At 45.0% G+C, this 115,343-nt stretch carries 111 protein-coding genes, 3 tRNA genes, 2 pseudogenes and 2 riboswitches (1 of these 118 only partly in view); of the genes and pseudogenes, 83 read left to right on the top strand and 33 right to left on the bottom strand.

What is annotated here, in order from left to right:
• The 3 genes in view from ACKLNH_RS00830 to ACKLNH_RS00820 are tightly spaced (at most 8 nt apart) and all read right to left on the bottom strand, a layout consistent with a single transcriptional unit that may run on beyond the window.
• A protein-coding gene (locus tag ACKLNH_RS00830; RefSeq protein WP_413110345.1) for a CsiV family protein crosses the window boundary here: on the bottom strand, positions 1-318 show its beginning. The gene continues 729 nt to the left of window position 1, outside the view; the window shows 318 of its 1,047 coding nt (coding positions 1-318); it begins with the start codon at positions 316-318; the stop codon falls past the left edge of the window.
• Between the two features lie 8 nt (positions 319-326).
• On the bottom strand, positions 327-3,773 hold the full coding sequence (gene mfd, locus ACKLNH_RS00825) for a transcription-repair coupling factor (protein ID WP_413110344.1): 3,447 nt from the start codon (positions 3,771-3,773) through the stop codon (positions 327-329).
• 5 nt (positions 3,774-3,778) lie between these two features.
• Positions 3,779-4,381, bottom strand: coding sequence for a PilZ domain-containing protein (locus ACKLNH_RS00820; RefSeq protein WP_413110343.1), 603 nt, complete (start codon positions 4,379-4,381; stop codon positions 3,779-3,781).
• Between the two features lie 155 nt (positions 4,382-4,536).
• Here ACKLNH_RS00820 and lolC point away from each other — a divergent pair, with 155 nt between their 5' ends.
• From lolC to lolE, 3 genes are read left to right on the top strand one after another with little or no spacing between them, the layout of a single operon-like run.
• Positions 4,537-5,736, top strand: coding sequence for a lipoprotein-releasing ABC transporter permease subunit LolC (lolC, locus tag ACKLNH_RS00815; RefSeq protein ID WP_413110747.1), 1,200 nt, complete (start codon positions 4,537-4,539; stop codon positions 5,734-5,736).
• Entirely contained in the window at positions 5,729-6,418 is a 690-nt protein-coding gene (gene lolD, locus ACKLNH_RS00810; RefSeq protein ID WP_413110342.1) for a lipoprotein-releasing ABC transporter ATP-binding protein LolD, read from the top strand. Before lolC ends, lolD begins: the two co-directional genes overlap by 8 nt.
• Positions 6,411-7,655, top strand: coding sequence for a lipoprotein-releasing ABC transporter permease subunit LolE (gene lolE / locus ACKLNH_RS00805; RefSeq protein WP_413110341.1), 1,245 nt, complete (start codon positions 6,411-6,413; stop codon positions 7,653-7,655). The genes lolD and lolE overlap by 8 nt, the downstream gene beginning before the upstream one ends.
• A gap of 162 nt (positions 7,656-7,817) precedes the next feature.
• Here lolE and ACKLNH_RS00800 read toward each other — a convergent pair whose 3' ends face one another.
• On the bottom strand, positions 7,818-8,390 hold the full coding sequence (locus ACKLNH_RS00800; protein ID WP_413110340.1) for a DUF2062 domain-containing protein: 573 nt from the start codon (positions 8,388-8,390) through the stop codon (positions 7,818-7,820).
• 20 nt (positions 8,391-8,410) lie between these two features.
• Between ACKLNH_RS00800 and ACKLNH_RS00795 the strand changes: the two genes are divergently transcribed.
• From ACKLNH_RS00795 to ACKLNH_RS00765, 7 genes are all read left to right on the top strand, one after another.
• Positions 8,411-10,684, top strand: coding sequence for a DNA internalization-related competence protein ComEC/Rec2 (locus ACKLNH_RS00795; RefSeq protein WP_413110339.1), 2,274 nt, complete (start codon positions 8,411-8,413; stop codon positions 10,682-10,684).
• Between the two features lie 36 nt (positions 10,685-10,720).
• Positions 10,721-12,481, top strand: coding sequence for a lipid A ABC transporter ATP-binding protein/permease MsbA (msbA, locus tag ACKLNH_RS00790; RefSeq protein ID WP_413110338.1), 1,761 nt, complete (start codon positions 10,721-10,723; stop codon positions 12,479-12,481).
• Positions 12,478-13,494 (top strand): tetraacyldisaccharide 4'-kinase, encoded by a 1,017-nt coding sequence (lpxK, locus tag ACKLNH_RS00785; RefSeq protein WP_413110337.1) that lies wholly within the window; start codon positions 12,478-12,480, stop codon positions 13,492-13,494. The genes msbA and lpxK overlap by 4 nt, the downstream gene beginning before the upstream one ends.
• Positions 13,475-13,669 (top strand): Trm112 family protein, encoded by a 195-nt coding sequence (locus tag ACKLNH_RS00780; protein WP_413110336.1) that lies wholly within the window; start codon positions 13,475-13,477, stop codon positions 13,667-13,669. Before lpxK ends, ACKLNH_RS00780 begins: the two co-directional genes overlap by 20 nt.
• Complete coding sequence (kdsB, locus tag ACKLNH_RS00775) at positions 13,657-14,403, top strand: 3-deoxy-manno-octulosonate cytidylyltransferase (RefSeq protein WP_413110335.1); 747 nt, start codon at positions 13,657-13,659, stop codon at positions 14,401-14,403. Before ACKLNH_RS00780 ends, kdsB begins: the two co-directional genes overlap by 13 nt.
• Before the next feature lie 39 nt (positions 14,404-14,442).
• Positions 14,443-14,928 carry a GNAT family N-acetyltransferase gene (locus ACKLNH_RS00770; RefSeq protein ID WP_413110334.1) on the top strand — a complete coding sequence of 162 codons (486 nt, stop codon included), beginning with the start codon at positions 14,443-14,445 and terminating at the stop codon, positions 14,926-14,928.
• 173 nt (positions 14,929-15,101) lie between these two features.
• Complete coding sequence (locus ACKLNH_RS00765) at positions 15,102-15,614, top strand: aminoacyl-tRNA deacylase (RefSeq protein WP_413110333.1); 513 nt, start codon at positions 15,102-15,104, stop codon at positions 15,612-15,614.
• Between the two features lie 60 nt (positions 15,615-15,674).
• On the opposite strand, the gene ACKLNH_RS00760 is transcribed toward ACKLNH_RS00765, so the two are convergent.
• The 3 genes from ACKLNH_RS00760 to ACKLNH_RS00750 form a co-directional block, all read right to left on the bottom strand.
• Positions 15,675-16,220 carry a hypothetical protein gene (locus ACKLNH_RS00760; protein ID WP_413110332.1) on the bottom strand — a complete coding sequence of 182 codons (546 nt, stop codon included), beginning with the start codon at positions 16,218-16,220 and terminating at the stop codon, positions 15,675-15,677.
• A gap of 118 nt (positions 16,221-16,338) precedes the next feature.
• On the bottom strand, positions 16,339-16,836 hold the full coding sequence (locus ACKLNH_RS00755) for a response regulator (protein ID WP_413110331.1): 498 nt from the start codon (positions 16,834-16,836) through the stop codon (positions 16,339-16,341).
• Positions 16,829-18,775 carry an ATP-binding protein gene (locus ACKLNH_RS00750; RefSeq protein WP_413110330.1) on the bottom strand — a complete coding sequence of 649 codons (1,947 nt, stop codon included), beginning with the start codon at positions 18,773-18,775 and terminating at the stop codon, positions 16,829-16,831. The genes ACKLNH_RS00755 and ACKLNH_RS00750 overlap by 8 nt, the downstream gene beginning before the upstream one ends.
• A gap of 176 nt (positions 18,776-18,951) precedes the next feature.
• On the opposite strand from ACKLNH_RS00750, the gene ACKLNH_RS00745 reads away from it, so the two are divergent.
• Complete coding sequence (locus ACKLNH_RS00745) at positions 18,952-20,229, top strand: DUF945 family protein (RefSeq protein ID WP_413110329.1); 1,278 nt, start codon at positions 18,952-18,954, stop codon at positions 20,227-20,229.
• A 93-nt stretch (positions 20,230-20,322) separates the two neighbouring features.
• Here ACKLNH_RS00745 and ACKLNH_RS00740 read toward each other — a convergent pair whose 3' ends face one another.
• Positions 20,323-21,186, bottom strand: coding sequence for a fructosamine kinase family protein (locus ACKLNH_RS00740; protein ID WP_413110328.1), 864 nt, complete (start codon positions 21,184-21,186; stop codon positions 20,323-20,325).
• A 527-nt stretch (positions 21,187-21,713) separates the two neighbouring features.
• Between ACKLNH_RS00740 and thrS the strand changes: the two genes are divergently transcribed.
• The 10 genes from thrS (at position 21,714) to ACKLNH_RS00690 (ending at position 32,209) form a co-directional block, all read left to right on the top strand.
• The gene (thrS, locus tag ACKLNH_RS00735) at positions 21,714-23,642 is read left to right on the top strand and encodes a threonine--tRNA ligase (RefSeq protein ID WP_413110327.1); all 1,929 of its coding nucleotides are present in this window, start codon (positions 21,714-21,716) and stop codon (positions 23,640-23,642) included.
• A gap of 3 nt (positions 23,643-23,645) precedes the next feature.
• A complete protein-coding gene (infC, locus tag ACKLNH_RS00730) occupies positions 23,646-24,197 on the top strand; it encodes a translation initiation factor IF-3 (protein WP_413110746.1) in 552 nt (183 codons plus the stop codon).
• Positions 24,198-24,294: 97 nt separating this feature from the next.
• Positions 24,295-24,489, top strand: a complete 195-nt coding sequence (rpmI, locus tag ACKLNH_RS00725) for a 50S ribosomal protein L35 (RefSeq protein WP_036832349.1) — start codon at positions 24,295-24,297, stop codon at positions 24,487-24,489.
• A gap of 39 nt (positions 24,490-24,528) precedes the next feature.
• A complete protein-coding gene (rplT, locus tag ACKLNH_RS00720; protein ID WP_413110326.1) occupies positions 24,529-24,882 on the top strand; it encodes a 50S ribosomal protein L20 in 354 nt (117 codons plus the stop codon).
• Between the two features lie 306 nt (positions 24,883-25,188).
• Positions 25,189-26,172 (top strand): phenylalanine--tRNA ligase subunit alpha, encoded by a 984-nt coding sequence (pheS, locus tag ACKLNH_RS00715; protein WP_413110325.1) that lies wholly within the window; start codon positions 25,189-25,191, stop codon positions 26,170-26,172.
• Between the two features lie 18 nt (positions 26,173-26,190).
• Positions 26,191-28,578 carry a phenylalanine--tRNA ligase subunit beta gene (gene pheT / locus ACKLNH_RS00710; protein ID WP_413110324.1) on the top strand — a complete coding sequence of 796 codons (2,388 nt, stop codon included), beginning with the start codon at positions 26,191-26,193 and terminating at the stop codon, positions 28,576-28,578.
• A gap of 405 nt (positions 28,579-28,983) precedes the next feature.
• On the top strand, positions 28,984-29,280 hold the full coding sequence (locus ACKLNH_RS00705) for an integration host factor subunit alpha (protein ID WP_413110323.1): 297 nt from the start codon (positions 28,984-28,986) through the stop codon (positions 29,278-29,280).
• Between the two features lie 112 nt (positions 29,281-29,392).
• A complete protein-coding gene (locus tag ACKLNH_RS00700; RefSeq protein ID WP_413110322.1) occupies positions 29,393-30,370 on the top strand; it encodes a succinylglutamate desuccinylase in 978 nt (325 codons plus the stop codon).
• Between the two features lie 98 nt (positions 30,371-30,468).
• Complete coding sequence (gene btuC, locus ACKLNH_RS00695) at positions 30,469-31,464, top strand: vitamin B12 ABC transporter permease BtuC (protein WP_413110321.1); 996 nt, start codon at positions 30,469-30,471, stop codon at positions 31,462-31,464.
• Positions 31,457-32,209 (top strand): ATP-binding cassette domain-containing protein, encoded by a 753-nt coding sequence (locus ACKLNH_RS00690; RefSeq protein ID WP_413110320.1) that lies wholly within the window; start codon positions 31,457-31,459, stop codon positions 32,207-32,209. Before btuC ends, ACKLNH_RS00690 begins: the two co-directional genes overlap by 8 nt.
• Positions 32,210-32,248: 39 nt before the next feature.
• Here ACKLNH_RS00690 and ACKLNH_RS00685 read toward each other — a convergent pair whose 3' ends face one another.
• From ACKLNH_RS00685 to ACKLNH_RS00665, 5 genes are all read right to left on the bottom strand, one after another.
• Positions 32,249-32,542 carry a high-potential iron-sulfur protein gene (locus tag ACKLNH_RS00685; protein ID WP_413110319.1) on the bottom strand — a complete coding sequence of 98 codons (294 nt, stop codon included), beginning with the start codon at positions 32,540-32,542 and terminating at the stop codon, positions 32,249-32,251.
• A 220-nt stretch (positions 32,543-32,762) separates the two neighbouring features.
• On the bottom strand, positions 32,763-34,130 hold the full coding sequence (locus tag ACKLNH_RS00680) for an alanine/glycine:cation symporter family protein (RefSeq protein WP_413110318.1): 1,368 nt from the start codon (positions 34,128-34,130) through the stop codon (positions 32,763-32,765).
• Positions 34,131-34,214: 84 nt separating this feature from the next.
• Positions 34,215-34,316, bottom strand: a riboswitch (glycine riboswitch).
• A gap of 204 nt (positions 34,317-34,520) precedes the next feature.
• Complete coding sequence (locus ACKLNH_RS00675; protein WP_413110317.1) at positions 34,521-35,438, bottom strand: 5-oxoprolinase subunit C family protein; 918 nt, start codon at positions 35,436-35,438, stop codon at positions 34,521-34,523.
• Complete coding sequence (locus tag ACKLNH_RS00670; protein ID WP_413110316.1) at positions 35,432-36,100, bottom strand: 5-oxoprolinase subunit B family protein; 669 nt, start codon at positions 36,098-36,100, stop codon at positions 35,432-35,434. The genes ACKLNH_RS00675 and ACKLNH_RS00670 overlap by 7 nt, the downstream gene beginning before the upstream one ends.
• A complete protein-coding gene (locus ACKLNH_RS00665; RefSeq protein ID WP_413110315.1) occupies positions 36,097-36,825 on the bottom strand; it encodes a 5-oxoprolinase subunit PxpA in 729 nt (242 codons plus the stop codon). The genes ACKLNH_RS00670 and ACKLNH_RS00665 overlap by 4 nt, the downstream gene beginning before the upstream one ends.
• A 155-nt stretch (positions 36,826-36,980) precedes the next feature.
• Here ACKLNH_RS00665 and ACKLNH_RS00660 point away from each other — a divergent pair, with 155 nt between their 5' ends.
• Positions 36,981-38,060, top strand: coding sequence for a J domain-containing protein (locus tag ACKLNH_RS00660; protein WP_413110314.1), 1,080 nt, complete (start codon positions 36,981-36,983; stop codon positions 38,058-38,060).
• Between the two features lie 20 nt (positions 38,061-38,080).
• Here ACKLNH_RS00660 and ACKLNH_RS00655 read toward each other — a convergent pair whose 3' ends face one another.
• Both ACKLNH_RS00655 and ACKLNH_RS00650 read right to left on the bottom strand, forming a co-directional pair.
• Positions 38,081-41,173: an efflux RND transporter permease subunit gene (locus ACKLNH_RS00655; protein ID WP_413110313.1), complete on the bottom strand. Its 3,093-nt coding sequence runs from the start codon at positions 41,171-41,173 to the stop codon at positions 38,081-38,083.
• Positions 41,170-42,255, bottom strand: coding sequence for an efflux RND transporter periplasmic adaptor subunit (locus tag ACKLNH_RS00650; protein WP_413110312.1), 1,086 nt, complete (start codon positions 42,253-42,255; stop codon positions 41,170-41,172). The genes ACKLNH_RS00655 and ACKLNH_RS00650 overlap by 4 nt, the downstream gene beginning before the upstream one ends.
• 113 nt (positions 42,256-42,368) lie before the next feature.
• Here ACKLNH_RS00650 and ACKLNH_RS00645 point away from each other — a divergent pair, with 113 nt between their 5' ends.
• The 3 genes from ACKLNH_RS00645 to ACKLNH_RS00635 all read left to right on the top strand — a co-directional run bounded on the left by ACKLNH_RS00645 (position 42,369) and on the right by ACKLNH_RS00635 (position 44,716).
• The gene (locus ACKLNH_RS00645) at positions 42,369-42,965 is read left to right on the top strand and encodes a TetR/AcrR family transcriptional regulator (protein ID WP_413110311.1); all 597 of its coding nucleotides are present in this window, start codon (positions 42,369-42,371) and stop codon (positions 42,963-42,965) included.
• Positions 42,966-43,306: 341 nt separating this feature from the next.
• Positions 43,307-44,224: a patatin-like phospholipase family protein gene (locus ACKLNH_RS00640; protein WP_413110310.1), complete on the top strand. Its 918-nt coding sequence runs from the start codon at positions 43,307-43,309 to the stop codon at positions 44,222-44,224.
• A gap of 18 nt (positions 44,225-44,242) precedes the next feature.
• Positions 44,243-44,716, top strand: a complete 474-nt coding sequence (locus ACKLNH_RS00635; protein WP_413110309.1) for a hypothetical protein — start codon at positions 44,243-44,245, stop codon at positions 44,714-44,716.
• An 85-nt stretch (positions 44,717-44,801) separates the two neighbouring features.
• Here ACKLNH_RS00635 and ACKLNH_RS00630 read toward each other — a convergent pair whose 3' ends face one another.
• The 5 genes from ACKLNH_RS00630 to ACKLNH_RS00610 all read right to left on the bottom strand — a co-directional run bounded on the left by ACKLNH_RS00630 (position 44,802) and on the right by ACKLNH_RS00610 (position 50,895).
• On the bottom strand, positions 44,802-46,130 hold the full coding sequence (locus ACKLNH_RS00630; RefSeq protein WP_413110308.1) for an NCS2 family permease: 1,329 nt from the start codon (positions 46,128-46,130) through the stop codon (positions 44,802-44,804).
• An 11-nt stretch (positions 46,131-46,141) separates the two neighbouring features.
• Positions 46,142-47,239: an adenosine deaminase family protein gene (locus ACKLNH_RS00625; RefSeq protein ID WP_413110307.1), complete on the bottom strand. Its 1,098-nt coding sequence runs from the start codon at positions 47,237-47,239 to the stop codon at positions 46,142-46,144.
• A gap of 739 nt (positions 47,240-47,978) precedes the next feature.
• The gene (locus tag ACKLNH_RS00620; protein WP_413110306.1) at positions 47,979-48,932 is read right to left on the bottom strand and encodes a DUF2860 family protein; all 954 of its coding nucleotides are present in this window, start codon (positions 48,930-48,932) and stop codon (positions 47,979-47,981) included.
• A 129-nt stretch (positions 48,933-49,061) separates the two neighbouring features.
• Positions 49,062-49,991 (bottom strand): LysR family transcriptional regulator, encoded by a 930-nt coding sequence (locus ACKLNH_RS00615; RefSeq protein WP_413110305.1) that lies wholly within the window; start codon positions 49,989-49,991, stop codon positions 49,062-49,064.
• A 7-nt stretch (positions 49,992-49,998) separates the two neighbouring features.
• A complete protein-coding gene (locus ACKLNH_RS00610) occupies positions 49,999-50,895 on the bottom strand; it encodes a LysR family transcriptional regulator (protein WP_413110304.1) in 897 nt (298 codons plus the stop codon).
• A 220-nt stretch (positions 50,896-51,115) separates the two neighbouring features.
• Between ACKLNH_RS00610 and ACKLNH_RS00605 the strand changes: the two genes are divergently transcribed.
• Positions 51,116-52,177: an alpha/beta hydrolase fold domain-containing protein gene (locus ACKLNH_RS00605; RefSeq protein ID WP_413110303.1), complete on the top strand. Its 1,062-nt coding sequence runs from the start codon at positions 51,116-51,118 to the stop codon at positions 52,175-52,177.
• Positions 52,178-52,607: 430 nt separating this feature from the next.
• On the opposite strand, the gene ACKLNH_RS00600 is transcribed toward ACKLNH_RS00605, so the two are convergent.
• Positions 52,608-53,519, bottom strand: coding sequence for a LysR substrate-binding domain-containing protein (locus tag ACKLNH_RS00600; RefSeq protein ID WP_413110302.1), 912 nt, complete (start codon positions 53,517-53,519; stop codon positions 52,608-52,610).
• Positions 53,520-53,712: 193 nt separating this feature from the next.
• On the opposite strand from ACKLNH_RS00600, the gene ACKLNH_RS00595 reads away from it, so the two are divergent.
• From ACKLNH_RS00595 to ACKLNH_RS00580, 4 genes are all read left to right on the top strand, one after another.
• Positions 53,713-54,522, top strand: a complete 810-nt coding sequence (locus tag ACKLNH_RS00595) for a sterol desaturase family protein (RefSeq protein WP_413110301.1) — start codon at positions 53,713-53,715, stop codon at positions 54,520-54,522.
• A gap of 166 nt (positions 54,523-54,688) precedes the next feature.
• On the top strand, positions 54,689-54,937 hold the full coding sequence (locus tag ACKLNH_RS00590) for a DUF3622 domain-containing protein (RefSeq protein ID WP_413110300.1): 249 nt from the start codon (positions 54,689-54,691) through the stop codon (positions 54,935-54,937).
• Between the two features lie 297 nt (positions 54,938-55,234).
• The gene (locus tag ACKLNH_RS00585) at positions 55,235-56,275 is read left to right on the top strand and encodes an acyltransferase family protein (RefSeq protein WP_413110299.1); all 1,041 of its coding nucleotides are present in this window, start codon (positions 55,235-55,237) and stop codon (positions 56,273-56,275) included.
• A gap of 199 nt (positions 56,276-56,474) precedes the next feature.
• Positions 56,475-57,119, top strand: a complete 645-nt coding sequence (locus tag ACKLNH_RS00580) for a LysE family transporter (RefSeq protein WP_413110298.1) — start codon at positions 56,475-56,477, stop codon at positions 57,117-57,119.
• A 29-nt stretch (positions 57,120-57,148) separates the two neighbouring features.
• On the opposite strand, the gene ACKLNH_RS00575 is transcribed toward ACKLNH_RS00580, so the two are convergent.
• Genes ACKLNH_RS00575 through ACKLNH_RS00565 form a run of 3 tightly spaced genes read right to left on the bottom strand, consistent with a single transcriptional unit; the run spans position 57,149 to position 58,619 of the window.
• A complete protein-coding gene (locus tag ACKLNH_RS00575) occupies positions 57,149-57,427 on the bottom strand; it encodes a hypothetical protein (protein WP_413110297.1) in 279 nt (92 codons plus the stop codon).
• A gap of 54 nt (positions 57,428-57,481) precedes the next feature.
• Positions 57,482-58,078, bottom strand: coding sequence for a metallophosphoesterase family protein (locus ACKLNH_RS00570; protein ID WP_413110296.1), 597 nt, complete (start codon positions 58,076-58,078; stop codon positions 57,482-57,484).
• A 43-nt stretch (positions 58,079-58,121) separates the two neighbouring features.
• Positions 58,122-58,619, bottom strand: coding sequence for a hypothetical protein (locus ACKLNH_RS00565; RefSeq protein WP_413110295.1), 498 nt, complete (start codon positions 58,617-58,619; stop codon positions 58,122-58,124).
• 411 nt (positions 58,620-59,030) lie between these two features.
• Between ACKLNH_RS00565 and ACKLNH_RS00560 the strand changes: the two genes are divergently transcribed.
• The 16 genes from ACKLNH_RS00560 to ACKLNH_RS00485 all read left to right on the top strand — a co-directional run bounded on the left by ACKLNH_RS00560 (position 59,031) and on the right by ACKLNH_RS00485 (position 73,871).
• Entirely contained in the window at positions 59,031-59,369 is a 339-nt protein-coding gene (locus ACKLNH_RS00560) for a zinc ribbon domain-containing protein YjdM (RefSeq protein WP_413110294.1), read from the top strand.
• Positions 59,370-59,416: 47 nt separating this feature from the next.
• The gene (locus tag ACKLNH_RS00555; protein ID WP_413110293.1) at positions 59,417-60,094 is read left to right on the top strand and encodes a Dph6-related ATP pyrophosphatase; all 678 of its coding nucleotides are present in this window, start codon (positions 59,417-59,419) and stop codon (positions 60,092-60,094) included.
• 208 nt (positions 60,095-60,302) lie between these two features.
• Positions 60,303-60,770: a DUF2846 domain-containing protein gene (locus tag ACKLNH_RS00550; protein ID WP_413110292.1), complete on the top strand. Its 468-nt coding sequence runs from the start codon at positions 60,303-60,305 to the stop codon at positions 60,768-60,770.
• A gap of 436 nt (positions 60,771-61,206) precedes the next feature.
• Positions 61,207-62,109, top strand: a complete 903-nt coding sequence (locus ACKLNH_RS00545; RefSeq protein WP_413110291.1) for an amidohydrolase family protein — start codon at positions 61,207-61,209, stop codon at positions 62,107-62,109.
• 159 nt (positions 62,110-62,268) lie between these two features.
• Positions 62,269-63,210 (top strand): sugar ABC transporter substrate-binding protein, encoded by a 942-nt coding sequence (locus ACKLNH_RS00540; RefSeq protein ID WP_413110290.1) that lies wholly within the window; start codon positions 62,269-62,271, stop codon positions 63,208-63,210.
• Positions 63,211-63,269: 59 nt separating this feature from the next.
• Positions 63,270-64,772: a sugar ABC transporter ATP-binding protein gene (locus ACKLNH_RS00535; RefSeq protein WP_413110289.1), complete on the top strand. Its 1,503-nt coding sequence runs from the start codon at positions 63,270-63,272 to the stop codon at positions 64,770-64,772.
• A 10-nt stretch (positions 64,773-64,782) separates the two neighbouring features.
• On the top strand, positions 64,783-65,763 hold the full coding sequence (locus tag ACKLNH_RS00530; RefSeq protein WP_413110288.1) for an ABC transporter permease: 981 nt from the start codon (positions 64,783-64,785) through the stop codon (positions 65,761-65,763).
• A gap of 27 nt (positions 65,764-65,790) precedes the next feature.
• Positions 65,791-66,489, top strand: coding sequence for a FadR/GntR family transcriptional regulator (locus ACKLNH_RS00525; protein ID WP_413110287.1), 699 nt, complete (start codon positions 65,791-65,793; stop codon positions 66,487-66,489).
• A 110-nt stretch (positions 66,490-66,599) separates the two neighbouring features.
• Positions 66,600-66,935: an L-rhamnose mutarotase gene (locus tag ACKLNH_RS00520; protein ID WP_413110286.1), complete on the top strand. Its 336-nt coding sequence runs from the start codon at positions 66,600-66,602 to the stop codon at positions 66,933-66,935.
• An 11-nt stretch (positions 66,936-66,946) separates the two neighbouring features.
• The gene (locus ACKLNH_RS00515; RefSeq protein ID WP_413110285.1) at positions 66,947-68,101 is read left to right on the top strand and encodes a CaiB/BaiF CoA transferase family protein; all 1,155 of its coding nucleotides are present in this window, start codon (positions 66,947-66,949) and stop codon (positions 68,099-68,101) included.
• Positions 68,098-69,258, top strand: a complete 1,161-nt coding sequence (locus ACKLNH_RS00510) for a CaiB/BaiF CoA transferase family protein (RefSeq protein WP_413110284.1) — start codon at positions 68,098-68,100, stop codon at positions 69,256-69,258. The genes ACKLNH_RS00515 and ACKLNH_RS00510 overlap by 4 nt, the downstream gene beginning before the upstream one ends.
• A 4-nt stretch (positions 69,259-69,262) precedes the next feature.
• Positions 69,263-69,709, top strand: a complete 447-nt coding sequence (locus tag ACKLNH_RS00505) for a MaoC family dehydratase (RefSeq protein ID WP_413110283.1) — start codon at positions 69,263-69,265, stop codon at positions 69,707-69,709.
• A gap of 118 nt (positions 69,710-69,827) precedes the next feature.
• Positions 69,828-70,985: an extracellular solute-binding protein gene (locus tag ACKLNH_RS00500; RefSeq protein WP_413110282.1), complete on the top strand. Its 1,158-nt coding sequence runs from the start codon at positions 69,828-69,830 to the stop codon at positions 70,983-70,985.
• A 10-nt stretch (positions 70,986-70,995) separates the two neighbouring features.
• Positions 70,996-71,751: an SDR family NAD(P)-dependent oxidoreductase gene (locus tag ACKLNH_RS00495; RefSeq protein ID WP_413110281.1), complete on the top strand. Its 756-nt coding sequence runs from the start codon at positions 70,996-70,998 to the stop codon at positions 71,749-71,751.
• A gap of 2 nt (positions 71,752-71,753) precedes the next feature.
• Complete coding sequence (locus ACKLNH_RS00490) at positions 71,754-72,821, top strand: alcohol dehydrogenase catalytic domain-containing protein (RefSeq protein ID WP_413110280.1); 1,068 nt, start codon at positions 71,754-71,756, stop codon at positions 72,819-72,821.
• A gap of 3 nt (positions 72,822-72,824) precedes the next feature.
• Positions 72,825-73,871 carry a Gfo/Idh/MocA family protein gene (locus ACKLNH_RS00485; protein ID WP_413110279.1) on the top strand — a complete coding sequence of 349 codons (1,047 nt, stop codon included), beginning with the start codon at positions 72,825-72,827 and terminating at the stop codon, positions 73,869-73,871.
• 175 nt (positions 73,872-74,046) lie between these two features.
• On the opposite strand, the gene ACKLNH_RS00480 is transcribed toward ACKLNH_RS00485, so the two are convergent.
• Positions 74,047-74,409 carry a MaoP family protein gene (locus tag ACKLNH_RS00480; RefSeq protein WP_413110278.1) on the bottom strand — a complete coding sequence of 121 codons (363 nt, stop codon included), beginning with the start codon at positions 74,407-74,409 and terminating at the stop codon, positions 74,047-74,049.
• A gap of 349 nt (positions 74,410-74,758) precedes the next feature.
• On the opposite strand from ACKLNH_RS00480, the gene cobT reads away from it, so the two are divergent.
• The 31 genes from cobT (at position 74,759) to ACKLNH_RS00325 (ending at position 104,765) form a co-directional block, all read left to right on the top strand.
• Positions 74,759-75,784, top strand: coding sequence for a nicotinate-nucleotide--dimethylbenzimidazole phosphoribosyltransferase (gene cobT / locus ACKLNH_RS00475; protein WP_413110277.1), 1,026 nt, complete (start codon positions 74,759-74,761; stop codon positions 75,782-75,784).
• A gap of 579 nt (positions 75,785-76,363) precedes the next feature.
• A riboswitch (cobalamin riboswitch) is annotated at positions 76,364-76,500 on the top strand.
• 90 nt (positions 76,501-76,590) lie between these two features.
• The gene (locus ACKLNH_RS00470) at positions 76,591-77,703 is read left to right on the top strand and encodes a cobalt-precorrin-5B (C(1))-methyltransferase (RefSeq protein WP_413110276.1); all 1,113 of its coding nucleotides are present in this window, start codon (positions 76,591-76,593) and stop codon (positions 77,701-77,703) included.
• Between the two features lie 40 nt (positions 77,704-77,743).
• Positions 77,744-78,412: a precorrin-8X methylmutase gene (locus ACKLNH_RS00465; RefSeq protein WP_413110275.1), complete on the top strand. Its 669-nt coding sequence runs from the start codon at positions 77,744-77,746 to the stop codon at positions 78,410-78,412.
• A gap of 5 nt (positions 78,413-78,417) precedes the next feature.
• Complete coding sequence (cbiE, locus tag ACKLNH_RS00460) at positions 78,418-79,707, top strand: precorrin-6y C5,15-methyltransferase (decarboxylating) subunit CbiE (protein ID WP_413110274.1); 1,290 nt, start codon at positions 78,418-78,420, stop codon at positions 79,705-79,707.
• On the top strand, positions 79,704-80,513 hold the full coding sequence (cobI, locus tag ACKLNH_RS00455; protein WP_413110273.1) for a precorrin-2 C(20)-methyltransferase: 810 nt from the start codon (positions 79,704-79,706) through the stop codon (positions 80,511-80,513). The genes cbiE and cobI overlap by 4 nt, the downstream gene beginning before the upstream one ends.
• A gap of 20 nt (positions 80,514-80,533) precedes the next feature.
• Complete coding sequence (locus ACKLNH_RS00450; RefSeq protein ID WP_413110272.1) at positions 80,534-82,168, top strand: cobalamin biosynthesis protein; 1,635 nt, start codon at positions 80,534-80,536, stop codon at positions 82,166-82,168.
• The gene (locus ACKLNH_RS00445; RefSeq protein WP_413110271.1) at positions 82,165-83,022 is read left to right on the top strand and encodes a sirohydrochlorin cobaltochelatase; all 858 of its coding nucleotides are present in this window, start codon (positions 82,165-82,167) and stop codon (positions 83,020-83,022) included. Before ACKLNH_RS00450 ends, ACKLNH_RS00445 begins: the two co-directional genes overlap by 4 nt.
• The gene (cobJ, locus tag ACKLNH_RS00440; RefSeq protein ID WP_413110270.1) at positions 83,015-83,842 is read left to right on the top strand and encodes a precorrin-3B C(17)-methyltransferase; all 828 of its coding nucleotides are present in this window, start codon (positions 83,015-83,017) and stop codon (positions 83,840-83,842) included. Before ACKLNH_RS00445 ends, cobJ begins: the two co-directional genes overlap by 8 nt.
• The gene (gene cobM, locus ACKLNH_RS00435) at positions 83,839-84,615 is read left to right on the top strand and encodes a precorrin-4 C(11)-methyltransferase (protein WP_413110269.1); all 777 of its coding nucleotides are present in this window, start codon (positions 83,839-83,841) and stop codon (positions 84,613-84,615) included. Before cobJ ends, cobM begins: the two co-directional genes overlap by 4 nt.
• Positions 84,616-84,628: 13 nt before the next feature.
• Positions 84,629-86,038: a uroporphyrinogen-III C-methyltransferase gene (cobA, locus tag ACKLNH_RS00430; RefSeq protein ID WP_413110268.1), complete on the top strand. Its 1,410-nt coding sequence runs from the start codon at positions 84,629-84,631 to the stop codon at positions 86,036-86,038.
• Positions 86,028-87,053: an adenosylcobinamide-phosphate synthase CbiB gene (gene cbiB, locus ACKLNH_RS00425; RefSeq protein WP_413110267.1), complete on the top strand. Its 1,026-nt coding sequence runs from the start codon at positions 86,028-86,030 to the stop codon at positions 87,051-87,053. Before cobA ends, cbiB begins: the two co-directional genes overlap by 11 nt.
• Before the next feature lie 2 nt (positions 87,054-87,055).
• Positions 87,056-88,117 carry a threonine-phosphate decarboxylase CobD gene (cobD, locus tag ACKLNH_RS00420; protein WP_413110266.1) on the top strand — a complete coding sequence of 354 codons (1,062 nt, stop codon included), beginning with the start codon at positions 87,056-87,058 and terminating at the stop codon, positions 88,115-88,117.
• Positions 88,107-88,646, top strand: coding sequence for a bifunctional adenosylcobinamide kinase/adenosylcobinamide-phosphate guanylyltransferase (cobU, locus tag ACKLNH_RS00415; RefSeq protein ID WP_413110265.1), 540 nt, complete (start codon positions 88,107-88,109; stop codon positions 88,644-88,646). The genes cobD and cobU overlap by 11 nt, the downstream gene beginning before the upstream one ends.
• On the top strand, positions 88,643-89,725 hold the full coding sequence (locus ACKLNH_RS00410) for a nicotinate-nucleotide--dimethylbenzimidazole phosphoribosyltransferase family protein (protein WP_413110264.1): 1,083 nt from the start codon (positions 88,643-88,645) through the stop codon (positions 89,723-89,725). Before cobU ends, ACKLNH_RS00410 begins: the two co-directional genes overlap by 4 nt.
• 25 nt (positions 89,726-89,750) lie before the next feature.
• Positions 89,751-91,223, top strand: a complete 1,473-nt coding sequence (locus tag ACKLNH_RS00405; RefSeq protein ID WP_413110263.1) for a cobyric acid synthase — start codon at positions 89,751-89,753, stop codon at positions 91,221-91,223.
• Entirely contained in the window at positions 91,223-92,572 is a 1,350-nt protein-coding gene (locus ACKLNH_RS00400; protein ID WP_413110262.1) for a cobyrinic acid a,c-diamide synthase CobB, read from the top strand. The genes ACKLNH_RS00405 and ACKLNH_RS00400 overlap by 1 nt, the downstream gene beginning before the upstream one ends.
• On the top strand, positions 92,569-93,255 hold the full coding sequence (locus ACKLNH_RS00395; RefSeq protein WP_413110261.1) for a histidine phosphatase family protein: 687 nt from the start codon (positions 92,569-92,571) through the stop codon (positions 93,253-93,255). Before ACKLNH_RS00400 ends, ACKLNH_RS00395 begins: the two co-directional genes overlap by 4 nt.
• Positions 93,252-93,875 (top strand): histidine phosphatase family protein, encoded by a 624-nt coding sequence (locus ACKLNH_RS00390; RefSeq protein ID WP_413110260.1) that lies wholly within the window; start codon positions 93,252-93,254, stop codon positions 93,873-93,875. Before ACKLNH_RS00395 ends, ACKLNH_RS00390 begins: the two co-directional genes overlap by 4 nt.
• Before the next feature lie 40 nt (positions 93,876-93,915).
• A complete protein-coding gene (locus ACKLNH_RS00385) occupies positions 93,916-94,677 on the top strand; it encodes an adenosylcobinamide-GDP ribazoletransferase (RefSeq protein WP_413110259.1) in 762 nt (253 codons plus the stop codon).
• Positions 94,678-94,699: 22 nt separating this feature from the next.
• Positions 94,700-95,308 (top strand): cobalt transporter CbiM, encoded by a 609-nt coding sequence (gene cbiM, locus ACKLNH_RS00380; RefSeq protein WP_413110258.1) that lies wholly within the window; start codon positions 94,700-94,702, stop codon positions 95,306-95,308.
• Between the two features lie 2 nt (positions 95,309-95,310).
• Positions 95,311-95,898, top strand: a complete 588-nt coding sequence (locus ACKLNH_RS00375) for a hypothetical protein (protein ID WP_413110257.1) — start codon at positions 95,311-95,313, stop codon at positions 95,896-95,898.
• A complete protein-coding gene (locus ACKLNH_RS00370) occupies positions 95,889-96,665 on the top strand; it encodes an energy-coupling factor transporter transmembrane component T family protein (protein WP_413110256.1) in 777 nt (258 codons plus the stop codon). Before ACKLNH_RS00375 ends, ACKLNH_RS00370 begins: the two co-directional genes overlap by 10 nt.
• Before the next feature lie 12 nt (positions 96,666-96,677).
• A complete protein-coding gene (locus tag ACKLNH_RS00365; RefSeq protein ID WP_413110255.1) occupies positions 96,678-97,337 on the top strand; it encodes an energy-coupling factor ABC transporter ATP-binding protein in 660 nt (219 codons plus the stop codon).
• An 85-nt stretch (positions 97,338-97,422) separates the two neighbouring features.
• The gene (locus ACKLNH_RS00360) at positions 97,423-98,208 is read left to right on the top strand and encodes a DUF4198 domain-containing protein (RefSeq protein WP_413110254.1); all 786 of its coding nucleotides are present in this window, start codon (positions 97,423-97,425) and stop codon (positions 98,206-98,208) included.
• 289 nt (positions 98,209-98,497) lie between these two features.
• Positions 98,498-99,043 (top strand): DUF6795 domain-containing protein, encoded by a 546-nt coding sequence (locus ACKLNH_RS00355; protein WP_413110253.1) that lies wholly within the window; start codon positions 98,498-98,500, stop codon positions 99,041-99,043.
• Positions 99,044-99,380: 337 nt separating this feature from the next.
• Complete coding sequence (locus ACKLNH_RS00350) at positions 99,381-99,815, top strand: hypothetical protein (RefSeq protein ID WP_413110252.1); 435 nt, start codon at positions 99,381-99,383, stop codon at positions 99,813-99,815.
• A 207-nt stretch (positions 99,816-100,022) separates the two neighbouring features.
• Positions 100,023-100,331, top strand: coding sequence for a hypothetical protein (locus ACKLNH_RS00345; protein ID WP_413110251.1), 309 nt, complete (start codon positions 100,023-100,025; stop codon positions 100,329-100,331).
• A 38-nt stretch (positions 100,332-100,369) separates the two neighbouring features.
• On the top strand, positions 100,370-100,915 hold the full coding sequence (locus ACKLNH_RS00340) for a DUF6795 domain-containing protein (protein WP_413110250.1): 546 nt from the start codon (positions 100,370-100,372) through the stop codon (positions 100,913-100,915).
• A complete protein-coding gene (locus tag ACKLNH_RS00335) occupies positions 100,915-102,081 on the top strand; it encodes a lipase family protein (protein ID WP_413110249.1) in 1,167 nt (388 codons plus the stop codon). Before ACKLNH_RS00340 ends, ACKLNH_RS00335 begins: the two co-directional genes overlap by 1 nt.
• Positions 102,082-102,221: 140 nt before the next feature.
• Entirely contained in the window at positions 102,222-102,968 is a 747-nt protein-coding gene (locus ACKLNH_RS00330) for a metallophosphoesterase family protein (protein WP_413110248.1), read from the top strand.
• Between the two features lie 108 nt (positions 102,969-103,076).
• Positions 103,077-104,765: a pseudouridine synthase gene (locus ACKLNH_RS00325; protein WP_413110247.1), complete on the top strand. Its 1,689-nt coding sequence runs from the start codon at positions 103,077-103,079 to the stop codon at positions 104,763-104,765.
• Positions 104,766-104,845: 80 nt separating this feature from the next.
• Here ACKLNH_RS00325 and ACKLNH_RS00320 read toward each other — a convergent pair whose 3' ends face one another.
• Positions 104,846-106,288, bottom strand: a complete 1,443-nt coding sequence (locus ACKLNH_RS00320; protein WP_413110246.1) for a phospholipase D family protein — start codon at positions 106,286-106,288, stop codon at positions 104,846-104,848.
• A gap of 494 nt (positions 106,289-106,782) precedes the next feature.
• On the opposite strand from ACKLNH_RS00320, the pseudogene ACKLNH_RS00315 reads away from it, so the two are divergent.
• Positions 106,783-106,909: pseudogene (locus tag ACKLNH_RS00315) on the top strand (transposase); the annotation flags it as partial.
• A 61-nt stretch (positions 106,910-106,970) separates the two neighbouring features.
• Here the strand turns inward: ACKLNH_RS00315 and ACKLNH_RS00310 are convergent.
• The 4 genes from ACKLNH_RS00310 to ACKLNH_RS00295 all read right to left on the bottom strand — a co-directional run bounded on the left by ACKLNH_RS00310 (position 106,971) and on the right by ACKLNH_RS00295 (position 107,820).
• Positions 106,971-107,046, bottom strand: a tRNA-Val gene (locus tag ACKLNH_RS00310).
• A gap of 48 nt (positions 107,047-107,094) precedes the next feature.
• Positions 107,095-107,171: transfer RNA gene (locus ACKLNH_RS00305), tRNA-Val, on the bottom strand.
• Positions 107,172-107,223: 52 nt separating this feature from the next.
• Positions 107,224-107,300: transfer RNA gene (locus ACKLNH_RS00300), tRNA-Val, on the bottom strand.
• A 367-nt stretch (positions 107,301-107,667) separates the two neighbouring features.
• Positions 107,668-107,820, bottom strand: a complete 153-nt coding sequence (locus ACKLNH_RS00295; protein WP_413110745.1) for a LysR family transcriptional regulator — start codon at positions 107,818-107,820, stop codon at positions 107,668-107,670.
• Between the two features lie 236 nt (positions 107,821-108,056).
• Between ACKLNH_RS00295 and glpD the strand changes: the two genes are divergently transcribed.
• The 3 genes from glpD to ACKLNH_RS00280 all read left to right on the top strand — a co-directional run bounded on the left by glpD (position 108,057) and on the right by ACKLNH_RS00280 (position 112,030).
• Entirely contained in the window at positions 108,057-109,580 is a 1,524-nt protein-coding gene (glpD, locus tag ACKLNH_RS00290) for a glycerol-3-phosphate dehydrogenase (protein WP_413110245.1), read from the top strand.
• A 181-nt stretch (positions 109,581-109,761) separates the two neighbouring features.
• Complete coding sequence (locus ACKLNH_RS00285; protein WP_413110744.1) at positions 109,762-111,459, top strand: phospho-sugar mutase; 1,698 nt, start codon at positions 109,762-109,764, stop codon at positions 111,457-111,459.
• 127 nt (positions 111,460-111,586) lie between these two features.
• Positions 111,587-112,030, top strand: a complete 444-nt coding sequence (locus tag ACKLNH_RS00280; protein WP_413110244.1) for a hypothetical protein — start codon at positions 111,587-111,589, stop codon at positions 112,028-112,030.
• A gap of 2 nt (positions 112,031-112,032) precedes the next feature.
• Here ACKLNH_RS00280 and ACKLNH_RS00275 read toward each other — a convergent pair whose 3' ends face one another.
• Positions 112,033-112,248: a VF530 family protein gene (locus tag ACKLNH_RS00275; RefSeq protein WP_413110243.1), complete on the bottom strand. Its 216-nt coding sequence runs from the start codon at positions 112,246-112,248 to the stop codon at positions 112,033-112,035.
• Positions 112,249-112,393: 145 nt separating this feature from the next.
• Here ACKLNH_RS00275 and ACKLNH_RS00270 point away from each other — a divergent pair, with 145 nt between their 5' ends.
• Positions 112,394-112,717, top strand: coding sequence for a cupin domain-containing protein (locus ACKLNH_RS00270; protein WP_413110242.1), 324 nt, complete (start codon positions 112,394-112,396; stop codon positions 112,715-112,717).
• 120 nt (positions 112,718-112,837) lie between these two features.
• On the opposite strand, the pseudogene ACKLNH_RS00265 reads toward ACKLNH_RS00270, so the two are convergent.
• Positions 112,838-114,160 (bottom strand): annotated as a pseudogene (locus tag ACKLNH_RS00265) (MATE family efflux transporter); the annotation flags it as partial.
• 314 nt (positions 114,161-114,474) lie between these two features.
• Between ACKLNH_RS00265 and ACKLNH_RS00260 the strand changes: the two are divergent.
• A complete protein-coding gene (locus ACKLNH_RS00260) occupies positions 114,475-114,930 on the top strand; it encodes an exoribonuclease R (RefSeq protein ID WP_413110241.1) in 456 nt (151 codons plus the stop codon).
• Between the two features lie 64 nt (positions 114,931-114,994).
• On the opposite strand, the gene ACKLNH_RS00255 is transcribed toward ACKLNH_RS00260, so the two are convergent.
• Positions 114,995-115,327 carry a VPA0510 family protein gene (locus tag ACKLNH_RS00255; protein WP_413110240.1) on the bottom strand — a complete coding sequence of 111 codons (333 nt, stop codon included), beginning with the start codon at positions 115,325-115,327 and terminating at the stop codon, positions 114,995-114,997.
• Positions 115,328-115,343 lie beyond the last annotated feature (16 nt).

Raw genomic sequence — 115,343 nt, 5'->3', positions numbered from 1 at the left:
GCCCTGACGCCACACCAAATGTGCCAGAGGTTCGAATCCAGCATGTTGCTGCAGAGCAGCGTATTGTTGGTTTAGCTCTTTTGATGCGCGACCAAGAGGGGTGGCACCTTTCAGTGCCATGCCTTCGCTATCAGTTAGGCGCAACGTATTGGCGTAATTGATAGGGGTCAGCTCATCGGGCCATGCTTCACTAACGTTTTCTGGCTGCAGATTACGTTGGAAGATAATAACCTCAATGTCAAACTGACGTGCCATCACTGAACTGCTGCTAAGCAGAGTGAGTGTAAGAATGAGCTTGTTTAAAAATGATTGACGCACAGGGTATCCTACGGTTGTCTGTTTTCTGAAAATGCGACTAGCTGTTTATTCATAAACGACAAGCGCTTTTCAGCTTCTTTAAGGTCTGCAATGATTTTAACCCGATTTGGGCCATCCATACGGTATTGTTGTGGTGATTTTTGTAACAAACCAACCAAATACATTGGGTCTACCGTCGATTTATCATTAAATTCTATCACACCGCCTTTCTCGCTGGCTTCTATTTTGCTAATTCCCATTGTTGCAGCTTGCAATTTTAGTTTGTTAATCTCAAGCAAATTTTTAGCGGCTGTAGGCAATAAGCCGAAACGGTCGATTAGCTCAATGCGCAACTCAATTAGCTGTGTTTCGTCTTCGGCACTGGCAATACGCTTATATAGCGATAATCGTGTGTTTACGTCAGGAATGTAATCATCGGGCAGTAATGCAGGAATGCGCATTTCTACTTCAGACTGTTGACGTAATAGGTCATCCAACGCTGGTTCTTTTCCTTCTTTTAAAGCTTCAACTGCTTGTTCTAGCATCTCCATGTATAGTGTAAATCCAATTGTCTGAATTTGACCACTTTGTTCATCACCCAGTAGTTCTCCAGCGCCACGAATTTCTAGGTCATGTGTGGCAAGTGTAAAACCTGCGCCCAAATCTTCAAGAGACGCTATCGCTTCTAAGCGCTTTTGTGCGTCTTTGGTCATACTTTTAGGGTGTGGCGTTAATAAATATGCATAAGCTTGATGATGTGAACGACCAACACGTCCTCGTAGCTGATGAAGCTGAGCAAGGCCAAGGTTGTCGGCACGATCCATGATAATGGTGTTAGCGGTTGGAACATCAATACCTGTCTCTATAATCGTCGTGCAGACGAGTACATTGAAGCGTTGGTGATAAAAGTCGGACATGATGCGTTCGAGCTCACGTTCGCGCATTTGTCCATGTGCGGTGGTGATTCGGGCTTCAGGTATCAGCTTGGCGAGGTTGTCCGCAGTTTTTTCAATGCTATCGACATTGTTATGCAGGAAGTAAACTTGCCCACCACGGGCGATTTCGCGCAGCACCCCTTCACGAATAAGTGCAGAATCATTTTGTCTGACAAAGGTCTTTATTGCCATACGCCGGGCTGGTGGGGTGGCGATAATCGATAGATCACGCATGCCACTCATTGCCATGTTTAATGTTCGTGGAATGGGCGTCGCGGTTAGCGTTAAAATATCGACATCTGCGCGCATCGCTTTTACTTTTTCTTTTTGGCGTACACCAAAACGGTGTTCCTCATCGACAATTAATAAACCTAGATCTTTAAACTTCAATTCAGTACTAAGAATTTTGTGTGTGCCGATCAGAATGTCGATTTTGCCTTCTTGGCTGTCTGCCAAGATTTGCTTTTGCTCTTTTGGTGTTTTAAAACGAGAGAGTACTTCGACACGAATCGGCATGTTGGCAAAGCGATCGCGGAAGTTTTCAAAGTGTTGTTGTGCTAATAAGGTTGTCGGTACCAGTACGGCCACTTGTTTGCTGTTTTCTACTGAAACAAACGCAGCACGCATCGCAACTTCGGTTTTACCAAAGCCGACATCACCACAGACTAGGCGGTCCATCGCTTTTGGTTGGCACATATCTGACAGCACAGCGTTAATAGCCAATGCTTGATCATGGGTCTCTTCAAATGGGAAACTGGTACAAAATTCAGCATAGGCCTCTCTGTTGAGATGGAATTTGTGGCCAGGTTTCATTTCGCGTTTGGCATAAACGTCGAGCAGCTCTGCGGCAACATCGCGTACTTTCTCAGCGGCTTTTTTCCGCGCTTTTTGCCATGCTTCGCCGCCCAGTTTATGCAGTGGTGCGCTCTCTTCAGCACCACCGGAATACCGGCTAATCATATGCAGTGAGGAGACAGGAACATAGAGCTTGGAACCACCTTGGTACTCCAAGGTGACAAACTCACTGGTCATGCCGCCGGCATCGAGAGTTTGAAGTCCCAGATAGCGCCCAATACCATGATCTAAGTGCACAACAGGTTGACCGGGCTGTAACTCTGCCAAGTTACGGATGATAGTATCAGGGTTAACCGTTTTCTTTTCGTCACGGCGACGACGTTGTACGACGCGTTGGCCTAGAATATTCGCTTCACAGATCAGAGCGACACCGCATTCTGGATCTATAAATCCCTGTTCGCTGCGGCTAATAATTAAGCAGTGGCGCTGCGTGTTATTGAGTGCTGCCTCAAGTGAATCACACACTATTGGGCGCAGTTTAATTCGATTTAACAGATCAAGAAGTGCTTCTCGACGTCCTTGAGACTCGACCGAAAAAATCACTTTGCCTTCGTGTTGTTCTGTAAATTTCCGCAGAGCGCTTAATGGTTCTTTAAGTTGCTGATTGACGAGTAAGTCAGGTAAGGCAACTAACGCAAGATTGTGGTTGGCTTGCTTATCTTCTTCGACCGTCTCTGCGGTGAACTGCAATTGAGGCATTGTTTTAAAGCCAGCGTACATTTCGTCAACGCGCAGCCACAAATCACTCGGGGGCAAGAGTGGGCGTAGAGGATCAATTTTACGTTGGTCGTAACGATATTCTGCATCACTGAGAAATTGATTTGCCGCTTGTTCGATGTTGCTCAGTGTCATCAGCAAAGTGTTATCGGGCAAATAGTCGAATAAACTGTCAGTTTGTTCGAAAAATAGAGGTTGCCAATACTCGATACCCGCAGGCCAAGTTCGTGCGCTAACCTGTTGATAAATTGATTCTGCTTCACGGCGCGCTTCGAAGCGTTCACGCCAGCGAATGCGGAACTGTTCAATGGCTAAATCATCAGTAGGGAATTCATGTGCAGGCAAGAGCGCAATGTGGTCAATTTCCCCAGTTGAACGTTGGTTTTCGGGGTCAAATTGTCTAATGGTATCCACTTCGTCATCAAAAAAGTCGATGCGATAAGGCTGTTGGCTGCCCATAGGAAAAAGATCGATTAGCGAGCCACGGCTGGCGTATTCACCATGCTCCATGACTTGGTCGACATGGCGATAGCCAGATTTTTCTAACTGAAGGCGTAGTTTCTCTAGTGACAACGTATCGCCTGTTTTTACCATTAGCGCGTGCTGATGAATAAAGCTACGCGGCGTTAGACGTTGTAGTAGCGTGTTAACTGGCACAATGGTGATGCTTTTGTCTAGCTGGGGAAGACGATAAAGGTGTGCGAGCCGATCTGAGATAATATCCTGGTGCGGAGAGAAATTATCGTAGGGAAGTGTTTCCCAGTCAGGAAAAATATGGACACTATCGGGAAGGAATGCATTCACTTCCCCTTGGAGTTTGAGCGCTGTTTGTGTGTCTTGAACCACGAGTAAACAGTGCCCATTATGGCGCTCATAGGCGTTGGTGATGGCGATAGCGAGTGCAGCGTTATTGGCGCAACCTATTGTGCGTTTATCGGCGGCTTTACTTGGTACTGAGAATGAAAACATAATAATTATTTGTTCGTTGTGTTAGTTCTGGCTTCTGCTCGGCGGCGTAAGACTTTTTGTTGTTGGTGTAACGCTGCACGGATGAGTAAGTCACGATCGGCCTCTTGAATCAAATCATAGCGTAACGTGATTTGTGCTTGTTCTTCGCTAATGTGTTCACAGGCAGTGATACTCCCGTAACAGTAGACGGCAGCAGCCGGAGAGTCTAGGAAGATATTGATGCGATACAGTGAGCCAACTTGCCACTGTTTTGAAGATAACAGGTCGCGTTGTGCAATAAGGAGCGTTAACGCGCCAGCACCAAATGCTTCGGTTGTGTATCTTTGAGTTGTTGCGTTGTGTTGTAGAAGGATAAAACTGAGCAACATGTTAATCTTTTCATTCTGCACCGAGAGGTACTTCATTAACGATTTTGACTCCTCACTACCATATCGAGAGAGTTCGCGCTCCGCATTCTCTTCGAGCTCTATGCATTCGCTAGCAACACGGAAAAGGGGGGGGATTTCATCTAAAAATGCCTCTCTGTCGGGTAAGGTCTGTTCCGAAGAGAGAGGCTCTAAGCTAATGTTCACAGCACAGTGAACAGAAAAGTATTCTTCTTTTTCCATGTCGATTATCCAACACTAACGATAGAACAATTATCCCGTAGCTTAGTCAAATCAGCAAGTGAATGGTGTTTTTTACTCTAATATTGCAGAACTTACATGGCATTCATAGGGTCAGACAGGTATCCTTCAATCAAGAATTCAGAGAGTGGTGTATTATTTTGAAACCCGTTTCACTATTTATCGGCTGGCGATACTTGCGAGGTCGCTCTGGCGATCGTTTTAGTCGCTTTGTTTCATACATGTCGATGACCGGAATAATGATTGGTGTCATGTCCTTGATTACCGTGTTGTCGGTAATGAATGGCTTTGAGCAGCAGTTGAAGGGAAAATTGCTCGGCGTTATGCCGCATGCACTTGTTACTGAAGCTAACTCTGTGAGTGGTGATGTACCGCAATACCTTTTCCAGCACCCAGAGGTAGAACAGGTTGCGCCCTTATCCCGAAGCGAAGCAATACTGCAAAGTTCGCGAGCGCTAGCAGCAGTGGATATGTTGGGGATTTCGCCGGATGCGTATGAACCTTTGGCAGACTACATCATTAATGGCAGTATTTCCGTACTAAAGCCTCGTGACTATAACATTGTTATCGGACGGACACTGGCAAGTCAGCTCGGTGTTACGGTGGGTGATAAAGTCCGAGTTATGGTGACGTCGGCGAGCCAATATACGCCACTGGGTCGAATCCCTAGCCAAAGAAATTTTACTGTAGCAGGGATATTCGCCAGCCAAACCGACGTGGATAACCAGCAGGTATTAGTGAATATTGATGATGCAGGTAGGCTGCTACGGTATAACTCCGGAGAGTTTACGGGCTGGCGGCTGTTTGTTCGTGACCCATTTTCTGTGCCTGCCATGGCAAAGCTCGTGGAAGGCACGCCTCAGCAGTGGTCTGACTGGCGTCAACAACGAGGCGAATTATTCCAAGCGGTTAAGATGGAAAAAAATATGATGAGTTTGATGCTCGGGCTCATTATCGCTGTTGCCGCTTTCAATATTATCTCCTCTCTCATCATGGTTGTTATGGAGAAGCAGTCGGAAGTTGCGATCCTTAAAACGCAGGGCATGCGACAAGGGCAAATTCAGGCCATTTTTATGTTTCAGGGCGTGATGAGTGGCTTGATTGGTAGCGCGATGGGTGGTGTGCTGGGCATATTGTTAGCGCTAAATTTGAATACGATTTTATCCATTATGGGAGCAACAACCTTGCTCGTTGGTGGTCACCTTACGGTTTTACTGCAACCGTTACAAATTATCTCTGTATTGAGCTTTTCTATTTTATTGAGCTTTGCGGCAACCCTTTTCCCTGCTTACCGCGCCTCGATGTTACAACCCGCTGAGACCTTACGTTATGAGTAATACACTATTAACTTGCACAAATCTGGATAAAACTTTTGTTGATGGCGAAACACAGACAAAAGTGTTGGATGCTGTCAATTTTGTTATCGAACAAGGTGAGCTGATTGCAATAGTGGGGGCGTCTGGTTCAGGAAAAAGTACGTTATTGCATATATTAGGGGCGCTTGATGAGCCAACTCACGGTGAGGTGATATTTGGTGAGCAATCGTTAACGGCAATGACCGCGAATCAACAAGCTAAAGTTCGAAATCAACACATCGGCTTCATTTATCAATTTCACCATTTACTGGCTGACTTTACCGCGTTGGAAAATGTCGCAATGCCATTATTAATTGGCGGACAGTCTGCCAACGAGGCTAATCGCTCCGCCACTGAACTACTAGAGAAAGTAGGCTTGGCGCATCGTTTGTCACATCGCCCATCTGCTTTGTCAGGAGGAGAGCGTCAGCGTGTGGCAATTGCGCGTGCGTTAGTGAATCAACCTGCGTTGGTGTTAGCTGATGAACCAACGGGTAACTTGGATCATAAAACGGCGATTGAAATATATGATTTGATGCGCCAGTTAAACCAAGAGTTGAATACGGCCTTTTTAGTTGTGACCCATGATCGGGCACTGGCAGGCAAGATGGATCGTCAATTAACCATGAATGACGGTGTGCTGACGGGGAGTTGTGATGTTTAAACCCTTATCCTTAGCGATTGCGAGTCGATTTAGCCGTGCAAAAAAACGCAATAGAATGGTTTCGTTTATTTCTGCATCATCAGTGATAGGAATTGCGGTGGGCGTTGCGGTGATTATTCTCGGCTTGTCGGCGATGAATGGTTTCGAGCGTGAATTAGAGCAGCGCGTGCTGGCCGTTATACCCCACGGGGAGCTTGAAGGCGTCGATGAGCCGATTGCACGTTGGCGAGAAGTGTCTCAGCAACTAGAGCGACACCCTAAAATTGTTGGCAGTGCGCCGTATATGAAGTTAACGGGTTTGTTGGAAAAAGGGAACGCGTTAAAGGCGGTACAGCTCAAGGGGATCGATCCCACAGCAGAAGATAAGATTAGCCGCTTATCAGACTTTATCAATCCAGCAGCATGGAGCAACTTTAGAGCTGGAGAACAACAGTTGATTTTGGGTAAAGGGGTGGCAGATCAATTGGGTGTTGAGGTTGGCGAGTGGTTGACGGTAATGATGCCAGATCCCGACCCTTCAAGGCAGTTAAAGTCACCGCAGCGTTTGCGTTTACAGGTTACGGGGCTACTCGAGCTAGGCGGGCAGATAGATCATGCTTTGGCATTATTACCATTAAGTGACGCACAGGCATATGCACAAGCAGGTGACGCTGTCACTGGAGTGGCTGTTAAGGTGAGCGATGTACTGGATGCACCGGCCATTGTGCGAGAAGCGGGATTCACCTTACCGGTGAGAGTTTATTTGAAAAATTGGCAACAAGAGTTTGGTTACCTATATCGAGATATTCAGATGGTACGTTTGATTATGTACATTGTGATGGTTTTGGTGATCGGCGTGGCGAGCTTTAATATTGTCTCGACTCTGATGATGGCAGTTAAAGATCGCGCTGGTGATGTGGCCATTTTGCGCACAATGGGTGCAGATGACCGTTTGGTGAGCTCGATTTTTGTCTGGCAAGGGGTGTTATCTGGCTTTGCCGGATGCGCGATTGGCGCATTAATGGGTGTGGTTGCTGCCATTAACTTACCTGCATTAATGTTATGGATTGAATCCTTAACGGGCAGTGCTTTCTTGTCTGGCGATATTTATTTTGTTGACTTCTTACCCTCTCAATTGATCTGGAGTGATGTGGCTCTCGTGACAATGACCGCACTATTATTGAGCTTATTGGCAACCTGGTATCCAGCAAAGCGCGCGGCGGCATTAAACCCTGCGGTGGTCTTAAGTGGAAAGTAACTGATTTAGGTTAGAAAGTTTGAGCGTGGCAGACTTGCGGTTGGATGATAGTTGTATTGGTTGCACGGCTGCGTGATAAAACCAGTGAAATTTCACTATTAAGCTAGGCGTTAACGCTTCATTAGCGAAAAATGCCCTCCTGATGATCAGGAGGGCATTTTTTTAATCTTTTTTATGTCCAGGGATAACACGCTTCAGTTTTTCGGTATCGATATGAAGGTGGATTCTTCTGTGCTGTCTCTTTTTCCAGCTGCGCACAACCGAGTATCGCCACAGCCCTTGAATAGAAAGATAACCAAATAGTGCAAACAGGCATGCACAGATTAAGCAACCAATTAAAAAAGGAGGACCAAGAATGCTCAATTGGTGGCTTATATGGTGCCACGACAACTCTAAATGGAAGTCTTGCGGTGGCGTATTAAGTACCCAAGCACCGACTTTATAGGCGGCATAAAACATGATGGGCATAGTGATGGGGTTAGATATCCAGACGAGGGTCACAGCAAGAGGAAGGTTGACACTAAAGAGGATCGCCAAGCCCGCAGCCATAATCATCTGACTGGGTAGTGGGACAAATGTCATAAACAAGCCAACAGCAAATGCGCCAGATGCGGAGCGACGATTCATACACCATAGATTTGGATTATGGAGTAGAGTCCCGAACACATTGAGTGCTTTTTGCTTTTTTATATGCTCGTGACTGGGAGTAATACGTTTTATAAATTTTCTTGGCATAGTCGCTCTGGATTAACGCAATGAAACTATTTTTACTGGCATTTTCTGTTGTGATGGCATCGTTACAGTGGTGGCCAAGGTTGCTATCATTGCCTGAATTAATCATGCTTTCAGGCAGTGTAGTGATAATTAAAGTCTTGTCACGCAAAAATGTCCCCTTAGTATGGATTATTTGCGGGATCACTGTCGGCATTTATTGCGCGCACCTTCATGCATGGCATTATCAGAGCACGCTGAGTTTAGTTGCCCAACAAGGCAGGGATATTACCATAGTAGGTCGTGTAAACTCGCTCACTTTTGACCCATTTTCTGATAAATCTATTGTGGTAAATGTAACGGAAATTGACAGAAAAGCGATCCCTGTTACAAAGCGGCCTAAAATTAAACTCTACTACCCGTCTTCGTTCGCAGGCGGCATTCCACAAGCGGGTCAAATACTGCGTTGGCATATTAAATATCGGCCGCCGAATGGCAGGGTTAATCAGCGCGGATACGATGCTGAAAAGAGTGCATTGCTACATGGGTTGGTTGGCACTGCTCGCGTTATTAGTGAGGTGCTTTTGGACGAGAAAGTATCTTGGCGTCAGCAGTTATTTAATCGCATGGCGGCAGCGACAGCACACCTACCAATGCAGCGTTATCTGTTGGCACTCTCATTTGGTTATCGTGGGCTATTAACACAGCAAGATTGGCAGCAGTTGGCCAATAGCGGGCTTTCTCACTTATTAGCGATCTCAGGGTTACATATTGGCATCACTTTTATGTTGGGCTGGGGGGGAGGGCGAGTCTGTTTATCGCTACTCAGTGAAAAGCATTTTAAGGCATATTGGCCACTTTGTTGCGGCGTTATCACTGCGACGCTTTATTGTTGGCTATCCGGTTGGGGTATATCTGCCCAACGGGCTTTACTGATGAGTACGCTTGCCGCTTATTGGCTGGTTTCATCCCGACGCCAACCTCCTTGGAGTATATGGCTGTATGCGTTGTTTCTATGTTTGGTCGTGATGCCTTTTTCTTCCTTCGGAAATGCGTTTTGGTTATCGTTTGGCGCAGTACTAATGCTGATCATCATTGGGAGGGGAGTTGAGCCGTTTCGTCAACATGGTCGATTGAAACAGCTTGTGATGGTACAGCTAGGTTTAAGTCTTTTAATGTTGCCTTTACAGCAACTATTTTTTTCTGGCACTTCATTACTTTCTCCTGCGCTGAATCTTTTGGCTATACCCTGGTGTAGCTTTTTGGTTATTCCTGTCTTGATGGTCGCACTAATCTTTACTTTCCTAGGAGTGAGCAGTGTGGCCGCTATTTGCTGGCATGCCACCGATAGGCTAATAGCGCCTATTGTGAAGGGAATGGCACTTGTTCCTGATGCAATGGCGGCGTTTTCTTCAAATACTATGCTGCTCTTTGTGGCAGGGATAGGCATGCTGTTGAGTGCATTCTTTCTTTGGCGGCGCATGCTTCCAGTAATTGCGTTGTTATTGATGATCGCTGCCTTGTCTACCTCTTCACAAGAAAAAGGGTGGTCGCTGGATGTCTTGGATGTTGGGCATGGTTTGGCGGTGATCATTAAGCAGGGCAATGATGTGGTATTGTACGATACCGGATGGGCATGGCGTAGCGGGAGTATCGCCGATAGTGTGATTACCCCAGTGTTAAAATATCAACAAGTTAAACGTATTAAAGGGATAATACTTAGCCATGCTGACAATGATCATGCCGGAAGTTGGACATCTTTGGTTGAGGCGTGGCGCCCCGAATGGTTGCGCAGTAGCGATGAACGTAAGGGTTTTTTACCTTGCATAAGCGGTGAACAGTGGCAGTGGAATGCATTGACGTTTAAGGTGGTATGGCCAAAACAGCTTGTTGAACGTGCTAAAAATGGTGATTCATGTGTGGTTAGCGTATCAGATGGTTATCACCGTGTGTTGCTGACTGGCGATATTGACAGTGTGGGTGAACTATTAATGCTTCAAGAGGAGAGAGATTGGGCGCATCATGTAATAACCGTGCCACACCATGGCAGTAAAAGCTCTTCAACAGAGAAGTTTATTGCTATGGTTAAACCGCAATATGCTTTAGTGTCTGTGGCACGGTATAACCCGTGGCGCCTGCCATCACAAAGGGTGAAACAGCGTTATGAACACGCAAAAGCGCATTGGCTCTCTACGCATGAGCATGGTCAAGTGCATCTTGAATTTGATAGAGATCAGATCAACTGGATTGGACAAAGAAGCAGCATCCAGAACTATTGGTATCGTAAGTTATTTGTTGCGAAGGGAGTAAGTAAGTAGAATGGTTGGAATATCGTCTTTAAGTAGAAAACTGTTATGACAGAAAAAACAGATGTATCAACATGGCAAACGTTCAAACAGCTATGGCCATATATTAGTGAATTTAAAAAGGGATTGGTGGTGGCGGTTATTGCGCTTATCTTGGCTGCATTAGCTGATACTTTGCTGATCTCTATGATTAAGCCACTAATGGATGAAGGCTTTGGCTTTGAAAATTATGAGTCCAATTTCCTTGCCATGATGCCTGTTTATCTCATTGGTTTGATGTTAATGCGTGGGATAGGGAGTTTTGTTTCTAGCTATTGCATGAGCTGGGTGTCTGGTCACGTTGTGATGAAAATACGTCGTCGCCTGTTTAATCATTTTATGCACATGCCAGTGAGTTATTTCGACAAAGAATCCTCAGGTGCACTGCTCTCTCGTATTACCTATGATTCGGAGCAGGTTGCTTCTTCAACCAGTGGAGCGCTGGTAAATATCGTACGTGAAGGTGCGTCCATCATTGGCTTGATGGCACTAATGTTTTATCACAGCTGGCAATTGTCACTGATTATGATTCTAGTTGCGCCTGTTGTTGCTGTTGCTATCCGTATTGTTTCAAAGCGTTTTCGTAAAGTGTCTAAAAATATGCAAGATGCAATGGGACACGTGACCAGTAGCGCGGAACAGATGCTGAAAGGGCATAAGGTTGTACTGAGTTACGGTGGTCAAAAGGTTGAAAAACAGCGCTTTGAAGACGTTAGTAACCGTATGCGCCAACAGAGCATGAAGTTGGCGACGGCACAGTCTGCCGCTAACCCAATTATTCAGATCATTGCTTCTTCAGCGATGGTGGTTATCTTGATTATGGCGAACACGGAATCTATCCGCTCTGGTTTATCGGCGGGGACATTTGCTTTGGTATTTGGTGCGATGTTCGGCTTAATGCGCCCACTTCGTGGTCTTACGAATGTTACTTCGCAATTTCAACGTGGTATGGCAGCGTGTAATACGCTATTTGGTTTGATGGCATTAGAAACAGAAAATGATACGGGCACTTACGAAACCCCCCGCACTGCCGGTGAAATCGTTGTTGATAATGTTACGTTTACCTATCCAACCAAAGACACACCAGCACTACGCAATGTCAGTTTAACTATTCCTGCAGGCAAGACCATAGCCCTAGTGGGACGTAGTGGTTCAGGTAAGAGTACGATCGCGAATTTAATGACCCGCTTTTATGATATAGGCGCGGGTAGCATTAAACTTGATGGTCATAAACTAACCGAATATACGTTGGCTAATCTTCGCTCCCAAGTAGCGATCGTGTCGCAAAATGTTCACCTATTTAATGACACAATTGCCAACAATATCGCCTATGCGAGTGAAGGCAAATACAGTATTGAAGACATTAAGCGTGCTGCGGACTTAGCACATGCTACTGAATTTATTAATAATATGGACCAAGGCTTCGATACTGTTATTGGTGAGAATGGAGTTAGCCTGTCTGGTGGACAGCGCCAGCGATTAGCTATTGCTCGTGCGTTATTGCGTGATGCGCCTGTTTTGATATTGGATGAAGCAACCTCGGCATTAGATACCGAGTCTGAGCGTGCCATCCAAGGCGCACTCGATGAGTTACAGCGTGATAGAACGGCAATTGTCATTGCGCACCGTTTATCCACTATCGAAGGGGCAGATCAAATCCTTGTGGTTGATGAAGGCGAGATTATCGAACGCGGCACGCATCGAGAGTTACTTGATAAACAAGGGGCTTATGCTCAGTTGCACCATATCCAGTTTGGTGAGAGTGCATGATAGAAAAACTGTGGTATACGCCACGTTGGTATCATTACCTGTTATGGCCATTGCTGTGGCCATTCAGTTGCTTGTTTAAGAAAATATCAGAGACAAGGCGAGCTGGGTATTCTTCAGGAAAAAATGCAACGTTTCGTGCACCTGTACCTATTGTTGTGGTTGGAAATATCACCGCTGGAGGTAATGGCAAAACGCCTGTTGTCATTGGGATGGTGGAGTGGTTACAAACACAAGGGTGGAAACCAGGTGTTGTCTCTCGGGGGTATGGAGCGAAAGCCCCTTATTATCCGTACCCTGTAACGTCAGATGCTACCCCCGCTGAAGTGGGGGATGAACCCCTATTAATTCATCAGCGCACGGGAGTGCCCGTTGTGGTGGCGCCAAAGCGTAGCGAGGCAGTACAAGCTCTGCTGGATAGCGATATTGACGTCATTATCACCGATGATGGTTTGCAGCACTATGCGTTGGAACGTGACATTGAGTGTGTCGTAATTGATGGACAGCGCCGTTTTGGGAATGCGCAATATTTGCCGTTAGGGCCTTTACGGGAAGGGCTCTCTCGTCTTAACGAAGTGGATATCTTGATTTGCAATGGCGGAGAGCCACGGGCAGGCGAATGGGCGATGACGCTAAAGCCGAGTCATTTTGTCAATTTAAAGACGGGTGAACGCGTGACAGCAGAACACTTTACTGGTGTTTGTGATGCGGTCGCTATGGCAGGCATTGGTCATCCGCCTCGCTTCTTTAATACGTTGACAACAATGGGTATTTCTCTCGGTAAAACGGTGAGCTTTGCGGATCATCAGAGTTATCAATTCTCTCAGATTGCTTCTCTTGTAACGCCAGAGCAGACACTCTTGATGACAGAAAAAGATGCAGTTAAGTGTCGTCAGTTTTCACAATCTAATTGGTGGTATTTGCCAGTAGATGCGGAAATTGATATTGAAATGTATGAGATTCTATTGAGTCGATTAAGTCAGTACAAGGAACATTATGGATCACAGACTACTTGAAATTGTGGCTTGTCCACTGTGTCACGGTAAGCTTAATTTTGATAAAAATAACAACGAGCTAATATGCAAATTTGACCGTCTCGCTTATCCAATCCGGGATGGTATTCCCGTTTTATTGGAGACCGAGGCTCGACTTGTATCGGTTGATGAAGGTGATAAGCAATGTCATTTGTAATTGTTATTCCAGCTCGTTATCAATCTAGCCGCCTTCCTGGCAAGCCGCTAGCTGATATTGCCGGAAAACCGATGATTCAATGGGTATATGAGCAAGCGCGATGTACGGGTGCGGCTCGTGTCATTGTGGCAACGGATGACGCACGAATTGTGGATGTTGTTACCGCTTTCGGTGGCGAGGTCTGTTTGACTCGCAATGATCATAACTCGGGCACGGAGAGATTGGCTGAAGTGATGGAAATGTACAAATTTGACAGTGAAGAGATCATTGTCAATGTACAAGGTGATGAGCCATTGATTCCTTCCGTGGTGATTGAGCAAGTCGCACAAAACCTCGCTAATAACCCTTCCGCTCCAATGGCGACCTTAGCGGTACATATTGAAGATGAAGAAGAGGTATTTAATCCAAATGCTGTAAAAGTGGTGACTGATAAAGATGGCTTTGCGCTCTACTTTAGCCGAGCGACGATTCCCTGGGATCGCGATGCGTTTGCTAATAACTCAGCAGCCTCTCAGCCATTGAAGCGCCATATTGGGATTTACGGTTATCGCGCGGGCTTCATTAACCAGTATGTGAATTGGGAACCGTCGCCTCTGGAGCAAATAGAAGCACTAGAGCAGTTGCGTGTACTTTATTATGGTCAAAAAATCCATGTCGATATCGCACACGAAGTGCCACCGGCAGGGGTTGATACGCCGGAAGACCTAGAAAAAGTCCGTAGCATTCTAGCGTAGTGACCGACGATGGGTATCGTTATCAAGGAGAGTACTCGGGTGCGCAATCGCATTAAAGAAATTCAACCTCAACATGATGCTCAGATCTGTCAGATCATAAAACAGGTCGGGGAAGAGTTCGGCGCAGTAGGTGAAGGCTATGGTCCTTCAGATGCAGAAGTTAGCGCAATGAGTCGGCATTATGGCGAAGAAAACGCCAGTCGCTACTTTGTAGCATGTGTAGATGGACATATTGTTGGTGGAAGCGGTATTGCAGCCTTTAATGGCAGCCATACAGTTTGTGAGTTGCGTAAGCTATTTTTGTTACCTGAAAGCCGTGGTTTAGGCATAGGCCGAGAGCTAACCGAAGCGTGTCTAGCGTATGCAAGAAGCAACGGTTATCAGCGATGCTATTTAGATACGTTACAAAGTATGACATCTGCCATTGCGCTGTATGAATCGTTAGGTTTTAAGCAATTAGATAAACCATTAGAAGGAACTATTCATAATGGTTGTGATGTCTGGATGTTGAAAGAGCTTATTTAGACATTGCTAGCAATAACTTAACGATTAAAAAGCCCTGAATAGTTCAGGGCTTTTTATTTGCGCTTGCTGATATTGTTACTGACAATATCGCCAAAAATGCCATTGTCACCCATACTTGTGAAGTAACGTTGAAACTCATGTAATGTTATTTCATAAGAGGTGGAGGTGTTCTAATGGCTATGGCATTGACTGTTGGGCAATTTTTGAATAGTCATCATATTGATTTTAGCCTGACAAAACATCGGCATACAGATACATCCTATAGTTCAGCTGTTTCGGCCCATGTTCCAACATCACAGGTGGCAAAAGCGGTGATGTTAAAAGATCGAAATGATGATTTGTTGATGGCGGTTGTGCCCTCTAATCGCAGGGTCATGATCAATAAAATAAACCAGATGACTGGAAAACAATATTATCTGATTGGAGAGCATGAGCTATCCACTATCTTTCAAGATTGTGAACCAGGGGCGGTTCCTTCATTGGGACAAGCTTATCAAGTTAATATGATTATTGATGATGCGCTTTGGGAGCAAGAAGAGGTCTATGTTGAAGCGGGAGATCATGAAAACTTGGTGCACCTAGAGGGCAAGCAGTTCCATAAGCTCATGCATGGCGTTGAACATAAGAATATCAGCGGTTATCGTTTCACTCCTGCCCACGATGGACGAAATTGGGAGTGGGAGTAAGCGGTGTTAAAAAAAGCCCATGGCGATTCATAGCCATGGGCTTTTTTTGTTCGGCTTATTCTAGAATAAGAAACGGGTGGTGATCAGTATTTGGTCACCATAAGCATAATTGAATCGGCCCTCTACACCCAATGAAAATAATTCAGTGGCATGGAAACGGCTATGCACCATACCAAAGGTATCATCTTCACCACCAATGGTTGCATGACCGATTTGTCCACCAACTTCTAGTTGTGGACCTAGCCATTGGCGCACACCTAGATTGATTTCCATCCCCCAGTCCCCAGAAGAGCTGGTAGAGCGATCTTTATGCATGCGAGCTTTTAGCTCGCCGTGAACGTCTGCCCAGTTATTGACTGGTGCATGAAATCCAACACCAACGCCCAAATCAAGGTCACGATCAAATTCAGAATCGATATTGGCGATAAAGTGTGCATTCGGGTGGATTGATTTGCTAATAGCTGCACCATAAGTAACAGGGCTAATGCCGATTCGAGCTTCCATATAGTCATAGCTAAAGTTGCTCATTGCTGTTTGTGCATGAGCGAGGGTAGCTACACTTGATGTTGCCAGCAACAGTCCCGTTGCTAATAGTGTTTTACGCATAGTTGAACCTGTAAATTCCCCAAAATTAAGATGTTATTTTATTGATAACAGTGCTAAATCACAATAGATAATCATCGTTGTTAATAATCTTGATGAGATTTTAGACAATAAGGCGGTGCTATTCGCCAAAGCTGGAACGGTTGTCACTCATTGCTTTCAGTATTCGTTCAGTATTTAGCACTGACATCCAAGGCATTAGCTCTTTTTCCGTCTCTATCACGAAGGTGGTAAGCTGTTCGGTGATCGTGTGGCAGAGTGCCTCTTTTTGCCATGGTTTGGTAATGAAATAATCAAGGCTTGCATGATTAACAGCCTCAATGGTCTCATCTAATCCAGCTTGACCAGTTAATAATAGTTTTCGGCAGTTAGCGGTTGCCTTTTGTTGCGACAACGAGATAAGGAATTCTACCCCAGTGGTGTTTGGCATGATGTGGTCACACAAAGCCAAGGCTAAGGTAACGCCGTCTTTTGTCGCTTCGTCGATAACCTGCTGTGCTTCAGCAACGCTTTCACACGCCTCGACAATAAAATGAGATTCAAATTCACTGAGGTCATTTAACACACTGTCAAGTACCTCTCGCTCATCGTCGATACACAAAATAAGATACTTATTCATGATTATTCTCCTCACTTTCTTTTAATATGGGTAGGGTTATGGTGACAGTGGTGCCTTCGCCAACGGTTGAATGCATAGTAATCCCTCCGCCGTGTTGACGAACAATTTGTTGGCATACAGATAAGCCAATCCCGAGCCCAAAGTTACCTTCTCGCTTGGTTGTGAAATTAAGTTCAAACACTTTATTTAAAACATCTGCGGCAATGCCAGCGCCGTTATCTGCAAACTCTATTTGTACATTCGATTGCCCATCTTTACTCACTAATGCCGTTGTTACGCGTATTTCACCATGTGTAGGCATTGCATCTAGTGCATTGGCAATCACATTGGTCCAAACCTGTTGTAGTGCAATGGGACGGCAGCGAACTAGCGGTAATGCTGCATAATTTTTGATCAATTTGTGGTGTTTAAGCCGATTCTCAAAAATGATCAGTGTGTCTTCAATTCCTTCATGGATATCGGTGGTTTGAATGTTTTCTTCATCTTGTCGCGCATAACTTTTAAGGCTCTTTACCATGTCAGCGATGCGTTTTGCGCAGACACTGATTGAACGTAAGAAACTGCCTACTTGGTAATAGTGCTCCCACTCAATCAATGTGGTTTGCAACTGTTTGCCCTGAGGTATTAGCCATTCACTCAATTTTGGCTCTTCGTCGAGCCCCATTTTGACGATTCTTTTGGCGACATTTCTATCATCAGCCACGGTTTGTATTTGTTTTGCCCGTTGCCGGATATCCGCAGTGGATATTGGACGTGATGTCATCGCATAGCGCAGAATGTCGTTTCCTCGTTGCTGGTTAACTTGATCAAGAGGGGAGTCGGTAACACTGGAGATGGTTTCTTGCAATGTTTCACTATTGCGTAATATGGCGGCAACGGGGTTATTCAGTTCATGGGCGACACCAGCGACGAGTTGACCAAGCATCGCCATTTTTTCTTTTTCGATCAGTTGCGATGAGGCTGCTTCAAGCTCTTTGATTGTGTGCTGAAGGCGCATCTCCGTTCGAATAGCGTTTTTAATTCGACGATTAAAATGGCGAAGGAGCAGGTTAGTAAATAGTGGCAGTAAATCAGAGCGCGAATTCATCACTTTGTTGAATAGCGTTCTGTCGAGTTTTATGACTTGAGTTTGGCTTAATGTTATTCCGGTGGAGAAAGAAGCATCACCACTCACAAAGGACATCCCTCCTATGAGGCTGCCACTTTGATGGCGAATAACCTCATGTTGCTGGCCCGATTTATCGGCTTTATACAGCGCGATTTCGCCTTTCGTGATGAACCAGAGGTGATGATTGGGCTCACCTTCTCGTGTCAATACATGGCCTTTGCTATAGGTGCGGCAAGCGTGGGTTTCATCATTGTCGTTAAAGAATTCATAGAGTGCATCTATAACTTGTTCAGCCAGCAAAGCGTCATTTAACGTATGTGGGGCAGTATTAAACCCGGAACGAAACTGGGTTATCTGCCGCTCTAGATAGGCTTTATTAATTTGACGTTTATCCAACACTGGCGCATAAGTGAGCCATTCGTTATGTGGCTTACTCAAAATGAACTGAGTTAACTCTTTGATCACAACCTGCTGGAGCAGGTGAGGTTGCCAACCAGGTGTCATACAAAAGCTGAGCTGCCCAGCATTAACAATATCAATCAACCCATTAAAGTGTTCATTATGAGTAAAAAGGATGGTGCTAGAGCTTTGGCCTGGGCTGGTTTTTTGCAGGTAAATAAGAAAATCTATGGTGTGCTGGTCACGATCATCACACAGGAGGAGCGCCACTTTTTTTTGTTTGAGGTGCAGATTGTGCGTAAGCCCTTTTGCGGTATCTGAGTTATCTGCAAAACAGACATCAAAGTTATCGTTTAAGAATGATAGGTTTTCTGCAAGGGCTTGCCTTAATGATGTATCTGCAGTCAGACACAGAATCACATATTGTTTCACAGCATCTCCTTATGATGACAGGTTAAGTGTACGGTAATTTTTGCGATTGGAATTTGATTCGCTTTGCAACTTTGATGATTTGTCTATTTGAAATGAAGAGAAATGTTACTGATTGATAACTAGGACAAAATAATTTTATCCGTTACACTACTCTGAATTAGTAAACAAGGAATATAATGATGAAACGATATTTTGCTGCAGGCGGTGCCGTGCTCTTAGCCGCATGTTGGCCTTTGGCTGTAGGTCAAATTGGGCAGCTACTGTATCAAGACCATGTCGTGATTGAAGAAAACGCCAATGTCGTGGTGGATTCATATGATTATCAACGTGGTTACTTATCCAGTGACATCTATACGAACTTTACTTTTACTGGTCCAGCGGCAGAGGCACTTTTAGAGGATGGTTTGCCGATCAGTTGGCAGGTGCACTCTCAGGTGCAACATGGCTTATTATCGATTACGACCGACAATGTCTTGTTGTTGGATGAGAACCAACGCTTAGTCGTGGATAATATTTGGGGTAGCCAAATAGAGCCGTTGCATGTCAAAACCGTCTCTCAACTCAATGGCCAAACAGAGATTGAAGTCGTTCTCAATGCACTGAATTATGAAGAGAGTGGTGACATCGTTTCTTCCGACACGGTGACGCTTCAAGGCAGTGTCGGCCTTGAAGGTAATGAAGCTTGGTCGTTAATGATGCCGGCGTTTTCTATTAGCTCATCAGATGATGAGCGTATCATGCTAAAAGATCTCAATGTGAGTTTTGAGGGCGTGTATGATGATGGGTTCTGGTTAGGTACACAATCGGTGTCGGTGGCATCAGTGGCGTATGAGTCGTCGTATCAGCGTGTTCATTTCGATAATTTAACCTTCTCCTTGTTAAATGACCTTCAAGAGGAATATAAATTTAGTCACAATAACCGTTGGAAGCTTCAAGGGGTTGAAGTCGACGATATGCTTGTGATGCGCGATCTTACCCTTGATGTTGATCTACAAGGTCTTGACTATAAGGCAATAAAGCAGCTGGCTGGATTGGCCGACGGCATGGATGATCAGCAACGTCTTATTGATGAAAATGATGTGGCATTGGGATTAGACCTGCTTTTCACTCAGGGAATTGATCTTTGGGGTTTTAATCTTGGTGGTAAATTTGAAGATAAAGACTTCTCTATTGATGGTCGTTTTACTCTACCAGCAGGTGTTGCTAGGGTGTCGCAAAATCCTTTTGCTGCGCTAGATGTGATTTCTGGTGCGGTAGAAATAAGTGCTCAAAAAGAGTTGGTTGATACATATGGTGTATTGCTACTTGAACAGTTACCAGCATGGCTTGAGCAAGGCATTGTGGTGGAAAATGGCAATGACTATCAAACACGAATTGGGCTAGAAAAAAGTCAGTTAGTCTTTATGGATGACAGCTCATTACCAATATTTGCACTTTTGATGTTGCTTTTGTAGGCGGTGGATAAACAAAGGCCCTGATCAGGGCCTTTGTTGTATCTGGAATATAAGTTGAAAGTAGCACGCTGGCGAATGGCGACACCCAATTATTTATAGCAGGTCATATTGGGCCAATGTTTGTGTTATCTGGCTTTTGTATTCATCGCCAAATACGTTGAAGTGATTTAAAAGATGGTACAAATTGTACAATGCCTTTCTATCACTGTATCCCGCGTCCAGTGGCCAAACATTGTTATAGCCGTTGTAGAACGCTTCTGGGAAGCCAGAAAATAGTTCAGTCATCGCAATATCACACTCTCTATCTCCCCAATAGCTGGCTGGGTCGAAAATCACTGGGCCATCAACTGTTAATGCGCAATTTCCAATCCATAAGTCACCATGCAGTAATGAGGGTTTTGGCTGATGGTGTACGAGTAGTTTGGCAACACGGCTGACAATGGTATCAATATTTCCAAATTGATGGCCTTTCTCCGCAGCAAGTTGCAATTGCCAGCCAATACGCTGTTCGGCAAAGAACGTATTCCACTTTCTATGCCAAGGGTTGGGCTGAATGGTCGTGCCAATATAGTTGTCCGTGTCAAAACCAAATTCAGCTTGTTCTGCCGATTGATGAAGATGCGCTAGTTGCTGACCGAGGTAAAAAGCACTCTCGCTGTCGATGGGGCGCATGGGTAAATATTCCAAGATAATAAATGCATGCTCTTTACAAGTACCAACATGTACAAGTGGCGGGGTTGCTATTGTGTTTGATTGGGCTAGTTGAGCTAGGGATTCCGCTTCAGCTTCAAAATTTGCAAGATGAGACCTGTCGTTTACTTTTATAAAGTAACGGATCTCATCTGAACTACTGATACAGTAGCAGTCATTAAGCTCACCACTGAGTGGCTTCTTTTCTTTGAGCGTAAAAGGAAAACCGGTAACTTCGCTTATTTGCTGACTGATAGCCTGCCACATAGTAACCCCTTACAATTATTGGTGGTTTTGCTTTATTATCTTAGACTAAGAATAGGTTAGGGGACTGTGCCTTACCACACGTTTCTTGGTGAATTCTTATTATTGAATGTAGCTGGGCAGTGAATACTTCTTTTCGCAAGAATCGATGTGCCATGTTTAGCGAGAGAAATCTAACCACTTTGGGTTTATTCGCTTTGATAGAGTAGCCCTATTTAAGCCCGTATTTTACTCAAGTTAAGCCCCGCATTTAACTTGGAGTGTATACTATTTAGCCGTCGGACGTGCTCTTGTACAGTTTAACCAAGCATCAGAATAAAAACCGTAGCCTTTGACTTTCCTTTTACGCTAAATTCTGTAAGATTGTGCACCAGTTTTGTGTGACAAATTTGATTTGTACCAAATTTCATACAGATAGGAAGTGGTGAGTAGATTGCGCATTAATACTAAATTAACGATCTACTAACCGAACTCAAAAACAAGAATTTATACGTGCTACTTGGTAGGTGGCACCACTGTAAGGACTATACATGCCTGTAATTACTCTTCCTGACGGTAGTCAACGTCAATTTGATAACCCTGTTTCAACGATGGATGTCGCGGCCGATATTGGCCCGGGTCTAGCTAAAGCGTGCATTGCCGGTCGCGTTGACGGTGAACGTGTTGATGCGTGTGATTTGATTGAGCACGATGCCAATCTAGCGATTATCACAGCGAAAGATGACGATGGATTAGAAATCATTCGTCACTCATGCGCCCACCTTTTAGGTCATGCAATTAAGCAGTTGTACCCAGAAACGAAAATGGCAATTGGTCCGACGATCGATAACGGTTTCTATTATGATATCGACCTTGATCGCCCTCTAAATCAAGATGACCTTGAAGCGCTAGAAAAGCGCATGAAAGAGTTGGCTAAGACTAAGTACGCTGTTATCAAAAAGAGTGTTAGCTGGCAAGAAGCGCGAGACACATTTGAAGCTCGCGGCGAAAGTTACAAAATGGAGATTCTAGACGAGAACGTTTCTCGCGATGATCGTCCAGGTCTATACCATCACGAAGAGTACATTGATATGTGCCGTGGCCCTCATGTTCCAAACATGAGCTTTTGCCAGCATTTTAAATTGTTAAATGTTGCCGGCGCTTATTGGCGTGGTAATAGTGAAAATAAGATGCTTCAGCGCATTTATGGTACTGCATTTGCTGACAAGAAAGCATTGAAAGCACACCTAGTACGTTTAGAAGAAGCAGCGAAGCGTGACCACCGTAAAATCGGTAAGCAACTTGATCTATACCATATGCAGCAAGACGCGCCGGGAATGGTGTTCTGGCATCACAATGGTTGGACGATTTTCCGTGAGCTAGAAGTTTTTGTTCGCGACAAACTGACTGAGTATGATTATCAGGAAGTGAAAGGCCCATTAATTATGGACCGTGTACTGTGGGAGCGTTCAGGTCACTGGGACAAGTACGCCGAAAACATGTTTACCACGAACTCTGAAAATCGTGAGTATGCATTGAAACCGATGAACTGTCCTGGTCATGTTCAGATCTTTAACCAAGGTTTGAAGTCGTACCGTGACCTTCCACTACGTATGGCTGAGTTTGGCTCATGTCACCGTAATGAGCCATCAGGTGCGCTACATGGCCTTATGCGTGTACGTGGTTTCACTCAAGATGATGCTCATATCTTCTGTACAGAAAATCAAGTTCAAGATGAAGTCACTTCTTGCATCAAAATGGTGTATGATACGTATTCAACATTCGGATTTGAAAATATCGTTGTTAAATTATCTACACGTCCAGAGCAGCGCGTTGGTTCGGATGACATGTGGGATAAAGCCGAGGCTGGCCTTAAGCAAGCATTGGAAGATAACGGTGTAGCATATGAGATTCAAGAGGGCGAAGGTGCCTTCTATGGACCTAAAATTGAATTCACACTACATGATTGCTTAGATCGTGCATGGCAATGTGGTACAGTTCAGCTAGACTTTGCTCTACCAGAGCGTTTAGGCGCGACGTATGTAGGTGAGGATAATGAACGTCACGTACCAGTAATGATTCACCGTGCTATTCTTGGTTCGTTAGAGCGTTTCATTGGTATTCTTATTGAAGAGTACGCAGGTTTCTTCCCAACTTGGTTGGCTCCTCAGCATGCTGTTGTAATGAACATTACTGACAGCCAAGGTGATTATGCGCAAGAAGTTGTGAAAAAATTGCAAAAAGCTGGATTTAGAGTCAATGCGGACTTGAGAAATGAGAAGATAGGCTTTAAAATCCGCGAACACACTTTGAAGCGAGTTCCGTTTATGCTTGTTTGTGGAGACAAAGAAGTAGAAGCTGGTGAGATCGCGGTGCGTACCCGTAAAGGTAAAGATTTGGGTAAATTCAAGATTGACGACTTCGTTGCTTATTTACAGCAAGAAGTCAGCAGTCGAACGCTGAACATTTCGGAGGAATAAGATATTAAAGGCGCAAGAAGAGGCCAACAGCCGGCAAAACAAAATGCACATCGCTTGAACGAAGAAATTCGTGGCGTACAAGAAGTACGCTTAACAGGTATTGATGGCGAAGCTATTGGTGTCGTTTCTATTGAAGAAGCGATAAATGCAGCGTATGATGCCGGCGTTGATTTGGTAGAAATCAGTCCTAATGCCGAGCCACCAGTCTGTCGAGTGATGGACTATGGCAAATATCTCTTTGAAAAGAGCAAGGCTGCTAAAGAGCAAAAGAAAAAGCAAAAACAAGTTCAGGTTAAGGAAATTAAATTCCGTCCTGGCACAGATGTGGGCGACTATCAGGTAAAACTGCGCAACCTGGTTCGCTTCATTGAAGAGGGTAACAAAGTCAAAGTAACGATCCGCTTCCGCGGCCGTGAAATGGCGCACCAAGACATCGGTGTAGACGTGTTGAATCGTCTGAAGGAAGACACAGCTGAAATCGCAGTTGTTGAAAGCTTCCCGACGCGAATCGAAGGTCGTCAGATGATCATGGTTATTGCCCCAAAAAAGAAGTAATTAGAGCAATCAAGTAGATAAAAGCCTGCTTGCAAGAGCAGGCTTTTGTTTCGCCTAATTACACTGTTATTAACTATTAACAATGCGGAGTCTCATCATGCCTAAGATGAAATCCAACAAAGGCGCTGCTAAGCGCTTCAAAAAAACCGCTGGTGGTTTTAAGTTCAAGCACGCAACCAAACGTCACATCCTGACCAAGCGTACTACTAAGAACAAACGTCAGCTACGTCCAAACGCTATTCTTCCTAAGTGTGAAGTAGCAGCTGTTGCACGTATGCTTCCGTTCGCATAATTCGTTTTTAGTCTTACAAAATTTAGTTAGGAGTTACACATGGCTCGCGTAAAACGTGGTGTACAAGCTCGTGCACGTCACAAGAAAGTTCTTAAACAAGCTAAAGGTTACTACGGTGCACGTTCACGCGTTTACCGCGTAGCTTTCCAAGCAGTTACTAAAGCTGGTCAATATGCTTACCGTGACCGTCGTCAACGTAAGCGTCAGTTCCGTCAACTGTGGATTGCTCGTATTAACGCTGCTGCTCGTCAGAACGGCATGTCTTATAGCCGTCTAATCAACGGTCTTAAGAAAGCGTCTATCGAAATCGATCGTAAGATCCTTGCAGATATCGCTGTATTCGACAAAGCAACATTTACTGTTCTTGTTGAAAAAGCGAAAGCTGCTCTGTAATTTTTTACAGTTCGGTATTCAAAAGGGGAGCCATTTGGCTCCCTTTTTTAGATCTATGTATTGTGGTGTTATCTCTGCACGCAAGTGAGTATTTAGGAATATCGCGTGTATTGAGGTTTAGAAGTGAACAAATACGACCTCCTTTGATTATCAGCGGGCTATGTTGAGTTCCAATTGCACTTTTTTTATTCATTATCTTGTTTTTCTTAAGATTAGAATTGGCATTAGCAGCAGCTTTCTTTACTATGTAACGCTACATAAAAAACATCTCCAATGGACGCCACCTAAGGGGTGGATGAGGAAATCATGCAACAACTAGACGAGATCCTAGCCAACGCAACGGCAGCAATTGAGCAGGCAGAATCGCTTGTCGCTCTTGACGAAGTTCGTGTCCAGTATCTGGGTAAAAAGGGTGAATTAACCCTTCAGCTACAGAGCTTGGGTAAACTTCCACCAGAAGAGCGTCGCGAAGCTGGTCAAAATATTAATAAAGCAAAGCAGGCAGTTCAGCAGGCGATTGCAGCACGTAAAGATGAGCTTCAGCGTGCTGAGCTAGAAGCTAAACTGGCGGCAGAGAGCATTGACGTAACTATGCCTGGTCGTCGCATCGAGAACGGTGGTTTGCACCCTGTTACTCGTACGGTTGAGCGTATTGAACAATTTTTCGGTGAGCTGGGCTTTAATGTTGAAGCCGGACCAGAAATTGAAGATGCATTTCATAACTTTGATGCGTTGAATATTGCAGAAGATCATCCAGCACGTACTGATCATGACACCTTCTTCTTCAACCCTGATTTAATGCTGCGTACTCACACGTCAGGCGTACAGATCCGTACCATGGAAAACGGCAAGCCACCTTTCCGTTTTATCGCTCCGGGTCGTGTGTACCGTAATGATTACGATCAAACGCACACGCCAATGTTCCACCAAGTGGAAGGTATGTTGGTGGATGAAAACGTCAACTTTGCTCAGCTAAAAGGTGTTCTGCATGACTTCCTATGCAACTTCTTTGAAGAAGAAGTGGAAGTGCGTTTCCGTCCATCTTACTTCCCATTCACTGAGCCTTCTGCTGAAGTAGACGTTAAAGGCAAGAATGGTAAATGGTTAGAGGTTCTTGGCTGCGGTATGGTTCACCCGAACGTACTTCGTAGTGTAGGTATCGACCCTGAGAAATACTCTGGTTTTGCATTTGGTATGGGCGTAGAGCGTCTAACCATGCTTCGTTATGGTGTAAACGATCTACGTGCGTTCTTTGAGAACGACCTTCGTTTCCTAAAACAATTTAAGTAATCCAGAGGTTTAATCACTATGAAATTCAGCGAATCTTGGCTTCGTGAGTGGGTTAACCCTGCGGTTACTACTGACGAACTAACTCACCAAATTACTATGGCTGGTTTAGAGGTCGACGACGTTCTGCCTGTAGCTGGTTCATTCACCGGTGTTAAAGTGGGTCAGGTTGTTTCTTGCGAACAACACCCAGACGCAGACAAGCTGCGTGTAACGAAAGTAGATGTTGGTGCTGAAGAGCTACTCGACATTGTTTGTGGCGCATCAAACTGTCGCCTTGGTATTAAGGTTGCTGTTGCTACTGTGGGAGCAGTATTGCCAGGTGACTTTAAAATCAAGAAAGCAAAGTTACGTGGCCAGCCTTCTCACGGGATGCTGTGTTCGTTCACTGAGCTGGGTATTGATGTTGAGTCTGACGGTATTATGGAGCTTGCAGAGGACGCAGTACTAGGTACTGACTTCCGTGAATTCCTTGGCCTAGAAGATGTGACAGTGGATGTTGATCTGACAGCAAACCGTGCCGACTGCTTTAGCATTCGTGGTTTAGCGCGTGAAGTGGGGGTATTGAACCGTACTGACGTGACTGAGCCTACGATCAATGCAGTCGCTACCGCAATCGAAGATACGGTATCTATCGATGTAACAGCGTCTGAAGCTTGCCCTCGTTATCTTGGCCGTATTGTTAAGAACGTGAACGTTAAAGCTGAAACACCACTTTGGATGCAAGAAAAACTGCGTCGCTGTGGTATCCGCTCTATCGATCCGGTTGTTGATATCACCAACTTTGTTCTACTTGAGCAAGGACAACCAATGCATGCGTTCGATCTGGCTAAGATCGAAGGCGGTATTGTTGTGCGTATGGCAGAGCAGGGCGAAAAGCTGACTCTTCTAGACGGCACTGAAGCAGAGCTAAATGCAGATACGCTAGTGGTGGCTGACCATACTAAAGCACTGGCGATTGCTGGCGTATTTGGTGGTGAGGGATCTGGTGTAAACAGCGAGACACAAGATGTGTTGCTTGAGTGTGCTTTCTTTGCACCTGACCATATCCGTGGTCGCGCGCGCAGCTACGGTCTTCATACTGACTCATCAATGCGTTTTGAGCGTGGTGTAGATTTCGCTCTGCAATACAGTGCAATGGAGCGTGCAACACAGCTTCTTGTTGAGATCTGTGGCGGTGATGTTGCACCTGTTGTTGGTGTTGAGTCAGAGGCTGACCTACCAAAGCCTAACACCGTGACGCTGCGTCGCACGAAGTTGGACAACTTGCTTGGCCACCCTATCGCAGATGCTGACGTAGTAGAGATCCTAGAGCGCCTTGGCCTTGCAGTAGAAGTAACAGCTGAAGGCTGGACAGCAACAGCGCCGACATGGCGTTTTGATATTGCTATTGAACAAGATCTTGTTGAAGAAGTCGGCCGTATCTACGGTTATGACAACATTCCTAATCAAGCGCCCGTTGCAGCATTGAGCATGAATGATCATAAAGAAGCCAACCTACCGCTTAAGCGAGTACGTGACCTTCTTGTTGATCGTGGTTACCACGAAGCGATCACCTATAGCTTTGTTGAACCAGAGCAGCAAGCTCTGATTGTTCCCGGTGTTGAGCCACTTGTTCTGCCGTTCCCAATTTCTGCAGATATGTCAGCAATGCGTTTAGGCTTAATTCAAGGCCTTCTTAACACCGTTGCCCACAATCAGAAACGTCAACAGCCACGTGTTCGTTTGTTCGAATATGGCTTACGCTTTATTCCTTGTGAGTCGGCAGAAAATGGCATGCGCCAAGAGCCGATGCTTGCTGGTGTTATTGCTGGAAACCGTGCCGAAGAGCATTGGGATATCGAAAGCAATACGGTGGATTTCTTCGATCTGAAAGGTGACTTGGAAGCGGTACTTGAGCTGACAGCTAACGATGTTGCGTTTGGTTTCAAGCCAGCCAAACACCCAGCTCTGCACCCTGGCCAAACTGCTGCTATTGTTGTTGATGGCAAAGAGGTTGGTGTGATTGGTACAGTTCACCCAGAGCTAGAGCGCAAGTTTGGCCTAAACGGTCGCACGATTGTGTTCGAAATCGAGTGGAATAGCATTAATACTCGTGAGCTTCCTGAAGCTGTTGTGGTGTCTAAGTTCCCAGCAAACCGACGCGATATAGCGGTTGTTGTTAGCGAAGATATTGCCGCTGGCGACGTTATTGAAGCATGCCGTGCAAACGGTGGTGAATTACTGACAGGCGTTAACTTGTTTGATGTTTACCGTGGTAAAGGCGTAGAGGAAGGGCAGAAGAGTCTTGCGATCGCATTATCACTGCAATCAGTTGAACGTACACTGGAAGATGCTGACATCTCTGGCGCGGTGGACAGCATAGTTACCGTACTTGGTGAGCGCTTTGGTGCAAGCCTACGTGACTGATAAATAAGCAATTAATTAAAAAGCAGCCAATGGGCTGCTTTTTTTTTGCACGAATGACGCATACTGACAAAATAGTCATGTTGACTGCTTTGGTGTTATTTTTAGGTTCTTTTGTTGGTTTTTTTAGTTTATGCAGACGAAAGTGTTGTCAGGTAGGGATTTGTTGTTCAACTGTTTGCATTTAAGTAGAGTAATATCACTGATATTTATGATTTTTTTATGGGTAATTCATAAGAAAAAAATTGGCGTAAATTAGCTGGTTGACATAAACTTGGGTTAAGTTGTTGTCTCATAGGTTAAATTCTTCTTTGCATAATTATTGTATGGAGCTATTTTTATAGAGATAACGGATGGTCGCGTTAACAAATAACGCATATGTTCAACATTGTCTTGAGGGAATTATCTATGGCGCTCACGAAAGCCGATTTGGCTGAGAACCTGTTTGAGAAAGTTGGATTAAACAAGCGGGACGCCAAGGATACGGTAGAAGTGTTCTTTGAAGAGGTTAGAAAGGCGTTGGAATCAGGCGAGCAAGTAAAGTTGTCAGGTTTCGGTAATTTTGATCTGCGAGAAAAAAACGAAAGACCAGGTCGCAATCCGAAGACCGGTGAAGATATTCCGATTTCTGCTCGTCGGGTTGTTACATTTAGACCAGGGCAAAAGCTAAAAGCACGAGTGGAAACCCTAAAAGTCGAAGAGTAACGCGCTGTCATAAAAAGCTCTGCTATGCGGAGCTTTTTGTTATGTGTGACTCGCCGATATAGCACAAAGCCTGCCCGTACCAATGCGTGCTTGCAGCGCAGAGAGTCGTGCGATGGATATCCAATATGCATTAAATCGATATGGCTTTGCAGAAACCGTTTTGCGTGAGCTAACGCATTTGAGCGAAGCGTTTGTTCAACAGGGCCATCGGTTTCATTGTTTGGGCGCTGGTGTTATTGAAGTGGCGCCCTTAAATGTCACACGTGCTGCTGTTATTGTTTCAGTAGGTGTGCATGGTGATGAAACAGGCCCAATAGAGCTTGTTGATGCCTTATTTAATGACCTTTTGCAAGGAAAGCTGACACTGCGTAAGCGAGTGTTATTTATTCTTGCTCACCCCGAAGCAGTAAAAGCCCATACTCGTTTTATTGACACTAATTTGAATCGTTTGTTTGGTGGGCAAGGGGGTAGCACGCTAGAACACCTGCTAGCGCGAAACTTGACAGCGATCATTCGCAAATTTTATGTCTCAGCAGAGGAACGATGGCATCTTGATTTGCATAGTGCGATAAGAGACTCTCACCATTATGCGTTTGCCGTTAGGCCTTTTACGACGCCGCCCTTGCCGACTCAGCAATTGTTCTGTTTTCTCTTTCATGCTGGTGTTGAAGCGGTGCTTGAATCAACGACGCCGTCATCGACATTTAGTTGGCATAGTGCGCATTACCATCGAGCATTAGCCGTCACGGTTGAGTTGGGGCAGGCCGCACCGTTTGGACGGAATGAGTTATTACAGCGTCACCCATTTCGATCGACGTTAACGGCATTTATTGAAGATAAACTCGATTTGAACGGTGATGAACAACCATTAGTTTATGTCGTGAATCGAGTACTGACGCGTAAGAGCAATAATTTTAAATTTGATTTTCCTTCATCTCTTGCCAATTTTACCCTCTTAAATGAAGGACAGCGTATAGCGACTAACGGTGATGTGTTAATTACTGCACAAGCTGGAGAAATGGTCGTATTTCCTAATCCCTCTGTTCCGATCGGCCAACGCGCTGCATTACTGGTTGTTGAGAAAAAATGAACAACTGTTCAGCAAACGCGCGGGTAAATTTAAACCACGCTTCATGATAAGAGTCATCTCTGCTATGGTGTCGATGAATAGCATTAGTGTGGCGAGTTATGGAATTACAGCAACTAAATCAGAATCATGCAGCTAGATGGCGCAAAGCTATTTGGCTGATACTTACAGCGCTTATTGGTGTTTGTCTTATCGGCGTTGCAGCAGGCGAGCAGTGGATTTGGCCGTTGAGCAGTTTGTCTGAGTTTGAATCTCTATTGGTTTGGCAATTGCGGTTACCTAGGGTCGTTGCTGCATTTGCGGTGGGTGCGATGTTGGCGACGTCAGGAGCAAGCCTTCAGGTTGTTCTTGGCAACCCTTTAGCTGAGCCTGGTATTCTTGGTGTTTCTGGAGGGGCAAGCTTATTCGTTATTATTCTTATGTTTTTCTTTCCTCACTTCACCCACCCCTATTTAATGATGGTTTTGGCAATTGCTGGGGCTCTCGTATTTACCTTTATTCTCGTTAGTTTAAGTGCTTGGCGTCGACTAACGACAGCGAGAATGCTGTTAATTGGTATAGCGTTGGGGATATTGGCAAATTCAGTCGTCACATGGGTATTTTACTTCAGTGCAGACATGAATCTACGCCAGTTGCTCTATTGGCTGATGGGCAGTGTCTCCGGAATTACTTGGCCTCAACTTTCGATTTTATTGTTGCTATTTCCTGTTGTAGCTTGGTTGTGCACTCAGGGTAGGTTGCTTGATACGTTGCTGTTGGGGGATGTTATGGCTTCCCAGCTCGGTGTAGACACGCGCGCAGTGCGTTTAAAGCTGATCGCTGTGATAGCAGTGCTTGTTGGGGGAAGTGTTGCGTTAGCCGGGGTTATTGGCTTTATTGGACTTGTTATTCCTCATATTCTTCGATTATGGATAGGTACGGAACATCGTTATTTATTACCACTTTCAGCTTTGGCTGGCGGTGGTTTGCTTGTCTTCGCTGATACTTTATCGCGGCTATTGCTTGTCTCAGCAGAGCTGCCTGTTGGTGTGGTGACTGCCACACTAGGTGCGCCAGTATTTGTATGGCTTTTATTGCGAGGAGACAGTGATGCTTGAATTATATGATGTAGGATTGGCACATCGTTTACGCCATATTACGATGAAGATAGAAGAAGGCAGCTTGGTTCACTTCGTCGGGCCTAACGGTAGTGGTAAAAGCTCGTTGATCAGCGTCATGTCGGGTTTAGAACCCTTCAATGGACAGTTACATTGTAACGGTGAACGCATTGATAAATGGTCATTGAGTGAGCTGGCGACCTATCGAGGGTATTTAGCACAATATTCAAGGCCTCAATTTGACCTTTCTGTTTTGCATTATATCAACACGGTGATTCATCGTTTAAATGTCTCGTCGGAAACCGCCGTGCGTGAGGTATTGGCCATACTTGATGATTTTCTACATTTCTCTCATCTGTTTTCTTCTCGGGTGAATCAATTATCTGGTGGTGAGTGGCAGCGTGTTCGTCTCGCCTGTATTTTTTTACAAGCTTGGCCGACAATCAATCCTAACATGCGCTATTTATTATTGGATGAACCTGCAACAGGCTTAGATATTTATCATCAAAAAGCGGTGACAAAAATCACCCAGCAATTAACCCGGGCAGGTTTAACCGTGGTGGTAGTTAGTCACGATTTAAACGATAGTTTGATGAATGCGGATCGTGTTGCAGTTTTGACCAACAGCAAATTGTATGCATTTGGTGCGTCAGAGCATGTGTTAACACCGCAAACCTTACATGATGTGTTTAATGTTGAAGCTAAGTTACATCAAGTTGCCAGTCGTTCACTGTTGGTGTGGTAATAAAAACCAGTGTAATGGACACTGGTTTTGTCGGGCAGACTAAGGCTTTGCAACCCACGCAGTACACCAGCCATTTGCTGAGACGAGCTTGCCAGGGAATATTGCACAAGGGCGCCACTCATCCCCGGAATTACCTTGCAGTAACGCGCAGTTGTTACAGTTTTTTCCTCCTCGGTCAGATTGATGCACATATTTAAGAGCACTGGCTTGTGCATCTGATTCTTCCAGTTTAGGCGTGTCAGCGTGTGCACGTCCGATGAGGCTATCTCCGGCAGACACGGCAATGACACCACCGACGGTCAGTTTTAGAAATTGTCGCCTTGATGTTTTCATAGCTAAGCTTTCCCTCTACACGTACATCTGTTTAGTATATAAGTTTGTAACATAGTGCAAGGGTTGGTATTTCACATTTTCATTATTGCACGGTGTATTTTTGTGAGAGATGTGAGCACAAAGGGTCAATGGAAGGTTAAGTGTGTGACGTTGCCTTTTTAGTTGAAAAAAGGGATAGAGCCCAGATTCGCTCTATCCCTCGATTTGTGACGGCGTCACTCTATTCTGCGGTAGCCTGTTTTAACTCTGGTTTTTGAGGCTGAAAATAGAGTTGTGTTTCCGCAACGATAACATGGCGAAGCATCAATAACCCAATGAGGTTTGGTATTGCCATTAAACCATTCACAATGTCAGCGATAACCCAGATCATGTCGAGTTGTAAGAATGCCCCCATCGCCACTAGGATTAAAAAGAATACCTTGTAGGCTTTTACTGCTCGCAGTCCGAATAGATAAACCACACAGCGCTCACCGTAATAGTTCCACCCTAAAATGGTAGTAAAAGCAAAAAAGCTTAAACCAATTGAGACCATTAAGGGCCCCCAGTAGGCAGAATTTAGTCCAGTAGAGAAGGCGTATGTTGTCATCGCCGCACCAGAATAATCACTCTGCCATGCGCCAGTGAGTACCAAGGTCAATCCGGTCATGGTACAGATAATGATCGTGTCGAAGAAAGTCCCCGTCATAGAGATTAGGCCTTGGCGTGCAGGTGAGTCTGTTTGAGCGGCTGCGGCTGCCATTGGCGCGCTACCTAGACCTGACTCATTAGAGAAAACACCACGAGCGACACCAGCTTGTATTGCTAGCATGATACCAGCACCAAGAAAACCACCTGTAGCTGCTGTTGGTGTAAAGGCACTGCTAATCACCAATGCAATCGCTGCTGGAACATCTGCGGCGTTAGTACCAAGAACGATAAGGCATGCGATGACATAAAATACGGCCATGGAAGGTACAATTTTGCTGGCTACTTTGGCAATCGACTGAATGCCGCCCAGAGTAACTGCGGCTACGAGGGTAGTAAGTACGGCAGCGGTTAGCCATTTAGGCACAGAGAGAGCTAAATCTGCTGCATCGACAATCGCATTGACCTGCGGAAATGTGCCGATACCAAAACAGGCAACACCAAGCGCAAAGAAGGCAAATAGTTTAGCAAGCCATTTATTACCAACGCCTTTCTCGATGTAGAACATCGGCCCACCGATCATGGCACCGTTAGCATCTTTTTCTCTGTATTTTACAGCAAGTAGACATTCTGCATATTTGGTGGCCATACCAAAAAGTGCAGCCATCCACATCCAAAAAAGCGCCCCTGGACCACCTAGTTTAATGGCGGTTGCAACACCAACGATGTTACCAGTACCGATAGTGGCAGAAAGTGCAGTACATAATGCAGCGAAGCTCGATACATCCCCTTGCCCTTTTAAAGGCTTAGAGAAGACAAGTTTTAATGCAGTGGGAAGGTGGCGTATTTGTAGCGCACCTAAACGTACGGTGAAATAGAAGCCAGTGCCAACTAATAGTAGCAGCAGTGGTGGTCCCCAAACGAAATTATCAATTGTTACGAGGTATGAGTGAAGTGATTGCATAGTTCCTCCTTTTAAAATACGAAAGGAGGAGACAGAGATCTGATGTTAGATCGCACGGCGATGCATGGTGGATTAACACCAGCTCTTATCCCCTCTGTCCTTTTGCCTGAGAGTTTGACCTGTTTGTAATTAAACAGGCTTGCTCCTTCGGCGTCCGATTTAACGGATCTCTCCAGAGGTTCCTCCAACAGCAGTCCATGCCTTTTCAGGCGCCTGAAAGATTTACTTCTTCGGCGTACGTAACCGTACTCTCCAGCTGTCTTCATCGGAACACAAATTGTCGACAAGGATAGTAATAAATTGATAACCCTTTGTCTTTAAAAAAAAGCATAAAAAAACAAAAAAGCACCTATTGGCTAGTTTGTAATCGTTATGTATTACTGTTAGTTCTTATTTAATGCCAAAAAATTGACAGAAGTGATGCCATTTGTCTTGTGCGACTGTTAACGAAGACGGATAAAAGTGAATGTTCTGTGAGGGTTGGCATTGTGCTAGTTTTGCGAGATCAATTTTTCTGACAGTCCCCAGCTTCGGGTAGCCTCCAATGGTTTGGCGATCATTAAACAAAATGATCGGCTGGCCGTCTGGTGGAACTTGAATGGCGCCGAGTACGATTCCTTCTGAAATTAATCCTTGTTTGGTGTAACGAAGAGGTTCTCCTTTCAGAAGGTAGCCCATGCGATTACTTTGTGATTGAACCTGATAGTTTGAGTTGAAAAACGTCTGCATGCTATCAGGGTCAAAGCTGTCATGTTGATAGCCCAAAATGACGCCCATTGCGGTGGGTTTAAGGTAGTTAGGGATCCAACGTGGTGAGAGAGCCTTAACTGAGCAGTGCTGAGTGTAAGCAGGATATGGGAGCATGTCGCCAGACGATAGCGCGTGACCATTTAATCCGCCAAGCCCATTTCGGCAGACGGTGCTTAGGCTATTTAGCGACATTGGAATGGTAAAGCCGCTCTTTAGTGCTAGGTAGAGGTAATTACCGGAAGAAAAACCAGCGATAGTGAGTTGATCGCCTGCCTGAATGCGTATGGATTGCCATGGTTGTATGGGTTTGGCATTCAGTGTTAGTTTTGCAGGTGCTCCACATAAAGCAATAATGGTTGGAGCATGAAATGTAAATTGACATAAGCCAATCGCTATCTCGATAGCTGCAGTGTTCGGCGGGTTATCTATTAATTTGTTGGCCCAACAAAAGGCGTGAATGTCCATTGGTCCTCCTTGGCTCAAGCCGAAGCGAGCGACACCAAAGCGACCTAAGTCTTGCAGTGTAGATAGGGGACCAGAGCGAACAACTTCTAGCATGCGTTATCCTGATATTGGTGGTATTCATGTTGGGAGATCGATGTAAACTGCACTTGGTCACCGACTTTAAGCAGACTTTTATCTGGATGCTGGGGATCAAAAAGATCTAGCGGGCAACGGCCTATAACATGCCAGCCGCCGGGTGAATCGCTAGGGTAAATTGCCGTTTGTCGTTCAGCAATAGCGACGCTACCTGCAATTACACTGCGTGGTGTAGCCAATCTTGGCAACTGCAAACTTGGCGGTAGTTCAGCAAGAAATCCAAATCCCGGTAGAAAGCCAATCGCACAACACGTATAGGGGGCACGAGTGTGGAGGTCAATCAATGCTTGTACTGAGAGTTGCAGTGTCTCACAGATCTCATCAAGATGGGGGGCAACGCTAGTGTGGTAAAAAACGGGAATGGTTACAGTGCATACAGGTGTCGAATCATATACGTCGATGTTGAAGCGTTCAATTATTGCTATCGCGGTTTGAGGTTTAACATTAAATCCAAATTCCACCAATAACGTGGTGTAGGATGGGGTTAATTCAATTACATCATGTTTAAAGGTGTCTGTTATTTTATTACTGAGCGCTTTGATCTTCGCGGGAAAGGTGAGATCGATCTGGTCGCCAAAGGTCACCATCAAACTGTTTTCGTTAATTTGATGAACTTTCATGAATACGTATCAATCCATTGGCGTATTTTTGCGATTTGTGCAATGGCTGCGAGGTTATCTCCATGCACGCAGGCACTGTCGATGGGGATATAAAGGCGCTCACCTTCAATGGGTTCTATATAGCCTTGTGCTAATGTTTGAATGCGCTGTTGAATATCTTTGTAGTGATTAATTAGGGCACTAGGGTGATGGCGAGGGAGAAGGTAACCTTTTGAATCGTAGTGACGATCAATGAAAACCTCGAAAATTAGTGTCGTATGATATTTTGCCGCGATGTTGCTGAGCTGCTCATGTTGTGGGCAGGATAAGACCATTAGCGGCAGAGCCAATTGTCCAGCGGTTTCAGCAATCACTTCGAATAACTCCCGATCCGCCATCATGCTGTTATAGAGTGCACCATGCGGTTTTATATAGCTAACACGAACACCAGACAGGGCTGCGAGTGATTTTAGTGCACCCACTTGATAGGCAATGAGAGCACGTATTTCGTCATGGCTGTGTTTTATCGGACGTCGCCCAAATCCCAGCTTGTCATTGTAGCCGGGATGTGCACCGACTTTGACGTGATGTTGAGCTGCCAAATTTAGGGTGTTCATCATTATTAACGGATCGGAGGCATGAAAGCCACAGGCGATATTGGCCATATCGAGATATGGAAAAAGCGCAATGTCATTTCCCATCGTCCACGCGCCGTAGCTTTCTCCGACATCACTATTGATCAACATTGCAACCTCATATTTTAACTGATTGTTAAAGCAAGCATAACAATGCTTTACTTAAGCTACAAATGTCAAATTACGTGAAAAGATGCGTTAGAATTAAAGTCAGGATGCAGTGTGTCCGATATTAGTTATGCACACCTTTATGGATGAGAGAATTGATGACCACATTTCACGAGCTACTTGGCACCCATGCAGAGATGTCGGCCGCTGAGATAAAAAAGCGCTTTAAAATCATGTCTACCCGAGTGCATCCTGATAAAGGAGGGTCGGATGCGTTAATGCAGATGATCAGTCAAGCCTATGCTTTTGTGGCTCGGGGTGAAGGCAGTAAAGAAGTTTTTACGACCATAACGTTAGAGTCGTCCGAAGCGGTACAGCTTAAAAGTAAAATTATATTGCTGGAAAGAGAAAATCGTCGTTTAAAAGAAGCGTATGAGCACAGTCAACAGCAGCTTGAGCAGGCAAAAGACGCAGTGCAGCGACAATTCAATGAAAAGGCCTCAACACCCAACAGTGACGATACCGTTCTTAGGACACAGTTGAATGAGTATAGAGCGCTGTTGCAAGAAAAAGAACAAAAAATCGCTGAACTCACGGCTCGCCACCACTATCAATTGGAAAAGCATACCAACCTAGTGCAGCGACGTCGCCGTTTGATGGTACCGCTGACAGCGGTGTTGGGGGGGGGAATCTTATTTGGCACAGTATTTGGTGACTTTTCGTCGCCTTCTTTGCTAAAGGCACAAGTAAGCACTGTAGATAAAAAGGGAGAACCCGACAATACCACACAGACGATAGTGCCTGTTTTGCAAGAGGCGCCAGAACAGTCGATGTCTTCTGCGGCACAAGTGTCAACAGACTTGCCATCGGAGCAGTTTGATATAAAAAATTCAGCAGCGAGTGGCGTGTGGGATAATTTTACTTTTCAAGCAAGCGATGAGCCATATATTGCCGTTAGGAGTCAGCAGGGATCCTATGTGGTAAAAGGTTGTGAAACGGGCTTTTACTTATTCCTAAAAGAGCAAAAACAACCGATAAGATTGCCGCCAAATCTTCAATATAAGCATCGGGAAGGGGATTTTATTGTTTATGATATCTTGTATGGCAATGGGTCAACGGTAGAAAACTGGTTTGATTCTAATCGGTTAGTGATTAATGGTGAAGGGTTCACTAACAGCGACTTTTCCAAGGTGCTTAACCAACATAATCGTAACTGCCTGACGCGCACCGAAGTCTGATACGCGACAGGCGTTGTTGTTTACTCTGTTGCTAGACGTGGCAGGGTTTTGCTCAGCGTGCCAAATCGCAAACTTAACGTGAAGGCCGCTGGAACAAAAAAGAAGGTGATGATCGTGGTAAATACCGTTCCACCTGCAATTGTGATGGCAAAAGGCGGCCAGAATCCACCGCCGCTAATGATCAGTGGCAAGAAGCCGCCCACAGTGGTGATCGTAGTGGAAGTAATATGGCGGGTACAGCTCATTACGGCTTGAACGACCTCTTTCTTGTTTCCTTGCAGCGCTTCTGGACGTGTGCGCAATTCAGCAATAATGACGATCGCCGCGTTGATGGCTAACCCCGCCAAGCCAATTAAGCCAATGATAACTGTAAATCCGAATGGGTAGCCGAATAACCATACAGCGAAGAGCCCCAGCCCAGCTGCCTGCCCACCGACCATAAAAATAATGAGGCTAAGGCGGAATGAATTAAAAGAGAGGACAACGACCGCCACCAGTAGCGTAAACACAATCGATAAACTCGACATTAACTGGTTAACAGATTCATCTCGTTCAGCTGATTCACCGCCATAGCTTAATGTGTAGCCTGGGGGAATGATAATATCCGCCTCTACGAGGCGTTGCTTGAACAGATTCAGTGCTGTTTGGGGTAAAATGTTAGTCTCTAGATAGCCTTCAATGACATTAATACGCTGCCCATCACGACGTGGAATACTACCAATACCGGGCGTGAGTGAGAGTTTGGCGATAGCATCTATAGGCTGAGTGCGTTCATTGCTTTGTGGCTGGGTTGAAAATTGAAAACCGCTGATAGACTGCAAACTTGCACGATTGTCGTCACTAAGCCGGACTCTGATCGGCACTTGCTCCGTTCCTTCAATAAGGTAGCTGCCCGTGATACCTGTCAGTGCGTTATTAAGATCACGAGTAATATCTGTCTGTTGTCGAGTACTAAGTTGGCTCTCCATTTGATCTATGTGCACGGTGATGGCTGGCACCCCCGGTAACATTGTTTCACGGGTATGAACCACGTAAGGCGTAGTGGCCAATAGGTAGCGTAATGATTCACTGACTGAGCGAATCGTCTCAATATTTGGCCCGCTGACCTTTAACTCTATCGGAGCATTAAACGGAGGCCCTTGTTCTAACTTTCTTACAATTACTTGCGCTTGCGGAAGTTGGTCATCGAGCTTTTTTTGAATGCGCGGGATGAGCGTATCGGCGGTGAGCCACGTGTCGGTTTTGATCATCGCGTGGGCATAATTGGCAGAGCCTCGTTGTCGACCGACCATGTTGTAGTAGAACGAAGGAAAATCGCCACCAACGACCCAGTTGACGGCTTCAATCCCTGCTTCTTGTTGAATGATTTCCGACGCCTTATTAACCACAAGATGAGTACCATCAATACTGCTGCTTGGTGGCATAAAGAGCTGGACTTGGAACATGTCTCTATCGGATGGAGGAAAGAACTGCTCGGTGAGCTGTCCAATGGCCCAGAAACCAGATGCGGGCAAGACCCCCACAAACAATATAGTGAGGATAGGACGCTTAACCGCTTGATAAATTAACCATTTAAACCCTTTAGACAGCTGAGGGAGGTGAATGCCACTGTGATACCAGCGTGGGTTTGTGTCCTTTTTGGGTAGAAAGCGAGCAGCGAATCCAGCGACTAACGTATGCGAGATTAAGTAAGAGCCAAGGAGAGAAAAGCTGACGGTGAGCGCAATGGCGCTGACAAACTCTCCGGCAGGGCCGGGCATAAGAAAAATAGGCGCAAAAGCAAGAATCGTAGTTAATGTAGATCCCGCGAGTGGAAGCCATAGGTGGACGATTGCTGCTGTGGCACTTTCAATTCGACGCAGACCGCGTTTACGGTTTTCTTGAATGGTATCAACCATGACAATGGCATTGTCGACCATTATCCCTAACGCAACAATGAGGCCTGTTACAGACATTTGGTTAATGGGAATGTTGGTTATGTTCATTAATGCGAGGGTAAAAGCGCTAGTGAGCGGAAGAGAAAAGGCGACAATAACCGCTGAGCGAAAGCCTAAGGTGAGCAGCAGAACCAGAATAATGAGTACCAGACCAATTAATAGATTATTGATAAGTTCTTTAAGGCGCAAAGTGGTGTAGCCGTCTTGTTCAAAAACCGATTCAAGCTGAATATTTTGCGGCAGCTGCTGACGGTATTGTTGGTAATGGTCATGAATGCTTTCAGTCCACAGATCAACCCGTAAGTCTTCTTGCATTCGTGCCGCAACAATAACGGCAGGACGCCCATTAATGAGAGCGCGCTCGGTATCTGGCGATTTAGCTTGACGAGTAACAGAGGCGATATCTTTTACTTTAATTTGTTGGCCATCGGGCAACGTACGTACGGGGAGTTGCGCCACTTGCTCAATGGTGTCGAGTGACGGTGTTACCTCTATTTGAAAGCGATACTGGTGGTTAAAGATTTCACCAGCACTGGACTTACTATCAGCCGAGGCGATAAGAGCACTGATTGATGCAGCATCCAGTCCCAAGCTTGCTGTTTTGTTAAGATCAAATTCAACAACCACTTCCTCTTCTGGCGCACCCTGAATGGCCACATACTCAGTGCCGGGTAGGTTTCTTAGTTGGTTGGCTAACTCTTTAGCATATCTGCTCAGAATCAAAAGATCGCTTTGTGCTGCATTAGTTGCAATGAGGGCGGTGATAGAAGTAAAGGCTTTGGAACGGTTGTCATTAAACTCTGGTTGAGATGTATTAACGGGCAAAGACCGACTAGCATCATCGATTTTGTCGCGAACTTTTGACCAAACGGCATCGGTATCTGTCAAAGAGTCGTTGAGCTCAATATTAATGACCGACAGACCTGTCCTTGAGACAGATTCAATCTGTTTTATTTCATCAAGCTGGCGCAGTGCCATCTCGATCGGCTCGGTAATGAGGGTTTCCATATGTTCAGGCTTAGTGCCTGGATTATGGGTGGTAATTGTCGCCCATCGGTTAATTAACGCAGGATCTTCCGCTCGGGGAAGGGCTTGAATGGCGCTTAGTGCTGAAACGATTAAGATGCCGACCATCAGCACCAATAGTCGGGTGTTGCGTAAGATGTAGTCTATCATTGCACCCCCAACTCCCACGTTACCTGCTGACCGGGAACTAAACGGTGTAAGCCATTCGCGATAATAATGTCACCATCGGTAAGCGCACCATCAATAATCGCCTCCGTTTCTGTTGTATAAAGTACATTGACCGTTCGTCTTTCAATATGGCTATCTTGATTTACCGCAAAGACATTCCAAACGCCGCGAACCCCATCGGTTAGGGCTGACAAAGGAACTTGATAATTGTTTTGGGTGACGATTTCATCCACGACCAAATAAGCTAATTGACCACTGATCAGTGAAGGTACTTGATTGAGGGAAAACGTCAGTCGTTGCGTGCGAGAGTTGAGGTCAATTTGCCCAGCTTGACGCAGCAGCCGGGCTTGATAATGGTATTGACCAATACGTACGGTATAGTCAGACTGCGCGAGGATGGTATCGAACATGTCAGCAGGAACACCAATATGGACTTCTAACTGTTCGTTTGATAACAGTGTAACTGTTGGTTGCCCCGGACTAACAACATCGCCGACCGCGACTTTTCGTGACGAAATAATGCCATTATAAGGGGCATAAATGGTCGACTTGTCTAGTTGTAACGATAGAGATTGAAGAGAGGCTTTGAGTTGATTTAGGTTGGCATCAAGCACCAATTTTTGACTAGATAAGGCGTCAATCTCAGCATCGGCGCTAAACCCTTTCTTTTTGAGAGCTTGTTGTCGATGAAGGTTCGCTTCTATTAGTGCTTGTTGTGCATTTATTTCACTTTGTTGGGCGAGTAATTGCCGTTGTTGTGTTTTGAGCAAGGCTTGATCGAGGCTGACTAATGGATCTCCTTGCTTTGTCTTGTCGCCAGTACTGACCCATACTTTGTCGACTTTCCCTCCAAACTCGAACCCGATAGCAGCATGATTTGCCGGTGCGATTGTGCCACTGTATTCGCGTTGCACGGTAAAATGGGTTTGTTTATCAAGTGCGATTACATTTGCAACCGGAATATTCGCTTCTGGTTGTGAAGGCAAAGTGGACGTGTTGCAACCCCATAAAATTAAACAGATAAACGGAACAAAGGCAGGTGTCTGCGCCAGTTTTATATTCATATATTATCACTTAGTCTGAAAATTGGGGGGTTCTATTTATGTTATAAGCAGACTATAATTCAATCAAACTAGACTGTCTAGTTTGATTGTTGAGAAGATGTAGCAATGGAGTTATGGTGAAAGTTAACAAAAAAGAGTTTCTTATCGTTGACGCGGCTACTCAACTATTTACGGATAGGGGTTATGCGGTTTCGATGGATAATATCGCAAAAGAAGCGGGAGTTTCTAAACAGACGGTATATAGCTACTTTTCGACAAAAGATGCACTGCTGGAGCGTTGTATTAGTGAAAAATGTCAGGCAGTTTTCCTTAACCCTAGTGTGTTAGATAGCGACTTACCGTTAGAGCAAGTGTTAGTTGATTTTGGCTTTGCGTTTTACCAGTTTTTGCTCGGAAAAGAAGCATGCTCCATCTTTAAGGTTTCGGTTTCTTTATCACATTCCCATCCAGAGCTGGCGCGTATTTATTTAGCGGCAGGGCCAGAGAAGACCAATCACACCTTTAAACAATTTCTTTTGCAGCGTTGGCGGCGGGGGGAAATAAAGGCGGATGCGGATATTGATGTGGCAACAACACAGTTCTTAATGATGTGTCATGGCCGGGGGGTAATACATAAACAATTGAACCATACAGTCAAAGAGTCGGATGAACAAATTCGCCAATATATTCAGCATTGTGCAGCGATGTTTCTTGCTTATTGGGGAGCATAACTGACCTTAAGTTAATCAGCTACTTTGCTATTTTTCTTACAAGATCGAATGAACGTTGTTCATGTTCGATATTCAATCATATGCGCATAAATCGTGCCGTATCTCGCCTGATTTAGTGTTCGATATCACTTCAAGGTCCCATCTGAGAGAGAAATCAAATTTAATGTGAGTAGTTATCAATATCTCCATCATCGGGCGCGGTAATTGTCTATATTTTAAGCGGGTGACGTATGCTATGTGCTACAGGGTGATGGTTATCTCCCGATATCATCAGTGAGTTAGGTGTACGTAGATTGTGCAGCGCGTGTGTTACCCATCAATGAAATTGAAGGAGTAACAGCATGAAATATATACTATCAATTGATGGTGGTGGTATTCGCGGCATTATTCCAGCCTTGGTATTGGCAGAACTGGAAAAGCTAACAGGAAAAGCGAGCCGAGATCTGTTCCATTTAATGTGTGGAACATCAACTGGCGGAATTATTGCCCTTGGCCTATCGGTGGACAAAGAACAGGGTTTACCGTATTCAGCCGTTGAGTTATCCAAAATATACCGTGATCGCGGGACCGAAATTTTTGCCCGTTCATTTTGGCAAGGTGTGTCGTCAGTGGGTGGGCTTGCTGACGAAACGTATTCTTCGGATGGACTAGAGCAGGTATTGGAGGAGTACTTCTCTTCTGATGTAATGGCTGCCGCAAAAACGCGAGTAATGGTAACAACCTATGATATTGAACGGCGGAGTCCGTTTTTTATAAAGAGTTGGAAGGAGTCGACCCGATCAGTAAAAATGCGCGATGCAGCAAGAGCGACGTCTGCCGCGCCTACCTATTTCGAACCTGCATTATTAACAATTGAGAATAGACGTCATGCACTTATTGATGGCGGTATTTTTGTGAACAATCCGGCGGTCTCTGCCTACGCCGAAGCAAAGAAACTCTATCCGGACGAAGAGATAAAGTTACTGTCTTTAGGGACGGGCGAACTGGTACGTAAGATCCCTTATCGTGAAGCGAAGGATTGGGGAAAAGCCAGCTGGGCATTACCCGCGATGAACTGCATGTTTGATGGTGTTTGTGATGCTGCTGACTACCAACTTCAGCAAATTCTAGGCGATAACTATTTGCGTATGCAGGTGCGCCTAGACGTCGCGAATGATGATTTGGATGATGCGTCTGCGCGAAATATTGCAAGTCTGACTTCAGAGGCAACTCGGTTGCTTGATAGCATGCGAGCCCAGTTAGTTGACTTTATTGGTTAAATAGCCGAGAAGGAGAGTATGATGAATACCATTAGCGATTTATCTCGAGACCAATTTAAAGAATTATTAGATGAGTACTTTGCGCCGCCCCAGCAACGGGTCAAATTAACCGAGCGGGAAGTGAAAGGGCTCGCTGCACGTTTAAACGAAGAGATAAACGTGCCTTTAATTAATGAAACACGCGAAGAGAAGATACTGCTAAAAGTGGTGGTGAAAGTCGATACATTTCTATATGACAATTTGCCAAACGAGTTATACGATTTGGTGAGGAGCCTTCCCGATGGCATTGATGATCAGGAAGCGAAAAGATTAATTACGCGCCTGAGCAAACTGGCTAATGAGAAAATAGATATCCCTTATATTCCTGAAGCTGGTGAGTATATTGCGATTAAATTTATTATTGGTGTCATTATTAATGCTGCGAGAAAAAACTGGGACTTTAACAAAGCGCTAGAGGCACCAGCTAGCACAAAAATCATTGCTGAAGTGTAGCGGCTTAGGTCGCTATCTTCGCGGCAATAGGCAGTAAAAAATCGGCGTCAATAGACGCCGATTTTTTGTTGCTTTAGTGCCTTAATTAATGCGCCACAATATAGAAGTAGTAGATCATAGAGAGTGAGATAAGATAAACAGACCAGTGGTCTTCTTTCCAACGTCCAGTGGCTAACTTCAAAAATCCATACACGAGCATGGCTGCAGCGATACCGTTGCCAGCATTGAAGCTAAAAATACTAACTGCAACACAAACAAATGCCGGTAGGTACTCGGTGAGGTCATTAAAGTCCACTTTGCGAATTGAACTCATCATCGTGATACCGATATACATTAATACGGGTGCAGTCGCAGCGGTTGGAATCATTCCTGCAACAGGAGCCATAAACAGTGTTGCCGTGAAGCACAGCGCAGTAATAATGGCGGTAAACCCGGTTCGCCCGCCCGCTTCAACACCGGCTGAACTCTCTAAATAGGTTGTCATTACAGGACAAGAAAAGAGCGCGCCAAAGGTGGTGGCAGAGGAGTCGACATGAAAGTTCTTTTCAATCCCCGGTAGGTTTCCCTCTTTATCTAGGTAACCTGCTTGTGCGCCGACACCGAGCAGAGTACCGAGTGTTGAGAAGAAGTCAGGGATAAAGAAAGCCAGAAGAAATGGTAAGTAAGTTGGGTTCAGGGCACCTAATACATCCAGTTCAAAGAACAAGCCATCGATTGAGCCTGGCATACTAAATGGGTTTGACGGTACTTGAGTAATGCCTAAAAAGAGTGCAATAACGGTGGTAATAAGGATCGCCATGATAATACCGCCTTGTGTTTTCCGTGCGGTAAAGAACAGAACAAGGAAGAACCCGACAGTGGCAAGTAAGGTTTCCGTTGCTGCGAGGTCACCAAAAATAAGCACATTCTTGCGAGGGTCTGCTACCACAATGCCCGCTTGCTTGAACCCAAGCAAAGCGATAAATAGCCCAATACCAACCCCGACAGAGACTTTTATTCCGTGAGGAATAACGCGAACAACAAAATCACGTACCCCAAGGAAGGAGACCAGCATAAATAGCACACCGCTGATAAATACAATGCCAGCAGCGATGCTGAGGGGGACATCATTGCCGAGCAAGGTAAATGAAAAAATAGCAACGCTGCCAAGACCTGGGCCTAAAACAAAAGGTCGGTTGGTATAAACGGCCATTGCAATGGTCGTAATAACGGTCATTAAGATTGTAACGGTGAGGGCACTCTCAAACGGAATTCCGCCCTTACTTAACATGCCTGGCACAACAGCGATCATATAGGCCATTGTTGTAAAAGTTGTTAATCCTCCAATGATCTCGTTGCGTAACGTTGTGCCGTTTTCCTTGAACTTAAACCAACTCGCAATAGAACGAGCAGGGGTTGGTTGCACAGAGTCCATGTTGTCTCCAATTAAGGTCTTGAATAATGAATATGATGATTAGGGTCAATGTTCGGCTCTTGCGCTAATTGCGTGCGCAAGTTGTCAAATTCGCTCAGCCAAGTGGCTTTCCAATGTGCTTTAGTGCTGTTATCTGCCCAACTGGCATCGATTGCATTTTCCAGCATTAAACGAATACCATCGAGGTCGAAACCGAGCTCTTCTACCATTACGCGGTAACAGTTAGCGCTGTTAGTATCGTGGATGTGCCAATCGTCAGTGCATGGGATGATATTTAGGCCAGCCTTAGCCATGTCGCGAATGGGGTGATTGCGACACCATGTTTGATGATCTGGCCATTGTTTTAGATAATATGTGTTTGATGGAATGACAGTAAACGGTATCCCTCGTTGGGCGTAAGTCGTCAGCATTTCCGGGTTATCAGTAATGGTATAACCATGATCAATACGCTGACAATTGAGTAGCTCTGCGCCTGCTTGGATGTTGCGCCAGTGTAGGCCGAATTCACCGCAATGCGCGGTGCATTTAAGCTGGTGGTTTGCAGCCAGTTGGTACGCTTGCCAGAACTGCTCAACACTCGCGTTCTGCTCGTTATAGTCAATTCCGATCCCCAGCACATAAGGGTGGGGGCGTGCGATGATGGCTTCGACCATCTTAGTGGCTTCTTCTGGCGACTTCTCTCGGTTGATGGAGGGAATAAAACGTACAGTAACGTTAAGCTCGCGTTCTGCCTTATCTGCCGTTTCTGCCATCGCAATTGTCACGGCGTGATAATCAAGTTCGGTATCACTCGGGTTCCAGAATGTTTCTATATAGCGTAAGTTGCATGCGGCTGCATCTTCAGCGACTTCCCATAAAACTCTTTGATAGTCTGCGGTTTCACGCATTAATTGATAAAGAAAGGTGAGAGCTTCAATCCCTCCTTTGCGCTTCATTCCGGGTTGTTGGTATGCGCGATAGTAGGCTTGCGCTTCATCAATGGGCAGATCAACGTGATATTTTCCAGCTAGCGCTTGCATCGTGGTAAGGCGTACACCACCGAGTAGATGGTAATGCAGATCCAGCTTTGGGAATTGTTGGTAAAACGCCTGTAAAGAAAGGGTTTTCATAAAACGAAACACTCTTAATAGTAAAGTAGAGGCAATAGCAAACGTTTGCGTGGGCATTATTACCGTGTTTTTATAAGATGTGAAATGCCGATTCTCTTTTGCTGATGCCGATACGGCATTAAGTTAAATCTTATTGTGCACTGACTTAGCAGTGCTTAATAAGATTTGATGCGCTACTGTCGAAAGACAGTCAAGTTTGTCAGTGACAGAAGGTTTGCTCGTTTTTTGGCTATATCAAATCAGGCGAGGCAGTTAAGCGAAAAGGCTTTTGCCCCGAAGCGTGTTTAGAGAGCGATAAGCTTTTATAAGATAAATATGGTTAACAGGTTGTTTATCGGATAATTGGCTTAACTTCGGGTTCTATGAAAGCTACAAAGATAAGTACGGCTTAGTGAACAAACTTCAATTTTTAATGCTAAATGAGACTGATAACTTAAAGCGCAATGTTTATGAGGTATTTAGGGCATAAATCCATGTCGATACTTTCTTAGCGAGTTACCTCAACTAACTCCCAGAAAGCTCGGATTTTGCTTTGTGCATCGCTATTGGACAGCACATTTATATGGTTTTCATTCACACCGTAAAGCGAGTGGGCTTGGTTTATCGCTTCTAGGCGTAATTGGCTACTCAACAATATGGTGCCATCGCTGCTCTCGCCTCGTGTTGACAGATTCTTTTGATAAGCGAAGAGGGTTGCTCTTCGGGTCCATTAGTGGGATGGACCCGACATAAAGTGGTGTTAGAACTTGTAGTTCATACCAACAGACATCAGCAAGCTATCGCTACTATAGAAGTCGATGTTTGAATTGTTAATGGTACTGCCAATAAATGAGGTGATACTCCAGTTATCCCAGCCAGGAATGTTGCTATACTCGTAAGCAAGAAATAGTCGATATACATCATCGCTTCGTGTCTTAGAGAAGATCGGATTTTCTGCTGAAAAGTCTCGTAGTGTATAGCTTCCTGTTAGCGCTAGCTGATAGTTGCTTGTGAGGTAGAAATAACTTAGTTCTCCCTTATAGGCATTAAACGATGCAGCGCTACCATCAGCGTCATGGTCAGTATAACTAAAAGCTGTAATGTAGCCTGAGTTGGTGTTAAGCATTGTGCGGTACTGACCTTTTATGTAATAGGTTTTACTATCTCGTAATAATTCCGCGTGATTAATACCTTCATTGTCAATCTCAGAAGTAGCATACGCCATATCAAATGACACTCCGCTGTTCCATAGGTTCGAGAGTTTCAAGCGATAAGCGTGGCCTTGGCGTTCGGTTGTCTCTCTTTTATGTCCTGTTAGATACGGATTAGCCCACACTTCTTCGGCGACAACGGTAGGAAGATAGCCGATATCGAGCTTAGTACCATTGTGGTAGTCATATTGATAACCAAGTTCAAATGCAAGTGTCCCAACGGCCAAATCATCACGCGAAGTACCTAGGTAGACTCGTTGGTTGTTGTTTTCGTTTAGCGCGTAGTAAAGGCTACCTAGGGGCGCAACAAAATTCTGATTAGAACTATCGCCTTTACCTAGGTGATTTATTTGCGCCGAACTATTGGTATCTAAGTTAGAGTTAGTTCTGCTAAAGCCAGAGTTCAAAGACACCTCACCAGAGAAGCGTGAAGTATCAAACGCAGTAGCTGAAGCGATAGAAACTGGTAGTAGAGCGAATACAGAGAGCACTGTTTTGTTCATTGGTTGTTCTCATCAACGTAAGTTAAGCCTTTCCATTTGCGACAAATCCGTAAGTTGGTGAGAAGCTTATATCGACTTATTCATCCTTTATATGAATTAGAGAAATGCATTTTTGCTATATCTGATTCACTATTGGGGGATCTCCAAGCTATTAAAGTAACTTTGGATGATTTGGTGAATATGTTGGTTAAGCGGATACCCCCGTTTTGACTGCAGATAGCCACCACAAACCTTAATTTTCTGCATCTGTGTTGGTAGCTCTGGTAGTGGGTAACTTGCCAGACGATCATCAAGCAAGCTCATGTAACGACTCCCGTACATAATCGCATCTGACGTGCTTAATTTGTTGGTTAGAACTCGAATACTGTGGGTAACCAATGACACTCGGGGTTGAAAACCTCTGGTGAGATAAACCTCTTCAACAGGAGCGCGTTTAGAGTTAATACCGTCAATGATCACTCGCGCAATCGGCAAGTGATGGATAGATGCCCAGTCAGAGGTTTGGTTCAATACTGGATGGTTTTTACGAGCAATGAGACAAAGCTCGACCTCTTGTAACGTATGGTTATAAATCTCTTGTGGTAGGGGATAACCTTCAAAGTGGATCAAATAGTCAATGCCGCCGTTCAACACTTCCGCCAGAGAATGCTCTTGCCAGTAAACTAGGCTAAAATTGGCATTTGGAAAATTACGGCGTAGTGTGTCAAAAATTCCCTCCCCGTGTAGCTCCAAGAAAAAGATATTCATGGCGATTTTAATCTGGCCATTAAACTCTATAGGGTCAAAGCTCTGGTAAGACTCTACCACTTTCATTAGTGGTATGAACATTTGATCACTTGCTTCAGCTAACTTCTCGGCAAGCTCTGATGGCTCAACGCCATGTGCTTTGCGGATAAAGAGCTGCTCTCCGAATACATCACGAAGTTTTGAAAGTCCACGGCTGACGCTTGTTTGTGAGATTCCCAATCTGTCAGCAGCAGCATGCGTGTTACGAGTCTCTACTACAGCTTTTAAAAGCTTTAATAAGTTCAAATCGAGATCTTGGAGTTTTTTGTTCATGCTACGCTCACTGGGTTAATAAGGTTTCATCAAAAAAGGATTGGATAGTTTGATGGAGATATTGGCTGAATGGGCTGCCACGCCGTGTTTGTAGATAAGAGCCATTAATGTCGAGAACATTATGTTGTTGGATATTGGGTGGTAGAGAGTAGCATTCAATCTCAGGTGCAATTTGTTTTACGAAGCTGCTCGAGTACATGATTGCGTCGCTATTTTTGACCAATTCAACCGCTGTCCTGACACTGTGTGTAGTCAGTAAGAAGTTTGCTTGGTAGCCCTGTCTTTCATACAGGTGTTCAAGGATTCCTTTTCTTGGGTTAATACCATCGAGATAGAGCCTGACTATTGGCAATGGGTGAATCGATCCCCAATCACTACCCTTGGATAGAATTGGGTGGTTCTTTTTAGCCAATATAACATTCTCAATTTTGGCCAAGTTTCGGCAGAACACATCTTGAGGCATGGAGTAAGACTCAAATTGAATTACATAGTCAACGCCACCTTGTAATACATCATAGAGAGAGTCTTTTTGCCATTGGGAAATATTGAAACTCGCGCTAGGTAAGCTGGTTCGTAAAGCAAGAATTAGACGTGGGCCAAAGAACTCGAGCAAAAAGGTGTTGACCAATATGTTGACCTTGCCAGAGTACTTCTTTGGGTCAAAAGCAGAGTAGTCCTCAATGACTCTTTCGATTGGGTGTAGAATTTCTGCAGAAGCATCAGCCAACATCATGGCCAATTCTGATGGTTCAATCCCGTGAGCTTTGCGAATAAAAAGCTGTTCACCGAAGCTTTCTTTGAGTTTGGCTATCGCGCGACTGACACTGGTTTGTGAAATACCCAGTTTTTCCGCCGCAGCGTGTGAGTTTTTAGTCTCAACTATTGCACGCAACACTCGCAGCAAATTTAGATCTAATTCTCTGATGTTAATAGCTAACTCTCCCTGTAGTCCATTGCTTAATCCTAGCAAATAACGTGTTGTTGTGAGACGTTGATGATCACTTTAGTGCACGTAGCTTGCAAAAATGAATTTCTCTAATTCATACATATCATCAATCGGTTTGTTTATCTTAATGCCATCGAAGCAAGGAGTGCTTTTACATCAAACTGTATAGGTGAAAAAAATGAAATCACGTAATCTCTTCCTTACTTTTATCGCAACAAGTTTTTTAAGCACTGGCGTCATGGCTAACACCGATAAAGATGCGCTACCTCTCTCAGCACAACCTGTACCTCTAACCACGGCAGTTAGTCCTGAGTTTTATGAGTTTTCGAAAAACTTTCCGGCAGCGAATGTAGAGTCACTGCAGAAAAACTTACCCAAAACAGAAAGCGAGTGGCGCGCTTTCGTTGATGCGCGTGACACGCCAGCCATCGAACGAGCAGAATCGCTAGCTAAGACGCTAGGGGTAACCATTGAAAAAGACTCTATTGGTGGCGTTGATGTGTATTGGGTCACGCCAAAGGCGATTGCGCCAGAGCTAAAAGACAAGCTCTATGTCGCGGTTCAGGGCGGTGCGTATATGTTGAATAGTGGTCTAGCATCAACATCAGAAGCTTCTATCATTGCTTCTAAGATGCAAATTCCAGCACTAGCGATCGACTACACCAAATCGATAGATGCCCCCGCACCAGCAAGCCGTAATGATATTGTTAAGGTGTGGAATGCGCTTCTAAAAACGCGCTCTGCAGATTCCATGGTCATGGGGGGGACTTCTGCTGGCGGGGCTCTAACGCTTGCAGTGACACAGGAGATCAATAAACAGGCTTTACCTGTACCAAGCGCGCTTTATGTTGGAACACCGGGTGTGGATATGACCATGACTGGAGACAGCCGTTATGTCAATGAAGGACTAGACCACATATTAGGTAGTTGGCGTGGTATGTCTTCTGCTTTAGCCAATGTCTATGTGGGTGAGCTAGAACTAACAGATCCTATCGTATCGCCGATTAACGGCAGCTTTGAGAACTTTCCGCCAACTTATTTGATCACTGGCACGCGTGATTTGTTATTGAGTGATACTGTACGAGTGCATCGCGAACTTAAGCGTGCAGGGGTTGAAGCGGAGCTTAATGTCTATGAAGGTCAATCTCATGCCGATTACGCTGTAGCTTTTGGTACCCCTGAATCTGAAGAGCATTATCAGGCACTGAGTAACTTCTTTTACGGAAACTTGATGAAGTAATGTCGCGCTAAGTAGATTAGCAGTTCACACAGCTAAAACACGTGAACTAATACCAATCGGGATAAATAGGTGTTCAGATAATTGCGCAGGAAAAATCGCTTAGAGCAAGGCATAGATTGCTGCTAGCTAGTTGACCTACCTACAAAATCTATAACGATGCTATCAGCGATTGTAACCAGCAAGAATGACCAGATATTTATTCTGGTTGGTATAAACGTGGCGTATTGCGCTCTGGAACTATAAAGCAGATGCAATATGACAGTGCGTGCACACCATATTTTTATTAGTCCGAACGTTAGAAATTAGAGTAAAAAACCGAAGAAGCTTATGTCCACGGATGTTTCAGTGCATCTCGACCTACGGTGTGATCACCAAGCGATTCTGTCGTGTCTTTGCAAACAGCCTTTACTACCCGCAACAGCGACGTTACCTACACTGACGTTATGAACTGCCAACCGGAAGCGCAACGCTGTGTTAAATCATCCCAAAGGGCTTCTGCATGTGTTTGTAGTGGTGTGGCGTGTCGATATAGCCTAATTTGATAAGGAATGCGTAGGCTTTTGGGCTCAATAGGGAGTAGGGTGCCGTTACTTAATTCAGATTGAATCATGCAGTCAGGTAGCCAAGCGATCCCCTTTTTTCGCAGGACAAGCTCTTTATGTAATTGACACATAGAGGACTCAAAAATGGGGTTATTCGTGGTGCTAACCGTGGGACGATGTTGTTCTATTAGCCTCGCGGTATAGGATTCAGAAGAGTAAGTTTGTAAAGGTAGCGGAGAGCTATTTAGTGAGTAAATGGGCTCTCCATTGTTATCGGCCGCCGTAACGAGAAAAAAGTGTCCGTGCCCTAATAAGAGGTTATTGAACGGAGGCTGCAATAATGCAAGGTGTTCAAATCCTAAAAAGAAGTCATAGCGTCCCTCCTTTAAGGCGTCAATACCCTCATCGACGCGCATAACATCCACAGAATACGGTATCGGATCTGCGTCTTGCTCTAATAAGGTAATAAGGTCGATAAGACTAGGAGAAGTCAGCGAGTGAGGCGATGCAATTCGAACAGGTTGTTGCTGAGGGCTATCGAGTTGATCTAACTGCGTTAAGCCAAGATACATCTGTTCGACTATGTTGCGTGCTACATTATGAAACTGGCGTCCAGCTAACGTTAAGGTAATCGGCGTCGTGCTACGATCAAAGAGCGGTTGACCGACGGCGTTTTCTAACGAGCGAATGCGTCGCCCAAATGCGGGTTGAGTAATGTGTCGTGCCGTCGCTGCTTTGGAAAAATGCTTAATATCAGCCAGCGCTAAGAAATCTTCTAACCAGCGAGTGTCGAGGTTCATGGTATTTTGGCTTGGTAACAATGGTATATGAAATCTATCGATGAAGTGTGAAAGAGTCAAACAAGTTTGCAGTTGGTGTTGCATCTATCCTGTTCTACCATCAGTCATATAGGCGTTACGTTGATGCTATGTAGAAGTGTTGCATCACATTGTATTGAAGCGAAGCTGTGCAGGGCACATGGAAGGAGGCCGGATGGTTAGCAATGAAGTAATATGGCGTTTAGGCATGTTCTTTTCTGTGTTGATATTGATGCAGGCTTGGGAGATATCGTGTCCGGCGCGTAGCAGTCCGTTATTAAGACGATTCCGTTGGCCGGGTAACGTCGGGTTAGTGGTGTTGTCGGCTCTGTTAGCCAAACTGGTTTTACCGATGGGGGTGACAGGTGTGGCATGGTATGCGCAGCAACACGGCATTGGCTTGTTTGCTCATGTTGAATTATCGGCTGTTGTTACCATGATCATCAGCGTGGCTGCGCTAGATTGTGCTATTTATTGGCAGCACAGGCTATTTCATCGTGTTCCCACTCTGTGGAAATTACACCGCGTGCATCACGCAGATTGTTTAGTTGATACGACAACCGGTTTTCGATTTCACCCTTTAGAGATTGTACTGAGCTTATTGTTTAAGGTGGTGATTGTTCTGTTGTTAGGCGTACCAGCAGAGGGCGTATTGATTTTTGAAATCATGCTAAATGGGTTTGCACTCTTTAATCATGCTAATGTTCGTATTCCGCAGCGAGTCGATGATAGGCTTGCATGGGTGATTATTACGCAGCGATTACATCGTATTCACCATAGTCAGAAGCCTATAGAGACAGACAGTAATTTTGGCTTCAGTGTTTCATGGTGGGATCGCGTGTTCGGTACGTATACAGCGAGGGGCTATGTGTCAGATGAGCAGTTGCCTATTGGGTTAACGTCTTTTCCTGCCAGCCGCGCTCAAGCAAGCTTACCGTCACTACTAACAATGCCTTTTGTATCAAAAGAAAAACGCAATCAATGAGGGCATCGTTCGCTGCCGTTGTTATTTATGGTATGAATTGTTTATTCTTAAATGAGAGTAAATGTGTTCTAATACCGAGCTTACAAAGGCGCAGTGGTTCATTGGTCGCTATTTGTATAGTTCGACGAGTAACCACTCTCACCTTGATTTACCCTAGGAAAATGACATGGCAAACGGCAAAAAATTTGATTACCGCTTAGTTGAGAAGAGAAATGGCTGGGCGGCGGAGATCATTCGTCAACTATCAGCACGACGTACCACTGTTTCAAAGCGCGAAACGGGCTTTGCAACAGAAGCAGAGGCCAAAGAGTGGGCTGAGAAAACGTTGGCTGAATTTGTTCAAACGCAGATTGAGCGTAATAAGCGTAAAGCATTGCAACGTAATGCGGGTGCAGCGGCGTCTGAAGACGAATAGAGTGTGGCGTTAGTACGCTGCTAAACAGTACAAAGAAGGCTTTGGGCATTGCTTAAAGCCTTTTTTATGTTTGGCGAAACGTAACAGACGACAAAAAACTATGGAAATACCTCTCTTACTCTAGAGGCAATCAGTATCGTGATGAGCTGCTTATTGGTACTTGGAAGGGGCAGGGTTAGGCGATGAGACATAGAGCCCATTACAGGCTAAAAGCCGAGACACTTCAAAAAAATACTCCAGCGTTAATATGCATGTTGAGATAAATTAAAATTTCCATTTTCTTGATAGCAATAAAAAATGCAACCTACTCGTTTTTATGAAATAGACTTGTTTCGATTTATATCTGCAATTGCGGTAGTCATTTATCACTATACGTTTGTTGGTTGGAAACTTGGCCGTACACCAGAATTCAATTTTGAAATGATTAACGCGGTAACCAAGTATTTCTATCTTGGCATTAACTTTTTCTTCGTGATTAGTGGCTTTGTTGTCTTGCTCAGCCTTCATCATGGTAGCGCTAAGAAATTTGCGTTGTCGCGTTTTATTCGGCTTTATCCCGCATACTGGGTGGCGTTGATAACAACCACGACTATCGTTGTTTGGTTTTCTGGTGCACAACACACCATTACTATTGGTTCGTTTATTGCTAACGCAACCATGTTTAATTCTGGCATGGGTATCCTACCTATAGATGGTTCATATTGGACATTGTGGATAGAGTTACAGTTTTATTTACTCATGCTGATCATTACTGTCAGTGGTGGGCTAAAATATATTGAACATATACTAATGGGGGCTGCGGTTGTATCGTTAATTAGCCTTCTTAGCCCACAAGCAGCAAATGTAAATATGTTTACATCGCTATTTCCACACTGGGGTGGGTATTTTATAGCAGGGTGTACATTCTATGTCATTACGCAAGAAGGGTTTAGTGCATATCGCGGTATTATTGTTGGCCTATCGGTAGCATTTATCCTAAAGCAATCGGTAGACTTTGCCGCCTTACTCACCCAATGGTATGGGACCGAATTTAATAGTACGACAGTGATTATCATCAACCTATTATTTTTGATGCTATTCGCCATTATCGCTTTGTTTAAGAGTAACCCATTACGCCGGCCAATCTGGATAAGACTTGGGGTACTCACTTATCCACTCTATTTGCTCCATCAAGAAATTGGTTATGTGATTATGAATCGGTTTGCGTTACAGATAGGTAAATTAGAATTGGTAACCATAACCACTGTTATTGCTATCGTTATGGCTTGGTTTCTTCATTACGGTATCGAAAAGCCGGTTTCACGTTGGTTAAAAAGGCACAGTGCTCTGGGCGTTTAAGCCCCGCCATATTTAAACAGCAAGAGTGTCGCTTAACTAAGTGTTCATTCTTGTTTCGACAGACCAGACTTCATAACCAACGGCCATTTACCTGTAGATATGTTTAATAACATAGGCTTATAATGTTATCCACGAACGCCTGACGGTAGGTGCGTAATGCCTAGGTAAATAGTGCATTTAAAGGACTAGATGGATATTCATGGAATTTATACTTGCAAAATATGTAGCCGAGTTAGTCGCTGTTATCTCGATCACCATTTTAACCATTATTACGCCAGGGCCGGACTTTATCGTGGTGGCTAAAAACAGCCTTAGCTACTCAAGGCGATCTGGCATCTTTACTGCGATGGGGGTCGCATCCGCGGTATGGATACATATTTTTTATACTCTTGCGGGGATTGGGGTCATTTTGTCGACGTCGATAGTGCTTTTTTCCATCGTTAAATACCTAGGTGCCGCTTACTTGATTTATTTAGGGATGAGTAGCATACGAAGCAAGGGTGGGTTAGAGATGATTCAGGGGGACAAGAGTACCACACCGATCACGGCTTTCAGATCTTACCGTATGGGTTTCATTAATAATGCACTTAACCCGAAAGCAACGCTGTTTTTTGTGAGCTTGTTTACTCAACTTGTCAGCCCCTCTACGCCGTTAAGTATTCAAATTATTTATGGTGCTATTGTCTCGCTATCATGTTTGATATGGTTTTCGTTGGTGGCGGTGTTTTTGAACCGAAGTGCTGTAAAGAGTGCGTTTTTACGCGCACAAAAAACGGTCGAGAAGATGATGGGCACCGTGCTTATTGGCTTTGGTGTAAAAGTCGCGTTAGCGACCAACAGTTAGTCATCATGACGACCGAAAGCACTTTGTGATTATTTAACTAACCACAGCGAGTTATCAGAGTTGTCGCCCCAAATATCAACGTCATTACAGCGTTCTTCGCTTTTCGTCAGTTGTGGTAGCGTGACTAAATAGCGGCCAATATTGGCATGCAATGATTGGAACGGACGTTTGTTGTTTAGCTCGGCATGTAAAGCTTCAATATAAGCATGTTGATTGGCTTTAGCTACCGCGATGATAAGTTGATGGGTAGAAAATGGTGAGACAAGGCCTGAAATTGCGGCGTCGATGGCAGGTTTTAAATTTTCCATGTTTTATTATTCCTTTGGATTTCACTAATGGTTTAAGTTCTTTAACGACTAAGTTTATAGTTTAATTAATTGAGTTTTAGGGCTTTTATCACTTGAGCCCGGATTAACGATAATAAGATTTTCACCGCGACGAACCCCATTACTTTTAGGCTGGTGCACATGGCCACACAGAAGGTAGTCAGGTGTAATGATGCCCAGGTCAAGGGCTTCTAATAAGTCTTTATTGCCTAAGTCAGTGCCATTTTGTCGAGCGGTTTTACTCCCCTTAGGAGGTTCATGGTGCAGAAGTATTTTGCAATTTTTATAGGGGGCAAAATTAACGGTTCCGTACGGAACACAACCAATTATTCCGTGGGTTGTGTTTGTCATACTGCCATCGGTAAACACCCTCTCCATCTTGAGAGAATCAGTCCAGTTTTGGCCATCAACCCAGTCATGGTTGCCTGAGCAAAGGTAGATACTCTTATCTAGTCGTTGAAAAAAGCGGCGATACCATATGGCTTGCTCTTCAAGCGTTTCAGCCACATAGTGACTATCATTAAATAAATCACCGCTAATGCAAAGGAGATCGAATTGTGTTGTAACGTTCTCTAACCAACGACAAGCCTTTTGATTAAAATGTAGGTCAGTGATATGTAACAGACGATTCATTAATGCCTCCTGCTTAAAATACATGTTAATTAGTACGGCGATCTTAGTGGTTATTTAATGGTGGCAGGTCGCTTTTGGTTAGCCACTCGTCGTAGGTCGCTTTCCATTTGTTGAGTCTGTCGAGTAAAACAGGTTCAACGGATTTATTTAAACAGTAGAGGCGTTCACTTGTTCCTTGATGGGTATAGACAAACGGTGTGATGTCTCGGGATGTACAAGAGTTCTTTACTCCGTTTATTCTAGCGCGAATGTTTCGCTCGGTGAGTGATAAGTGCGTTTCTAGCTGCTCTAACGAACAGACGTACCAATCTTGCCCTTCATGCCACGCTTCTTTTAGCTCGCCCTGCGCATGCAAAAAATGCAGCAGGTAGAACGATTCCCAACTTAAACGTTCGAACACTTCGAGAATTTGCTGAGTACCAAGGTTACTCGCTTCGATGTTCGTTGATACTAGGTGAGAGATATCGTGGTTTGCCGCGATGATTTCGAGGGCTCGACAGATTTCATTTTCAGTACCTTCAATTTCTATGGAAATTTTCATTACTCATCCTTCTAGATATGTTGGGTCAGGCGTTTTATGATAATAACGTTACCAAAAGACCATGAATATCATGCTGGATATTCATGCTATCGTCAATAGACAGAATAACGTGAATTTAAAAATAATTTAAAAAGAGCAAACGACTGGTGCCAATTTAACCACTGAAAGTTGCGTTAGTTATGAAAGGCGCTACTAATATTTGGCATGTTTATTGAACGTTTATGGAGTATTGATTGGTTTGGAGTAGGGGGAGCTTGGTGGATGTCATTTCTAGAAATAAAGGGTTTCATTGAATCAGAATAGTTAATTGCAATAGAAGTTGATGCGGTAATGAATGCGTTAAAATCTGCTCGCTTAGGCTGAACAGACCGATTATCATGTCTGTTGGTTTAAGTTAATGAAGTAAAATGTATGTCTTTCCCTCCTTGCCCTAATTGCCAATCTGAATTTGTTTATCCAGACCAAGATCATCTAATCTGCCCTGAATGCGGTCATGAATGGAATCCATCGGAAGCATTGGCTAATGAAGATGCCTTGAATATAAAAGATGCTAACGGAACGTTACTGAATGAAGGTGACAAGGTCACGTTGATAAAAGATCTTAAAGTTAAAGGTAGCTCTCTCGTACTGAAAATTGGTACGAAAGCATTAATCCGGAGAATTGTTGAAGGAAAAGACCATCAATTAGATTGTAAAGTGGATGGTGCGGGTGAAATGATGGTCACGGCTAAATTTGTAAAAAAAGCCTGATATCGTCACTAATTAAACGCATTCGCTGTGTTAAGGAAATGAGTATTATGGAAAACGTCGCAATGCTATGGACGGGGGGTAAGGATTCAGCCTTAGCGCTCCACAAGGCGATACAAAAGGGTTATACCGTTAGTTGTCTCGTCACCTTTGCGCCGGAAAATCCCAATTTTTTGGCTCATCCACTTAGTTTGATGGAAATGCAGGCAGAGGCACTGGGGCTACCGCATTATATTTTAACCATTGATGCCCCCTACGATAAAAGCTATGAGGATAGTTTACGCTGGTTACGAGATGAATTGAATATTGAAGGTGTGGTTACCGGTGATATTGATTTGGTTCAAGGAAGTGCGAATTGGATTCGAGAGCGGTGTTGTCCGTTGAATCTTGATGTTTATACACCGCTATGGGAATGCGATAGAGCATCATTACTGCAAGGGCTAATTGATGAAGGTTTTAGCGTGTACATCACGTGTATTAATACGCGTTGGCTTGATGAAACGTGGGTTGGTCGAGAGTTGAACTTGGCAACATTGGCCGATTTGCAAGATGCCAGCGAACAGGGAACACTCGATCTGTGCGGTGAGCAAGGGGAGTATCATACAATGGTTGTTGATGGTCCTCAGTTTAACCAGCGTATCGAAATTGGTGCATACACCACACGTACTCGCGATAACTATGTGTACATGGATATTTATGAAATGATCGCCAATGAGAAGCGTGGTTAGTATTCTAAAGCGCATAATAAGAAAGTGAATAATGAACGTTATTTGGTTTAGCTAATTTAGACTAAACCAAATGCAAACATAGTAAATCAATTCCGCCAAATGATACGTCTCGCAAAAATAGAGCGCTAAACTTATTGTTTCTATTGACGCAAGTCACATTCTTATAGAATCTTATCTGATTTATTTATTGATTTTATAGGGAAATTACATGCTAAAGAAAATTGGATTAGGTCTTGTTGTTATTCTAGGTTTAGGGCTGTCAGGATGTGCCACTGTACCAACAACAACGGAAACAGAGTCAAATCAAGCTAAAAAATTTGAACTTCCAGAACATGATAATGCCGGCATTTATGTTTATCGTACTAACTCATCACTTGGAGCTGCACTTAAAAAAGATGTGTTTATTAACGGTGAATGTGTAGGTGAAACAGCAAAAGGCGTTTTCTTTTATCAAGAAGTTGCAGGAGACAAAGAGCACTCAATTAGTACTGAATCTGAATTTTCACCTAATGCAATAACACTTTTCACTGAAAAGGGAAGGTTATATTTCGTAGAACAATACATTAAAATGGGTGTTTTTGTTGGCGGAGCTGGGGTTAAAATTGTTGATGAATCTGTTGGTAGAGCCGAAGTGCTGAAAACAAATATGGCGACCAAAGGTACTTGTTCATCATAGAGGGTCATTATCCACTTGCTATGCTAATGTATAGAGTTTTAGGGGTTTTTTGCTTTGTTTAAATGAATGTGTCAGATATATATGGCAGTTCTTAAAATGAGCAAGCTAGCCCCTAATCTAAATCTGTTTATTGTAGGTAATATCTTGAGTGAGACTTAGAGCCTATAAGTATTCATTTGACTTAAAAAATAAAAAGCAGTTGATAGTAGCTAGAATACCGCATTTTATAAACTGAATATTTTGTTACCAAAGCCCAATTCAAAGCTAAAACTAAGAAAGTCAGCTTCACTTTTTGAGTACGGATTAGTGACAGTTGCTATAATTTTATAGTTACTATTAAATTGCGCAAAAATGAGTGTGTATTTTTATATTAAATCACAGTTTAGCGTAAATATGTTTTGTATATTCGAAGTTTTGCGTGAGGAAAGGGCAAGGAATGCGAACAAGAAAAGTCATAGATAGCCATGTTCACTTGTGGGACCTTGAGAGCAACTATTATCCCTGGTTGATGGATGGATTGAGTGGTGAAGAAGGTAAATCAGGGTTGGAATCGATTGCTCACACATACTTAATTGACCATCTCGTCGAACACAGTGATGAGGTCGATCTCGAGGGTATTGTACATATTCAAGCTGATTACGATCCCAGCGATCCTGTTGGTGAAACACGTTGGCTCGATACATATGCAAATGAAGGTCGGTTAAAAGGTATCGATTTAGCGATTATCGGTTTTGTTGATCTGACGGCACCTAACGCTGAGTGTCTTTTAGAGCAACACTGCCATAGTCGGTACTTTCGAGGTATTCGACAAATGCTAAATTTTGTCGATAACCCAAGGTATTGCTGGGCGAGTCAAGATTATCTTGCTAACCCTCAATGGCGACAAAATTTCTCATTATTGAGTAAATATCAGCTTTCGTTTGATTTGATGTGTTTCGATCAACAGATGGAGGAAGCCAGTCGTTTGGCCGCACAACACGCTGACGTACCAATTATTCTGGAGCATTGCGGCATGCCTTGGTTAGGCGAAGAGCATGACACATTATGGCGTAAAGGAATCGAGGCGTTGGCCCGATGCGACAATGTTGCCTGCAAACTCGGAGGTTTAGGCACAATGCAGCCAAATTGGCAGTATCAAGATGCTCAGAAATACTTTGATCATCTGCTACACCATTTTGGTGTTGAACGCCTGATGTACGCGACGAACTTTCCAACGGATTCGGTATTTACCTCTTACCAGCAGGTGATTCGTAGTTTTAGCCATGCCATGTCACAGTTATCTGCGGATGAACAAGATCAAATTTTCCGTTTAAACGCGAGAAATTGGTATCGATTATAAATCAATCAATAGTGTGATGGAGTCCTCAAATAATATCATGCCTGGTCAAAAAAACAGCAAAGAGTGATCGCTGTCACACCGCTTGTTCATTTCCCACACTACCTTGGTAGTACCATGGTTCCATAACACCGTGAAAACTGAACTCTACAGGAGATAGGCATGAGAGGAATATTGAAAGGTATGATGGTTGTGGCGGTTGCAATGTCAGCCAATGTCATGGCCAAAGACGTCACCATCGGCGCGATCCTACTTGATACAAAAGGGGAGTGGATGTCTGAGGTGATGCATGGAATGAAAAAGGCTGGAGAAGATCTCAGTGTCAACGTTCGTATTGCTGACTCTAATGCAGACCTCGCTAAAGAAGCATCTATTATGGATAATTTTGTGGTTCAGCAAGTTGATGCAATCACTATTTCCCCACAAAACGATGAAGCATCCGCTGCGGCGTTTGACCGAGCGGTAAACAGTGGCATTCCTGTGGTTACTTGGAATTCAAAAGTCAATTCAGACAACATGAAGTACTTTGTTGGTGTAAACAATTACGATTTAGGTAAAGAAACTGGCAAAGTGGCGGTCGATTACATCCAAAAACACATGGATGGAAAAGCGAAGATAGCGGTTATTGGAACGAGTAAATATTCGGTGGGTATTGAGCGAGTAAATGGATTTCTTGACCAAGTTACCACACTACCAGGTGTTGAAGTTGTAGCCAGACAAGACGCTGAATTCCAAGAAACAGGGATGAGTGTAACGGAAGCGATTTTACAAGCTCAACCTGATACCGACATGATTTGGGCTTGGAACCTAACCTCTATGCTAGGGGCCTACGCGGCGGTCAATGCTCGCGGTGCATCAGACATTATTATGATGGGCACAGATATGAGCCTTGATGTTGCGCGTTTCATGCAGCAAAAAAATACGGTGCTGAAAGCTGTTACGACTCAACAGCCATTTGAAATCGGTTATCAAGCGGTACAAAATGCTTATGAATTAGCGACTAAGGGTAAAACCGATGACGAAGTTCTTGTGCCTTTAAAAACGTATGTATCTAGTGAGATGAGCGAACTTAAAGATTATATCGACTCAAGAGACTACCTCTAAATTAAACAGGCTGGTGTGGGTGACCACACCAGCATCTCGTGTTCAAATAGGAGGTGATTGTGAATTTGCCTTTACTGAGAGCGAAAAATATTTGTAAGCAGTTTTCCGGGGTTGAAGTGCTAAAGTCAGTAGACTTTGAACTAAAGCACGGTGAAATTCACGCGCTAGTCGGCGCTAACGGCGCAGGAAAAAGTACTCTTATTAAAATACTAACAGCAGCACACCTTGCTGATAGTGGTACAGTGACGCTAGAGGGGCATCCAATCCACTGTAAGACGCCTAAAGAGGCGAGTGAGGCCGGGATTAGTGCTGTTTATCAAGAGTTTAGCTTGATTAGTGATTTAACCGTCGCTGAGAATATCTTTCTTGGCCACGCCCCGAAAACAAAGCGTAACTTGGTCGACTGGGCTAGCATGCATAAAAAAGCACATGCATTATTGCAGCAGCTTGACTCAACGATAGATACAAAGAAGTTAATTGTTGATCTTAGCGTCGCAGAGCGCCAAATCGTTGAGATAGCCAAAGCACTCTCTTACCAAAGTAAAGTGCTTATTATGGATGAGCCTACTTCGTCCTTATCAGAAAAAGATGTACAAAAATTATTTAATGTTATGCGTAGGCTAGCTGCGGGTGGCATGGGTATCGTTTATGTTTCGCACCGATTAGAAGAGTTGCCCCAGATCGCTCAGCGCGTCACTGTATATAGAGATGGACGCTTTATCAAAACACTTTCTATCGAACAAGCGCCAAAATCAGAAATTATCCGTCAGATGGTAGGTGATAAAGTGGCGGTAGAAAAGCATATCCAACGTGAAGTCGGAGAGGTATTTTTTGAAGCGAAGTCTCTTCGCTCAGAGGGTGCATTTGAAGATGTCAGCTTCGAATTACATCGTGGGGAGATTTTCGGTATTACGGGCCTTGCGGGAGCAGGCCGAACTGAAATGGTACGTGCGCTTTATGGTGCGGACCAACTAGAATCGGGACAACTGTTTATTGAAGGGCGTCCGATAGATATTACCTCGCCGCGACAGGCTATTAGCCACGGAATTGCATTCATAACTGAAGATCGAAAAGAAGAAGGGTTAGTGTTAGATCATAGTATCAGTGACAACATAAATCTGACGGTATTAGAAAAGATTGCCAAGACGTTTGTTATTGATAAACAAGTGGAGCATAAACTCTCCGACAAGTTGATACATGATCTGCACATTAAATGTAACGGTCGCTCTCAATTAGCGAAAAATCTGTCGGGTGGAAATCAACAAAAGGTTGTCATTGCGAAGTGGATGGCGACGAAACCTAAAATATTAATTATGGATGAGCCTACTCGGGGTATTGATGTCGGGGCAAAAGCGCAAATATTTGAACTGCTGAGACAGTTAGCTGAAGACGGCGTGGGAGTGATCATGATTTCGTCCGAGATCCCTGAAATATTACAGTATAGCGATCGAATTATGGTAATGGCGGAAGGGAAGGTGACCTATACCGGTAAAAACGATGGCACCATAACCCAAGAGCAAATACTTAACTATGCAACAATGGCCTCAGGTAAGGCAGCATAAGGAGATAAGCATGCCAACGGACACTCAAAAACTTGTCGCGACTGGTGACAAGTTGAATAAACAGACTATCAATCGCTTACTGGTTAATAATGCACTCTATGTCGTTTTGTTGTTGCTGATTGTTGGCTTAACACTGGCAACGCCTAACTTCTTAACCGTTCCAAACATTACCAATATTTTAAGGCAGGTGTCGTTCCAAGCCATCGTTGCCGTAGGGATGACGATGGTCATTATACTGGCGCAGATAGACTTGAGTGTTGGCTCAGTCGTTGCGTTTGCTGCGGTAGTGAATGCAATGCTGATTAAGGCGGGTGTTCCGATGTCTCTAGCACTTCCGCTAACTGTCGCGTTAAGTTCAATGTGGGGGGCTTTTAGTGGTTGGATCACAGCGCGATTTAACCTGCATGCGTTCCTGGTCACGCTAGCCATGATGACATTGATACGCGGTGTGACTTATTTGATAACAGGAGGGTACCCTGTCAGTGGCTTGCCTATGGAGTTCTTAAAGCTTGGTTCTGGCTATTTCTTTAATATTCCGCTCCCAATTATTTATATGGTGGTGGTTTTTGCAGTTGGCATTTTTATTATGAATAAAACGCCATTTGGTCGTGCGATTTATGCCATAGGGGGAAATTCGGAAGCTGCCCGCCTGAGTGGTCTAAATGTTAATCGTATTAAGGTAGCTGTGTTTGCGATAACCGCTGGTCTAGCAGGGTTTGTTGGCATCATATTGTCGTCTAGGCTGATGGCAGGATCTCCTGAGTTGGGTATTGGTTGGGAGCTAGATGTTATCGCGGCGGTCATTATCGGAGGTACTAGCATGTTTGGGGGCTCTGGTCGCCTACAGGGTACTTTACTCGGCGTGCTTTTTGTTGGCATTTTAACGAACGGTATGATTCTATTGGACATCAATCCGTACATGCAGCAGGTAGCAAAGGGACTATTAATCCTTGGCGCTGTGGTACTTAACAGCTTGAAGCGTGACGCGTAATAACATAGTGATGTAAAGAAGGAAGTAATGGGTAAATTTAACTCTATCAGTAAAGAGACTGCGACGGAAAAGATCATCCGTCAAATCGCTGACCTTATCACCAGTGGTGAACTACAACCAGGTGAGAAATTACCCAATGAGCGTGAGCTTGCAGAGACGTTCTGTGTCACGCGTAGCCGATTGCGGGAAGCATTGCGCGCTTTATCTATGGTGGGAATGATTTCGATTCGAGCCGGCGAGGGTAGCTTTGTTACTGACCGACGTGCAACCCCACCGAAAGATGCCACGATGTGGATGTTTCATGATGCGCTCGACAGTGTAGAAGAAATGTTCGAAGCTAGAAAGCTAATAGAAACTGAAGTGGCACTGAAGGCATTTGAACGCATTGACGACGAAGGCAGAGTCAAGCTTACAGAGGCCTTTGAACAGTTGAGAAGTGCGAGTTCACTCTCTATCGAAAGCTATATGGATTGTATTGATAACTTTGATTTGGTGTTGGCTCAGCAGAGTGGAAACAAAATGTATTTCAAATTGACTCAAACACTGCATTTGCTACGTAGAGAGTCGGCGTTAAATACTTTGCGTGTCAAAGGTGGGATGGAATTTAGCTTTAGGTTACGCCAAGATATTTTTGATGCTTTTATCTCTAATTCGAAAGCGCGTTTAATTCAAGCTTTGGATTTATTCTTTGCACGTTCGAGCGATTATTACAAAGAGAATAACTAACATTAACAGAGGCAGTGCTCGAGATTGAAGCGTTGCCAATAATGAGATAGTGGTCGAAATAGAACGTATTGCAGATTGATTGGTACTACCAGGGTGCCAGAGGAGGGAGTGTGAGAGTCGGTAGTGTTATAGAAATTAAACCTGAAAGGATCGAAGAATATAACCAACTGCATGCTAACCAGTGGCCAGAGGTGTCAGCGGCACTGACTAAGGCTTGCTTGCATAACTACTCGATCTACTTGCGACGCTTTCCAGATGGCAAACACTATTTATTCAGCTACTTCGAGTACCGAGGCAGTGACTACCAAGCAGACATGGCGTTGTTAGCGTTGGATCCGAAAATTCAACAGTGGTGGGATATTTGTAAACCGATGCACCAGCCGTTTGAAGACAGGGCTGAAAATGAGTGGTGGGCTGAAATGGAAGAAGTCTTTCATCAAGATTAAGGAATACGGAAATGGCACAGCAATCTCTACCTCTTGAGGGTATGTTAGTCCTCGATTTTGCGCAGTTTCTTGCGGGACCATCGGCAGCACTTAGGCTTGCCGATTTAGGTGCTCGCGTGATCAAAATAGAACGTTCAGGCGTTGGCGATTTATGTCGCCAGCTCACGATATCAAATTTAACGTCAGGGGGGCAAAGCGGCGTTTTTCAAACGATTAACCGCAATAAAGAGAGCTATGCGGTAAATTTAAAAGACCCTGACGACCTTGCCAAGGTTAAGAAGCTCATTGTTCAAGCGGACATCATGATTCAAAACTTTCGACCAGGCGTGATGGAAAAACTTAGTTTGGACTATCGCTGTGTAAAAAACATTAATCCGAAAATTGTCTATGCCAGTGTAACAGGTTATGGCAACGAAGGGCCTTGGAAGTCGAAGCCAGGGCAAGATTTACTGGCGCAATCAATCAGTGGTTTGGTGCATCTTAATGGCAATGCAGATCAACCACCAATGCCGTTTGGATTGGCTGTCTCTGATATGGTAACCGGTGCCCACTTGGTTCAAGGGATATTGGCTGCGCTATTCAAAGTAGCGACCAAAGGAGAGGGGAGCCTCGTCGAAGTGAGTTTGCTTGAGTCAACGCTAGATTTTCAATTTGAGGTTATCACTACCTATTTAAATGATGGCAATCAGTTACCCAAACGCAGCGCGATCAATAATGCTCATGCTTATCTAGGCGCACCATACGGGATTTATGCGACCCAAGATGGTTACCTCGCCCTAGCTATGGGGTCGGTAGTCACGCTTGGCGAGTTATTAGATTGCCCTTCATTGATGGGTTATACCAATCAAGATGATTGGTTCGATCACCGAGATGAGATTAAAGCTATGTTGGTTGAGCACATAGCGACCAATACGACACAGCATTGGTTGGATAGACTAGAGCCGGCAGATTACTGGTGCGCAGAGGTGTTTGACTGGGATGGCCTGTCAGCCCATGACGGCTTTAAGCAACTTGAATTTACCCAAACGACGCGTCGGGAGGATGGGCATGAGTTTCATACGACGCGCTGCCCAATCAATATTGATGGAGAGCGCTTATATAGTGCGAAATCTAGTCCTCTGTTAGGCGCGAACAATCAAGCGATTGAGGAAGAGTTCAAATTATGACCCAGCAAATTGGCTTGCTTGATGGCCTCACTGTTCTCGACTTTAGTCAATTTCTTAGCGGACCTTCAGCGGCACTGAGACTCGCTGACTTGGGCGCTCGCGTTATTAAGGTCGAGAAGCCAGAGCAAGGCGATATTTGCCGTAAGTTATATGTGGCCAAACAAAAAATTGCGGGTGACAGTACCATTTTTCATGCAATTAATCGTAACAAAGAAGGGATTTCCATCGACCTTAAGTCAGCCAAGGGCTTAAGAAACGCCAAGGTCCTCATCCAGCAAGCAGACGTTATGATTCAAAATTTCAGACCAGGGGTTATTGAACGTCTTGGGTTGGGTTACGAAGAAATAAAACAACTAAATTCTAAATTAATTTATGCGTCTGTTAGCGGCTATGGAATGGGCAATGTAAAGCTTGAGAATAAGCCCGGACAGGATTTACTAGCACAGAGTATTTCAGGTCTCACATGGCTCAATAGCAGTTGCGAACAACCACCGACGCCTTTTGGGTTAGCCATTGCAGACCTTAGTGCTTCCTATCAGTTGGTGCAGGGCATACTCGCTTTGCTAGTTAGAAGAGCCAAAACCGGGTTAGGTGGAAAAGTGGATGTCAGCTTACTCGAATCTTTGATGGATTTGCAGTTTGAGGTCTTTTCCAATTATCTCAATGGTGGGGAGAAGAAACCAAGGCGGTGCAGTAACGCGAACGCACATGCATTGATGGCCGCCCCTTATGGTATCTACCAGACCCAAGATGGCTACATTGCCATCGCCAATACGGCGGTGAACAAACTGGGAGAGATCCTAGGACTGGAAGAACTGCGCCTGATGGATGATTCAAGGCTGTGGTTCACCGAAAAGACTTTTATTTTTTCGCATTTGCAAAATTTATTGGTTAAAGAGTCGAGTGAACACTGGTTGGATATTTTGAACACCAACAAGATCTGGTGTTCTCCGGTGCTAGATTGGCCTGAACTATTTGCAACAGAGGCATTTAAACAGCTCGATTTCTTTCAGTTGGTGCAACAAGGGCAAGAAGAAATGCGTACGACGCGTTGTCCGATAAGCATCGACGGTGAGGTGACTATAAACTCAAAGGGTTCACCAACCATTGGTGCCGATAACGCCAGAATTTATGCTGAATTTGGGCTAGAGGAGTAGGAATATGATTCAAGAAATTTACTACGAAGATTATAACGTTGGTGACGTTAGAACGACGCTCGGACGAACTATTACCGAATCGGATATTGTACTTCATGCAGGCCAGACTGGTGATTTTTTCCCCCACCATATGGATGCAGAGTGGTGTAAAACTCAACCTTTTGAGCAGCGTCTTGCTCACGGCACCCTGACATTCGCTGTCGGTGTTGGAATGACCGCGACGTTAATCAACCCTGTCGCGATGACGTATGGTTACGATCGACTGCGTTTTCCTACTCCTGTTCATATTAACGACACCATCTCAGTATCGGTCACTATTTTCGAAAAACGGGACCATCCTAAAAAGCCTGAATATGGCTTTGTTACTGAACGATTACAGGTAACTAAGCAGGATGGAAGTACAGTGATGGTTGTAGATCATATCTTGCTGGTGAATAAAAAAGTGTCTTGAACTGACACGTTTTAAACGAGCATTGATGATGCTTGCAATCAGCGACGGTTAACTTTACATGGTTACCACTGTTATTGTTAATCCTTAATTGGTACTACCACAACACCATGGAGGCATTGTGATTAAGAAAATTAAAGGTATGACTTGGGATCACCCTAGAGGCTATGCCCCCCTTGAAGAGGCTGCAAAACGCTATCAGCAACTACACCCGGATGTTGAGATTACTTGGGATCGTCGCTCATTGCAGGCATTTGCAGACAGACCTATTGATCTCATGGCGGCGGAATATGATTTGATGATCATAGATCACCCTCATGTAGGCGAGATCACTCGCAAGCAATGCTTGGTTGAGCTTGATACGGTTGGTCGAGATAGCGAGTTAGAGCAACTCAAACGTAATAGTTTAGGTCCTTCTCATGCTAGCTATTTTTATGATGACCATCAGTGGGCTTTAGCGCTTGATGCCGCTGCACAGATCGCGTGCTCGCGCCCAGATTTGATGGACTCTCCGGTACCAACTAACTGGAATCAGGTTATTGAGTTGGCAAAAAAAGGCACAGTATTGTGCCCGTTGAAGCCAGTTGATGCGATAGATAGCTTTTTTACCCTATGCGCGAATTTAGGCGATCCTGTCGCCCAGAGTCAGCAGGAGTTGGTTAAATTAGAAACCGCTCAGACGTGTCTAGAAATAATGAAGGCGCTAGCAGATAACGTTCCTAAATTCTGTTTAGAGTACAACCCGATTCAAGTATTTGAACTTATGAGCCAGCAGAACGATTTTGTATATTGTCCATTACTGTTTGGTTATACCAATTATGGCAGACCAAATTATCGCGATCATTTAATTGAGTTCCATGATATCCCTAGCTTTAGCCCTAGCCATGTGAAAGGGTCGATAATTGGTGGTACTGGCATTTGTGTTTCAAGTAAAAGTGAGTTCGTGGAACAAGCGATTGACTTTAGTTTCTGGCTTGCCTCAGAAGATGTGCAGAAAGGCTTTTACTTTGAATCGGGGGGACAGCCTGCTCATAAAGCCGCATGGTTGGATTCGAGGATAAATAAGCAATGTAATAACTTTATGACATCGACGATTCAAACCCTTGAACAAGCGTGGATTCGACCGAGATACGATGGCTATATGGGCTTAGCGGATGATGGTGGCGATGTCGTCAATGGGTTCTTGCGGGGCAAAGTGTCGATGGAAAAATGCATCAAACAACTCGAGTACTTGTATCAATATAGTTTGACTCACCCAGCGTCACAAAAATTTGAATAAGGAAATAAACATGAATCCAGGACTAGAAAATAAAGTTGTTGTGATCACTGGCGCTGCGCGCGGCCTTGGGTACGCTCAGGCGCAGGCATTTAAATCGGCAGGCGCCAAGGTAGTTATCACCGATCTTGACCAAGATGCGCTTTTAACCGCAAAGGAGCAGTTGGGTGGCGAAGGCGTATATATCTATCAACAGAATGTGAAAGAATTCGAGAAGACGCCAGCACTTATTAGCCGCATAGAGAGTGAAGTGGGTCCTATTTTTGGTTTAGTAAATAACGCGGGCGTACATCTTAAAAAGCCTATCTGGGATGTTAGCTTAGAAGAGTTTCAGAATATTAATGATATCAATGTTACTGGTGTATTTATGATGACCAGAGAAGTGGTAAAAAATATGATGAAGCGAAAGGAAGGTAGCATCGTCAATATTTCGTCAATGGGAGGGTTGATGGCGCTGCCATCTGCAACTGGGTATGTAACGACTAAGACGGCGATAGTTGGCTTGACTCGCAGCCTCGCGGTTGACTTAGGCCCTTATAACGTTCGTTGTAATGCATTGTGTCCCGGTTTTATCGACACAGAGATGACGCGCAAAGTGTTAGCGGGTGATCCGGCGCGAGCAGAGAAAATAAATGGACGTATTCCCATGCCGAGACTCGGTCATGGTGAAGATATTGCCAATGCCGCGGTATTTTTGTGCTCATCTCAAGGTGAATATATTAATGGACAGCTTTTGCCAATCGATGGCGGCTACAGCGTAGGATTTTAATTATGACCCAGGTACCTAATCAATATAGAGCGCTTTTGCTTAACGGCGCCAAAGATGTCTCAGTAGTTAAGTTTGAAACTGCCCCTTTGAGTGCTGGTGAAGTGCGTATCAAGCTCGGTGCTGCGGGCATTTGCGGTACGGATTTGCACTATTTTGCTGATTACGCTAACGCGGGGTTTGGCGTACAAACACCGCTAACACTGGGTCATGAAGCATCAGGTACTGTTGTCGAAGTTGGTGCTGGCGTGATTGGCATTGAATTGGGCGACAAAGTGGCGGTGAATCCTGTTGTTGCCTGCGGGCATTGCCGCCCTTGTGTTGATGGTAAACGCAACTTATGTGAGCGTAAGCGTTTCCCTGGCTCAGCCACAACAGTGCCACATATTCACGGTTTTTTCCGTGAGTATTTCGAGTTTCCTGCTGCTGCATGTACGGTGGTATCACCAGATACGAACTTAAGTAAACTGGCATTTGTCGAGCCGCTAGCTTGTTCGTTGCATGCCATAGAGCGAGCAGGACCGATGTTGGCTCGTCGCGTGCTGGTTAGCGGTGCTGGTCCAATTGGTATTTTTGCGGCTGCAGCGGCGAAAATTGCAGGCGCTTCGCGAGTTACGATGACGGACTTATGTGACAATACTCTCGCCATCGCTAAAAAAATGGGCATTGATGAAGTCATTAATGTTGCGAGTGATCCGCAAGGTCTGAGCGATTCAATAGAAATGTCAGGACTATTTGATGTTGTTATTGAGGCTTCTGGCGCAGTGGCAGCAGTAAATACAGGCATTGATAGCGTAAGGCGCGGAGGGACGTTAGTGCTACTCTCTAACTTGCCTGCTGGTGGGGTTAATATAAACGCCAATTTAATAATGCTCAAAGAGATTAATTTTCTTGGGACGATGCAATTTGGTGGCGAATTTGAGAAGGCACTAAGGCTGATCGTTAGCGGTCAGATAGACGTTTCACCTATGCTGACTGCCCAATATGACCTGTCGCAGGCAGAACAAGCGTTCGCAGAGGCGAAAGACAGAACCAAGTCAATGAAGATTCAATTGATTTCCGAAGGAGTGTAGTAGATGAAGATTGACTACTTGCCAGCGTTGCCGCAGAAAAAGCGGCCGATATGTATTATCGGCGCTGGGGGAATTGTAAAAGATGCTCACTTACCCGCTTATCAGCAGGCAGGGTTTGAAGTAGTGTCAATTTATAACCGTTCAGTGGGTAGAGCTGAAGCATTAGCTAAACAGTTTAATATCCCTGCGGTGTATGACTCGGTGGCGGAATTGGTCGATAATGCCCCAGATAATGCCGTTTTTGATCTTGCATTAATGCCAGCACAGTTCATTCCTGTTCTTGAACAGTTACCAGATGGTGCCAGTGTGCTGATTCAGAAACCGATGGGGGATAACTATGAACAGGCACGGCAAATTCAGGCGCTGTGCAATCGTAAGCAACTGAAGGCATCAATAAACTGCCAATTAAGGTACGCGCCTTTTGTTTTGGCAGCGAGAGACCTTATCAGCAAAGGCGTGATTGGCGATGTTTACGATATGGAGGTACGTGTTACCGTACACACACCGTGGGAGTACTTCCCGAATGTGATAAATCATCCGCGTTTGGAAATTCAGCAGCATAGTGTTCATTACGTCGATCTTATTCGCTCATTTTTAGGTAACCCTGAGCGTGTGCTTGCAAAGACGGTCGCCCATCCACTTAAGCCGATGTCCTCCACACGAACCAGCATGATCCTAGATTACGGAAACCAGATACGTGCGGTAATCAATACCAATCACGACCATGAATTTGGTATGAAGAATCAAGACAGCTTTATTAAGTGGGAAGGGACAAAAGGCGCTATTATTGCTCGACTTGGGCTACTAATGAACTACCCCGATGGATGTAATGATGAGTTTGAATACTGCGCATTGGAAGACGATGGGGTACCGGTTTGGCATACGATCCCATTGAAAGGCTCTTGGTTTCCGGAAGCGTTTATTGGCACCATGGCAGATAACCAACGCTTTAGCGAAGGTGAAATAGCCGAGTTGCCTACAAGTGTCAATGATGTCATTAATACCATGAAGTGTGTGGAAGAGGCTTATGCTATTTCGAGTGTTACGTAACTCGTAGGCTTTGTTGCATAAGTCATTGAACGAAAAATATCGGCTCTATTTTTTATTTAGTCATATAAAGCAGTAGGTATAGCTGGCCTCTCCCTGAGGGGCCGCTATTGAGCATAAACCTTACATCGAAACCAGCTATAATTTCCTTTCTACTTATAGACTAAGCTTAAGTTATTTAAAACTCTTCCTCTAAATCTTCTGAATCTATCGGGTCTGGTTCGAAAGCTTCGTTATGCTTATTTCTGCTATTAAGTGTATGAAAGCTCTTCCGTCCTCTGGCAAGTTGAATGTATTTCAACCACGTTTGTTCGATTTTTGACTTTGCCTTACCTGGATTGCGCAAAATCTTAATGAAATGCTTTTCTTCAGCATTTTCGGGAGTGATATCTCCTTCTTCCAAAGCCTGCAACGTTTGACCATATGAAGTCAGGATATAGTCCTCAATGATAGTAAAATCACCAGACTTGCCAAATCCGCGAGGAAATGCCTTGCTATCATGGAATCGTCGCTCTCCGACCCGAATATCACTTTCAACCATCTTTATCCTCAAAACTAACTGGTTAACCTCCGGGCAAAGTTATTTGCTAATTGGAAATAAATCCAACGAATAATTTTTGAGATGACTACAAATTTTTTTTGTTGAATACGGTGTTTTCACGTTAGGTATCATGTCGTTGTCAAGATAAAGCACGGTGTCGACTTTTTGTGCTTTGGTATTGTCGTCTTCGAGCGCTTTCAGACGCCGCGCATCCGAGGCATCCACCCCGCATACTCTAAAATAATGCATTCAAGTTTGGTCATTGATTTTTATTGATGAAAGGCGGTAGTCTGTAACTTACTTTCTCTTGTTTGCAGGTACGCAAACTCAGCCATCGAATATGGATATTATGAACCTCGAGCAAAAAGCAGCACGCATTCAACATATCATTGACAATAAAACCAAACCCCTCGGTGCATTAGGCGTTCTTGAAAAGACGGCACTGGAACTCGCATTGTTAAGCCCAGATCTAAGTATCACTAAGATTGCAGTCGATAAACCCGCATTGCTGGTGTTTGCGGGCGATCATGGTATTGCCGAAGAGGGAGTGAGTATAGCGCCAAGTGTGGTGACGACTCAGATGGTTCAGAATTTTTTGGCTGGAGGTGCGGCGATAAACTGTTTCTGCCGTGCGAATAATATTCCTCTGACCATCGTTGACACTGGGATCTTAACTGACATTGAACACCCTTCTCCAGATTTTGTGAAACAGCGTTTGGGTAGTATTACTAAAAATCTGGCAAATGAAGCAGCAATGAGCGTAACGCAAGTTGATCAAGGATTAGCATTGGGGCGTGAGTTGGTGCAACAAAAGATAGCATCAGGCAGTAATTTATTGATGTTTGGAGAGATGGGGATTGGGAATACCAGTAGTGCAGCGGCGTTGTTTGCAGCATTTAGTGGTGAGCCTGTCGCCAACTGTGTTGGTAAAGGGACGGGTATTAACGATGCTCAGTTAAATAAGAAAGTTTCGCTAATTGAACAGGCGTTGTCGCGAGTTCAACTATGTTTAGATCAGCCACTTGAACTGCTGCGTCAAGTTGGTGGTTTTGAAATTACCCAAATGGTGGGAGGATTTCTTGGGGCATCGCAACAACGCGTCCCTGTTTTAGTCGATGGCTTTATTGTCACCGTGGCGGCATATGTGGCAACCATCATAGAGCCTAATGTGCGAGATGTTTTACTGTTTGCCCATCGTTCAGAAGAGAGTGCCCATCACAGTGTGCTTAGCTACCTTAATGCTAAGCCATTGCTTGAACTCAATATGAGGCTAGGCGAAGGAACTGGCGCTGCTCTAGCTTATCCGTTGGTTAACGCTGCGGCTGAATTTTACAATAATATGGCGAGCTTTGAAGACGCAGGTGTAACCGTGTAAGTGCCACTGTTTTAGCTACAAAAGGAGCGTTATTGTACGCTCCTTGGCTATTTTAAATGTCAGTAATATTCCTGCTTTTGATGTTTAACTCATTTATGTCGTATAACAATAGCGTTCAACATGCAGATGATGCCTGTCACATTACCATTTGAAACTCGAGTAACTAAATACAAGTATTGATTTAAATCAATACTTGTATTTTAACGTTTGTATTAGGCAGTGCCTTATTGCTTTTTATGAATGATTGAAAGTAGCTATGTTTTTACTGTCTATTTTAACGTTTTGAAAATTAATGTAAGGTGAGTTGTATCGAATATTTCTTATTTACCGTGCGTATTATTAGGTAAAGGTATACTTAAAATGTATCTTTTATAATAATTTTTTTGGTAACGTTATCTTCGATGGTGCTTTAAATTAAATAGCTAAAAATCAATAAGTTAGATTGATTTTCGATACGTTTGATGTGTGGTTTTTTTATCAAATTGAAACGAGAGGTGATATTTTAGCAATGCTGATTTTAATTCATGCTTTCTCTTTGCGTTCAATTTAGGTATATTTTATTCGAAAGTGAAGATACTTTCACATTAACAATTATTTAGTAACTGCCAATTAACGTGCCAGTTTAAAGTGAATCAGGTGAAAATCCTGTACTGTACCCGCAACTGTAATCGAAAGTAATTTCGTAAGTCAGAGCCTGCTAAATAACGACAAAACTAATAACTACCTGGGCGGGAGCACTCAGCGTCGTTTATCTATTGATATCGACTCCTGCCCCTATTGTAATCAAACAAGCATTGAGACACTTTGTGGGCAAACTAAAACGTTCAAAATCAAATCAAGATCTCCGTGGTGGCTTCACTACTGGTGCTTTTGCGGCTGCGGCAGCAAGAGCTGCGGTAAAAGCCTTGATTGAACGACGCCCCTTCAGTGGGATTACCATTCAAATCCCCAATCGTGATTGGGCAACATTCTCTATACACCGTCTAGACATTAGCGATTCAGTATTGGCTGGCGTGATTAAAGACGCAGGTGATGATCCCGATTGCACCCATGGTTTAGAAATTCAGTGCTTAGCTCGACTGACCTCACAAAAAGGTATCTCTTTGCAGGGGGGGAGAGGTGTCGCTGTCGTCACTAAGCCCGGTTTAGAACTACCTGTCGGCAGGCCAGCGATAAACCCAGTGCCTTATGCCAATATCGTTGAGATGGCTAAGTTAGAATGGCTGAATGCCCCTTTAGATCTGCAAGATGAATTAGGTATAGAGTTAACCATTATTGTTCCACAAGGCGAACTCGCTGCTAAAGAGACGATCAATGCGCGTTTGGGGCTTATCGGTGGAATTTCCATTCTTGGAACCCGTGGTACCGTAAAACCCTATTCAACGTCTGCGTATGCTGCATCTGTTCGTCAATCTATTCAAATCGCGAACGCTAACCAACTAACGCATGTGGTACTAACGACAGGTAGCCGCTCGGAGAACGCCGCAAAAATATTGTTCCCAGAACTTGATGAAATGGCGCTTATTCAAGCCGGAGACTTTATTGGCATTGGATTACGTGCGGCCAAACGCTATCAGTTACAGCAAGTCACACTGGTCACCATGATCGGAAAGATGGGCAAGCTTATCTCTGGACGAATGATGACCCATGTGTCTGGGTACGGTATAGATTTCGACTATTTATCTCAGTTAGCCCTAGAGGAAGGTATCTCTTCACTTGTGTGTGCAAAAATTGCAAAAGCCAACACTGGGCGACACGCATTGGATTTGGTGCGAGAACAAAAAGCTGGGCCTTTCTTTAATCGGCTTTGCTATGAGGCTCGCCAACATGTGCTTAGTTACATCAATAATGCACTTGAGGTGGATGTCGTGTTAATTGATTTCAACGGCCAGCCACTGGGGCGATGCTGCAAGTATTAATGCAAGCGAAAATGGACAGCAAATTATTATGGATAACAGAATGGACTCGACACAAGTAGCCAACATGCAGCAGATAACCAAGCAAGGTCATCAAATAGAGACCGATTCGTTTTCTATCATCGATCATGAAATTGAAGCGTACCACGGTGGCCATCAGTTCGACGCTCAGCAGTGGCCTGTAGTCAGGCGTGCTATTCATACCACAGGTGATTTTGAGTTTGCAAAGTTATATCGCTTTAGTGAGGGTGCCATTGATGCGGGGGTGACTGCGTTGCAGCAAGGGTGCGCGATAATTAGTGATGTCACCATGATAACCAGTGGTATCAGCCCGCGTCGCACAGAGATTTTTGGAAATCAAACGTACTGTTTTATTAGCGATCCCGAGGTGATAGAACACGCTAAACAATCGGGTGAAACCCGTGCCATCTGGGCCATGCGCAAAGCGCGCGACTTAGGGTTACTTGATGGCGCTATCATCGGTGTTGGCAATGCACCCACGGCACTCTTTGAGGTGCTGCGCATGGTTGAGGCAGAGGAAATCAACCCCGCGCTAATCATTGGCATACCTGTGGGTTTTGTAAAAGCAGAAGAATCTAAACAAGCGCTGTTGGAACAACATCGGGTTAACTACATTGCAAGCCTTGGTCGTAAGGGGGGCAGCCCATTGGTCGTGTCTACCATTCATGCACTTTTGTATCAAACGGTGTAATTAGTATGGCGAGTATTTCTGTCATTGGCGTCCCTGAAGATGGCTGTCTAAGTCTGACCAGTAAAGCGGTCAATGAGGTGGCGCAATCGCGAATTATCGCTGGTCATCCACGTCACCTCGCATGGTTTCCGCAGTTTCAAGGCGATTTTCTAGATATGACGCAAGGTTTTTCAACCTGGCTCAGTCAAGTGATTGAAGAGAGCGAAGAAGGTGGGGTAACGGTCTTAGCCTCTGGGGATCCCCTGTTTTTTGGCATAGGCTCAACGCTGCTTAAGCATTTACCAGCAGAGGACTTACGATTTATTCCGACGCAAAGTTCCCCACAGTTGGCGTTTTCTCGCTTAGGGATTGCATGGAACCAAGCTCAGTTTCTCTCCGTACATGGGCGCAAGTTAGACGGTATTGCAGCGCAAATGCAAAGTGGCAATCTATTTGCCATTTTAACGGATGATAAAAATACGCCTCAAGTATTGGCAGCGCACCTAAAGCAGTTTAACCAGTGTTATTGGACATTATCTGTGTGCGAGCAATTGGGTGGGCTCGACGAGAAAGTGACTCGTTTCACTGTGGAAGAGCTAGCTGAAGCCAGTCACCAATTCGATAAACTTAATATGGTTGTCGCGCAGAGAAATCAGCGGTCTTCGTTATTTGAGTGGGGTGGCTTCGGCCAATTTGCTGCTGATAGCAGCTTTAGTAAGCGCATGCCGAAAAACGGTCTGATTACTAAACAGTCGGTGCGTAACCTTGCATTAACGCAACTCAAAATAACACCGGACGATGTCGTTTGGGACATCGGTGCAGGCTCAGGCTCGATTGCCATCGAAGCCGCTAAGTTTGCCTATAAAGGCCAAGTGTTTGCAGTGGAATGTAACTCACCTTGTTTCGAGGTAATTGAAGCTAACTGTCAGGCACACGCGACCGATAATGTGGCACTGGTTAAACAACAAGCCCCCTCTGGACTTGTAGACCTCACCGACCCGAACGCCGTATTTGTCGGTGGGTCGCGCGGTGCGATGAATGACATTTTAACTCAGGTTTGGCAGCGTTTACATTCTAATGGCCGTTTGGTCGTGTCAGCCGTAACCGTAGATACCGTGGGCGAGGTGTATCAATGGTCAAAAACCAATAATATCGAAATGGATGCCCAACTTATCCATGTTTCACACCTGCAGCCATTGGCCCACTATCAGAGGTATCAAGCAGATAATCCAATTCACCTCTTTACCTTTAACAAGCCAGATTCCGAACAGAAGACAGCATTATCAAGCTCAAATGAGCAGGGAGAAACAACATGATGGACACAGCAATGGGACAGTTATATGCCGTTGGTGTTGGCACGGGTGACAGTGAACTATTAACGCTGAAAGCGGTGCGTCTTATTCAAGAGGCAGATGTTGTCGCAATTCCAGAGAAAAACAAAGATCAGGCTGACTCCTTTGCCTGGCAGATTGTCACTGGCGCGATTGCTGAGTCGGATATCAGGGCAGAACGTTGCTTCTTGCATTTCCCAATGACTCGAGACGCCTCTGTTAACGTACCCGCATGGCAGTGTGCAGCGAAGACCATTTTAGCGCGGTTACAGCAAGGAAAATCTGTCGTTTTTGTTACAGAAGGCGATCCATCGGTATTTAGCACATGGTCTTATATTCAAGAGGAGTTGGCTGTGCTTGCTCCAAATATTGACCCGATCATCGTTCCCGGCGTTACCTCGATTACTGCCGTCCCTGCAGCCACTAAAATTCCGCTCGCCGATGGTAAAGAGCGCTTCTGCGTTGTACCTGCAACTTATGGTATCGATTGTTTGGAAATGCTTGTCAAAGAGTTTGACGCCATCATGTTAATCAAAGCTGGTCGCATGATCCCAGCCTTGTCAGCTAAGTTAAAACAACTTGGCCTTGAAGGGGCGGCGACTTACGTCTCTCACGCGAGTACGGATAAACAAGAGATCTACACCAACTTAGATCAGGTGCCTGAAGAGCATCGTTACTTCTCTATGGTGCAACTATCGATTCGTGCCCGCCGTGGCGTGTTACGTGGTACGCAATCTGTTGATGTAGTTCAGAATCAGGATGCGATATCCGATAGCAAATTGGCAGTGTGATTGGTTGTAAGTAATTGATTATGGAAGGTATTGCTATTTACGGAATTACAAAAAACGGTGCCGAGCAGGGTGCAAGACTCAAGCGTAGCCTACCGTTTGCTGATCTGTTTGTTGCGCCAGTCGCATTTAATGAAAACGGAGAGGCAAAACCATTAACGCTACCGCTAGCGGATTTTGTTGCACCACGCTTTGCTAACTACGATGCGCATATCTTCATCTGCGCTGCGGGCATCGTTACAAGAATAATTGCCCCCCTTATCCAAGATAAACGCACCGATCCAGCGGTGGTGTGTGTGGATGAGCAGGCAATGTTTGCGATCTCCATGCTGTCGGGTCATCGCGGTGGTGCGAATCAACTGACACAGCGTATAGCAGAGATTATAAAAGCGACCCCCGTCATTACCACAGCATCAGATGTGGCAGAAAATGTCTCTGCAGATATGCTGGGGGCGCGTTTTGGATGGACACTTGATCCGCTGTCAGAGCCTGCAATTACAAAAGTGTCAGCCGCGATCATCAACGATGAAGCGGTATTAATAGCCCAACAGGCTGGAGACAAAAACTGGTGGCAATACGAAAAGCGTATGCCAACTAACATTGTTTGCCATAACACACTGTCTGATGTGAATAGTTCCGACTATCAAGGGGCTATTGTGATCAGCGATCAGCGTCGTATTGAGATGGGGGCTTGGGATAACAAGTTAGTGTTATGGCGCCCCAAATCATTGGTTCTTGGCATTGGCTGTGATCGCAATACACCGATTTCAACGTTACAGGCTGGGTTAGAAGCATTTAGCCAGCAGTTTAATCTGTCATTGCAGTGCGTGAAAGCGATGGCGAGCATTGATTTGAAAGCGGATGAGCCGGGACTCAATCAGCTTTCGCAGCGAAACCAATGGGCATTTACCACATTTGCGCCCCAAGAGCTGGACAATATCAAAGGGATCCAAAGCCCTTCTGATTATGTGAAAAAAGTGACGGGTAGTAACTCAGTTGCAGAGGCGGCAGCGCTCAAACTTAGTCATAGCGAACAGCTTACCGTGCCCAAGTGGTGCTTTAAAAAAGACGGTTTCAACATGACGATTGCCTGCTGCCGCATCGCATTTAGTGAATCACTGAACAGGCACAATCGCAAAAACTGGTTGGGAGACGGGAAGCGTGAGTATAAGCCTAGTGACGGTGTCACTTTCAGTGCCATGCCTGAGGTAACGCACAACTTGTATGGCAGTGAGGTCGTGGAAGGTTATCGATGCAAGCCTAAGCATGTCGACCTTGATCGCCCAATGCTATTTCATACTCACCATTTGTTGCTGTGTGAAGGTGCGCGTTGCGCGAAAGCTGGCAGTAAGCACCTTGCACATGACTTGCGCACCATTCTAAAAGAGATGGGATTGGCGGCAGGTGACAAACGCATAAAAATAAGTCGTACCTTGTGCGCAGGCGCATGCCGTAACCGCTCAACACTGGCTATCTACCAACGTCCATCAAAGCTCGCCGACGGAAAACTGATTAACCATGGTATTTGGCTTCGCGGAGTGGAAGCGTTTTCTAAATCGACATGGTGTGAGCTTTTCAACGCATTGGCGACCAATCAACCTATTTCGAACATTATTGAATCTCGATATTTTGCGCCGTTTGAGGAAGTGAAAGAATGAAACGATTAAGACACTACACCAAGGGAACGGCGATAGTTTTAAGCTGTTTTGGCTCTGTTGTTGCACAAGAACGTTATCTAGATCTGCAAAGTAAAGTGCAAGCCCGCTATCCAGAATGCGAGGTTAGACTGGCAGTCAGTTCGCGTATGGTGATTAAGAAACTGGCGAGTAGCCACCAGCATTTCGAGCATTTACCGTCGGTACTGGCGTCATTAGACCTCGAGGGCTATCAACGTATTTTGGTTGTCTCTTGTTATCTTTTCCCAACGGATGAACATAAACAGGTGGAGATGATCACCCAAGGGTTTAAGTATTTTTCTTTATCAGCGATTGACCATACGCCAGCGATTATTCATCACACCCATTGTGCGACGGAACTGCTAGGAGAGCTAAATGAACACTTTAGCCAAGGCAGCGATATTAACTTGTTTGTACATCATGGTGCACCTTACCTTGATAATGCTGGTCATCAGGCCATCACGTATTGCGATACGTTGTTAGGGCAACTGTCAGACAAAAACATCTCCTGCTCACTTGAAGGGGCGACGCCATTTCATCTATTAAAAAGTGCCTTGCAAGACCGATTGCTATCTAGGCAGCAAGGGGAGTTTGCAGAGAAACCAAAACTGCGGATTATTCCGTTGCTTTTGGTTTCGGGTAATCACTTCATTAATGATATGGAAAGTATTAAGTGTCAGTTAGAAGAATATTGTGAGGTGGAATTGGCACAATGCGAGGATGGTACTTCGTTCAACTTGCTGTCTCTGCGCATCGTGAGCGATATCATTTTTAAACAGATCGACCAAGGGTTGCTGCGTCTTCGCACACCAAAAGAGGAGATGCACGGTGGCTAAGCTCTATTTAGTGGGATTAGGCCCGGGCAGCTTAGACTTAATGTCTGTACGTGCCCAGCAAGTGATCCAACAAGCAGATGTCGTGGTGGGTTATGGCTTATATGTCAAATTGATAGCGTCACTTATCGATAGACAGACGCTGGTTCGAACCGGTATGACCAAAGAGTGGCAGCGTGCTGATGCGGCTATTCGTTACGTGCAAGAGGGCAAAAATGTTGCCTTAGTCTGCTCGGGCGATGCAGGCATGTACGCCATGGCACCTTTGGTGTTTGAGTTGATTTCGGCCCATAACATCAATATTGCTGTTGAAACCGTGCCTGGAATTACTGCAGCGAATGCTTGCGCATCCCTTGTTGGTGCGCCATTGGGGCACGACAGTTGTACGATCTCGTTGTCTGATTTATTGACGCCGTGGGATGTGATTACACGCCGAATTGAAGCCGCCGCAATGGCGGATTTCGCCATTACCTTTTACAACCCACGTTCAAGAAAACGCCAGTATCATATTATTGAAGCCCAAAATATCTTGCTTAAGCACCGCGCGGAAGATACCCCTGTCGCGGTAGTCAATGCGGCGTATCGTGACGAACAAAGCGTGCAATTGTCTACGTTGGCTGCATTTACTGAATTGGATTTTGGTATGAATGCAGCAGTGATCGTCGGTAATGAAAGTAGCTACCGCTTTGAGGATTGGATTATCACGCCTCGCGGTTACAAAAATAAATACTCTCTTGAAGACGGTGAGACCAGAGAGGGTCAGACGCCAGGTCGATCACTAAAGAGCACGAACCAAAATATAGCGAATAAGGAAATTGCATGACCGTATATTTTATCGGCGCAGGTCCTGGCGACCCAGATTTAATCACCGTTAAAGGCGCAAAACTGGTTGAGACCTGCCCAGTGATTCTTTATGCCGGCAGTCTAGTACCTCGTGCGGTTATTGAGCGTGCGCGCTCGGATGCGAAGGTGTTTGACTCGGCGAGCATGGACTTAGATGAGATCACAAAAGTTTATACTGACGCGCATGCTAAAGGCCAAGATGTGGCACGAGTTCAAACCGGTGATCTCTCCATCTATTCGTCGTTAGCGGAACAAACTCGTCGCCTCAATGATCTCGGCATAGATTGGAAAGTCATTCCGGGTGTCTCTTCATTCCAAGCCTCAGCAGCGGCGCTGGGACAAGAGCTAACGTTACCGGAAGAGTGTCAGACCATCATCTTGTCGCGGGCATCAGGCCGTACGCCTGTACCAGAAAAAGAGAACCTTAAATCGTTAGCCAGCCATGAAGCAACACTCTGTCTGTTTTTAAGTGCAACCTTAATCCGCAAAGTGGTGCGCGAATTGAGTGATGTCTATCCGCAAGACTGGCCAGTGTGTGTGGTTGAAAAAGCCTCTCACCCAGAGCAGCGAATTATTCGCGGTACATTGGCCGATATTGCCGACAAAATGCACGAAGCGAAAATTCGTTCAACGGCCATGATCATTGTCAGCAAAGTGTTTGCGATTGATGATTTTGTCGACTCCAAACTCTACGACCCAACGTTCTCCCACGCTTGTCGCAAGGCAAAAGTGGTGGAATCAAGTGACGTATAAAGGAGGAGAGACGATGAACCAAGGAAAGGTGTATTTGATAGGCGCAGGTCCTGGCGACCCAGGCTTATTGACCTGTCGCGCTAAGCAGCTGTTGAGCGAATGTGATGTTGTTTGTTATGACAAACTGGTGAGTGCGGCAATTTTAGCGATAGTGCCAGAGTCAGTGGCACTGCATGAAGTGGGTTATTTAGGCTATCAAGGAACACATATTGATTATGGCATGCACCCAGAGGTGCTTGATTTTGCGTTAGCGGGTAAACGCGTTGCGCGTTTGAAAGCTGGAGACCCTTGTATTTTTGGTCGCACGACAGAAGAGTGCCGTGATTTAAATCAGCTAGGCATCGCCTATGAAATCGTGCCAGGAATTACCGCAGCATTAGGTGCGGCTTCTTATTCCGGTTTCCCGCTGACGAGTGCGGGTGTTGCCTCTAGTGTTACCTTTGTCAGTGGTCACCGTAATACCCATGCGCTCGAAGATTGGGTGAGCAATGGCAATAAAAGCGGCACTTTAGTGCTGTATATGGGAGCCAAAAAACTGGCTGAGCATACCCAGTACATGATGGACAGCGGAGTTAGCCCCGATCTACCCATTGCCGTGATCAGTTCGGCGACCAGTGCTAATCATCAATGCATTGCCGGCACGGTAAACACCATTGCAGGTATTGTGGAGCAGCGCGGGTATATTGGCCCAGCTTTGGTCATTGCTGGTGAGGTAGTGACACAAGCCAATGATTTTGATTGGCGCAAACATTTGCCCTTGTCAGGCAGTAAGGTTCTCGTCTGTGGTGATTATGAACATCTCACCGCTCTGCGTGATTTAGGTGCGGAGGTCATTTCTATTTCCCCCTCACATGTGCAGTCAAGCATCGATTTGAACACGCTAAATGAATTAACCAAGGAAGCAGCGCTTAATTTCTATGATCTTGCGGCCTTTAAGGCGTGGTGGCATGCGTTGGATAGACACAATTTCGATGTTCGCCGTTTCATGATGCCACTTGGTAGTGCTGATCCAATGGTTAAGGACGCGATGCGTAACGTCGGTATTCAAAGCGAACCTCTTAATGACAATGCGAAAATACTTACAGCACGTGCTGATTTTAGCGCTAACCACGACAGTGCCAGTGGTAAGCACGATGTTGCGGGTGGCAAGCGTGATATGTTGGTAATTGGAGAATATAGCGCTTCGTTACCTCGCTTTACGTTGCCAGACATTGCCTGGGTGTTAGTTAGCAATACCGCACTGTTTGACACGGTCAAGCAACAGCAACCAACAGCGCTGCAACACACACAGTTTGTGGCTCTAAATCAAGATGTGCAAACGTGGGCGATGCGCAATAACATCAATGATCTAAACACATCCTCACCGTGGTTTTTACAGGGTGAGTTAGTCGGCTCTTTAGAAAAGGGGGCGTATGTTGATTGAGCTTCTTGGTGAATTGAGCCTTTCTTATGCAAACCACCTATTGCGTGATTATTTTATCGCAGGGGCTCTCTCTGTTGTCGCAGCGGTTTTGCTGGACAAAGTGTTGGGTGAGCCAGCGCGATTTCATCCGCTGGTTGGTTTCGGGCGACTTGTTCGATATGTGGAAAAGCGAATTCGCCAAGACAGTTTACGGCATTCAAACAGTGCTCGCCGCGTGAAAATTCAGGGTTTAGTGGCTTGGCTATTAACGGTGGTGCCATTAACCATATTTGTCGCTCTTGGCGTTTTCGCGATAGCGGAGGTCTCCGCCTTACTCGCGTTCATCGTTAATACCTTTATTTTGTATTTCACGCTGGGTGGGCGCAGTTTGGTCGAACATTCCGAGCGAATTTATCAGCCTCTGTCCAAAGGCGACATAAGCCAAGCACGCTATGCGGTATCCATGATTGTCAGTCGTAATACCGACAAAATGGGCGAAGCCGAGATTGCATCGTCGGCGATAGAGTCGGTTTTAGAGAATGGCAACGACGCCGTTTTCGCGCCTCTGTTTTGGTTCGTTGTTTTGGGGGCGCCGGGGGCGGTCATGTTTCGCTTAGCCAATACCCTTGATGCAATGTGGGGTTACAAGAATGATAAATATCGTCATTTTGGGTTCTTTAGCGCCAAAACAGATGATGTTTTAGGTTGGGTGCCCGCCCGAATTACCGCCTGCGTGTATGCCCTGCAAGGGCAGTTCAAAAACGCCATACATTGCTGGCAAACCCAAGCAAAACAGTGCTCTAGCCCTAATGGTGGTGTTGTCATGACAGCCGGTGCAGGGGCGTTGGGCATTCAAATTGGTGGGCCGACCTATTATCACAATGTATTGCACGACAAAGCGCCAATGGGGAGAGGGGAAGTCGCTAAAGCAGACGTTATCGTACAAGCGAATTGTTTGGTGACGCGCGGTAGCATTGCTGTTGGCATTATTTGGCTTATCGCCAGTGGGCTATTTTTCATACTGATGGGGCGTTGAGAATGGGAATTCATCACGGCGGTAATTTACTTGCAGCGATATCCACTTATGGTGGAAATATTGACCAATGGTTAGATCTCTCTACGGGTGTTAGCCCATTTACTTACCCAGTCCCGGCTATTCCCACACATGTATGGAATCGTCTACCTCAAGATAACGATGGATTAGAGTCTGCAGCTCAAGGTTATTACGGTACGGCGGTTGAGCCGCTGGCTGTTGCGGGTTCTCAAGCGGCCATTATGCAATTACCCAAATTGCTCACGCAGGTTTTGGGCCACTGTGGTCGTGTCTGTCTGCCGCGAGTTGGTTACAAAGAGCATCAACATGCATGGCAGAGTTTTGCTTTGAACGGTCAACGGTGGGGAGTAGATTTTTATGACGATTTACCGTCACAAGCCCAGATAGAACAGAGCGATGTGGTTGTGGTTATCAACCCGAATAATCCCACTGGAAAGCTACACCGTGTTGATCAACTTAGACAAATCCACGCACAACTCAGTACGAAGCAAGGCTACCTTGTTGTGGATGAAGCGTTCATGGATTGCACGCCCGAAGCCTCATTATTGGACAAGGACACCTTTCCACAACACTTAATTGTCTTGAGGTCGGTAGGAAAATTTTTTGGTCTGGCAGGTTCTCGCGTAGGGTTCGTTTTTGCAGATCATGTTCTTTTACATCAACTTAGCGAAGTGTTGGGTCCTTGGGCGGTGGCTGGACCATCTCGATGGGTGGTGAAAAGTGCGCTTCAGGATACGCAGTGGCAAATTAATACCCGCCACAAAATCGCTAAGCATATGGCGCGTTTGACGTTACTTCTCGAACAATCGCTTAATGCAGAAACCGCGTCAACCGACCTGTTTATTACTGTTTATCTAGATAACGCACCATCTATTTATCGCCAGCTGTGTGAAGCCCACATTCATTGCCGATTGTGCGATGAAAAAAATGCCCTGCGTTTTGGCCTACCAGAAGCTCAATGGCAGTGGCAAAAGCTTGAAGCTGCGTTATCAGACATAGCACCACAACGGGCAAAACCAGCACAGGAGGCGGCGTGTGAGTACTAATCAAAATACGCTTGAGCTGGTACTCGGCGGTGCTCGCTCAGGAAAAAGCAGTTACGCGGAACAGATCGCTAAGTCATCTGGGAAAACGGTGGTTTATATTGCGACATCTGAGGTGAGAGATGACGAAATGGCGCAGCGAGTCATGTTGCACCAAGCGCAGCGACCGCATGACTGGGCTGTTATAGAAGAGCCATTTGAGCTTGCCAAAGCGCTCACTGCGCATAGCCGGGAGAACAATTGCATCTTAGTCGACTGCCTCACATTGTGGCTGAGTAATAGTCTGTTTAGACAGACAGAACGAGACTGGACAGAAATAAAGCAAGAGCTTCTTGATGTGTTGGCTTCATTGCCCGGTCAGGTGTTGCTTGTCAGTAATGAAGTGGGGTGTGGGGTAGTGCCAATGGGCAAAGAGACGCGGCAATTTGTGGACGAGGCTGGTTGGTTGCATCAAGCCATCGCCAAACAAGCGTCAAAGGTCACTTTAGTGACCGCTGGATTGCCATTGCGACTGAAGGGAGAGCTATCATGACGTGGCTAAACTACATCACTTTAAATTCAGTCGCCCCAGTTGCAAACCTGCATCAAATTAGTGATGCCGGTGCAGGTGAGGGCTTAATGCAGCTGCACCCAACACGAGATACTGAACTGATCGTGTGCGGTAGGGCGAATACGCGATTAAATGGGCAATATCTTCCCTCCCCGGTCGTGGGAAATGGTTCGGTGACACCAGCGATTCTTGTACATGGGCTATTTCGTGCGCTGCAAGATAGAGGCTTTAAGATTCGCGTACATTGCTACCAGCTTGGCCTTGATAGTCGCCCCGATTTTACTGATGCTGGTGTGGATGAGGTGGTCACACACCACTGTAATGTGGGCGAGGAAGCAACCTTGATCGACAACTCCCTCCTGCCAGAGTTAAAACGTCAAAAACTGGCAGGCGAAGAACACATTATTGCCGAGTCTGGCATTGGTGGTACGACGTTTGCGACGCTGTGGCTGCGACGCTGGATTGAGCCGGCGTTGTGGTTTGCAGGAAGCACTCAAGACACTAAAAAATTAGCGGTAAAATCCCAATTACTTGAAAAGCTATGGACAAAAACGGCAGGTAAAGCCTGTGATGTTGAGGCATATGTTGGCGATCTCGAATGTTCCGATCCCGTTCAACGTGCTGTGTGTCGTTTGCTCGGTAGTGACATAGCATCACTCAATCTTGCTGGTGGTGCGATGATGTTTGCTGCCGTTGTAGCCATGCAATCGAAACTCAGTGATAAGCACGTAGAAATCGCAACAACACGTTGGGTGATGGAATCAGACGATGCGTGCTTAGTAGGTAAGCACCTCTCACATTACGCGTCACTCTTGACGCACAAAACCGATTTCACCCTTTCTAAATTTGATGCGATACGCATGTACGAACGCGGCTATGTCGTAGAAGGCTGTGGGCTCGGAGGTTGTTTAACGTTCGCGGAAAATCACGGGCTGTCGCAACAAGAGATCATTAACTGCCTTGATGCAGCGGTCTCTCCTTGGATCGAGACGCGTGATAATACGCTAACGCTAGACGCTTCAAATGCTTGCCCGGCACAACCATCAGATGCTCTGGCCTAAGGGTTGAGCCAATAAGGAGAACAAGATGTACTCAACATTGAAGGCATTAATGGTACAAGGAACCACGTCGGATGCAGGTAAAAGTGTTTTAGCGGCGGGTTTGTGCCGTGTATTGGCTCGAAAAGGGATCAGCGTTGCACCCTTTAAACCACAAAATATGGCACTGAATAGCGCAGTGACTAAAGATGGCGGTGAAATAGGACGAGCACAAGCCGTACAAGCTTTTGCCTGTGGCATTGAACCCACCACAGACATGAACCCCATATTACTCAAGCCCAACACCGATATTGGTGCGCAGGTGATTGTACAGGGAAAGGCACTGCAAGATATGGATGCTCGCTCTTATCATGCATTCAAGCCAAAAGTCATGAAGTATGCAGTGGAATCATTTGAGCGTTTGCAACAGCAGTACCAAGCGGTGATTATCGAAGGAGCGGGTAGTCCCGCTGAAATTAATCTGCGTGATCATGATATTGCCAACATGGGCTTTGCTGAAGAAGTCGATATTCCAGTGATTATCGTCGCTGATATTGATCGCGGTGGTGTTTTTGCTCACCTATATGGCACCTTGGCATTATTGAGTCAGTCAGAGCAAGACCGTGTTGCGGGTTTTGTGATTAACCGTTTTCGTGGTGATGTCGCGCTACTGGAGAGTGGGCTGGAATGGCTAGAGAACAAAACAGGTAAGCCAGTGCTAGGGGTACTGCCATACTTGCATGGTTTAATGCTTGAGGCAGAAGATGCCATCAATGTGAGCCAGTTAAATAGTGATGAACTGCAGCTTAAAGTCGTTGTGCCTGTGGTTCAGCGTATCAGTAATCACACCGATTTTGATCCCCTGCGTATGCACCCAAATGTCGACTTGGTGTTTGCCAAGAAAAACCAACCTTTACCCGCAGCAGATTTAATCATTTTGCCAGGTTCAAAAAGTGTCCGTAGTGATTTGGCGTTTATTCGTGAACAAGGCTGGGATAAACAGATTGAGCGTCACTTACGTTTAGGCGGCAAAATCATGGGCATTTGTGGTGGTTACCAGATGCTCGGTGAACTTATTGCCGATCCTCTCGGCATTGAAGGGCCGAGTGGTGAAAGTAAAGGCCTTGGCTATTTACCACTAACGACTGAATTACGCAGTAGTAAGCAGCTAAAGCACAGCAAAGGCCATTTAACCATGCCAGGGCAAGAGAGCGTAAAGGTATTTGGCTACGAAATTCATGCCGGTGTAACACAGGGCGTGTCGCAACAGGCTCCAGTACAGCTAGAGACTGGAGCTGATGGCGCAGTAGGGTTTGATAATCAGGTATTTGGCTCCTATTTGCACGGTATCTTTGAATCTACCGAGGCTTGTGGCGCAATTTTAAAATGGGCCGGTTTGGAGCAAGCACAAGGCGTTGATTTTGCGCAGCTGCGAGAAGAGGGCATTGACCGTGTCGCAGACATGCTTGAAGCACACTTAGATCTTAACAAATTATGGCCAGATCTTGAGGAGTCCGCTTAATGGTGCGAGTTAGCTGTCCGGCACTAGTGGTAGCCGCGCCGAGTTCAGGGAGCGGAAAAACGACGATTGTCGCTGCCATTGCCCGATATTTTACCAACTTGGGTAAAAAGGTCCGTGTGTTTAAAACAGGGCCAGATTTTATCGATCCGGCTTTCCTCGCGTTAGCATCGAAACACCCCGTTTATCAGCTCGACTTTTGGATGTGTGGCGAGCGCCATTGCAAACAGTTAGTGGGGCAAGCGGCTCAAGAAGCGGACTTGATTTTAATTGAGGGCGTAATGGGAATGTTTGATGGCAAGTGTTCCAGTGCAGATATCGCTGCTGCTTTGGGTATTCCCGTCTTGGCCGTGATCGATGCCGGTAAAATGGCGCAAACATTTGGTGCGATAGCGCACGGTTTAGCAAGCTTTAGGCAAGATATTGAAATGTATGGTGTCTTTGCCAATCGCGTTGGCTCTGAAGGGCACTCTGAAATGCTAAAAGCCTCGTTACCATCGTCTCTTAAATATTTTGGATATTTGCCCAAGGATTTACAGATGACGCTGCCCGAGCGTCACCTTGGGTTAGTGCAGGCGCAAGAACTCGCTGATATTGAGGAGAGACTGGATCATGCCGCAAGTTTGATAGCCAACAGTGGCGACATTGCGCTTCCTCCAATGGTCAACTTTGAGTTAACGGTAGCCACTGAACTTGAACCCGTGCAAAGCTTACGTCATGTCAAAATTGCTATCGCAAAAGACCAAGCATTTAGTTTTATCTACCAAGCCAATATTGATTTGTTAGTACAGATGGGGGCACAACTTCGTTACTTTTCACCACTTGACGGTGACGAGTTACCTCAATGTGATGCGCTTTATTTACCTGGTGGCTATCCAGAACTTCATGTCGAGGCGCTGAGTAAAAATGACAGACTAAAGCAGCAAATTCGTCATCATGTAGAGTGCGATAAACCTGTAATTGCGGAGTGTGGCGGTATGCTTTACCTCAATCGAACTTTGACTGACGTTGATGGTAACGAGGCGCAAATGTGTGGTGTGCTTAATGCAGATTCAGTGATGCAGTCACGCTTGGCTGCGTTAGGGCTTGTTGAAGGAGAGTTGGTGCCTGCTCAAACGCTCCGCGGGCATACTTTCCACTATTCGACGACGAAATCGCAAGAAAACGAGGTGTGCTATCCAGAGTCACAACGGGGAAAACGGTTGGATCCGGTGTGGGGGCGAAATAGTGTTGTTGCGTCGTATGTGCATTGGTATTTTCCATCCAATCCACGCCTTGTATCAAGGCTATTTCGTGGAGAAGTGTCATTTGTTGACACGCCAAATCAAAAGCTACTTGAGGGCGCAGTGTGAAGCTGGTTTTGATTCGCCACGGTCAAACACGATGGAACCGAGAGCAGCGCTTACAAGGCTGGCAAGACAGCGAGCTGACCCAATATGCGCAGCTGCAGTTGATGACCATGCCGTTGCCAACCCTCACAAACCCAATAGTGATATGTAGTGACCTTGGGCGTGCTATCCAAAGCGCGGAAATTATCGCGACGCGATATCTCACCGGTTTTCGTCTAGATCAGCGTTTGCGAGAGCGAGGCTTTGGTGTCTTGGAAGGCAAGGAAATTGAAGATGGCAACGTAATTGAAGAAGAAAAGGGTGTAGAAGGTAAGGCGATAGCAGAGGGCAAGATTAGCGAGATCCGAGCGGTATTGGATGGTGTAGACCAATATAGCCATGAAGGCTCCTCGGCGCTATGGCGGGCCTATCACCAGCGTTATCTTCAGCCACTCGGGGGGCGTTTTGGTGTGGAGTTAGAACAGGTGTTTGAAGATAGAATCCTCAGTTTTTTAGATGATGTGTGCACAGGGAAATTAGATAGGGATATTGTGGTGATCTCTCATGGTGAGTGGATCAGAGCCTGCCAAAACCTATTAGCAGGGACTCCTTCTTGGCATGTTGGTAAAGGTATTGAACGAAACTCGACCCCTATTGTGCATGACTTTTCCAATATTGTTGATGCTAACAAGAGAGTAACGCAATGACCAATAAGCCAATTTCACTCGTCACGCGCATTGAAATGTTACGACATGGCTTGCCAGAGGGGGAGCACTGTTTTCGTGGACGCACAGAGTTTGCACTAACCGAGCAGGGGATGCAGCAGATGCAAAATGCGGTTGCGGAATTGGATTCAGTTGACACTGTTATTACCTCTCCGAGAGTGCGCTGTCGCCATTTTGCACAGGAATTTGCTTCAGACCACGGGGTTGAATTGATCCAAGATTCAGGCTTTCAGGAGCTGAACTTTGGTGCGTGGGATGGCAAAGAAAAGCAAGCGGTGTGGGAGAGCGATCAACAGCGTTTGATGGCGTTTTGGGAAAACCCTTGGCAAACCACGCCACCGAATGGGGAGAGTTTGCACGATTTTGATCAGCGTATTTCAGAAGCCTGGCAGTGCCTTCTCGATGTTCATCAAGGCAAAACCGTATTATTGGTCACACATGGTGGCGTGATTAAGCAAGTTTTACGGCAGATACTGGATATGCCTAGAAATGGCGCGTATTTACAAAGGCTTAATATCGCTTATGGCTCTCGCGTGACGATTTCAGTTTATCGAGATGAGAACAACAAACTGTGGCCAGAAGTGATTTGGCCGAGTGTTTAACAACAAGTTGTGAATTCAACTACAACCCAATGAGAACGGAATGAGAGAAAAGTTGATTCGTGAGTGGCAGGTCTATTTGTTGGCGTTAACGATCTTTACACGTCTGCCTGTCCCTCACAACGTGCCTTACAGTGAAGCGCGGAAAAATGAGTCGTATAAATATGCCGGACTGGTTGGTTTGCTGGTGGGCGTACTGACAGGCGCCGTCTTTTATTTCGGGGCATTGTGGTGGACAGTGGATGTGGCCGTTGTGTTGTCGATGATTGCCAGTATCACCTTATCAGGTGCATTTCATGAAGATGGTTTCGCTGATACTTGTGATGGCTTTGGTGGCGGTTTTACCCCCGAGCGTAAGCTTGAAATTATGAAGGATTCTCGAGTCGGGGCCTACGCCTTGTTAGGGATGATTATGATATTGCTATTAAAGTTTACCACCTTGATTGCGTTAGACCAGGTTGTCATCAGCTTGGTGATCGCCCATGGCTTAAGCCGAACAATGGCTGTTAGTTTTATTCATACCCATAGCTATGTACAACAAAGTGACGTTTCAAAGCTAAAAGTGTCTCGTAGCCCGAGTGCGAAAGGGGATCGCTATACCTTGTTGATAGTCACCATAGCAACGCTATTGCTATTGCCTACCTGGTCAATGGCGATAGGGTTAGTCATTACGTTGCTCTGTCTACGTTGGCTTTTGGCAAGGTGGTTGGTGAAACAAGTTGGTGGTTATACGGGAGACGCGTTGGGCGCGGTGCAACAAATATCTGAAGTGGGCTGTTATCTATTTCTATTGGGTGCAATGTAAGTTTTTAGTTTAAAGGGATGTTATGCATATTGTTGATGGGGTAATGAGTCTCCCAGTTTTAGCCGCGAGTACCGTTGTTGCCGTCGCGGGGTGTTATATGGGCTTACGTCAACTGACTGACAGTAAAATCCCTCAAGCTGCAGTAATGAGCGCTTGTTTTTTTGTGGCATCTTTGGTGCATATCCCTGTCGGCCCTTCCAGTGTTCATCTGATTTTTAATGGATTGATAGGTTTGCTATTGGGCTGGAGTGCATTCCCAATCATATTGATAGGCTTGATCTTACAGGCTGTCTTTTTTGGATTCGGCGGATTAATCGTTTTAGGGGTTAACGCCGTGAATATTGCGCTGCCCGCGGTGATCATTGGTCTTGCTCTAAAGCCTTACATGCACCGATGGTCGCCAGCAATAGTCGGTTTTATCTCTGGGTTTGGCGCGGTGTTTCTCACCAGTCTATTTGTTGCGTTGTCACTTACGCTCTCTGGGGATGTCTTTTTTAACAGCGCCTCTTTAGTGATCGTCGCCCATACACCTGTTGCGCTTGTTGAAGGCTTTATCTGCGCATATCTATTTCGGTTGTTATTCAAAATTCGCCCTGATCTCGTGGTGCCAAGATCTAAATTAGAGGTGTAGAGATGGAAAAAACGAAGATGTCGAAACTGTTATCGCTATTCATTATCTTGTGTGGTGTCAGTAGCTTTGCTTTTGCTCATAATTTGCGAATGTCCGTCTACGTCGAGGGAGATAATCTAGAAGGCGAGCTCTATTACGTCGGAGGAAGTAACCCAACCGCTGCAGGTGCGCCAGTGGAATTGCTTGCTGAGGGCAAGGTTATCGCTACTCTTGTCACCGATGAAGACGGCTGGTTTGTCTTTGAAGCAGTAATTGCTAAAGACTATCAAGTGCGTGCAGATGTTGGACAAGGACATGTGGCGACATACGAGGTTTCACGAAACGATTTTCCTAACGATGCCAAAACTCTGGCTGATAATACCCTGCAAGCCGCAGATAACAGTGTTGGCGCAAGTCTAGATTCAGCAGCAATGGTTAGCGAAGAGCAATTGCAAGCTGCACTGGCAAGGGCCATTCGTCCATTGCGCGAGCAGCTTGATCGTTATGAGTCCAAGGTTCGTTTGCACGACATCCTTGGTGGAATCGGCTACATATTTGGTCTGTTTGGCCTACTTGTATTGTATAAGCATCGGAGGCGGTCGTGGAGTTAATTTTATCGCAGGGACTAGAGCGGCAACTAAGCAGTGCTGTACCGGCCCATACACGGATATTTATTGCGCTCACAACCAGTTTTTGCCTGATATTATCTACGTCTCTGCTATCGCTGGCGGGGTTTGTATTACTTGCTGCATATTTATGGCAACAAAGCCCAGTTGGGATGAAAGAGGGGCTTAAACGTCTGTTATTGATTGATGGTTTGATTATTCTCACCATCTTGCCTTTGCCGTTTTCATTTGTGGGTGATCAAGTGGTGAACTGGGGGCCGTTAACCATGTCTGAAGTCGGCTTGCTTAAAGCGGTAGAGGTCTTTGTTAAATCCACATTGTCGGTCACCATTATGATGAGCCAGTTCAGTGGCTTACCAGAGATTCAGTTAGCCCGAGCACTGCACTACTTTAAGGTTCCCGTGCGCTTTATTTTACTGCTGCAATTTACCGTACGTTATATCAGTGTGATGCAGCAAGAGCTATCAAAGTTGAAGTTGACCCTGCGTGCTCGTGGTTTCGGCAACGGTCCAATGCTGCATAACTGGAAAAGCTATGGCTACCTGTTTGGTATGCTGTTTGTTAAGGCGTTAACGCGCGCGGATAGCATTTGGTTTGCAATGAAGTGTCGCGGGTATCAGGGACGCTTTCCCGTGCAGAAGTCGGCACAATCAATGCCGTTACTCGATAAATCAGCGACCTTTGTTTTATCGTTTTCATTTATCCTTCTGCTGGCTGATGTAACAAACGTTCTGCCAGGGCTGCGCATTTAATTAGGGGCATTTTTGAAAAAGCACATTGAACTTAGCAAGGTCTCTTATTTGCGCCCCAATGGGCAGGTGTGCGCAAAGTCGTTGGATTTTTGTTTAACAGGCTCACAAAAAGTAGCCATTACTGGTTGTAACGGCAGTGGGAAAAGCACTCTGCTTCAAGTGATGTTAGGGCTACTTGCGGGCATTTCTGGGGAGATCAAACTGTTTGGGAATACCTGTCAGTCTGAAAGAGACTTTGCCCGCTACCGCACACGTATTGGCTACTTGTTCCAAGACTCGGATGATCAGTTGTTTTGCCCAACAGTGATGGAAGATGTCTGTTTTGGGCCGATTAATCAAGGATACAGTCAGAGCGAAGCAGAGGTGATGGCACACGACACTTTACGGCAACTGGGTATTGAACACCTTGTCGATCAAGTCAGTTATCGCTTATCGGGTGGTCAGAAAAAATTGGTGTCGCTAGCAACGGTGCTGGTAATGAAACCTGAGGTGCTGCTTTTGGATGAACCCACCAATGGGTTGGACGAAAAAAATTATCAGCGGTTTGTGGATATTGTTCGAGCAACAGCGTTACCGATTGTTTTGATTAGCCACGATCAGGTGCTTCGCCAAGCGCTAACCGAAATTGAATATCGCTTACACGATGGCCAATTAATTAAGCAACCTTGCTAATTATATTAAGTTATGAATTAAGTACGTTGAATAATAATTTTTAGATATATTTAAAATAACCTCCAATGCGTTAGGAAATAAAATAATGAAAAACGGATTCTACGCCACGTGCGGGTTGGCGCTTGCATTGTCTACGCCTGCTCACGCCCATTTTCAGCTTATGTATACACCTAAATCTCAATTGGCTAGACCTGAACATCTTGAGATGAAGCTGGTTTTTGCTCACCCAATGGCGAATGCCAACGTCATGGATATGGGGGTGCCGGAAGAGCTTTTCGTTGTATTTAAAGACGAGAAAACTGATCTGATTGACAACATTAAACCCATATCTTGGACTGGGCCAGATAATCAGGCAGCTGCATTTGAATTAAACTATGAAGTAAAACGTAGTGGCGACTATCTTTTTGGTTTAGTCCCTGCGCCTTATTATGAAGAGGGTGAGGGTCTCTATATTCAACAGTTGACTAAACGTATTATTAATCGGGGTGGCCTCGACACCGGATGGAATGAGCCTGTCGGGCTCAAAACAGAAATCGTGCCATTTAATAAAACGTATCAAGTATTCGCTGGCAGTACGTTTACCGGCCAACTGCTCTCAAATGGTGAACCCGCTGCTGGAATTGAGTGCGAAGTTGAGTTTATTAATACCGATGTTGATACTAAAAACAACGCTTTTGGTCAATCAACATACCGCGATGAGCCAAGCTCATCACTTGTTGTTATAACTGATATCAATGGCATGTTTACCTACGGTATTCCAATGGCGGGAAAATGGGGGTTCGCATGCCTTGGCTCAGGGCCTGACACTGAATATCAAGGAAAAGAGCTATCTCAAGACGCAGTGCTATGGATTGAAGCGCAAGCATTTTAGTTGTTGTTGGTTTCGTCTCTGTAATCTGGGGTGGTCAAGATTAAATAAAAGGCTGGCTAGTGTTTAGCATTATCCAGCTTTTCTTCTTTAAACTTCACATTACTCTTTCTATCATCACTCTTTTGTCACCTAATATGACGAGCGTGCAGGGTACAGCTATACTGGATGTATACTTACAAGATAGTCAGTTTCATTTTCGTTGTAAGTGATATGTAAAATTCAAACCTCGTTCTTGTTTGCTGTGCGCCTAAATGTAGAATTCACCTACAAAATATTCGAGTCTATATTAATGGCTACTTTCGCAAGAGCATTATGCTTTATTACTATATTTATTTCATTTGGCAGTCATAGCAAGATGTTGAACTTTTTAAAACCTTACGCTTACAAAATATGCCCAGAGGTACATGGAGTCATTAAAAAGATGGGGGAGCCGTATCCTAACCAAATCGTGACGTTGGATGTAGAGTATGGTGAAACTTATTTAACCTATGACGCTATTACGGATGATAATGGAAAGTTTGAGTTTAGTGAAGTAGTGATACATCGTTGGTATCGCCCTTTTGTATTGAATAACAATATTGTGGCTATACGGATATTTACGTTGTTCAATGATGTAGATAAGCAATTATGGGGATCTTACATTGGGACCCTAGAACCAAAGGGTTTTATAGTGAATAACCTTATAGATCTAGTATGTGATTTGGATAATCATAAACATGCTTATGGATTTAAAAATGAAAAACCTGAAGGGGCGCCGTATTGGGTATATGGAATATGTGATCTCAAAGGCTACCAGGAAAAATATAATCAGGGAAAGGATGATTATATAGAATAATATCAGTTCAACCACGGTATGCAAAGAATGCAGGGGGTTGGTGCCGCGAAGCGTTGTTTTTCCTAGTTGTTAGTCTGTGTTTACTTTCTATTCGTTAAGCCCTTTCCAGTGTAGAAAATGACATACGTTTTACCCTCGTCAACGAAGTTTGATGCCTGATTTCTTACGTTATGTTTCCCCTGCGTGATATTTCTTGTCTTGGCTCGCATGGTGGGAGTCACGAGATATTGTTGTTTTCTTTTTAGTTTATTATGGGTGTCTAATTAAGCGGTTTGGTTGGGCACAACAAAATGATTAGGCATGATGCAATTACCCAAATAAAGAACAAGGTCACTATATGCTACAGAAAATTGTGCAGTTAACTGGCGCCGGGTTGGTTGTCTTTGCTCTCGGCTGGCTTGATGTTGGCCGCTACCGCCTGTTTACTTCCACCTCTGTGTTTGGATGGATGAGCGCGGGGGTTGTGGGTTTCTTTGTGTTTGTCTGCATTGCTTCCGTCATTGTTGAAGCGTTCTTTCCAGATGAGCAGCGGCAAAAAAGTGTTATTAATTCCATTGCAGGTTTTTATTTCTTATGGGGACTGTGGCGACTACATTGGTTTAATGTAGAAGTTAATGAATGGCTTGAGTTTTACATCAATAGACGACCGCCGGGGTGGGAAGGTCTGAGCGAATTTTATGCCAGTGGTGGCGGCGTGGGCGTTGGTGGTTGGGTCTTTGTCGTTGGTTGGGCCGTGATATTCTGCTGCACCTTTCTGCGTGACGATTTCTAGGGATTATGGCACACTGTTTTTTACTGTTTTTTACTGTTTTTTACTGTTTTTTACTGTTTTTTGCTGTTTGATCCTCGTTGAACAGTTGAGCCCGGTCAGGTGTGGTAGCCTGCCGTGAATTTAATTGAATTTAATTGGACACCCATACTATTGGCTCACTTTCCTTTCTTTTATTACACAGATTCAGGTGATTATAAATGAGGGAAAATGATGCCAAAGCCACGTAAGCAACAAGTCAGTTTGGAAGACACAGCGCATTACCATTGTGTGTCACGTTGTGTTCGTCGAGCGTATTTATGTGGTTACGATGCGCAAAGTGGGAAGAGCTACGAGCATCGGCGTGGTTGGGTAGAAGATAAGTTGTTGATGCTTGTGAAGGTGTTTGCCATTGAGGTGTGCGCATATGCTGTGATGAGTAATCATACCCATGTGGTGCTGTTACAAGGTAGTCAATTTCACTTTCATTGTAAGTGGTACGTAAAATTCAAACCTCATTCTTGTTTGCCGTGCGCCTAAATTTAGAATTTACCTACAAAATATTTGAGCCTGTATTAATGACTACTTTCGCAAGAGCATTATGCTTTATTACTATATTTATTTCATTTGGCAGTCATAGCAAGATGTTGAACTTTTTAAAACCTTACGCTTATAAAATATGCCCAGAAGTACATGGGGTTATCCGCAAGATGGGGGAACCGTACCCAAATTTGAAGTTAACGTTGCATGTTGAATATGGTGATAGTTACTTTGTTCACAATGCTTTCACTGATGACAACGGTCGTTTTAGTTTTGACGAAGTGATTATGCATCGATGGTTCAAGCCGTTTGTCTTAAATAACAATGTTGTAGCGATTGAGCTTGTTGTGAATTTTAATGGGCATGAAAGGCACTTATGGGCGTCTTATATTGGAACTTTAACACCTAAACAGTTTATTACCGATAACATGGCTTATCTAGATTGTGATTTAGACTCAATACGTTATGAGTATCATTTCGAAAATGAAAAAGAAAATGGCGTTCCATACAATGTTTATGGAATATGTGAATTGAAAGGGTATATAGAAAAGACAATTAACGATGATGATCATGAGGAGGAGTAATGGGAACTTTATCACCCAAAGTAGCATCAATAGTAGCAAATATACCTTATCAACTTGTAAATAGCAGTAAGCCATTAATTGTCGGGTCGTCTGTTAGAAAATACTTTTCATTTGATCGAGAAGCAAGAGCCTATGAAGGAAAAACAGGAGGCATACTTGGCTATTTAAGCTTTGGTTCTCGCACTGAAGGTTTTGCGCTGATAGGGCTTGGTAAAGGCAAGTACAAAAATGAACTGGTGATTTCCGTTAGAGGAACAAAACGAATCAATGATTGGGTTAGTAACTTTAATATTGGCCTTAAAGGTTCACCTAATGGCTCTTTAGGTCACGCTGGCTTTATTAATACCTTTCATACATTGCGTCCGCAGATAAAACAATTTCTGGTATCACAAAAATCAATGCCAAAGCGAATTCACTGTGTCGGCCATAGTCTAGGTGGGGCGCTTGCATCGCTTATTGCTGATTGGTTAAAAGAAGAGTTCTCGATGCGGGTCAACCTGTATACGTTTGGTGCGCCACGTATTGGTCACGAAAGTTATTCACGCAAATCCGAGTCTGCGAATGACAAGATATTTCGTTGCACCCATGGTGCAGATCCAGTGCCGTTAATTCCACTTTGGCCTTTCCAGCATGCGCCATGTTCGGGTAGGGAGTATCGGTTGGATAATAGCACGGGCATTAATGCTGCCACCCATGGAATGGGACCAGAATGCTCACCAGGATACGTGAATACTGCAAGGGCAGAAGATTGGTCAGCATTGAACATCCGCTCTAATCATTTCTTGAATACTCCAGTTCGGCTTAGATTTGAAAACCGAAATCAAGTTACCTTTTCTGAATATTGGGCTGGCAAGCTCAGCGCTGCGTTAACAACACTGTTAAAAGATGCGGGGCCTCAGCATTATAATGCCATTGTTATCCAGTCTCGCGTATCAAGTGGACTGACATTCTATGACAAACTTGCTCAAAGCCTAGAAAAAGTAGCCGCAGCATCTAAAGCGTTGACCGAGCAAACAATCGGCTTATTGGGACATATGCTAGCATTCGCAGGGCGATCTGTTGTTGAAATAACCAAATTGAACGCCAAGTTTATAAAGTGGGTATTTGATATTACCTTGAAGAAATTGTACTCAGCGGCACATGGCGCAATTTCGTTATTGGATTAAGCGGCCTGTTATTGAAAGCCCTCAACCGAGGGCCTTTTATGCGGTGTTACTTTCCTAAATCTCTTATATAGCAAGATTACACCCTGTTTTGCGAGTTAAGCAGATGCTACAGTGAGAGGCATGAGCATAAGGAGAGTGCATTGCAAAAGTTCGCTGTATTATCAGATATTCATAGCAATATCTTTGCCCTAAAAGCCTGCGTTGATGACGCAAGAGCGCAAGGGGTTACTTCGTTTATTAATCTTGGCGATATATTGTATGGTCCAATCGCACCGAGAGAGACGTATGATTACCTCATAGCATTGGATGCGATAACCATCTCTGGCAATCAAGATCGCCAGATTTATTCAGCAACACAGGCAGATATCGAGTCAAACCCAACGTTGCGGTTTATCTTAGATGATTTAGGCGGTTCACCTCTAGTGTGGATGAAGCAGCTACCTTTCGATTTGCAAATCACCCCAGATATTTACGCTTGCCATGGAACGCCTAGCGACGATCTTATCTATCTCTTAGAAGATGTCAGTAGCGGCAAACCAGAGGTGCGTAGTGATAGTGAGATAATCACGCGGTTAAATGGGGTATCTTCTCCCATCATTCTTTGTGGTCACACCCACATACCGCGATGTGTCGAATTGTCGACTGGCCAGTTGGTGATTAATCCGGGAAGTGTGGGTCTTCCTGCCTATGTTGATGATGAGCCATACCCCCATGCGATGCAAAATTACTCCGCCAAAGCGTCTTATGCCACCTTGCAAAAAAGCGCCGATAACACCTGGAAAATAGCGTTTCACAAAGTGAAGTATGATGTGACGAAAGCGGTCGAGGCGGCACGAGATCAAGGTCGGGAAGATTGGGTGCATTTTTTAAGTACCGGTCGACGCTAATTTGGTTTGCACTCCATTTCTCAAACGCTTTCTTGAGTGGTAAACTGCGCTCGTTCGACATTGCTGGTCTTTATTAGACACAGCTGTCCCTTTACTTCGGAACTTGTTATGCCTTCCTCTACTGCCTTTTTTAGCCACTTTAAGCAAAATATACAGTCAATCCCGTTACCTGAGCGTTTCACTTTTCCCTACTATTATGATCCGCATCCACTGTGCTTGCTAGCAGTAGAAGAGTTACAACAACACTTGATGGCGCAAACGGATTGGGAGCATGACTTTAGTTTGGTTTGCGATCATGGCTCGGACAACGTTGCCGCAGGCGGTAAGATGTTTGGCGTACTTTTGGGAAAAGACAAATCGGGTGAAATAGGCTATTTGACTGGTTTTGCAGGAACATTGGCTGGGGAATATATTCAGCCGGGTTTTGTGCCGCCGGTGTTTGACACTGAGCGTGAGCAAGCGCTTTCTAGCAAACATGGTATGGCCATCAACCAATTGAACGCAGCTATTGATGAGTTAGAAAACCAGCAAGATTTTGCTGAGCTATCAAAACAATTACGCACAGAAACAGACCAAGCTGAGAGGGAAATTGAAGCGGAGCGACAACGCATCAGCGCAGCGAAGCGGCAAAGAAAAGCACTAAGAGATTCTCCGGCTTACGATCAAGACTTTGCATTGCGCGATAGATTGGCCAAAGAAAGTAGTCAAGAGAAGAGGGCGTTTAAAACGCTAAAGCAGCAATGGCTTGTTAAGGTTGAAGCACTAACCGCTACCTTAAATGCTAGACGAACCGCGATTGACGATTTAAAAGCAGCGCGAACGAGGGCGATTAATAACGCGTTGGAAGAGCGATTTAAATTGTTTCGCTTTAGAAATGCAGCGGGAGAGGTAAAGCACTTAGATGAGTTGATGAGCTTAAACCATGATGTTATCGCTTCAGTTCCTAGTGGGCTTGGAGAGTGCGTTGTGCCAAAGTTATTAAACCATGCTTTTTTGCATGATATCACCCCATTAGCCATTACAGAGTTTTGGTGGGGCGCTTCACCCAAAGATCAGATTAGGCAGCACAAAAATTTCTATCCAGTTTGCCAAAGCAAATGCTTTGAGATTTTATCGCATATGCTAGAGGGTATCGAAACCGATGACAGCCCTCTGATCGTCAATCCAGCTCAAGGGCGAGATTTAGAGATTATTTATGAAGACTCAGCGATGGTGATCGTAAATAAACCTGCCGAGTTTCTCTCTGTGCCAGGAAAGAGCATAACAGATTCCGTGTATAGCCGGATTAAAGCGCGCTATCCAGATGCCACTGGCCCATTGATTGTGCATCGGCTTGATATGTCAACATCTGGGCTATTGGTATTGGCTTTAAGTGTTGAAGCAAACAAAATTATCCAGCAACAGTTTATAAACCGCACGGTGTCGAAGCGATATGTGGCCCTACTTGAGGGACATGTTGAGCCATCGCGAGGAAAGATAGCGCTACCCATACGAGGAGATATTGGCGACCGCCCACGGCAGATGGTCTGTTTCACCGATGGGAAACCAGCAGAAACAACCTTTGAAGTGATAGAACGCAAAAACAATCGTACTAAGGTTTACCTCTACCCGAAAACGGGACGAACTCATCAATTACGCGTTCATTGTGCGCACATAGATGGGCTAAATATGCCTATTGTTGGTGATGATCTTTACGGATATAAGTCAACTCGCTTGCATTTACACGCCGAGCAGTTGTCGCTTCGTCACCCTGTTACCAATGAGAAAATGACTTTTCAGGTGGATGCCGAATTTTAGAGTTCGGCTGACTGTTTATGTCTTTTATTTCTGGTTTATAACGGCCTGTTGTTGCTTTTCGGTATGTAGAACCTGCTCAGCTAGAGTTGTGATTCAACAGGCAATAATCCCATTAAGACATTGGCGCTGCGTTTTAACCAACTCGTACCGGGTTCGACGTTGTAGCTTTCGTCACCTAATGTCCAAACAATCTTGTCACGCTCATCTAGAGTGAGTTCAAAAGCGACCTGATATAACGTGGTGTTAATTTCATTGGCAATATTTTGTGATAACGGTTCAGAGAGCAGCGTGACACCGATTTCTGTATTTTCAAACACTGAGCGCGGGTCGAAGTTAAAGCTACCGATAAAGGTGGCTTTGTTATCAAGAATAAAGAACTTGGCATGCAAGCTGGATTTTGACGCAAATCGGTCGCTAAACGAGTTGTATTGACGTTTTTTTACATCTCTTCCATCAATTTCAAATAGACGAACACCCATTTTTAACAGCGCTTTACGGTATTTGGCATAGCCAGAGTGTACGATTGGAACATCATTTGAGGCCAGCGAGTTAGTAATAATCGTGATGTTAATACCACGCTCTCGCAGCGACTTGAAGTACGCAACGCCTTTATCGCCGGGAACAAAATAGGGTGAAACTAAAATCAGATCGGACTGTAAAGAACTAAATAGTGACTCTAGTTGAGGTGCCATCATCAAGTCGAACTCGTCGCGCGGCGCGGTAATTTTTTTGGCTTTGTCGGCGCTGACTAATACGTTTGACCAAGTAAAGTCGAGTTGAAAGATGCCATTAGCATGCACTAGGTTACTTTCTCCAACCGCTCGTGCATATTCAGAGTTACTTTGTTCTTCTAAGTGCTGACTTAACGCATTTCGTTGCGCTGTGAGTTTTTCTTGATCAAATTCAAACTGGAATTTATCCACAACATCTCTGGCAATGGGGCTATTCCAAAAATCATCGAACACGTTAGAAATCTGTTGTGTGGCAGGCTGAGATACCATGACGTCTAAGTCAGCAAAGATGACATCGTCGTTTGCCCCAAAATACTCATTTCCGATGTTACGTCCACCGATAATTGATAACTGGTTGTCAGCTATCAGCGCTTTGTTGTGCATCCTACGCGTTTTATAGCTGTTAACTTTCACTAATTGGCTAATCATTGCCCTGCTGCGGGAGAAAGCATTGAACAGACGGATATCGATATTAGTGTGGGCATTAAGGGCATATAGGGCTTTATCGTTCCCGAAGCTACCCAAATCATCAACCAATAAACGGACTTTTACGCCGCGATCTGCCGCCAGCAACATCTCATTAGCAAGCAGTTGCCCGGAAAGGTCATTTTTAAAAATGTAGTACTGTACATCGAGACTATGTTGCGCCTTACGCATGAGTGCAATTCGAGCGACAAGTGCATCGATGGGGTCGGCAAGCACGAGTGATGCTGATTTGTCTTCAGGGTGCTTACCACGAAGGCGTGCCATACTGCTGGCGAGATAGCTTGGTTCTTCGCGGCTAATCGACAATTGTGACTCAGAATGTTCACTGTAGCTGGTAGACGAGCAGGCATTTAATGCGATGCAATACACTAGTGCCAGCAAAACAAGGTAGTAACGCTTTAAGATAGTCGTTTCCTTTTTCTATGGGTCGTTGAAGCTATATTCGAAGAGTCTACTAACATTTTTTCTTTTCGATTAAGTATGATCGCTCGTCTGCATGTTGCAAGAAAGCAACGGTGAAGGCAATAGATTCATTGGCGCTACTAACAATTTGCTACAAAAGTAAATATTATTAACTGTTTTGGTGCTATTTTGCCAAGAAGGTGTGTTTCGGGTATAGAAAACTCTTAGAAGAAATCAAATAGAAGTATCGATATAGACACCCTTATTATTGGCGCACTTTCCCTTTATCTCCTATACCAAATCAGGTGATTAGAAGTGAGGAGAAGAGATGCCAAAGCCACGTAAGCAACAGTTTGGAAGACACAGCGCATTACCATTGTGTGTCACGTTGTGTTCGTAGAGCATTACAAGGTTTTATTAACTCGATTTTCTCATTAGCCAAGGCCCCACTACTCATGTATTAGTCGACGGGCTAAAACGGTTGAAGTTGGCTTCAAAACGAATACGCGAGGTCCGATTCAACACCATAATTTTTCTCAATGTAAACGCAAAAACCCCGCTCAAAGAGCGGGGTTTTTTACTTAAGTGGTGGGCGATACCGGGCTCGAACCAGTGACCCCCTCCTTGTAAGGGAGGTGCTCTCCCAACTGAGCTAATCGCCCTCAATAATCGCGATGGGATTCTCTTTCGAGAGTGCGATTATTGGAATTTGGTGGGTCTAGGCAGACTCGAACTGCCGACCCCTACCATGTCAAGGTAGTACTCTAACCAACTGAGCTATAGACCCAAATTCTGTCTTTGCCGTTTTGCCTTTGGATTATAAAATCTAAAGGAAACGTTGGTACGACCGAGTGGATTCGAACCACCGACCCCCACCATGTCAAGGTGGTGCTCTAACCAACTGAGCTACGGTCGTACAGTGTCTCATCAGAGAACGAGAAGAATGATAATCAGCTTTAACATTGGATGCAAGTAACTACATTGAAATTTGAGGATAAATGGGATTGTTTGCTGGAGAAATCATCAATATGGCGAAAATTTAGCGTTAGGTTTCTCTCATTAGATGCTGTCCCTAGAGAATTTAATAATTAAAACCATAAGAAAACACTGTTACGCTACGGTGTCACTTTTCTTTTTTACGCCTGATGCATTATCAAGAAACTCGTCAACAGCAAAGTCTATTAGTGCTCGTGTTTTTCTAGGCATGACCGTTCCCGACAAATAAACGGCACAGATAGGAAGCGAGCTGGTTTCATAGTCATTAAGTAATTGAGTGAGTTTGCCTAATTTAATGTCATCATGCAGGATGAAGTTAGGGCAAGGAGTTCCTGACCCGTTGGCGTTAAGCTAACTTTACGAGTGGTTCTTTGAAGAAGCCGCCCACCAATACGCTCTTCCAACAATGCCACATATTTAGATGTTAAGCGATTAGATATGCCCCGGCCCTTGTTATTGCTGGCGCATCAAACATAGATGAATTGCTGGCGCATCAAACATAGATGATGAACTTATTTATATCACCGAGGGGTTTGATTTGGGTTCCATATCAATGCGTTCATTTGTATTTCACGACAGCGCTTAGGAGCGACCTATATTAATTGATGGAAAATGGGCGTTGTATCCTATGCTCATTATATGAGCAAGATATCCGCGGGTTGTTGAAAGGGGTGACATGGATACATTGGATGTAATTGTGATTGGTGGTGGCATAAATGGGGCGGGTATTGCCGCAGATGCATCGGGGCGCAACCTTAAAGTGGGTTTATACGAAGCAAAGGATTTTGCATCAGCAACGTCCTCGGCGAGTTCGAAATTAATACATGGCGGCCTGCGTTATCTAGAGCACTATGAGTTTCGTTTAGTAGCAGAGGCACTAAGAGAGCGTGAAGTGTTATTAGCGAAAGCTCCGCATATCGTGACGCCCATGCGATTCGTTTTGCCACATCGCCCGTTTTTACGTCCCGCATGGATGATCCGTGCCGGGCTGTTTCTTTATGATTTTTTAGGCAAACGTACAACATTGAAAGGGTCTCATGGCGTTGATTTAAACGACTCTGCGATAATGAAACCTGAAATTATGAACGGCTTTGAGTATTCAGATTGCTGGGTGGATGATGCGCGACTCGTTATCGAGAACATTAAACAAGCAGCGCAAAATGGTGCTGAAGTGCGCAACTATTGCCGCGTTGAAAAGGCTGAGCGCGAAGGTGCTTTATGGAAGGTAACCTTATTTGATGAGACGACGCAGCGTGAGGAAATCCGCCGGTGCCGCGCTTTAATTAATGCGGCAGGCCCCTGGGTGAACAGTGTCATCACCGAGCAATTGGAGGCGGTATCACCACGAGGGATCCGCTTGATTAAAGGGTCACATATCGTAGTGACAAAGCTGCATAACGACCCACGTGCCTACATCCTTCAAAATGATGATAAGCGTATTGTCTTTGTTATCCCGTATTTGCACGACTATTCGATGATAGGTACCACAGATGTGGAATACCGTGGAGAGCCACGCAATGTGGCAATAGAAGAGAGTGAAAAACAATATTTATTGGATGTTGTCAACGCGCATTTTGTTAAGCAGTTAGATAGCAGCCATATCGTCTGGTCATTTAGTGGCGTTCGCCCACTTTGTGATGACGAATCGGACTCACCGCAGGCCGTAACCCGAGACTATACACTGAATTTGGAACAACACGATGAACAAGGGCCGTTACTGTCTATTTTTGGTGGAAAGTTAACGACATACCGTAAACTCGCCGAGACAGCAATGCAGCAACTTAAGCCGTATTTCCCTGAGATGGGCAGTGCTTGGACAGCGGGTGCATGTTTGCCCGGTGGAGAAGGGTTTGAATTCTCACAATGGGATACGCGACTTTCTCGCATGCAGCCCTGGATGTCAGTGGCATTGCGCCGACGCTTATTGCGCCAGTATGGTTCAAATGTTCACACGCTTCTTGCTGAGGTAAAAAATAAAACCGATATGGGAGAAGAGATTGCGCCAGAGGTGTTTAGTAAAGAGATGGAATATCTGATAAACCATGAATATGCTATTACCGCGAATGATGTGTTGTGGCGGAGAACCAAGCTTGGTGTGATCTTAAATGAAGCGCAACGTGACGCGGTCACTCTTCATTTTGCCCGTTTAGAGGAAGAACGCGATAACTCGGTGAGTAATAAGACCGCCATCTCCCAATAATTATCGCCTGACGAACTTTTTGTGAGCCACATACCGATGAATAATCAGGGATGTGGTTCTTTACGTCCATTTCGGTGCTTTTTTGGCCATACTAAAAGAAAGGATAATAACTCGATATTGCGCCAGTGAGAGGAGATAGAGGATGAACCCAGTATCTATGGATTCAGCACAAGTGAAGCAGATATATGAGCAAGCAAAAGCATGGCTTGCGCGTGATATTGATGATGTATCACAAGCTGAACTGAGTGAACTTATCGATAGAAAAGCCACAGATGAACTGATTTTGCGCTTTTCTTCTCGTTTGGCATTTGGAACCGCGGGTTTGCGAGGGGTAGTAGGTGCAGGCCCTAACCGAATGAACCGGCTAGTGATCATTGAAACGGCGACAGGGCTTGGCCATTACTTGCAACAACACGTACCTGATGCCAAACAGCGTGGTGTGATTATTGGTTATGATGGCAGAGTCGATTCAAAGCAGTTTGCTAGAGATGCCGCTGAGGCATTGATGGCACAAGGGTTTAACGTTTATCTGACCGAGCAGGTTGCCGCGACGCCCATTGTTGCCTTTGGCATTACCAGGCGGAATGCCGCTGCAGGCATTGTGGTAACAGCGAGTCATAATCCGCCGCAATATAATGGATTTAAAGTCTATTGGCATAATGGTGCGCAGATCATCCCCCCGCACGATGCGGGAATTGCAGCGAAAATAGAGGAGGCTGCACAACAACCAGTGAGGCAGATGCCGTTGCCAGAAGGAGAAAAGCAAGGCCTGTTGCATTGGGTGGGCGATGTCTATTATCAACAATATAAAGCTGCGATTCTCTGTCATCCGTATAGTGCTTCCATTACACCAAGTCATCTAACTATTGCGTATACTGCGATGCATGGTGTTGGTGCAGAAATGGCTGAAAGCCTGTTAAAAGAGGCGGGATTTCATTCAGTTTATAGTGTGGCGTCACAGCGAGAGCCTGATGGCACATTTCCAACGGTTAACTTTCCTAACCCAGAAGAGCCCGGAGCCATGGACTTGGTTGAAGAGGAAGCCGAATGTTGTGGCGCCGATTTAGCCTTTGCTAACGATCCTGATGCCGATCGTATTGCTGTTAGCGTTAAAACTCCTCAGGGAAATTATCAACGTTTAAGCGGTGATCAGTTTGGTTGTTTGTTGGCCGACTACCTATTGAGCCAATATCCTAATGGGATGGTCGGTAATACCATCGTTTCGTCAAAACTGTTACAGCAGATCGCCACACAGCATGGCGGGGTCTATTTTCAAACGCTAACAGGGTTTAAGTGGTTATCTAATGTTGCAATAGATAAGCAGTCAGCGAACCATCCGTTTCTAATGGCCTACGAAGAGGCGATTGGTTACTGTGTTGGGAGCACCGTTTGGGATAAAGATGGATTGTCAGCACTGCTGATATTTGCACAGATGACGGAAATATTGGCTCAGCAAGGCATAACGGTTTGGGATAAGTTAGCCGAGATATATCGTCAACATGGTTTCTATTGCAATGCGCAGCACAGCATTGCCACCCAAGCCGGGCAGCCGTTGATTGGCGACAAGCTCCGCGCCCAACCACCAACCGATATTGCTGGCATACCCATTCGATGTTGTCATGATTTTGCTACAGGTTTGAGTACCCATACCGATGGCACGCAAAATCCGGTGGAGTACCCGTTAAGTGATATTCTCATTTATGACTTAGATGATGGCTCGCGTGTGATTGTGCGCCCGTCAGGCACTGAGCCCAAAGTGAAGTGTTATTATGAAGTTGTCATCGAGATGAATGAAGGAGAAGATTTCTTTGCCGCACAACGTCGAGCGAACGCGAAAATGACGCGAATGGTTGAAGCGCACCAGAGGACATTACGTTGATGATGGGAATGATGCATGTCTGCTGTTGCACTGGTAGGCAAAAATAACCTGCAACAAATGGGATTACTCGTTACACTGTCGCGTAAAGTCGCCGGAGAAAGTCGGTTAGCGAGTTTAGCGAGATAATATGATAAACAAAGACGGGTTACGTCAGCAATTGGTGCATGAATTAGAACGGCAGCGGCAAAATGCCCTGTGGGCGGCGGATAACGCTCATAACGCAGCAACGCACGAAGAGAGCAAAGCAGAAACCCAATACGATACCATCGGGTTAGAGGCAGCGTATTTGGCGCATGGGCAGTCTCAACGTGTGGCAGATTGCGAGAGTGCGATATTGCGTTTAAAAGCACTGGTGCTTCGGGAATTTACCGAAGATGATGAGATAGACATTGGTGCTATTGTTACACTTAGCCAAGGTCTTCGGTTATGGCTGTTACCTGTGGCTGGTGGGGAAAAGCTATTAAATGATATTGTTGTGGTGACGCCGGCCTCACCACTAGGGACCAAATTGATGGGGGCTTATGTGGAAGAAGCCCTTGATGATGGCCGACAAATTTGTGCGATTGAGTAGGGTTAAAAAAACGACTCAATATAGAGCGCTTCGACTTTTTCACGTGCCCACTCGGTTTTACGCAAGAACTTCAAACTAGATTTAACACTGGGCTCATGGTTAAAGCAACGGATGTCGATGCGCTTTCCTAACTCTTCCCAACCATAATAAGCTTCTAAGTCGGTGACCATCATTTGCAGTGTTACACCATGAAGTGGATTGTTCTTTTGTGTTGTCACGTTAGCCTCTGTTTATTTTGTTTCGCTGCTGTTGGGCATCATATACATAACGCTGATGAAGGTATAGTACTAAGCCTGTTTAACTGCTTACTTCCTTGAAGGGCGTTATATGACGTTACGCTCACCGATATATAAGGGTGAATAGGTGGATATACAAGTCAATAATCTGCTGAGTCAACTACCAGATGCTTCGGCGAGTGAACAGTTTAGCGACTTGCTAAACTGTGCAACGCTAAGGATTGAGCGGATCGTTTCTCGAGGGCAGATAACACCGGAAACAAACTGGTACGAACAAGACCAACATGAATGGGTATTACTGCTAGAGGGCAAAGCGAGATTACAATTTGAAGATAGGGAAGTCAGTCTACAAAAAGGCGACTATGTTCATATTGCTGCAGGGTGTCGACATCGGGTAAGTTGGACTGCGCCCGATATCGATACGGTATGGTTAGCCATTTTCTATTTGTAATGCTCGCCACTCGCCATTAGCTACGCCCAATCATTACGCGGCAATAGGCTGTTGATACGCAATAATGTTTCTCTCTTCATCTGTCGCTAGGTTTGGAGAGAGATCGGCCAATGGTGGCTGCCAATTTGCTGAGCGCCAGCGACGCAGCATAATCATGCCTCGGAACCATTCATCAGTGGCAGTGCCCAACCAGATCCCAATCACACCGAAAGCAAATTGCACGCCAAACAACCAAGCACAAAATACTCCAATGCCCCACATGCTAAAGATCCCCACCTTAACAGTAAACGCCATATCACCAGCACCGCGTAGCGCACTAATAATAATGAGGTTAGCGACGCGACCCATTTCAAGAACAATGCTACCAATCATGAGGCCAGCGGTAAGGGCGGCAATTTCAGGGTTGTTTGTAAAGATAGCGACAATATCGTAGCGAAACAGTGCAAATAGTACAGTTACCGTCGTTGAAACGGCCAGTCCAGCGACAAAGTAACGCTGCACACGCTCGGTAATGTCGCTAAACCACTGCTTGCCCATATAGTAACCCGTCTGAATTTGTGTTGCTTGGCCCACAGAGAGTGCAAACGTGAAAGACAAGCGAGTAATATTCAGTGCATACGTATAGGCAGTGAGGGAAGCTGTGCCCATTTGGGTAACGAAATAGATCATCACCATTTGCGATACATTGTACGACAGCATTTCGCCAGCATTTAGCATGCCGAGCTTGATGGTTTTCTTATATAAACGCTTTTCGATTTGGCGGAACTGCAACAAAGGCACCGCAATTCCTTGGCGGCGAATCATATACCACATTGCAATTGCAGCAATGAGTTGACAAACCACAGTAACAGTGGCGACGCCAGCCACCCCATAAACAGGTAATCCAAATGGGCTATAGAGCACGCAATAGTTACCAGCAATATTGCCAAGTCCAGTGATTAGGTTGATTAGCATCGGCTGTTTTGCGTAGCCGTGACAGCGAAGAATGGTAGAAAAAGTGATGCCAAGGCTAATGGTGATAATTCCAGTTCCGGCAATCAGCAAATATTCTAGGGCGTATTGTTCGACAGCAGGGGCAAGGCTGTACAGCGAGAGAACAGGGCTGGCACCAAAGAAAGCAAGAACACCTAAAAGTAGGCCAATTGCTGTTGATAGGCAGACACAGATCACCGCCACTTGTGCCGAACCTTGATGATTACCAGCACCATTATATCGGCTAATGAGAATGTTACCGCCGCTGCTTGCCATCATAGAGATGATAATCAAGAAAAAGGTCAGTTGACTGGTTAAGCCAACAGCAGCAACGGCATTATCTGAATAGCCACTTAGCATAAAGACATCACTGACGCCCAGCAGAATACGTAATGTGGTTTCAATAAAAATGGGCCACGTTAGGGTAAGGATGCCCATGCGCTTTGTCATGCTACTATCTGTTGTTGTCATTTATTGCTCGTTATTAGGGTCAGAGTTTTTGTTTTTTGTGATTCGGGTTGGATGTTACGTCTGTTTTTTAGTTATAAATACGATCCCCGTCACGTTATGGTTGCGGAGTGTACAACACTGTTGGAATCGTTTCCATACAAAATTAGTGCTAAGTTAAATATAAAATGGCAGTAAATTTATAATGTTACGCAGTTGCAGGAAAGATGATCGATTTGTTACTTCTCTAGCTCAATTTAACCGTTCAGTGTGGATTGGAAAATGCGCCGAACGCACGTAGAATGTCGCCAGAATAATATGTCGGATAAGAGAGAAGTATGGAACGAGACTACCGTTTAGCATGTTTAATGACCATGCCACGGCATGAACTCGAAGAGTTTAGTGTGCGTATGCTGGGCCGAATGGTACCAGAAGAGACAATGAGTGAGCTGTTCACTTTCGAACAAGAAGAGGTAAGCAGTGAAGAACGTATGCGCTCGGCACAATTTGATGCCTTATTACGCTTGTCTGCGATTGCGTTGAGCGAAACTCAACAAGCTTTTGATGACTCAGAGCATGCAAAACAAAACTGTCAACGTATGACTCGCCTGCTATTGTGGCATTTCTATGCGATTTCTTTCCAGCTGGAAGAGGCCGTAACCTTGGAGCAACATTGCGAACGGGTCGAACGAATTGTTCAGAATGCACCACAAGATGCATTTGGTTGGGTGAAATTGCTAACAGAACTCCTGCACGAATATGCAGAGTTAGCAGATGTGCCAGGTCAAGATTAATCTATGACAGTTGAAGTGCAGGGAACCAGCCCCCCCAAAAGACTGGCTTCCTGTCGTTATTTGCTCACAGAATGATGTTTATATAGCGATCACCCTTTCTACGATAATAGTGCCCATCAACCACCGCATAAGTGAACGGACCAATTGTGATATAGCGGGTACGTTTTGGCAGTTTTTTGTGATGATAATAACGGTGCTTTGGTTTATGTTTGGGTGATTTGTACTTCTTTTTGTGGTGCTTTTTCTCTTTAACAATAATGACTTTATCGTGTTTTTTGTGATGATGTTTTTTAGCATGCCCTGGTGGTGTATGAGAAGGTCTTGCTTCTGCAGGCGTACTCGTTACACCCAAAGAAATAATTAATCCAAATAATATGGTAATGAACGTTTTTAACATGAGTGACTCTGAGTTT

It is taken from the genome of Thaumasiovibrio clandestinus (genome assembly GCF_047250365.1).
GTDB lineage: Bacteria > Pseudomonadota > Gammaproteobacteria > Enterobacterales > Vibrionaceae > Thaumasiovibrio.
The sequence above is the reverse complement of the archived record's forward strand: the minus strand, read 5'-3'. Positions and strand labels throughout refer to the sequence as shown.

Excerpts from the sequence above, each read along its gene's own strand:
- mfd (WP_413110344.1), bottom strand. The coding sequence starts at position 3,773 with ATGTTTTCATTCTCAGTACCAAGTAAAGCCGCCGATAAACGCACAATA.
- ACKLNH_RS00820 (WP_413110343.1), bottom strand. The coding sequence starts at position 4,381 with ATGGAAAAAGAAGAATACTTTTCTGTTCACTGTGCTGTGAACATTAGC.
- lolD (WP_413110342.1), top strand. The coding sequence starts at position 5,729 with ATGAGTAATACACTATTAACTTGCACAAATCTGGATAAAACTTTTGTT.
- lolE (WP_413110341.1), top strand. The coding sequence starts at position 6,411 with ATGTTTAAACCCTTATCCTTAGCGATTGCGAGTCGATTTAGCCGTGCA.
- ACKLNH_RS00800 (WP_413110340.1), bottom strand. The coding sequence starts at position 8,390 with ATGCCAAGAAAATTTATAAAACGTATTACTCCCAGTCACGAGCATATA.
- ACKLNH_RS00795 (WP_413110339.1), top strand. The coding sequence starts at position 8,411 with ATGAAACTATTTTTACTGGCATTTTCTGTTGTGATGGCATCGTTACAG.
- msbA (WP_413110338.1), top strand. The coding sequence starts at position 10,721 with ATGACAGAAAAAACAGATGTATCAACATGGCAAACGTTCAAACAGCTA.
- lpxK (WP_413110337.1), top strand. The coding sequence starts at position 12,478 with ATGATAGAAAAACTGTGGTATACGCCACGTTGGTATCATTACCTGTTA.
- ACKLNH_RS00780 (WP_413110336.1), top strand. The coding sequence starts at position 13,475 with ATGGATCACAGACTACTTGAAATTGTGGCTTGTCCACTGTGTCACGGT.
- kdsB (WP_413110335.1), top strand. The coding sequence starts at position 13,657 with ATGTCATTTGTAATTGTTATTCCAGCTCGTTATCAATCTAGCCGCCTT.
- ACKLNH_RS00765 (WP_413110333.1), top strand. The coding sequence starts at position 15,102 with ATGGCTATGGCATTGACTGTTGGGCAATTTTTGAATAGTCATCATATT.
- ACKLNH_RS00760 (WP_413110332.1), bottom strand. The coding sequence starts at position 16,220 with ATGCGTAAAACACTATTAGCAACGGGACTGTTGCTGGCAACATCAAGT.
- ACKLNH_RS00755 (WP_413110331.1), bottom strand. The coding sequence starts at position 16,836 with ATGAATAAGTATCTTATTTTGTGTATCGACGATGAGCGAGAGGTACTT.
- ACKLNH_RS00745 (WP_413110329.1), top strand. The coding sequence starts at position 18,952 with ATGATGAAACGATATTTTGCTGCAGGCGGTGCCGTGCTCTTAGCCGCA.
- ACKLNH_RS00740 (WP_413110328.1), bottom strand. The coding sequence starts at position 21,186 with ATGTGGCAGGCTATCAGTCAGCAAATAAGCGAAGTTACCGGTTTTCCT.
- thrS (WP_413110327.1), top strand. The coding sequence starts at position 21,714 with ATGCCTGTAATTACTCTTCCTGACGGTAGTCAACGTCAATTTGATAAC.
- rpmI (WP_036832349.1), top strand. The coding sequence starts at position 24,295 with ATGCCTAAGATGAAATCCAACAAAGGCGCTGCTAAGCGCTTCAAAAAA.
- rplT (WP_413110326.1), top strand. The coding sequence starts at position 24,529 with ATGGCTCGCGTAAAACGTGGTGTACAAGCTCGTGCACGTCACAAGAAA.
- pheS (WP_413110325.1), top strand. The coding sequence starts at position 25,189 with ATGCAACAACTAGACGAGATCCTAGCCAACGCAACGGCAGCAATTGAG.
- pheT (WP_413110324.1), top strand. The coding sequence starts at position 26,191 with ATGAAATTCAGCGAATCTTGGCTTCGTGAGTGGGTTAACCCTGCGGTT.
- ACKLNH_RS00705 (WP_413110323.1), top strand. The coding sequence starts at position 28,984 with ATGGCGCTCACGAAAGCCGATTTGGCTGAGAACCTGTTTGAGAAAGTT.
- ACKLNH_RS00700 (WP_413110322.1), top strand. The coding sequence starts at position 29,393 with ATGGATATCCAATATGCATTAAATCGATATGGCTTTGCAGAAACCGTT.
- btuC (WP_413110321.1), top strand. The coding sequence starts at position 30,469 with ATGGAATTACAGCAACTAAATCAGAATCATGCAGCTAGATGGCGCAAA.
- ACKLNH_RS00690 (WP_413110320.1), top strand. The coding sequence starts at position 31,457 with ATGCTTGAATTATATGATGTAGGATTGGCACATCGTTTACGCCATATT.
- ACKLNH_RS00685 (WP_413110319.1), bottom strand. The coding sequence starts at position 32,542 with ATGAAAACATCAAGGCGACAATTTCTAAAACTGACCGTCGGTGGTGTC.
- ACKLNH_RS00680 (WP_413110318.1), bottom strand. The coding sequence starts at position 34,130 with ATGCAATCACTTCACTCATACCTCGTAACAATTGATAATTTCGTTTGG.
- ACKLNH_RS00675 (WP_413110317.1), bottom strand. The coding sequence starts at position 35,438 with ATGCTAGAAGTTGTTCGCTCTGGTCCCCTATCTACACTGCAAGACTTA.
- ACKLNH_RS00670 (WP_413110316.1), bottom strand. The coding sequence starts at position 36,100 with ATGAAAGTTCATCAAATTAACGAAAACAGTTTGATGGTGACCTTTGGC.
- ACKLNH_RS00665 (WP_413110315.1), bottom strand. The coding sequence starts at position 36,825 with ATGTTGATCAATAGTGATGTCGGAGAAAGCTACGGCGCGTGGACGATG.
- ACKLNH_RS00660 (WP_413110314.1), top strand. The coding sequence starts at position 36,981 with ATGACCACATTTCACGAGCTACTTGGCACCCATGCAGAGATGTCGGCC.
- ACKLNH_RS00655 (WP_413110313.1), bottom strand. The coding sequence starts at position 41,173 with ATGATAGACTACATCTTACGCAACACCCGACTATTGGTGCTGATGGTC.
- ACKLNH_RS00650 (WP_413110312.1), bottom strand. The coding sequence starts at position 42,255 with ATGAATATAAAACTGGCGCAGACACCTGCCTTTGTTCCGTTTATCTGT.
- ACKLNH_RS00645 (WP_413110311.1), top strand. The coding sequence starts at position 42,369 with ATGGTGAAAGTTAACAAAAAAGAGTTTCTTATCGTTGACGCGGCTACT.
- ACKLNH_RS00640 (WP_413110310.1), top strand. The coding sequence starts at position 43,307 with ATGAAATATATACTATCAATTGATGGTGGTGGTATTCGCGGCATTATT.
- ACKLNH_RS00635 (WP_413110309.1), top strand. The coding sequence starts at position 44,243 with ATGATGAATACCATTAGCGATTTATCTCGAGACCAATTTAAAGAATTA.
- ACKLNH_RS00630 (WP_413110308.1), bottom strand. The coding sequence starts at position 46,130 with ATGGACTCTGTGCAACCAACCCCTGCTCGTTCTATTGCGAGTTGGTTT.
- ACKLNH_RS00625 (WP_413110307.1), bottom strand. The coding sequence starts at position 47,239 with ATGAAAACCCTTTCTTTACAGGCGTTTTACCAACAATTCCCAAAGCTG.
- ACKLNH_RS00620 (WP_413110306.1), bottom strand. The coding sequence starts at position 48,932 with ATGAACAAAACAGTGCTCTCTGTATTCGCTCTACTACCAGTTTCTATC.
- ACKLNH_RS00615 (WP_413110305.1), bottom strand. The coding sequence starts at position 49,991 with ATGAACAAAAAACTCCAAGATCTCGATTTGAACTTATTAAAGCTTTTA.
- ACKLNH_RS00605 (WP_413110303.1), top strand. The coding sequence starts at position 51,116 with ATGAAATCACGTAATCTCTTCCTTACTTTTATCGCAACAAGTTTTTTA.
- ACKLNH_RS00600 (WP_413110302.1), bottom strand. The coding sequence starts at position 53,519 with ATGAACCTCGACACTCGCTGGTTAGAAGATTTCTTAGCGCTGGCTGAT.
- ACKLNH_RS00595 (WP_413110301.1), top strand. The coding sequence starts at position 53,713 with ATGGTTAGCAATGAAGTAATATGGCGTTTAGGCATGTTCTTTTCTGTG.
- ACKLNH_RS00590 (WP_413110300.1), top strand. The coding sequence starts at position 54,689 with ATGGCAAACGGCAAAAAATTTGATTACCGCTTAGTTGAGAAGAGAAAT.
- ACKLNH_RS00585 (WP_413110299.1), top strand. The coding sequence starts at position 55,235 with ATGCAACCTACTCGTTTTTATGAAATAGACTTGTTTCGATTTATATCT.
- ACKLNH_RS00580 (WP_413110298.1), top strand. The coding sequence starts at position 56,475 with ATGGAATTTATACTTGCAAAATATGTAGCCGAGTTAGTCGCTGTTATC.
- ACKLNH_RS00575 (WP_413110297.1), bottom strand. The coding sequence starts at position 57,427 with ATGGAAAATTTAAAACCTGCCATCGACGCCGCAATTTCAGGCCTTGTC.
- ACKLNH_RS00570 (WP_413110296.1), bottom strand. The coding sequence starts at position 58,078 with ATGAATCGTCTGTTACATATCACTGACCTACATTTTAATCAAAAGGCT.
- ACKLNH_RS00565 (WP_413110295.1), bottom strand. The coding sequence starts at position 58,619 with ATGAAAATTTCCATAGAAATTGAAGGTACTGAAAATGAAATCTGTCGA.
- ACKLNH_RS00560 (WP_413110294.1), top strand. The coding sequence starts at position 59,031 with ATGTCTTTCCCTCCTTGCCCTAATTGCCAATCTGAATTTGTTTATCCA.
- ACKLNH_RS00555 (WP_413110293.1), top strand. The coding sequence starts at position 59,417 with ATGGAAAACGTCGCAATGCTATGGACGGGGGGTAAGGATTCAGCCTTA.
- ACKLNH_RS00550 (WP_413110292.1), top strand. The coding sequence starts at position 60,303 with ATGCTAAAGAAAATTGGATTAGGTCTTGTTGTTATTCTAGGTTTAGGG.
- ACKLNH_RS00545 (WP_413110291.1), top strand. The coding sequence starts at position 61,207 with ATGCGAACAAGAAAAGTCATAGATAGCCATGTTCACTTGTGGGACCTT.
- ACKLNH_RS00540 (WP_413110290.1), top strand. The coding sequence starts at position 62,269 with ATGAGAGGAATATTGAAAGGTATGATGGTTGTGGCGGTTGCAATGTCA.
- ACKLNH_RS00530 (WP_413110288.1), top strand. The coding sequence starts at position 64,783 with ATGCCAACGGACACTCAAAAACTTGTCGCGACTGGTGACAAGTTGAAT.
- ACKLNH_RS00525 (WP_413110287.1), top strand. The coding sequence starts at position 65,791 with ATGGGTAAATTTAACTCTATCAGTAAAGAGACTGCGACGGAAAAGATC.
- ACKLNH_RS00515 (WP_413110285.1), top strand. The coding sequence starts at position 66,947 with ATGGCACAGCAATCTCTACCTCTTGAGGGTATGTTAGTCCTCGATTTT.
- ACKLNH_RS00510 (WP_413110284.1), top strand. The coding sequence starts at position 68,098 with ATGACCCAGCAAATTGGCTTGCTTGATGGCCTCACTGTTCTCGACTTT.
- ACKLNH_RS00505 (WP_413110283.1), top strand. The coding sequence starts at position 69,263 with ATGATTCAAGAAATTTACTACGAAGATTATAACGTTGGTGACGTTAGA.
- ACKLNH_RS00495 (WP_413110281.1), top strand. The coding sequence starts at position 70,996 with ATGAATCCAGGACTAGAAAATAAAGTTGTTGTGATCACTGGCGCTGCG.
- ACKLNH_RS00490 (WP_413110280.1), top strand. The coding sequence starts at position 71,754 with ATGACCCAGGTACCTAATCAATATAGAGCGCTTTTGCTTAACGGCGCC.
- ACKLNH_RS00485 (WP_413110279.1), top strand. The coding sequence starts at position 72,825 with ATGAAGATTGACTACTTGCCAGCGTTGCCGCAGAAAAAGCGGCCGATA.
- ACKLNH_RS00480 (WP_413110278.1), bottom strand. The coding sequence starts at position 74,409 with ATGGTTGAAAGTGATATTCGGGTCGGAGAGCGACGATTCCATGATAGC.
- cobT (WP_413110277.1), top strand. The coding sequence starts at position 74,759 with ATGAACCTCGAGCAAAAAGCAGCACGCATTCAACATATCATTGACAAT.
- ACKLNH_RS00465 (WP_413110275.1), top strand. The coding sequence starts at position 77,744 with ATGGACTCGACACAAGTAGCCAACATGCAGCAGATAACCAAGCAAGGT.
- cbiE (WP_413110274.1), top strand. The coding sequence starts at position 78,418 with ATGGCGAGTATTTCTGTCATTGGCGTCCCTGAAGATGGCTGTCTAAGT.
- cobI (WP_413110273.1), top strand. The coding sequence starts at position 79,704 with ATGATGGACACAGCAATGGGACAGTTATATGCCGTTGGTGTTGGCACG.
- ACKLNH_RS00450 (WP_413110272.1), top strand. The coding sequence starts at position 80,534 with ATGGAAGGTATTGCTATTTACGGAATTACAAAAAACGGTGCCGAGCAG.
- ACKLNH_RS00445 (WP_413110271.1), top strand. The coding sequence starts at position 82,165 with ATGAAACGATTAAGACACTACACCAAGGGAACGGCGATAGTTTTAAGC.
- cobM (WP_413110269.1), top strand. The coding sequence starts at position 83,839 with ATGACCGTATATTTTATCGGCGCAGGTCCTGGCGACCCAGATTTAATC.
- cobA (WP_413110268.1), top strand. The coding sequence starts at position 84,629 with ATGAACCAAGGAAAGGTGTATTTGATAGGCGCAGGTCCTGGCGACCCA.
- cbiB (WP_413110267.1), top strand. The coding sequence starts at position 86,028 with ATGTTGATTGAGCTTCTTGGTGAATTGAGCCTTTCTTATGCAAACCAC.
- cobD (WP_413110266.1), top strand. The coding sequence starts at position 87,056 with ATGGGAATTCATCACGGCGGTAATTTACTTGCAGCGATATCCACTTAT.
- ACKLNH_RS00410 (WP_413110264.1), top strand. The coding sequence starts at position 88,643 with ATGACGTGGCTAAACTACATCACTTTAAATTCAGTCGCCCCAGTTGCA.
- ACKLNH_RS00405 (WP_413110263.1), top strand. The coding sequence starts at position 89,751 with ATGTACTCAACATTGAAGGCATTAATGGTACAAGGAACCACGTCGGAT.
- ACKLNH_RS00400 (WP_413110262.1), top strand. The coding sequence starts at position 91,223 with ATGGTGCGAGTTAGCTGTCCGGCACTAGTGGTAGCCGCGCCGAGTTCA.
- ACKLNH_RS00390 (WP_413110260.1), top strand. The coding sequence starts at position 93,252 with ATGACCAATAAGCCAATTTCACTCGTCACGCGCATTGAAATGTTACGA.
- ACKLNH_RS00385 (WP_413110259.1), top strand. The coding sequence starts at position 93,916 with ATGAGAGAAAAGTTGATTCGTGAGTGGCAGGTCTATTTGTTGGCGTTA.
- cbiM (WP_413110258.1), top strand. The coding sequence starts at position 94,700 with ATGCATATTGTTGATGGGGTAATGAGTCTCCCAGTTTTAGCCGCGAGT.
- ACKLNH_RS00375 (WP_413110257.1), top strand. The coding sequence starts at position 95,311 with ATGGAAAAAACGAAGATGTCGAAACTGTTATCGCTATTCATTATCTTG.
- ACKLNH_RS00360 (WP_413110254.1), top strand. The coding sequence starts at position 97,423 with ATGAAAAACGGATTCTACGCCACGTGCGGGTTGGCGCTTGCATTGTCT.
- ACKLNH_RS00355 (WP_413110253.1), top strand. The coding sequence starts at position 98,498 with ATGGCTACTTTCGCAAGAGCATTATGCTTTATTACTATATTTATTTCA.
- ACKLNH_RS00350 (WP_413110252.1), top strand. The coding sequence starts at position 99,381 with ATGCTACAGAAAATTGTGCAGTTAACTGGCGCCGGGTTGGTTGTCTTT.
- ACKLNH_RS00345 (WP_413110251.1), top strand. The coding sequence starts at position 100,023 with ATGATGCCAAAGCCACGTAAGCAACAAGTCAGTTTGGAAGACACAGCG.
- ACKLNH_RS00340 (WP_413110250.1), top strand. The coding sequence starts at position 100,370 with ATGACTACTTTCGCAAGAGCATTATGCTTTATTACTATATTTATTTCA.
- ACKLNH_RS00335 (WP_413110249.1), top strand. The coding sequence starts at position 100,915 with ATGGGAACTTTATCACCCAAAGTAGCATCAATAGTAGCAAATATACCT.
- ACKLNH_RS00325 (WP_413110247.1), top strand. The coding sequence starts at position 103,077 with ATGCCTTCCTCTACTGCCTTTTTTAGCCACTTTAAGCAAAATATACAG.
- glpD (WP_413110245.1), top strand. The coding sequence starts at position 108,057 with ATGGATACATTGGATGTAATTGTGATTGGTGGTGGCATAAATGGGGCG.
- ACKLNH_RS00280 (WP_413110244.1), top strand. The coding sequence starts at position 111,587 with ATGATAAACAAAGACGGGTTACGTCAGCAATTGGTGCATGAATTAGAA.
- ACKLNH_RS00260 (WP_413110241.1), top strand. The coding sequence starts at position 114,475 with ATGGAACGAGACTACCGTTTAGCATGTTTAATGACCATGCCACGGCAT.
- ACKLNH_RS00255 (WP_413110240.1), bottom strand. The coding sequence starts at position 115,327 with ATGTTAAAAACGTTCATTACCATATTATTTGGATTAATTATTTCTTTG.